We start from the raw sequence: 105,634 nt of genomic DNA, 5'->3' as shown, positions 1-105,634 counted from the left end.
TCTCGAAACGTGTCCGCCAAAGTCTCGTTCGAACATCCCAAATCCCGTCCGGCATAAAGCCCTTCAGGACAAGAGACGTTCAGCAGGACTCTGCCGCCCACGTTTCTCTTTCTTCAATCTTCAGTTGTCAAAGATCCGACATCACTGGACGCGATGTCGCGGGCCGCCTCGCCTCTGGCTTCAGGGCCCTTAAGAGTGTCGCTCACGCGGCTCTCTGGAGTTCCGTCACAAGGGCGAACTTCTCAGTCGCCAGCGGCGCGCCGCCCTCGTTGGTGAGGCGTATATAGTCGCCGCCTCCGCAGACTGTCAACAACCATTTCTCCCTTTTTTGAACTTTTTGCGACGATACCCCCATGACCCTTCGTAACCCGACCAGTTTCCATCCAAACCCCAAAACCAGCCCGAAAACACGAATCCCTACAACGACATGTCCAAAGGCCGGACCCCGAGGCCGCAGGAGTGTGGACGCTTGGCGACCGATGTCCAGGCAAGGCGTCGCGGGAAGGCGAAGGCATGATGGCGGAGGCGCGTATCACGCTCCCGATGATCAATGCCGACCAAGCGACCGGCAATCGAACAGGTGATCCTTCCTCTCTCCAGTTGCGTTATCGCCCCCCCCGATCGGCCTCTTATATAGGAGACGCATCGATCGCGGTTCCGGCCCGCCGACCTCCCGCTCGTCGGCGCCGAAGGCACGCATCGACAGTCGGCCATACCGGCGAATCGCCGGGACCCACCCGCGCGAGCGCCCAGGGTGAGGTCCACCGGCCGAAACCAAGAAGTGATCGCTCGCCGAGCGCTCGCCAACTGTTGAGCCCTATTCCCGCCCCAATGGCGTCCCATCCCACATATGTCCGCGAACGCCTGGGGGACAGGCGGGCCGCCCGGCCCGCTTCATGCACGGCTAATTGACCGTTCAGCCAGCCTTTCGTTGACTTCGACCGTCATGACAGGCAATTGTCATGACCGAAAACGACAAGATTGCAAAAGACTGCTTGCTGATCGGGGACGAATCCGCCTTTTTCGCATGCAAGATGACGATGCGACCATAGCTGAGCTCGGCAACGAGCCGCCGCTGATTGCCGATGGGCGCAGCGGGCCGCCGGACCGACGGGAGGTGTCGGCACGCTGGCTATCGGGCACATTCCTGACCGGCGTGACGTCGAGCGTGCTGATGGGCGTTGCCCTCTTCGCCGCCCTCGATGGCCGCGAGCAGTTGGCCACGCCGCCTGAAATCGCCGAACTCGTCATGCCCGGAAACAAGGGGGAAGCCGGCGAACGGGCCAAGACCGATCGCGTCGTGCCGGCGCGGCAGATCACGCGGGCCAAGGACAGGCGCCGGATGGAACTGTCGACGGTCAGCCGGGTCGGCGACCGCGACGTGATCCGCACCATGCCTTTCGTGCAGATCAAGATGGCGCTCGCCGCCAGTCACAGCACCAGCAGAAGCTATCCGCCCTTCGATCCGCTTTCGGTGTTCGCGGAGGACGGAGCTTCAGCAGCGCAGGCCGCGACCACGGGCACGCTTTATGGCGCCAAGGTCGAAAGCGAGATGAGCCTGAAGACGGTCGATTTCCCGCTGGAGACGGCCGCCTTCGACGAGCAGAGCGCGTTGAGCGCCGACGAGGTCGAGGCCGTCGTGCGCAACACCAGCGCCATCCTTACCGACGGCGACGTGCAGGTGGCCGCACTCCACTATGTCGACCCGCAGCGCTTCGGCGAATCACTGACGTCCCAGACGCTCGCCGCGTCCTATGGCGTGAGGATCGTCCAGGAAAACGTCTCGGTCACCCCGCGCAGCTCCGGCGACCAGGGCGGCCTCGCCTTCGCCGAGGAGATCATCCCGTTCACCATGCCGCGCAACATAGCGGAGGCCTTCGCCGATTCCGGCTATGCCGGGCCGGACGCGACCGGCATGGCCGAGGCGATCGCCAAGCTGCTCAATGCCGATACGCTGAAGGAAGGCACGGTCTTGCGCGTCGGGCTCGAGGTGAACGGGGACGTCGCGCGCGTCGTGCGGACCAGCGTCTACAACCGCACCCAACATCTCGTCACCATCGCGATCGATGATCGGGAGCAATATGTCCCGGCCTCGGAACCTGAGCCCAACCCTGAAATCATGACCGCCTTCGACGATTCGCCGCCTCCCGTCCGGGTGCGCGGCGATCTGCCTTCGGTCTACGACGCGGTCTACCGCGCCGCCTATTCCTACGGAATCTCGAAGGCGATGACGCGGCAGCTCGTCAAGCTGCTCGCCTCCGACGTCGACTACCAGGCCCGCATCAATCCGGCCGACCGCATCGAAGTGTTTTTCTCCCAGCCCGGCGACAATGACGAGGTGTCGGAAGATTCCGAGCTTCTTTATGTATCGGCGACCTTCAGCGGCAACACGCGCACCTTCTACCGTTTCCAGATGCATGACGGCGCCGTCGACTACTTCGACAAGGACGGCCGCAGCGCCGAGCAGTTCCTTTTGCGCAATCCGGTACCCAACGGCAGCTTCCGTTCGGGCTTCGGCGCGCGACGGCACCCTATCCTCGGCTATACCAAGATGCATACCGGCGTCGACTGGGCCGCACCCCGCGGCACCCCGATCATCGCTTCCGGTAACGGCACGGTGGAGAAGGCGGGCTGGGCCGGCGGCTACGGGCGCCAGACGATCATCCGCCATGCCAATGGCTACGAGACCTCCTACAATCATCAGAGCGCCATCGCCAAGGGTGTGGTGCCGGGCGCCCGCATCCGCCAGGGCCAGGTCATCGGCTATGTCGGTTCGACCGGTCTGGCGACCGGCGACCATCTGCATTACGAACTGATGGTGAACGGCCGCAAGGTCGACCCGATGCGTGTTCGCCTGCCCGTCGGGCGCGTGCTGAAAGGCGGCGATCTCGAAGCCTTCAAGCGCGAGCGCGAACGCATCGACGAGTTGCTCAAGGAAGAGAGCAAGGGCTCGCCGCTCAAGATCGCCAGCGTTTCGAAGGCTTCCTGAGCTGGAGCATTTTTTCGCTCCGGACGCAAAACCGCTGCGCACTTTTGCTGGAATTGCCCCAGCTCTTTGTTTTGACGCGATTCCGGACGCAAAACCGCTGCGCACTTTTGCTGGAATTGCTCCAGCTCTTTGTTTTGACGCAATTCCGGACGCAAAACCGCTGCGCACTTTTGCTGGAATTGCTCTATCCCGCCGCTCCGGCCGGTTCCCGTTCCCTTTGCCATGAAGGCTGCGTCGTCCAGGCGATCACGGCAGCGAGCAGGCACATCAGCGCCGAGATCCAGGCGATCGCCTGGAAGGCACCGTTGGTCGCGGCGATGCGAAGCAACTCGACGTCGGCAGCGAGCGGCATAGCCGGCCTCGCGCCGAACTCGATTTCCGCAACGCTTTTACCCAGAACCGATGCGAAGACCAGGCTCGCGACGGCACCCAGCGCCGCCACCGCCATCAGTCCCGCCGCCCGCGCCACGGCATTGTTGACGCCCGAGGCGAGCCCGGTGTCGGAATCGGGCGTCGCCAGCATGACCGCGGCCGACAGCGGCGACACCAGCATCGACATTCCCGCCGCCTGCAGCAAAAGGATCGGGAGCGTCACCTCCCAGAGCCGCATCATCGGCATGGTAGCGGCGAGCCCGGCATAAGAAACTCCGACAAGCGCGGCGCCGACCGCCAGCGGCAGCCGCGGCCCGATGCGGTCGGCAAGCCGCCCTGCCCTGCCGGAGAACAGGGCGATGAAGAGCGACAGCGGCACCACCAGCAGGCTCGCTTCCCATTCCGCGACGTTCCATCCCGTCACCACCGTCATCGGCAGGAAGAACAGGACAGCGTTCAGCGCGAAGAACAGGATGAGCGTGTAGAAATTGGCTCCGGAGAAGGCTTTCGAGCGGAAAAGCGCAAGCTTCACCATCGGCATGGCGGCATGTTTTTCCCAAAGGATGAAGCAGGCGAAGACGAGAGCACCGGCCGCAAGCCACAGCCAGGGAGCGTCACCGCGCTCGTCCTGCGGGAGCCCGAACGCGGTCAGACCCCAAGCCATCAGCCCGAGACCCAACGTGGCAAGCAGCGCGCCGGCATAGTCGAGGCGGCGCTCTTCCGGCGGACGGTCGCGCGGCACCCTGGCCAGGAGCATGCCGAGCGCGACGAGACCGATCGGGACATTGATGGCGAAGATCAGCCGCCACATCCATTCCGCGCCGAAGGAAAGCACCATGCCGCCGATGAAGGGGCCGCCGGCGGTCGTCAGCGAGGAAAAGGCGGCCCACAGTCCGATCGCGCGGCCACGCGATTCGGCTGGATAGGATTTGGCGATGATGGCCAGGCTGCCCGGCACCATGAAGGCCGCGCCGATGCCCTGCAGGGCACGCATGGCGATCAGCATGTCGGCATTGGTCGCGACCGCGCAGGCGAGCGACGTGGCGATGAAGACCGCGATGCCCCAGGCAAAGATGTTGCGCACGCCGTAGACGTCGCCGGCCGCGCCGCCGAGCAGCACCAGCGCGGAGAGGAAAAGCATGTAGCTGTTGCTGATCCACTGTGCGTCGACCAGCGTGGCGCCGAGGTCGGAGCGGATGACGGGCATGGCGAGCGAAACGACCGAGCCGTCGATGAAACCCATGCCGGATGCGAGGATCGCCGCGACCAGCACGTAACGCCGGCTCTCCGGCGGGCAGAAGGTCGTGCCGTTACTGCGGGAATTGCCCGTGGTTGGGGGTGCGCTCTCCATCGCGTGACACTAGCCGCCGCGGTCGTCCCCCTGCCAAGCGCCAGCGACCCGAATCACCGGAGCCACGAGGCGCCGCAGCCTGGAACCCGATACCGAACCCGATACCGGGGCGGCTCCGGGACAGACCCGCCGCCCTGGATCAAAAAAATACCGCTACTCGACGAACTCGACCGGAACGCCTGCTTTGACGATTTTGGCGAGTTCCTGCGCGTCCCAGTTGGTGAGGCGCACGCAGCCATGGCTCTCGGTCTTGCCTATCTTGGAGGGATCGGGCGTTCCATGGATCCCGTAGGTCGGCTTGTCGAGCGCGATCCAGATCGAGCCGACCGGTCCGTTCGGGCCGGGCGGGATCCGCAGCACTCTGCTGTTGTTGCCCTGTTTGAAATTGAGCTTCGGATTGTAGGTGTATTCCGGATTGAAGGCGATGCGGGACACCGCATGGATGCCGGTGGGCGACGGCGTATCGGATGATCCGATCGTGGCCGGATAGGCCGCGACGAGCTTGCCGTCGGCGCCATAGGCACGCACCTGCTTGCGGCCCTTGTCGGCGACGATGCGGGCAACGGGCGCCGCGATGTTGGCGCCGACATTGGCGACCTTGATGATAGTGCCCGGCCGGTTGAAATTCGCGTCCGGATTGAGCGACTTCAGATAGTTCTCGTCCATATGGAAACGCTCGGCGAGCATTTCGGTGACCGAGGTGTAGCTCAGTTGTTCGAGCTTGGCCTTCTCGCCATAGTCGTTGGGCACCGAGGCGACATAGGGGCCGGCGGCGTCGGTCGCGGTGATCTCATAGGTCGTGAATGGATCGCCGCCGGTCGCGGCAAGCGCGCGCTTGATGCCTTCCGCGTCCGTGGATTTCAGGTTCTCGCCGGTCAACGCGCGATAGGCGACGATCGCCTTGTCGACATTCGAACCGAATCTGCCGTCGATGACGCCGGGCGAAGCACCGGCCCGGTCCAGCAGCACCTGCAGGCCGGCCACGTCGGACCGGGCGGTGAAGTTCGTCGGCGGCGGCTCGCTCCCGGGCAGGGCCGGTTCGAAGATGGTTTCGTCCGGCTGGCCCGGCTCGACCCATTGCGGCACATCGGGCAACGGCTGCCGCTCGATCCGGCGGTCGGCCAGGATGCCGGTGCCGTCATAGGGTTCCGACGGATAGGCAACGATCGGCGGTTCCTCGTAAGGATCGTTCGGCGCCGGCGGAAACTCCTCGAACGAATAGTCGCCATCCGCCGGCGGAGCGAACTCGCCATAGTCGTCCACGGGCGGAGCGAATTCGCCCTGGTCGCGCAGAAAACGCTGCATGTCATCGGGATCGTCGAGATAGTAGCGCCCCGGCCGCCGCAACTCGCGTTCGCGGTCCATGCGCCGCTGCCTCTCGCGGCTGAACTGGCGCCTGGGTTCCTGGATGGCGAGGATCTCGCCCGTGAAGGCGTCGACGAGAACGCGCCGCCCGCGCCCGTCATAATAGATCTCGACGTCGCCGGATTGTGCCAGCTGCAGCATGTCCGCCCGCGGCGCTTCCGGTGTCGCACGCCTGGGCGATGGCGCCCCGGGCTGCGCCACTCCCGCTTCGGCGGCGAAGATCCCCGCCAGCACGGCCGACAAGAAGAAAGTCCTGCGGAACATCTTTCCCAAATCTCTCCGGTCGTCGGCGCCCGCCGTCCCACGGTCGCGCTCGAAATGAATCCACCGGCGACGCCCGGCACGACCATGAACCGTCGACTATGAACGGGGCATGAAGATGGCCGGTTCCTTCAAGGATCCCATCGTCGACACGGAAGCGGGTGCCGGTTTTCGGCAAAAAACCGGTGCCAAATGAAAGAGTACCGGCGTCGATCCGCGTCTTATGGGGAGAGCCTCAGACCGGAAGAGGACCGAGGGCCAGGCGCGCCTTCCGGGTCAGCTTGAGCGCGACCAGACGGTGGCTTTCGCGCAGGTAGGCCTTGAGCGATTCATCGTCCATCGATTCGGCCGTCTGCCGCTGGATCCAGCTCATGCCGCGCGAGGCAAGGTAGGGAGCAGGCCGCAACCCCGGCTGCTCTTTCAGGATCTCAAAGGCCATGTCGGAACATTTGAAGGTGACGAAGGGAAGCTTCCCTTCGTCCCAGCCGGCAATGGCGAAGACCTTGCCGCCGACCTTCCAGACATGGGCGCCGCCCCACTGCACCACATGCGTGGTCGCGGGCAGCGAGGCGCAGAAGCCGTTGTACTCGTCCAGCGTCATCTGCGTCCCCAAAGCATGTCTCCCAAAAATGTGCAACGGTTCGGAAAAGACATGCGCCAAAGCAAGAACCTGCAGCGCATCTCTTCACGAGACACGCTGCAGCCTTCGTCAGGCGGCCTCTTCGGTTTCGGCAACCGAGGGCTTCGACCGAAAGTTCAACCGGTCGGAACCTGCTGATATCTTCACGGTCGACCCGTCGAGGATATCACCGAGCAGGATCTTCTCCGCCATCGGGTCCTGTAGTTCCTTCTGGATGACGCGCTTCAGCGGACGGGCGCCATAGGCCGGATCGTAGCCCTTGTCCGCCAGCCAGTCGATCGCGTCCTTGTCCAGCGCCAGCTTGATCTTGCGGTCAAACAGCAGCTTCTCCAGCCGCTTGAGCTGGATTTCGACGATCTGGCCCATATCCTGCCTGCGCAGCCGGTGGAACAGGATCACCTCGTCGACGCGGTTGAGGAACTCCGGACGGAATGAGGCCTTCACGACCGCCATCACCTCGTCGCGCACCTTGTCGACATCCTCGCCCTCGCCGAGATTGACGAGATATTCGGCGCCGAGATTGGACGTCATGATGATCAAGGTGTTGCGGAAGTCGACCGTGCGGCCCTGGCCGTCGGTCAGGCGGCCGTCGTCGAGCACCTGGAGCAGCACGTTGAAGACATCGGGATGCGCCTTCTCGATCTCGTCGAACAGCACGACCTGATACGGCCTGCGGCGCACGGCCTCGGTCAGCGCTCCGCCCTCCTCATAGCCGACATAGCCGGGCGGCGCGCCGATCAGCCGGGCGACCGAATGCTTTTCCATGAACTCCGACATGTCGATGCGCACCATCGCGCTCTCGTCGTCGAACAGGAAGGACGCCAGCGCCTTGGTCAGTTCGGTCTTGCCGACGCCCGTCGGGCCGAGGAACATGAACGAGCCGATCGGCCGGTTCGGGTCCTGCAGCCCGGCACGGGCGCGCCGCACCGCCTTGGATACGGCCTGAACGGCTTCGCCCTGGCCGACGACGCGGCGGGCGAGTTCGTCCTCCATGCGCAAGAGCTTCTCGCGCTCGCCTTCCAGCATCTTGTCGACCGGAATGCCGGTCCAGCGCGAAACGATATGCGCGACATGGTCGGGCGTGACGGTCTCCTCGACCATGCTCCCGTCCTTGCCGTCCTGCGCCTCGGCCTCCTGCAGCTTCTTCTCGAGCTCGGGAATCTTGCCGTAGGCAAGTTCGCCGGCGCGCTGGAACTCACCCTTGCGCTGGGCGATCGCCAGTTCGTTGCGCGCCTCGTCGAGCTCTTTCTTCAGGTCGGCAGCCAGGCCGAGCTTCTGCTTCTCGGCCTGCCACTTGGCGGTCAGGTCGCCGGATTCCTCCTCGAGGTCGGTCAGTTCCTTGTCGAGCCGCACCAGCCTGTCCTTCGAGGCCTCGTCCTTCTCCACCTTCAGCGCCTCGCGCTCGATCTTGAGCTGCATGATGCGGCGGTCGATTTCATCAAGCGCCTCGGGCTTGGAATCGACCTGCATCCTCAGCCGCGACGCGGCTTCGTCGACGAGGTCGATCGCCTTGTCGGGCAGGAAGCGATCGGTGATGTAGCGGTTGGACAAGGTCGCCGCGGCGACGAGCGCGGAGTCCGAGATCCGCACCTTGTGATGCTGCTCGTACTTCTCCTTCAGGCCGCGCAGGATCGACACGGTGTCCTCGACCGTCGGCTCGTTGACGAACACCGGCTGGAAACGGCGGGCAAGTGCTGCATCCTTCTCGACATGCTTCCTGTATTCGTCGAGCGTGGTGGCGCCGACGCAATGAAGCTCGCCACGCGCAAGCGCCGGCTTGAGCAGATTGGAGGCATCCATCGCGCCATCGGCCTTGCCTGCGCCGACCAGCGTATGCATCTCGTCGATGAACAGGATGATGTTGCCGTCGGCCGCTGTGACTTCCGACAGCACGGCCTTCAGCCGCTCCTCGAACTCGCCGCGATATTTCGCACCGGCGATCAGCGCGCCCATGTCGAGCGCCATCAGTTGCTTGTCCTTGAGCGATTCGGGCACGTCGCCATTGACGATCCGCAGCGCCAGGCCTTCGGCGATGGCCGTCTTGCCGACGCCGGGCTCACCGATCAGGACCGGATTGTTCTTGGTGCGGCGCGACAGGACCTGGATGGTGCGGCGGATCTCGTCGTCGCGGCCGATGACCGGATCGAGCTTGCCTGACCGCGCATCGGCAGTCAGGTCGCGCGCATATTTCTTCAGCGCGTCATAGCCTTGCTCCGCGCTCGCCGAATCGGCGGTGCGGCCCTTGCGGACATCGTTGATGACCTGGTTGAGCGCCTGGGCCGTGACGCCGGCCTTGGCCAGGATGTCGGCGGTCTTGGCCGACTTCTCGACGGCGAGCGCGGTCAGCAGGCGCTCGACCGTGACGAAGCTGTCGCCGGCCTTCTTCGCCAGTTCCTCGGCGGTGGTGAAGACCTTGGCCAGCGGCTGCGCCATGTAGAGCTGGCCGTTGCCGCCCTCGACGCGGGGCATGGCGTTCAGCGCGGCGTCGACGCCGAGCCGGACGTCGCGCGCATTGCCGCCGGCGCGCTCGATCAGCGACGCGGCGAGGCCCTCCTCGTCGTCGACGAGCACCTTCAGAATGTGTTCGGGAGTGAATTGCTGGTGATTGCGGGAGAGCGCATCGGTCTGTGCGGACTGGATGAAACCGCGCACGCGCTCGGAGTATTTTTCAACGTTCATATCTGTCTCCGTTCCGTCACCGGCCCGCTTTGCGGCGCCGGATCAGCCTTGGGTGACGAGCCCGCTCCAAGGAGCCAGACTCCAACCCGCCAGATATGGGGCGCAGGTGCGCGATGCTCAAGGACGGAGCGTTATGCGCGCGAACAAAAACGGCGGGAAAATCCCGCCGTCTGATGTCGGTCGAAAAGCGGCGAAAGCTCAGTTCGCGGCAACCGGGTCGGAGGCTTCCTGGCCCGCCCGGGCCGGGGTCTCGGCATTGCCCTCGACCGGCGGCTGCTCGCCGGCGGCGGCTTCGCCATTGTCGGCGCGGACGCGAGGACGGCGCGGACGGCGCGCGCGGCGCGGCGGCGCCTCTTCCTCGGCATTGGCGACATGGTTGCCGTTGGCGCGTTGATCGACATTGCCGTTGGGCTCGGCCGGTTGCTCCTGGTTAAACGCCACTTCGGCCGGAACCCCCTCGATGACAGGCTGCGGGCCGGAACCATCGACCGGAGCCACCGATGCGCGGATCTCGTGCCTCGTCTCGGACTGCCGGGCGTGGCGGCCTTCACCCTGACGGCTCTCGTGCTGCCGGCCCTCCTGCTGCCGCGGCTCCTGCTGCCGAGGCTCTTGCTGCCGGGCCTCCGGTTGGCGGGCCTCCTGCGCGGTGTTTTCGAACTCATCGCGCTCTTCGTCGAGATCGTCGTCCAGTTCGTCGCGATTGTCGCGGACCTGCTGCTGAACCGGCATCTGGGCCTGCGCGGCCGCGATGATGCGGTTGTAGTGCTCGGCGTGCTGGAGATAGTTCTCGGCCATCACCCTGTCGCCTGAGCTCTGAGCGTCCCGCGCCAGCGCGGCGTATTTTTCGGCGATCTGCTGAGCGGAGCCGCGGATCTTCACATCGGGGCCGTTGCTCTCGTAGTTGCGCGTCAGCGGGTTCGGACCCTTGCGGTTGTTGTTGTTATTGTTGTTGTTGCGCCCACGCATGCGCCTGTTCTGCTGTTGTGGCCTCATCCGATTCTCACATCTGGAAAATTGTCAGCAAACGGGGGCACCTCACGTGCCTGCCGCTCTGTACCGTCCTGCCGGTGTTCGCCCGCACTACTTGCGTTGGCGCCACGTGCCTTCCTGTTCCGGTTCATGTCTTGCCGGACGATCCCCGCACGAAGCTCAGGCGTCGCTCACGCAAGAAGGCAGCTTGCTTCAAAAGGAAACCGAATTGGTAACAGCACTGCCTGCTTCGTCTCATCCGGTTGCCGGGACCCTATCGATATTCGTGCTGGTTGCCAAGCGTTATTTCTGCGGTGCGGCAACGTGCTTCATCGGGCAAAAAACGAGCACGCGATCATTGCCGCCGAGGTCCGACAACGCTTCTGTCAACCGATAGCCGGCTTCCAGGAAGAGGCCCGTCACGTCATCCCTCTGCCGATGACCGATCTCTACTGCGATCCGGCCATTGCCCTCGAGATGGGGCGCCGCACCCGCGGCAATGATCCGATAGGCATCAAGCCCGTCGGCACCGCCGTCCAGCGCCCGGAGCGGGTCGAACAGCCTTACTTCCGGCTGGAGCCCTTCCAGTTCCTGCGTGCATATATAGGGTGGGTTCGAGACAATTCCATGGAATTTTCCGGTAACATTGGAAAACCAGTCGGAACGAAGCGTGGCGAAGCGCGGCGAAAGCGCGGCCGCCTCTGCATTGCCGGCCGCAGTCCCCAGCGCTTCCTCCGATATGTCGACACCAAGCGCGGTGGCATCAGGCACCTCCTTCAGCAGCGCCAGCGCGATCGCACCGGTGCCCGTACCGAGGTCGAGGATGCGGCAGCAGCCCTCCGCCGCGACAGTCTGTCTCACGAAAGGCAGCATCGCATCGACCAGCGTCTCGGTATCCGGCCGGGGCTCCAGGGTCTCGGGCGACAGCCTCAGGGTAAGCCCGTGGAACTCGCGATGGCCGAGGATGCGATGCACGGGTTCGCCGCGCACCCGGCGCGCCACCGCCGCCATGATGGCGCCGACAATGGCCGCATCGAGCGGCCTGTCGGGTGCGGTGATGGCGTCCATCCGCGTCGAGCCGGAAAAATGCTCGACCAGGAGCCTGGCATCGAGGGCCGCGCCCGCTACGCCGGCGGCGGCAAGTTCGGTCCTGGCCAGGCGCAACATGCCGCCGAGGGTGGTGTCGGTCATCGCGCGCCGCCCTGGGGTCCCTAGCCGAACTCGGCCAGCAGCCTGGACTGGTGGTCGGCGATCAACGCATCGACGACCTCGTCGAGTTCGCCCTCCATGACCCGGTCGAGCTTGTAGAGCGTCAGGTTTATGCGATGGTCGGTGACGCGGCCCTGCGGGAAATTGTAGGTGCGGATGCGCTCCGAGCGGTCGCCCGACCCCACTTGCAGCCGGCGCGATTCCGAGCGCTCCTCTGCCGCCTTCGAGCGCTCCATGTCGTAGAGCCGGGCGCGCAGGATCTGCATGGCGCGGGCCCGGTTCTGATGCTGCGACTTCTCCGCCTGGACGACGATGATGCCGGTCGGCAGGTGGGTGATGCGCACGGCCGAGTCCGTCGTGTTCACGTGCTGGCCGCCCGCACCGGAAGCCCGCATCGTGTCGATGCGGATGTCGTCGGCCCTGATCTCGATATCGACCTCCTCGGCTTCGGGCAGCACGGCCACCGTCGCGGCGGAGGTATGGATGCGCCCGCCGGCCTCGGTTTCGGGCACGCGCTGGACGCGATGCACGCCCGATTCGAATTTGAGATGGGCGAACACGCCCCTGCCCGACACCGTAGCGATGATTTCCTTGAACCCGCCGACCTCGCCCTCGCTGGCCGAGACCGTCTCGAAGCGCCAGCCCTTGGACGAGGCATAGCGCTCATACATGCGGAACAGATCGCCGGCGAAGAGCGCCGCCTCGTCGCCGCCCGTCCCGGCGCGGATTTCGAGGATCGCATTCCTCTCGTCGGCCGCGTCCTTGGGCAGGAGCAGGATCTGGATGTCCTTCTGCAGGCCTTCGATGCGCTCCTCGACCGCGGGAAGATCGGCCTCGGCCAGTTCCCGCATGTCCGCGTCGGTGGTCTTGTCCGCGAGCATGGCCTGCAGGTCGGTGAGCTCGCGCTCGGCCGTGCGCAGATCGCGGATCTTGCCGGCCATGTCCTGCAGCTCGGCATATTCGGAAGCCATCTTCACATAGGCTTCGGGCTCGGGGCCGGCCGCCATCTGCGCTTCGAGCATGTCGAAACGCTTGACGAGCTGGTCCATGCGGTCACGAGGTAGGCTGATCATGTGGCTTCAAATCGGAATGTTGTTTTCCCGGGCGAAGGCGACCAGCTCCTCGCGGGTGTTGCGCCCGGCGCCCGGTTTTGCCATCGCGTCGGCGAGGAAGCTTTCCAGCTTGGCGAGCGGCAGTTCGGCGAGCATCGCCTTGACCGGGCCGATCGAGGCCGGCGACATCGAGATCGAGCGGTAGCCCAGACCGACCAGCGTCATCGCCGAGATCGGCCGCCCGGCGAGCTCGCCGCATAGCGTGACGGACGTGTCGTTGGCCTTGCCCGCGTCGACGATCTGCTTCAGCACGCGCAGGAACGGCACCGAGAGCGCATCGAAACGGTCGGAGAGCTGCGTATTGCCGCGATCGGTCGCCATCACGAACTGGAACAGATCGTTCGATCCCACCGACACGAAATCGACCGTGCGCATCAGTTCGTCGAGTTGCCACAAGAGCGACGGCACCTCGATCATGGCGCCGATCTTGAGGATGTTCGGCAGGTCGTGGGCGAAGCGCGACAGATGCCGCACTTCGCGATCGATGATCTCGCGGGCCTGGAAGATCTCGCCGAGCTCGGTGACCATCGGCAGCATCAGGCGCAGCTCGCGTCCGCCCGCCGCCTTGAGCAGCGCACGCACCTGCGTCCTCAACAGGGCCGGACGATCAAGCGTCAGCCGGATGGCGCGCCAGCCAAGGGCGGGATTCTCCTCGTTCACGACGTTCTTGAAATAGGGCAGCACCTTGTCGCCGCCGATATCGATGGTGCGGAAGGTGACGGGTTTGCCCTTGGCCGCGTCGAGCACGTCGCGGTACAGCTTCTCCTGCGCTTCGGCGCGCGGGAAGGTGGCGGCCACCATGAACTGCAGCTCGGTGCGGAAGAGGCCGATGCCCGCGGCGCCCGATTCGGCGAGCTGCGGCAGGTCTACCGCGAGGCCGGCATTCATGAGCAGGTCGACATGCACCCCGTCGAGCGTATTCGACGGCTTGTTGCGCAGCTCGCGATAGAGTTCCTGCCGCCGCGCCCGGAACCGCACCTTCTCGGCATAGGCTGCCTCGACATCGGACTGCGGACGAAGATGGATCCGGCCCTCGTCGCCGTCGACGATGATGGCATCGCCGTTCTCCGCCATGGAGACTGCGCCTTTCATCTGGCCGGCGACGGGAATGCCCATGGCGCGGGCGACGATGACGACGTGGCTGGTCACCGCGCCGTCTTCCAGAACGAGGCCGCGCAGTTTGTCGCGCGGGTAGTCGAGCAGTTCGGCCGCGCCCATCGACCGCGCCACGATGATGGCGTCCTTGGGAAGAGAGGCGGCCAGCACTTCGGGCCCATGGCCCATGAGCTGGCGCAGCAGGCGGTTGGCGAGATCGTCGAAATCGCTCATGCGCTCGCGCATATAGGGATCGGTCATGTGCAGCATGCGCGCGCGCATGTCGCTCTGCACCTTCTCGACCGCGGCTTCGGCGGTCAGGCCGTTGCGCACCGCCTCGTCCAGCCGGCGCACCCAGCCGCGGTCGTTGGCGAACATGCGGTAGGCTTCCAACACGGCGCGGTGCTCGCCCTCGAAGGCGACGTCGCGGCGCGACAGCATGTCGTCGATCGACAGCCGTAGCGAGCCGAGCGCATCGTCCAGGCGGCGCAGTTCCTCTTCCGTGTCCTCGTTGAAGAGGTTCGTCACGACGATGCGCGGCTCGTGCAGCACGACATGGCCGAGACCGACGCCTTCGTTGAAGGACAGGCCCGAAAAGCTTGCCGGGCGGGTGAGGTCGAGTTCGAGCCCGGGCCGGGTCAGCCGCGCGAGATCGCCGGTAGCGATCATCTCGGCGATCACCATCGCCGTCGTTTCGAGGGCTTCCAGCTCGTCGTCGCGATAGTGGCGCTTGGTGCGGTTCTGGACGACCAGCACGCCGAGCGTGCGGCCCGCGCGCAGCACAGGCACGCCGAGGAAGGAATGGTAGATCTCCTCACCCGTCTCCGGCAGATAGGCGAAGGCCGGATGCAACTGGGCGTCGGAGAGGTTGAGCGCCCGGGCGCTGGCCGCGATCGTGCCGACGAGGCCCTGGCCGAGGCGCAGTTGGGCGAGGTGCACCGAACCGGGATTGAGGCCGACCGTGGCGTAGAGCTCCAGCACCGCGTCGGCGCGCAGCACATAGAGCGAGCACACCTCGGCCACCATGTTGGAAGCGATTTCGCGCACGATGCGGTCGAGCCGCTCCTGCGGCTCCAGCGCCTCCGCCATGAGCTCGCGGAGGCGTTTCAGAAGCACGCGCGGGCCGGCGGCTTGATCACGCATCGGTTCGAGGCCTTTTCCAATGGCCTTGCCGGCCTGTCCGCCTCGAACGGACGACCGGCGGGGCCGCTTCAGAATCTCGTCTGATTATTGCTTATCCAGACCGTAAACGGAATGCAAAGTGCGAACTGCAAGTTCAGTGTACGGACCGTCGATCAGGATGGAGATCTTGATCTCCGATGTGGTGATGGCGCGGATGTTGATCGCCTTGTCGGCCAGCGCCTTGAAGGCGGTCGCCGCAACGCCGGCGTGGCTCCTCATGCCGATGCCGATCACCGAGATCTTCGACATGCCGGCCTCGGACTGGACGACGTCGAAACCGACCGTCTGCTTGACCTTGTCGAGCACGGCCAGCGCCTTGTCGATATCACCCGACGGCACGGTGAAGGTCATGTCGGTCGACTTGCCGTCCTCGGAGATGTTCTGGACGATCATGTCGACATTGATGTTGGCCTCGGCCAGCGGGCCGAAGATGCCGGCGGCCACGCCGGGCCGGTCGGCGACACGGCGCAGCGAGACCTGGGCCTCGTCCTTGGCATAGGCGATTCCGGTGACGACCTGCTGTTCCACGATTTCTTCCTCGTCGCAAATGAGCGTTCCAGGCGGATTCAAGAGATCGCCCATGCCAGGCGCATCGGGATCCTCGAAGGACGACCGCACGAAGGTACGCACCCGATGCACCATGGCGAGCTCGACGGAGCGCACCTGCAGCACCTTGGCGCCGAGCGAAGCCATTTCCAGCATCTCCTCGAAGGAGATCTTGGCAAGCCGGCGCGCCTTGGGCTCGATGCGCGGATCGGTGGTGTAGACGCCGTCGACATCGGTATAGATATCACAACGGTCGGCCTTCACCGCGGCGGCGATCGCCACGGCGCTGGTGTCGGAACCGCCGCGGCCGAGCGTGGCGATGCGGTTGTCGGGCCCGAGGCCCTGGAAGCCGGCGATGACGGCAACCTGCCCCTCGCCGAACCGCTTGATCAGGAACGATCCGTCGATGTCGAGGATGCGGGCCGCGCCATGTGCGTTGTCGGTGCGGATCGGGATCTGCCAGCCCAGCCAGGAGCGCGCATGGACGCCCATGGACTGCAGCACGATCGCGAGAAGCCCCGCTGTGACCTGTTCGCCGGAGGCCACGACGGCGTCGTATTCGCGCGCGTCGTGCATGGCCGAGGCCTCGCGCGTCCAGGCGACCAGCTCGTTGGTCTTGCCGGCCATGGCCGACACGACGACGGCGACATCATGACCCGCGTCGACCTCGCGTTTGACATGGCGCGCCACGTTGCGGATGCGGCTGATGTCGGCGACGGAGGTTCCGCCGAATTTCATCACGATGCGCGCCATGGAAGCGGAATGCCCTTGCTGCAGGTCGCCGGCGGGACGCCGGCAAACGATCATACGAAAGCGCCCCGGAAAGCCGAGGCGCCCAATGCGGTCGCCTCCTTAGCCAAAACAGGGACGCTAGGCAAGCTGCGAGCCAGGCCTCGGTCGCCGCGCCGACTGCCCGGAGAAACGCTGGCCGCTTCGAAACCGTATGGAGAGGAGAGGCGGCCACACCAGCGGCGGCCCTGCAATTGTTGCCACTTTGTTCCAAAGATGGTATGGTTCAATCAACTGGTCGATAAGGAGTTCGCTTATGCGTGAAGTTCAAGCCTCGGAGGCCAAGATCCATCTGCCTCGACTGCTCTCCGAAGTGGAGCGCGGCGAAACCATTGTCATCACCCGCCATGGCCGGCCGATCGCCCGTATCGTGCCCGAAACCGACGAACGGCGTGAGCGCATCGCCAGGGTGTTCGAGGAGATCGATGAGTTTCGCAAGACGATGCCATCCTTGACGAGGGACGAAATCCTGTCGGCCCGACACGAAGGGCATAAATACTGATGCCGTTCGTCATTGATGCCTCAATTACAGCCTGCTGGCTTTTACCCGACGGGCACGATCCCGTCGCCGGTGCGGCTCGCGCCCGCGCGGCTGTCGACGAGCTTGTCGCGCCTGCCGTGTGGTGGTTCGAGGTCCGCAACCTCCTGGTCACGAATGAGAAACGGGGCCGCATCGACGCGGCCCATACGGCCAAGGCGCTCGCGCTGCTGGCTGGGTTACGCGTGCCGCTCGATCAATCGCCGGATGAGACCATACTGCTCGCCCTGGCGCGCAAGCATCGGCTGAGTGTTTATGATGCGGCCTATCTCGAATTGGCGTTGCGTGAGCGCATACCCCTTGCGACGCTGGACAGGCAACTTGCCGCCGCCGCGAACGCCGAGCAAATCGGGACGATCGACGCCGCGCTATGAATGTTGTGGCATCGACCGTCGCAAGCGACATCCTGCCAACGCTGGTCAAAATAGCCTGCGACAGTGCTCGCTAGCGCTTTCCTCGTCGGTGCTTGCCGGCCGCCTGCATACAACCTGAAATAGCCGCCCGATCGGCCAGCAATTGCCCGAAAAGGAAAAACCGGCCTTGACATTCGGGCCGGCTCTACCGACTTCCTTGCGTCTCGAAGGAGACCAGATCATGCCCGAAGCCCGACGAACGACCATCGACGCTTCCGAAGTCGAGCGCTTCGCCGCGCTTGCCGCCGAATGGTGGGATCCCAACGGCAAGTTCAAGCCGCTGCACAAGTTCAACCCGGTGCGCCTGGCCTGGATACGCGACCATGTCGCCACGCGTTTCGGGCGCGATCCGCGCGCAGCGCGGCCTTTCGAGGGACTGCGTTTCCTCGACATCGGCTGCGGCGGCGGGCTGTTGTGCGAGCCGATGGCGCGGCTGGGCGCCGAAGTCGTCGGCGCCGACGCAGCGGCAACCAATATCGAGGTGGCGAAACTTCACGCGGCCGAAAGCGGCGTCACCGTCGACTACCGGGCGACGACCGCCGAGGATCTGGCCGACGCCGGCGAGAAGTTCGACGTCGTCCTCAACATGGAAGTGGTCGAGCACGTCGCCGACATCGACCTGTTCATCGGCAAATGCGCCGACATGGTGAAGCCTGGCGGCATCATGTTCGTCGCCACGATCAACCGCACGCTGAAGGCTCTCGGCCTCGCCATCGTCGGCGCCGAATATGTGCTGCGCTGGCTGCCGCGCGGCACGCACCAATATGGCAAGCTGGTCCGCCCCGAGGAGCTGGAGGCCGCACTCGGCAAGGCCGGGCTCACGGTCATCGACCGCACCGGCGTCGTCTATCATCCGCTGGCGGACCGCTGGCAGAAATCCGCCGACATGGACGTCAACTATATGGTGCTCGCTGAAAAGGCTTCGGTCTGACGACGACGCGCCGGCAGCGTTGGCTGTCCCCGGGGCAGCATTGGCGGGGCAACACAAGTTGTACCCATGGCAACATTGCCCCTGAGGTAACATTTCTCCAATACCGGCAGGCGGGAACCGGGCATGGTCGGGCCGAAAAATCGGCCTTGGGAGATTGGCCCCATGGATATGGTGACTGCCCGCCACCTCGCCCTCGGCATGCCGGAGGCGATCGAGAAGTCGCATTTCGGCAAGCCGGATTTCCGGGTCCGCGATCACATATTCATGACCTTGCCCGGGCCGGATCGCGCCGTCTTCAAGCTGACGCCGGACGAACAGGAGATGCTGACCGGCGCCGAGCCGGCCGTGTTCGCCCCCGTGCCGGGCGGCTGGGGTCGCCAAGGCTGGACGATCATGTTCCTGGCCAGTGCAGACGAGGCGACGCTGAAAAGCACCCTCGCCATGGCCTGGCGCAATGCCGCGCCTGCCGGGCTGCGCAAGACCCTCGACAATCCGGGCCCCGCGCCAACCAGGCAGCATGGGGCCGCCGGCCCGAGGGCCGACGATCCGGCGCCGGCCTCCAACGCCGGCCCCCTCGCGTCGGCCGCGTCGTGGACATTCGTCGCAGACGGCTATGACGAAAGCACCCGCCCCTTTCTGGAGGCCTTTTCACGATCGGCCCTCGAACGGTTGCATCTCGGTCCACGGAGCGACGTCATCGACATAGCCTGCGGCCCCGGCACGACCGCACTGCTTCTGTCGCCACGGGTCCGGTATGTCGCCTGCGTCGACTTCTCCGAGGGCATGCTGCGGCGGTTGCGCCGCCACATCGACCGGGCCGGCCTGTCGAATATCGAGCCCTGCCGGGCCGACGGCCAGGCCCTGCCCTATGACGCCGCAAAGTTCGACGTCGGCCTGTCGATGTTCGGACTGATGTTCTTCCCCGACCGCGCCAGGGGGTTCGCCGAACTCCATCGTGTGCTGCGGGCGGGAGGCGCGGCCGCTGTTTCGAGCTGGGCGCCCGCCGGGCAATCGCCGCTCCTGCGGCTTGTCGTCGAGGCGCTCGGCGAACCGCCGGCCGAGTCGCCGCCGGCCGCGCCGGGGCTCGAGGATCCGGCCGTTCTCGAACGGGAGATGACGGAAGCCGGCTTCATGGAAGTGCGCGTCGAACCCGTCAGCCACGCTATGACCGTGACCGATGTCGAGAGCTTCTGGCATGGCATGGTGCGCGGCGTGGCGCCGATAGCGCTTCTCAAGCACAAATCGAGCCCGCGGCAATGGGCGCGCACGGAAGCGGCCGCCAAGGCGCATATCGCCAGCGCCTTGCCCGAATTGCCGGCTCTGCTGCCATCGGTCGCCTATCTGGCCGTGGGGCGAAAGCCTTGACGATGGTCAGCCGGCGGGCGCTCCGACGCGTCGGGATTTCTGTGCCTTCGTCGTCAGAAACACCCCGATGGTGACGATTGCCGCGCCGAGCCAGGTAAGCAACTGGTAGCGCTCGCCGAGGAACAGCGTCCCGCTGACGAGGCCCACGGCGGCCGCGACATAGCCGATCTGGCTGAGATAGACCGGGCCGCCCACCGCCTGCAGCCGGAAGAAAAAGGCGAACTGGGCCGAGGCCGACGCGACCTGCGCCAGCACCAGCAAGGGAATGCCGGCAAGCAGGCTGAACGAGCCGATGCCGCCCGAGGCCCCGATCCCGGCGAGGAGCAGCGCCGCGGACGCGAGATGGCTGCCGACCGCGAGTTCGATCGGGCCGGTGCCTTCGGGCCAGTCGAAAGTGCGATAGATGTTTCCCGCTGCGAGGCTGACGGGGACCAGGAGACCGACGACCACCCAGAAGGGCTCGGCCGGCTGCCCCGCCTCGCCGCGCGTCACCGCGACGGTCACCGCACCGATGAAGCCGACGATGATGCCGGCCACGCCGAGCAGGCTCGGCCGGCGCACCCCGAACAGGATCGACAGCACCAGCGTGATGATGGGCGACAGCGTGAACATGATGCCCATATAGCCGGCGCCGAGATGCGGTATGGCCGAGAACATCAGCAGGTTGGGAATGGCGTAGGAGATGGCCGCAGCGATCGCGAAATAGCGCAGGCGATGGGCGGTGAGCCTGGGGCCGTGACCGCCGAAGAGAAGCGCGGCGAGCAGCACGCAGCCGGCGCCGCAGGAGATCACGAAAGCCCAGACCATGGCGGACACGCCGGCCGCCGTCGCCATCTTGCCGAAGGGAAGCGCCAGGCCGAGCAGGGCGCCGGTGACGGCGAGCAGGCCGAAGGCCGAGTGCCAGAACTGTTTCATGCACCCGGTCCCGAGCTGATGCTTGCCAGCACTAAAGCATATCTCCCGAAAGTGGGTACCGGTTTCGGGACAAAGACACGCGTCAAATCAAAAACCTGCAGCCGGGCGCGCCGATGTCGTCCGGCCAGGCGACGCCGACCGGCTGTTCAGCCCAATTGTCAGTTCCTGTCATCCGGGAAGACCGGGATCGGCATGAAATCGACACCGTCTTCGGCGAGCCCGCGCACCTCCTCGGCCGTCGCCTCGCCATAGATGCCGCGCGGATCGGTCTCGCCGAAGTGGATCTTGCGCGCTTCCTCGGCGAATTTGTCGCCGACATAGTCTGCATTCTCGCGCAGCTTCTCCGACAGCGCCTTCAACTGGGCCATGGCCTGCTTCTGCGCCTCGCCCATGGCGAGCGCTACCTTTTCCTGCTTGCGGGAGGTCGAGACCGCCGGCGCCATCAGCGCCTTGTGCACCTTGGACGAGCCGCAATCCGGGCATTCGACCAGCCCGCGCCTGGCCTGCTTGTCGAAATCGTCATTGTTGCGGAACCACGCCTCGAATTCGTGGGCCTGCTCGCAGACAAGGGAGAACCGGATCACGATGCGGCCCCCCTGAGCCCGGCCGGCTCGTCGGCGATGACCTCGCTCGTGAAGTCGCGGGCGTTCTTCAGGTTCGGGATCTTGCGATGCGCCGCGGTGGAGGCCTCCGTATCGATATCGGCCAGAACGATGGCAGGCTCGTCATGGTCCGCCTCGGCGACGATGCGGCCCCAGGGGTCGACGATCAGCGAATGACCGTAGGTTTCGCGCCCGTCCTCGTGCAGTCCGCCCTGCGCGGCGGCGACTACCCAGGCGCCGTTCTCGATGGCGCGGGCGCGCAGCAGCACATGCCAGTGCGCCTCGCCGGTCTGGCGCGTGAAGGCGGCGGGCACGGTGAGCACCGATGCGCCGGCCAGCGCCTGGGCGCGGAAAAGTTGCGGGAACCGCAGGTCGTAGCAGATGGCGAAGCCGAGCCGGGCGATTGGCAGGTCGGCGACGACGCTGCGGTCGCCGGGCTCATAGGCCGACGATTCGCGCCAGCTCTCGCCCTTGTCCAGATCGACGTCGAACATGTGGATCTTGTCATAGGTGGCGATCAGGCGGCCGTCCGGCCCGAAAAGGAAGGCCCGGTTGGCAAGCTTGCCGTCGGAACGCAGGATCGCCGTCGAGCCGACATGGACGAAGATGCCGAGTTCGGCCGAGAGCCGGGCGGCCGCGCCGGCGATCGGATCGCGATCCTCGGTCGTGAAGGCGGCGGCTCGGGCTTCCCTGTCGCGAACTATCGCGCCGGTCATCTCCGGGGTCTGCACATAGCGCGCGCCCTGATCGGCGGCCTCGCGCACCATCCGCTCGAACTCCATTGCGTTGCGCCCGACATCGGTGCCGGAGCGCATCTGGATGGCGGCGGCCTTGAACATAGTCATGTCGAACCCTCAGTTCAGTTGGCCGGTCTGCAGCAGGCTGTCGAGGCGCCCCTGCTTCTCGAGCGCATGCAGATCGTCCGACCCGCCGACATGCACCTCGCCGACGAATATCTGCGGAAACGTATAGCGGCCGTTGGCGCGTGCGATCATCTCCTGGCGCAGCTCGGGCGAGAAGCTCGCGTCGTGCTCGGTATAGGCGACACCCTTGCGGTCGAGCAGGTTCTTGGCGGCCGCGCAATAGCCGCACATCATTCGCGTATAGATCGTCACATCCACCATGGCCGGTTCCATAACAGGTTCAGCATCATATAGGGGCTGCCTCGTCGGGCCGGAAGTCCCCCGGCAGAACGCGCGCGAAAGTGAGGATGTCGACCGCGGCCGCTCCGCCGCGCTTCAAGGCGAGCGTGGCCGCCACTGCCGTCGCCCCGGTCGTATAGACGTCGTCGATCAGCAGCACGCGCCGCCCTCGGATGTGGATCTCGGCCTCCGGCGGCACCCGGAAAGCGCCGCGCACATTGTCCTCGCGCTCGTTGCGCCGCAACCCCACCTGCCGTCGCGTGCCCCTGAGCCGGCGCAACGCCTCGGGCTCGAAGGGCAGTTCCGCCATCCGGGCGACGGCGCGCCCGAGTTCGGCCGACTGGTTGAAACGCCGGCTGAGGAAACGCCGCCAGTGGAGCGGCAAGGGCACCACCACCTGAGCCTCGGCGACGAGTTCCGCCCCTGCCCGCAGCATCCAGCGCGCCATCCAGGGAGCGAGATCCGTCCGGTCGTTGTATTTCAGGCCCTGGACCATCTCGCGTGCCACGCCGGTATAGGCCACGGCCGCCCGCGCCCGTTCGAAGGGCGGCGGGTCGGCGATCGCCTCGGCCGACAGGAAGCCCTCGCCCATGTCGTGCGAGAAGGGCGTGCCCATCACCGCGCACCAGGGCTTTTCCAGAAAGCGCAGCTTGCTCCAGCAACGGCCGCAAAGCGTGCCGGGCTCGCTCACCTTGCGCCTGCAGCCGGCGCAGACCGGCGGAAACAGCAGCCTTGCCGGCGCCTCCGCGATCGCTCTTGCCAGCCCCTTGATCTCGAACACGCTATCGGCCACCACTATTTTGGCTTTGAGCGCCGCGCGTCCATTCGGACGCGCAAAGGCCGCTCTTTGCTTTCATTCTACGCATCGTGCCTTCCGAAAATCGATTCCGATTTTCGGGCCGATGCGCTAAGCAGGTTCCGCAAAAGCGTTCCGCGGTTTTGCGGCGAGAACCTGCGGTAAAACGAGAACCTGCGGCAAAACAAGAATCCAGGCAGGTGATTTTGCCGATGAATCGCCTGCTTGGAGAACCGCACGATAGCAGCGGCGGGAAAGGCGCGCACCTGCCGCCCGACCCCGACAAGCCAGGAAAACCGATGGTGCAGCCGATCTTCGACCAGGACCTCATGACGGCGCGCAAGCTGAGGGCGCTGCGTGCCGCGCTTCCGGGCGCCGGTTTCCTGATGGATCGCGCGGCGGAGGACCTCGCCGAGAGGCTGGGCGCCGTGGAGCGCCGCTTCGGCCATGCCGCCGCCCTGTTCTGCGTCACGCCGGCCGCCCGCGCCGCCCTGCTCGCCACCGGCAAGGTGGACGCGGTGACGCGCGTCGAGGCGGATGCCGCCCTGCTTTCCGGCGAGGATGGGCTGGTCTCCCCGCCCGACCGGGTGCCCTTCGCGGCCGAAAGCATCGATCTCGCCGTTTCGCTCCTGTCGCTGCACGAGGCCAACGACATCCCCGGCATGCTGGTCCAGATCCGCCGCGCGCTGAAGCCCGATGGCCTGTTCCTGGCCGCCATGGCCGGCAGCGGCACGCTGGGCGAACTGCGCGAAAGCCTGCTGGCCGCCGAAACCGAGATTTCGGACGGCGCCGGGCCGCGGGTGATGCCTTTCACCGATATCCGCGACGCGGGCGCGCTGCTGCAGCGCGCGGGTTTCGCGCTGCCCGTCGCCGATGTCGAGGCCTTGACGGTCCGCTATGAGTCGATGTTCGGATTGCTGCGCGATCTGAGAGCGATGGGCGCGACCAGCGCGCTGATCGCACGGTCGCGCAAGCCCGCGACGCGTCGCCTCTTCGCGCGTGCCGCCGAGATCTATGCGGAACGTTTTTCCGATCCGGACGGCCGGGTGCGCGCAACCTTCGCGCTGGTCTGGTTGTCGGGCTGGGTGCCGCATGCCTCGCAGCAGAAGCCGCTTCAGCCCGGTTCAGCCGAAGTGTCGCTGGCGACCGTTCTGGGCAGCAAGGACTGACGCGAGGGCCCCGGAGGGCCGAAGGTCACTTGCCAAGGTCATTGGCCAAGGTCATGTGGCCAAGGTCATTTGCCAAGTTCACTTGAAAGCGTTGGCCAGCCTGCTGTTGTTGTCGGCAAACAGGAAGGTGAGCCCCTCCGCTGCCCGGCCGACGCCGGCAACGATCATCAGCGACAGCACCACCGCGATCAGCGCGTACTCCACGACCGTGGCGCCGGTTTCGTCATTCAGGAAACGCCGGATCATCGATCTCGTCCGATTTGGCCCCAACACCCGAAAGCGCGCAGCGCTTTCGGGGAAAAGACATGCGCTACAACAAGTACCCGCAGCGTATCGCGCAAATCCTTCTTCACGCGATACGCTGCGACCACCCTAGGGCGAGTTTCGTTAAGAAGCGTTAACGCGATGGCGGCAATCGTTCCGGTTTCCCTGGACGGGCACGCTCAACACTCGCCGCTGCGCGTGCCGTCGGCGCGGATCACGCAGATCGAGCTCGGCGACGGCTGCAGAACGCTCCGGCGGATCGTATAGGTGTCTGCCGCGCGGATCGAACCGGTCGTCATGCCGTCGATCTCGCCAGGCGGATAGACGCGCGCCTGACGCTCGGCGATCGGCGCGATGATCAGCGCCATTGCCACCGCCAGCGAGCCGAACAGTAAAGCGAGGCGCAAAGCGCCGAAACCGGCCGCGCCGAGCCTGAAGCGCCGCTCGCCACGCTCCCACTCGTCTTGCGGATGCATTGGGGCGAACCCTCCTCGCGCAGAATCTTACCGTCGCCGGACCTGGAGGCCCCGCATCGCGTCAGACTCTCAACTTTGGCTGAAGGATGGATTAACGATCCGCAGCAACGGAGAACGCGGTTAACGATCGATTGCCAGGCCCATGTCGACGCTCGACCGGATCCGCGGTTGGTGCACGGACGCCTGTCGCCAGGCCGCCGCTATCAGAGTAGGTCGATCAGGAAGGGAATGAGCGGCGCGTCCGCCGGCGGCATCGGATAGTCGCGCAACTGGCGCGGCCTCACCCATTTCAACGCCTGGACCTCCTTTGCCACCGGCGTGCCCCAGAAGCGCCGGCACACGAACAGCGGCATCAGCAGATGGAACGCTTCGTAGCTGTGGCTGGCGAAGGTGAGCGGCGCCAGGCAGGCGACTTTGGTCTCGACGCCGATCTCCTCGGCCAATTCCCGCACCACCGCCTCTTCCGGCGTCTCGCCGGGCTCGATCTTGCCGCCGGGAAATTCCCACAGCCCGGCCAGCGACTTCCCTTCCGGGCGCTGCGCGATGAGCACGCGCCCGTCGGCATCGACCAGGGCGCAGGCCGCCACGAGCACCATCTTCTTCGGCGTTTCGGTCATGACGGGGCACCCGGCGGCTGGCGATAGCGGTAGCGGTAGACGTCGGCGAAGCCGAGCGAGCGGTAGAGGCCGATGGCAGCCCTATTGTCGGCCTCGACCTGCAGCCAGGCCTGGCGCGCGCCGCGCAGCTTCGCCCATTTCAGGGCCGACAGGATGGATCGGCGGGCAAAGCCCTTGCCGCGCCGGTCGTCCGCGGTGGCGACCTCGAACAGACCGGCGAGTTCGGCATCGTGGACGCAGATCAGCGAGCTCGCGGGCTCACCCTCGTCCTCCAGCACGAAGAGGCCGGCCTCCGCCCGGATCGCGCCGATGATCTCGGACAGGCCGGGCCTGAGCGTCGTGCCGAGACGATGCGTCCTGGCGGCGGCGCGCAGGAAGCGGCCGGTATCCTTCAGCGGGATCTGGTCGATGGCCTTCTCGACCTCGGGAGCGTTGCCGAGACCAAGCCACATGACGATCGATTCACCGAAGACGCTCCAGCCCAGCGCATCGAAATGCGCATTGAGCCGCGCGCCCGATAGTGGCGACATGCGGAAGGTCAGCGGCCGCCCGCAGGCCTCGAAACGACGCCCGGCGCGGCCGATGCGCTCGTTGAGGCTGGTGAGGTCGCCCGGATCGAGCGGGTTGACGGAGTTGAGCCTCTTTGCCGGATGTCCCGCCGTCAGGCGGATCGCCCAGGTCCCGTCATACTGGACGGAGGCCGCCGGCCAGGCACGGAAACCCGCCGCTTCGAAGCGGCGGACCAGCGGCAGTTCGGGGTTCTCCGCCATCTCTCCCGGGCTCAGCTGCGATAATCGCCGTTGATGGCGACATATTCCTTTGTGAGGTCGCAGGTCCACACCGTCGCCTTGCCCCGGCCGATGCCGATATCGGCGCGGATGACGATCTCGTCGCGTTTCATATAGGCCGAGGTCGCCGCTTCCGAGTAATCCGGATCGCGCTCGCCATTATGGGCGAGGCGGTTGTCGCCGAACCAGATCGACAGCAGGTCGCGGTCGGCCGGCTCGCCGGCCTTGCCGACGGCCATGACAACGCGGCCCCAATTGGCGTCCTCGCCGGCGACGGCAGTCTTGACGAGAGGCGAGTTGGCGATCGCAAGGGCGATGCGCTTGGCCGAGCGCGCCGACTTCGCCCCTGTCACCGTCACCTCGACCTGCTTGCGCGCCCCTTCGCCGTCACGCACGACCTGCAACGCGAGGTTCTTCAGGATGCGGTTGAGCGCCCGGCGGAACTGGGCGAGGCGCGCATCGTTGGGCTCGCTGATCTCGGGCGCGCCGCGCCGCCCGGCCGCGCCGGTGGCGAAGAGAAGCAGCGTGTCGCTGGTCGAGGTGTCGCTGTCCACGGTGACCGAATTGAAGCTCTTGCCGACGCCCTTCGACAGCATGTCCTGCAACACTCCCGCGGCGATCGGCGCATCGGTGGCGATGAAGGAGAGCATCGTGGCCATGTCGGGCGCCACCATGCCGGCGCCCTTGGCAACTCCGTTGATGGTGACGTCGGCATCGCCGAGCCTCACCGTGGCCGTTGCATATTTCGGATAGGTGTCCGTGGTCATGATCGCCTGGCCGGCCTCCTTCCACAGGCCGGGCTCGGCGCGCCTGGTCATGTCGGCGATCAGGTGGCTGAAACGGCCGGCGTCGAGCGGCTCGCCAATGACGCCGGTCGAAGCGAGGAAGACGTCGCCCGGCCTGCAGCCCGACGCTTTGGCGGCCGCCTGCGCCGTCATGTCGGTCGCCTCGCGCCCCTTCTTGCCGGTGAAGGCGTTGGCGTTGCCGGAGTTCACCACCAGCATGCGCGCCTTGCCGTCCGGCAAATTCTGCCGGCAGAAATCGACCGGCGCGGACGGGCATTTGGAGCGGGTGAAGACGCCGGCCACCTGCGTGCCCTCGTCGAAGGCCATCACCAGAAGGTCGGTGCGGTTCTTGTACTTGATGCCGGCCTCGGCGGTGGCGATCCGCACCCCCTCGATCGCGGGCATTTTCGGCTGGGATTTCGGAGCGAGCGGGGAAACGGCAGTCGACATCGAGGCCCTCGGCGGGTGAATGGCTGAAGAAGGCCTCGTTTGCCCCAGAGGCGCGACGCGCGCAAGGCGTTTTGGCCCAGACAGCGCCAGGATTCCGATCCATGTCATGGTTCGCAGGAAAGTTGCCCGCTGCCTCGCCTTCCCCCCTGTTCCATGCCATGGTTGCGGACCATCCTCGGGGCAAGCCTTTCAGGGAGGCCAGCATGCGGGCCGGCGCGCCGAAGGGAAAACATGTCGTGGCGGGCCTGCGGCTCGGCCTCGCCTGCCTCGCCTTCGCCCTCGCCATGGGCGATGCAAGTGCAGGCGAGCCGGGTTGTGGCAGCCCGGAGCCGGTCAACACGCTGAACGAACTATGGGCAGCCCTCTACGCCTGCTGGCAGCCGCCGCCCGGAAGCGCAGGCATGGAGATCACGCTTACCTTTTCGCTGCGGCGGGACGGCAGCCTCATCGGCAAGCCGCGGGCGACCTGGTCCAGGCTTTCAGGCAGCGAAGCTCAACGACGTGCCTTCGTCGCGTCGGTTCTGGCCGCGCTCGATCGGCAACTCCCCCTGAAGCTCACCGACAGCCTTGGCGGCGCAATCGCCGGACGCCCATTCGCCATGCGCTTTGCGGCGCGCGAGCAGGTCCCCGAACAGTCCCTATGAGCGTTGCATGTCTCTCGCGGCACACCGCGCATTTGTCGCGAGGGTGTCTTCGTACCGGTCAGGCACGCCCGGCATGAAAGCGAGCCGCTCCGCTGTGGCCGCTGCGGATGCCGGCCCAGGATCGATGGGCGGCGGCCGGCCGATACCCGGCCGCCGAATGCATTGCGGCTATTGCGCCTTCTCGGTTTCGTCGACGGCCTTCTTCAGTTCGGGATCGGCGATCTCGACCTTGCCGCTCTCGCGCAGCGACTGGACCAGCGCTATGTATTTCTCGCGCAGGATGAGCGAGCGGAACTGCTCCTTGACCTGCTCGAACGCCGGCGGCTGCTGAGCGCGCTTGTCCTCGACCTTGATGACGTGCCAGCCGAACTGCGACTGGACCGGCTCCTTGGTGTAGCTGCCGACCTCCAGGGCGAAGGCCGCCTTCTCGAATTCCGGCACCATCTGGCCGGCGCCGAAATAGCCGAGCTCGCCGCCATTGGCGCCCGAGCCGGTGTCGGTCGACTTCTCCTTGGCGATGTCCTCGAACTTCTCGCCGGCGTCGAGCCGCTTGACGACGTCCTGGGCCTCCTCCTGGGTCTTGACCAGGATGTGCCGGGCCCTGACCTCATTGGCCGGCGGCGTGGCGGCGATCTCCTTGTCGTAGCGGGCGCGGACCTCCTCGTCGGTGATCTTGCCGGCAACCTCGGCATCGATCAGCGCCGCATGCAGCGCCCTCTGCTTCAGGAACGCCATGCGCCGCTGGAACTCGGGATCCTTGTCGAGGCCCTTGGCCTCCGCATCGGCCGCGACCAGCTGGATCTCGATGATCGCAGACAGCGCGGCGGCGCGGCGCTGTTCCGCCGGAAGGCGGGCGAACTGCTGATCGAGATCGCTCTCGGCCAGCGCCAGATCTGCCTCGGTGATCGACTTGCTGCCGACGGTGGCGACCACCTTGTCGGGGTCGGGCTGGGCAGCCGCCTGCGCGGCGTCGGGCTTGGCGGTCTCCTGAGCGAGGCCGGGCATGGCCGCGGCTCCGATCAGGCCGGCGGCAAGAACGAAGGGCGCGATCGACACGCGGCGGATCGAGAATGGCATGCGAGGGTGCTCCGGTTCGGGTACTGACGACACCTGAAAGGCGGGAAATAGGGCGGAATTTCGCTCGGGCGAGGCTGGCTTTGCCACGTTGACATCGCCGGGGGCCCCTCTTATCTGTCCTTCACCTTGGCGTCCAGAAGCGATTTCCGGGCGCTTTTCTGTTATATGACCTGCATACTCATACAAATGCTGCGGGTACGGCCCACCGGGCCACGTCGGCTTTGTGGAATTGAAAGGACCTTTGATGGTCAGTTTCGGCGGCCTAGCGCGCAAGATCTTCGGTTCCTCCAACGACCGCCGCGTCAAATCGATGCGGCCCCGGGTGGAAGCGATCAACGCCATGGAGAACGAGATCGCGGCTCTCTCCGATGCCGAACTCAGGGCCCGCACCGACCAGTTCCGCCAGGACGTCGCCAACGGAGCCTCGCTCGACGATCTGCTCGTCCCCGCTTTCGCCACGGTGCGCGAGGCGGCCAAGCGCGTCCTCGGCCTCAGGCCTTTCGACGTCCAGCTCATCGGCGGCATGGTGCTTCATTCCGGCGACATCGCCGAGATGCGCACCGGCGAGGGCAAGACGCTCGTCGCCACGCTTCCGGTCTATCTCAACGCGCTGTCCGGCAAGGGCGTCCACGTCGTCACGGTCAACGACTATCTGGCCAGGCGCGACGCCGAATGGATGGGGCGCATCTATTCGTTCCTCGGGCTCACCACCGGCATCATCGTGCATGGGCTCTCCGACGAGGAACGCCGCGCGGCCTATGCCTGCGACGTCACCTACGCCACCAACAACGAGCTTGGCTTCGACTATCTGCGCGACAACATGAAATATGAGCGCGCGCAGATGGTGCAGCGCGGTCACAATTTCGCGATCGTCGACGAGGTGGACTCGATCCTGGTCGACGAGGCGCGCACACCCCTGATCATCTCCGGCCCGCTGGAGGATCGGTCGGAAATGTACAATACGGTCGACCGTTTCATCCTGCAGCTCCAGCCGTCCGACTTCGAGGTCGACGAGAAGCAGCGCACCGCCACCTTCACCGAAGAGGGAACGGAAAGGGTCGAGCAGCTGCTGGGCGCGGCCGGGCTGCTCAAGGGCGAGCACCTCTACGACGTCGAGAACGTCGCCATGGTGCACCACGTCAACAACGCGCTGAAGGCGCACCGCCTGTTCCAGAAGGACAAGGACTACATCGTCCGCAACGGCGAGATCGTCATCATCGACGAATTCACCGGCCGCATGATGCCGGGCCGCCGCTATTCGGAAGGCCTTCACCAGGCGCTCGAAGCCAAGGAACACGTGGCGATCCAGCCCGAGAACCAGACGCTGGCCTCGATCACCTTCCAGAACTATTTCCGCATGTACGGGAAGCTTGCCGGCATGACCGGCACCGCGGCGACGGAAGCGGAGGAATTCGGTAACATCTACAATCTCGACGTGGTCGAGATCCCGACCAATCTGCCCGTCCGCCGCAAGGACGAGGACGACGAGGTCTATCGGACCGTCGAGGAGAAGTACAAGGCGATCGTCAACGAGATCCGTGAGGCGAATGCCAAGGGCCAGCCGATACTGGTCGGCACCACCTCCATCGAAAAGTCCGAGCATCTAGCCGATCGCCTGCGCAAGGAGGGCATCAAGGACTTCCAGGTGCTCAATGCCCGCTACCACGAGCAGGAAGCCTTCATCGTCGCCCAGGCCGGCAAGCCGGGCGCGATCACCATCGCCACCAACATGGCCGGCCGCGGCACCGACATCCAGCTCGGCGGCAATGCCGACATGCGCATCGCCCAGGAGCTGGCCGAAATCCAGCCCGGAGCAGAGCGCGACGAGAAGGAGAAGGCGATCCGCGTCGACGTGCAGCGCCTGAAGGAACAGGCGCTGGCCGCCGGCGGCCTCTACGTGCTCGCCACCGAGCGCCATGAATCGCGCCGCATCGACAACCAGTTGCGCGGCCGCTCCGGCCGCCAGGGCGACCCCGGCCGCTCGAAGTTCTTCCTGTCGCTGCAGGACGACCTGATGCGGATCTTCGGCTCGGAACGCATGGACGGCATGCTGCAGAAGCTCGGCCTCAAGGAGGACGAGGCGATCATCCATCCCTGGATCAACAAGGCCCTGGAGAAGGCGCAGAAGAAGGTCGAGGCGCGCAACTTCGACATCCGCAAGAACCTGCTCAAATATGACGACGTCATGAATGACCAGCGCAAGGTGGTCTTCGAGCAGCGCCTGGAACTGATGGACGGCGAGAACCTGTCCGAGACGGTCGCCGAGATGCGCTCCGACGTGATCGAGGATCTGGTGGCCAAGCACATCCCCGAAACGGCCTATGCCGAGCAGTGGGACGCGGCCGGCCTGCAGGCCGGCGCACAGCAATATCTCAATCTCGACGCGCCGATCGAGGATTGGGTCAAGGAAGAAGGCATCGCCGAGGACGATATCCGCGAGCGCCTCACAAGGCTCACCGACGATGCGGCCAGGGATCGCGCGGAGCGTTTCGGGCCCGAGATCATGACCTATGTCGAGCGCTCCGTCGTCCTGCAGACGCTCGACCATCTCTGGCGCGAGCACCTGGTCAATCTCGACCATCTGCGTTCGGTGGTGGGCTTCCGCGGCTATGCCCAGCGCGACCCGCTCAACGAATACAAATCCGAGGCCTTCGAGCTGTTCCAGGCGCTGCTCGGCAATCTGCGCCAGGCGGTGACGGCACAGCTGATGCGCGTCGAACTGGTGCGCGAGGCGGCGGAGGCGCCGCCCCTGCAGACGCCGGAAATGCACGGCCACCATGCCGACGGCTCCACCGGCGAGGACGATTTCGGCGGCGACACGGCCATCGCCGTCCGGCAGGAGACGATGCGCGTCGTCCCGGCCGAAGAGCGCGATCCGAACAATCCCAGGACCTGGGGCAAGATCGGCCGCAACGAGGCCTGCCCCTGCGGCTCGGGCAAGAAATACAAGCACTGCCACGGCGCCTTCGCGTAGGCTGGAGCATGTCTCCCGAAAGTGGGTACCGGTTTCGGGACAAAGACATGCGTTAAATCAAAGGCCTACGTAAGCGTCCGGTGAGGACCGCCACAGTACACGACAGAATGGTCGCGGGCGGCAACATATCCGCTTCGTCATCCACGGGCGAGCGCACGCAGCGAAGCGCAGGGCGCGATGACCCGTGGATCCATGCCGTGACCGACCCGAAGGCCGGAGGCGGTCGAGGAAGAGGATGGCTCCCCTATCCACCTGCCCAAGCCCGCTTTGCACCGAAGCAGTCGTCCGCGATTTCACGGCACGGATTCTCGGGTCACCTCGCCCACGCTTCGCGCAGGCTCGGGCCCGAGAATGACGAAGATAGGGCGGCGCTGTTTGTGGGACGCAAAACCGCTGCGCACTTTTGCTGGAATTGATCCAGGCCTCGGGCAGCCGAGGGCGCCATGATGTGGTGTGTCCGAACACTCTCGACCTTCGATGTATCCAGCATGTCATGCCGTCCCGACTACTGTCGTGTACCGTCATCCGTTTCACGCAACACGCTGTAGGCACGGCAAACAAATGGCCCGGCGGTCCCACGGCCGCCGGGCTATTTGTTTTCACCCTCCCCCACCGCCGTGTTCCGGCGACTTGAATGCCTCGCATTTTGACGCCATATTGCGTCAGAAACAGCGTCTTCTTTCGCAATAGGAGGCCCGAAATGGGCTTGATCCAATATTCCGACGACGGGTTTTTCGCGCCGCGCAAGATCGCGGACGCCTTCCGCACGACGAGCGAGGAAGTTGCCCGGACCGCGGGGCTCGGCAAGGACGCGGTGCAGCGCAAGGACAGGGTACGGTCGGATAAGACGCAGCGCCGGCTGCGCGAGATGATCGAGATCATCAACAAGGTCGAGCCCCGTTTCGGCTCCTCGCTGATGGCCTATGCCTGGTACCGGTCGGAACCCCTGCCCGGCTTTTCCGGCCAGACGGCGATGCAGCTCGTGCGCGGCGGCCGGGCCGACGACGTGCTCGACTATATCGATGCCGTCGACGCGGGCGTTCACGCCTGAACGTGGCGGGCCGCTACGAGGGCAAGCTCTATCGTGCGCTGAACCCGATTCATGCGCGCGAGCCCTTGTCGGGGCGCGGGGCAGAACTCTATGGCGGCAGGTTCAACCCGAGAGGCATGCCGGCGCTCTATCTGTCCCTTTCCGTGATGACGGCGCTACGGGAGGCCAATCAGGCCGGAAATCTCCAGCCGACGACCCTCGTCTCCTATGACGCGCAGATCGATGGCGTTTTCGACACACGGAATGAAGCTGCCCTGGACGCAGAGGGCATGGATCTTGCCGGCCTCGCCGACAGTTCCTGGCGCGACCGGATGAAAACGACGGGGGAAGCGCCGACACAGACCTTCGCACGGCGATTGGTTGCCTCGGGCCATAACGGCCTGCTCGTCAGGAGCTTCGCACCGGGCGCGACCGTCGAGGACGTCAATCTCGTCCTGTGGCGGTGGAGCGACGCCGCCCCCTTCCGGCTCGTCCTGATCGACGACGAGAAGCGCCTTTCCCGATAGGGGGCCTTACGCCGGCCTCCTGTGTGCCGCTACGGCGTGCTCAGCGTCGGCGCCTTCCGAGCTGGCCCCACAGGTCATAGGCCGCCAGCGCCAGGCTGATGACGATGACGATGGCCAGATCCAGGCGCCCGACGCGAAACCCGACAACCGCCAGGAATGCGGTGAAGACGGCGAATGCCAGGGCGGCCATGAGACGGTTGGTGGTCATGCCGGTCACCTCCCGTAGATGAGGCTCGGGAGCCAATGGACGGTGTCGGGAACGAGATAGATGATCACCATGCACAGGATCACGATCAGCAGGTAGGGCATCATCCCGCGGAAGATGTCGGGAAGCGTGACGTGATCGGGCGCGATGCCTTTCAGATAATAGGCCGACATGGCCATGGGCGGCGACAGGAATGCCGTCTGCAGGTTGACGGCGACGAGAACGCCGAAGAACAGCGGATCGATGCCGAAATGCGGCAGCAGGGGCAGGAAGATCGGGATGAAGATCACGATGATCTCCGTCCACTCCAGCGGCCAGCCGAGGATGAAGATGATCAGCTGCGCGACCAGCAGGAACATCAGGGGCGATATGTCGAGGCCGGTCACGAAGTCGCTGATCAGTTGCTGGCCGCCCAGATAGGCGAAAACCGAGGCGAAGGTCGCGGAGCCGACAAAGAGCCAGCACACCATCGCCGAGGTTCTGGCGGTGAGATAGACGGATTCCTTCAGCCTCTGCCAGGTGAGCGCCCTGTAGGCGACAGCCAGCAGCAGCCCGCCGATCGCGCCGACGGCGGCCGCTTCCGAGGGCGTTGCTATGCCGAACAGTATCGCGCCGAGCACCGCCAGGATCAGCACGGCGAGCGGCACGAAGGAGATCAGCATCATCCAGGCGATCTCGAGGGCGGAATGATCGCCCACCTGCTCCCTGGTCGGCTTCGGCGCGAGGCCGGGTTGCAGCACGGCGCGGCCCACCACATAGGCGAGATAAAGGCCGGCGAGCATCAGGCCGGGAATGAGCGCAGCCGCATACATGCGCACCACGGAGACACCGGACGTGGCGGCATAGACGATCAGCATGATCGACGGCGGGATCAGGATGCCCAGCGTTCCGCCGGCGCAGATCACCCCGGATGCATAGCGGACGTCGTATTTCGCCTTCAGCATCGCGGGAAGGGCAAGAAGCCCCATCAGGGTCACCACGGCGCCGACGATGCCCGTGGCTGTGGCGAACAGCGTGCAGGTGACGAGCGCCGCCACCGCCATCGAGCCGGGAATGCGGCGCGATGCAATGAACAGCGTGCTGAACAGGCGGTCGACGATGTTTGCCCGCTCGACCACGTAGCCCATGAACAGGAACAGGGGGATGGCGGTCAGCACGTCGTTCGACATGACCGAATAGGTCTGGTTGACGAACAGGTCGAAGATCCGGTTGTTGAAGAATCCGCCGATCCAGGCTTCCATCTGCGTCCAGTCGTCGGCAGCGGATTCGACGGCGCGATGATAGCTGCCCCACATGCGGGCGGCGTCGAAATAGGCATAGTAGCCGAAGGCGACGCCGAGGGCGGCGAGCGTGAAGGCGACGGGAAAACCGAGGAATATCGCGAGGATGAGGATCAGCAGCATCACCACGGCGACGATCGGATCGCTCATCGGGATGAACCTCGCTCGTCGTCCGGCCTGTCGACCGTGCCGGCAGGAATGTCGACCGCTTCGGAACCGTGCTCGAGCACCTCGAGGGTCTTGGTTTCCATGAGAATTTTCTCGGTCTCCTCGACATCGGCGGCGGCGTGCAGCCATGCGCCCGAGCGAAGGCACAGGATGCAGCGGAAAACCTGCGCCACGCCCTGGATCAGCAGCAGGATCCCCGCGGCGACGATGACGGATTTGAACTGGAAGATCGGGATGTTGGCCGGGCTCATGGTGCTGACTTCCAGATAGCGCCACGAGCGGCCGGCATATTTCCAGCCGGCGAAGATGAGGGCAAGCACTGCCGGGAAGAAGAAGAGAATATAGAGGACCAACTCAACCGCCGCCTGGGTCCGCGGCCTCCACAGCCGGTAGAGGAAATCGCCCCGCACATGGCTGTCCCGCGACAGCGCATAGGCTCCCGCCATCATGAACATCGTCCCGTACATCATGTAGGACAAGTCGAATGCCCAGGGCGTCGGCGCGCGGAACAGGTAGCGCACCACGACCTCGTAGCCGACGCCGAGCGTCATGATCATGACGCTCCATGCGAAGACCTTCCCGAACCAGGCCGACAGTCTGTCGGCGAAGACTATGTAGTTCTCCACGGCAATTTCGCTCGATCACCCGGCGGATTTCGATGGCGCAAGACCGGCAAGGATCACCCTGCCGGTCACCGGTATTGGAGATCTGCCCGGCTCAGATCTTGCCCGGGAAGTAGTGCCGGTAGGCGAGTTCGTAGTCGGGCGCGTTCTGCAGGCTGTAGTAGACCACCCTCTCGCTCCAGGCCTTCTGGCTTTCGACGACCTTGGCGAAGAACGGGTCCTCCATCAGCGGCGGCAGGATCTTGTCCCAGGCGGCCAGTTGCGCCTCGAGCACCTCGTCCGGCGTCCGCTTCACATTGACCCCGGCTTCGGTCGCGAGCTTCTGGAGGTCTGCGGAATACTGGTTCATGGCGAGCGCGTAATTGGCGAGATGCGCGGCTTCGACCCCGTACTTCAGGATGGCCTGCAAGTCGGGCGGCAAGCTCTCGAACTTGTCCCTGTTGAAGATGTATTCGAAGGACTCGCTGGCCTGATGGTAGGACGATAGCATGTAGTTCTTGGCAACGTCCTGCGCGCCGAAACGCATGTCGGAGGTCGGGTTGTTGAATTCGAAGCCGTCGATCACCCCGCGTTCCATGGCCGGCACGATCTCGCCGCCGGGCAGCTGTGCGACGCTCGCGCCCATCGCCTGGAAAAGATCGGCTGCGAGGCCCACGGTGCGGTATTTCAGCCCCTGCAGCTGGTTCGCGTCGGTGATCTCGTTCTTGAACCAGCCGAGCGGCTGGGCCGGCATGCCGAAGGACAGGAACCCGACCACGTTCAGGCCGAGAATGTCCTGCGTGAGCTCGCGATAGAACTCGTAGCCGCCGCCGTGATAGAGCCAGGCGATCATCTGGTTGGCATCGGCGCCGAAGACCGGGCCCGTTCCGAACAGCGAGGCGGCCTTGTTCTTGCCGTACCAGTAGACCGGCACCGTATGGGCCGCATCGATGGTTCCGTCATGGCAGGCGTCCTGCACCTGGAAGGCTCCGACGACGGCGCCGGCCGGCAAGAGGTCGATCTTGATGCGGCCGCCGGACATTTCCTGCACGCGCTCGACATATTGCTGCGCCATTTCCTGGAACACGTCCGAGGCCGGCCAGGATGACTGCATCTTCAAAGTGACCGGTGCCTGCGCCAGCACGGCTGGGGCGGCCAGACCCGAGGCGACGGCTGCACCGCCGGCCACGGTCGAGCCCTTGAGAAAGCGCCTGCGCGACAGTTTGTTGCTGTTCATCATGTTCCTCCCTGGCTTTGTTTTATCGGTTTTGTAGAACAGAATAGGCGAAGCTCGACCGGTTGCAAGGCCGGAGCCGCATTGCCTGCCGCTGGCGACCCGCCACCGTTTCTTAAAGACTTCGCGCTAGGAGTTCGCCATCGACGGAAAACGGGGAAGTCTCGCGTTGCGATTTTCCGCAGCAACGACGGCCGACAGGTTGCTGCCGGAGCGCCTTGCGCTCCGCATGCGCCCGCTGCTCCGCCGTTTCGACGACATCCTTTTCCGGGCCGACGAGCGCGGCGAGGCGAGCCGCATGTCGGTCATCGCCTTCGCGATCCGAGTCGTCAGCGCGGCCATCGCATTCCTCAGCCAGGTGCTGCTCGCCCGCTGGATGGGCGGCTTCGAATACGGCATCTTCGTGCTGGTGTGGACGGCGATGATCCTCGCCGGCAACCTGTCCTGCCTCGGCTTCCATACCTCGGTGATCCGCTTCGTGCCGGAGTACCGGGAAAAGGGGATGCTTCCCGAGCTGCGCGGCGTGCTCGTCGCCAGCCGCCTGGTCGTGCTCCTCGCTTCCACCGTCTTCGCGGCGCTCGGCATAGCCGGCGTCCATGTGCTGTCGGCCGCGATCGAGCCCTATTATGTCGTTCCCTTCATCCTCGGCATGATCTGCCTGCCGATGATCGCGATGTCCGACCTGCTGCAGGGCATCTCGCGCGCGCATAGCTGGGCGATCGCCGCGCTGGCGCCGACCTATATCGAGCGGCCGCTGCTCATCCTCCTGTTCATGGCCGGCGCGATCGTCGCCGGCTACGCTCCCGATGCCAGGACGGCGCTGATCGCGGCGATCCTCGCCACCTACGCCACCACGCTGATCCAGCTTCTGCGGGTGACCGCCCGCATCGGCCGCCTCCTCCCGGCCGGCCCCGTCCGCATGCGCTACGGCCGCTGGATCGCCATCTCGCTGCCGATCTTCCTGGTCGAAAGCTTCTTCTTCCTGCTCACCAATGCCGATGTGCTGATGGTCGGCGCCTTCATGGAGCCCAACGCCGTCGCCGTCTATTTCGCGACGGTCAAGACGCTCGCCCTCGTGCATTTCGTCTATTTCGCGGTGAAGGCGGGCGTGGCGCAGCGTTATGCGCAGTTCACACATGGCGACAGCGGGAAGCTCGCGGCCTTCGCCCGCGAGACCGTCTCGTGGACCTTCTGGCCGTCGCTGCTGATGGCCCTCGTGGTGCTGGCGCTGGGCAAGCCGATGCTCATGCTGTTCGGCCCAGGCTTCGATGCCGGCTATCCGCTGCTCTTCCTGCTTGTCGCCGGCGTCGTCGCGCGCGCCGCCGTCGGCCCGTGCGAAAGCCTGCTCACCATGAGCGGCAACCAGAATGTCTGCGCCTTCGTCTATGCCCTGACGCTCGCCGTCAACGTGGCGCTGAGCGTGCTGCTCATTCCCCGCATCGGCCTGTGGGGCGCGGCGGTCGCCACCGCCGGCGCCATGGTCTTCGAGGCGGCCGCGCTTTCCTTCACTGTCTGGCGCCGGCTGGGCATCGTCATGGCCGTGTTCCTTCCCGCACATCCCGCAAAGGAGGCCCGCTGATGGCCGCCGTGCCCCTGCTCGAGGAATTGAACAGCAGCTCTTCCGGCCCGATGGTCGCCAGTCTTGCCGGTCTTGCCGGCGAACCTGTCGATGACGCCCTCATCGAGCTGCTCGTCGACGATCGGCCACTGCGCCGGCTCGCCGTCTACGCCGCCTCCGCCGGGTTCGAGATGGTCGAGGAGCTCGATCATCTCTGCCGCCGCACGGTCGAGCCCAACGTCTTCTTCAATCCGCGCTTCCTGGCGCCGGCCATGCCGCGGCTGGAGGACCGGGAGGTGCGGCTCGCCGTCATTCGCGACGGCAACGAATATCGCAGCCGGCTGCGGCTGCTGGTGCCCTTCTCCATCGAGAAGCCGCCGATCCCGATCGCCGTGCCGATCATGCGCACCTGGTCGAGCCCGTTCGGGCCGCTCGGAACCCCGCTGCTCGATCGTGACGACCCGGCGGGCGTGCTGGAGGATTTCTTCTCCATGCTGGCGCGGCCGCATCTCAAGCTGCCCAAGGTCTTCGTCCTGCCCGACATGCCGCTCGACGGCCCGGTCGCCAGCCTGCTGAGCGCGGTGGCCGAAACACGCGGCCTGCCGCTCGCAGTCGTCAACAAGGTCGAGCGCCCCTATCTCGCCAGCGAGCTCGACGGCGACGCCTATCTCAGGCAGTCGCTCAGCCCGCACCATCTGCGCGAATTCCGCCGGCTGAAGCGCAGGCTCGCCGATACGGGCACGCTGGAGCACTGCGTCGCGCGCACCACCGACGAGATCAGGCTCGGCGTCGAAGCCTTCCTCACCCTCGAAGCCGCCGGCTGGAAGGGCCGCGAGCGCACCGCCATGGCGATCGACCGCTTCCGCGCCGCCTTCGCGCGCGAAGCCGTCGACAGGCTCGCAGAGCTCGACATCTGCCGGGTCCATTCGCTCGTCCTCGACGGCAAGGTCATCGCCTGCCTCATCGTCTTCGTCGAGGCCGGCATCGCCTATACGTGGAAGACGGCCTATGACGAGGCCCTCGCCACCTATTCGCCCGGCACGCTCCTGATGATCGAGGTCACCCGGCAGCATCTCGAGGACCCCAACATCGAGGCGACCGATTCCTGCGCAGTGCCCGACCATCCGGTCATGAGCCGGCTATGGAGCGAGCGCAAGCCGCTCGCCACTTTCGTTGTCGGCCTGACGCCTGACGCCGACCGGGCGACACGCCAAGCCGCCTCGCAGCTCCATCTCTACAGCGAGACCCGCAAGCTGGCCCGCACCTTGCGCAACCGCGTGAAAGGCCTGCTGAGACGGAAGTGAACGCGCGGCCGATCCTGCCCTGCGGCGCAACGCCGCAAGCCCTGCCGCGTCGGAAGCCGCACAACGCACTTTCGAAAATCGTGTCGGATTTTCGGGCCGGTGCGGTAGAAGATCGGTAGAGCAAACCGAACCGGAGCCCGACGCCACATGACGCTTGCCCGCAACCTCGACGCGATCATCCCCGACATCGTCGCCTGGCGTCACGATTTCCACGAGCACCCCGAGCTTCTCTATGACGTGCATCGCACCGCCGGCGTCGTGGAGCGCCTGCTCGGCGCGTTCGGCTGCGACGAAGTCGTCGGCGGTATCGGCCGCACCGGCGTGGTCGGCGTCATCCGCGGAACGCGGCCGGGCAAGGTGATCGGCCTCAGGGCCGACATGGATGCCTTGCCCATCGAGGAAACGACCAACCTCGCCTACCGATCGAAGACGTCCGGGCTGATGCATGCCTGCGGCCATGACGGCCACACCGCGATGCTGCTCGGCGCGGCCCGCATCTTTGCCGGGGACCGCGATTTCGCCGGCACGGTCGTCGTCATATTCCAGCCGGCCGAGGAGGGCGGCGCGGGCGCCCGGGCCATGATCGAGGACGGCTTGCTGGAACGTTTCGGCATCGAGGAAGTCTACGGCATGCACAACATGCCCGGTCTCGCCGTCGGCCGCTTCGCGCTGCGGCCCGGTCCGCTGATGGCCGCCGCCGACAAGCTTACGGTCGAGATCGAGGGGCGCGGCGGCCATGCCGCGCGACCGCATCTGTGCGTCGATCCGATCCTGGTCGGCAGCCACATCGTCACGCAGTTGCAGTCGCTGGTGGCGCGCAATGTCGATCCGCTGGAATCCGCCGTCGTTTCCATCACCAGCTTCGAGGCCGACGGCTCCCACAACATCATCCCGCAGAAGGTGGTGCTGCGCGGCACGGCAAGGACCTTGCGGCACGAGGTTCAGGATCTTGTGGAAGCGCGCTTCGTCCAGGTCGCCGAGGGCACGGCTGCACTTCACGGCGCCACGGCCCGTGCCGTCTATGAGCGGCTCTATCCGATCACCGCGAACGACCCCGGCCGCGCGGCTTTCGCCGCGAGGGTGGCCGCCGACGTGGCGGGGCCGGGCAATGTGAACGACGACACCCCGCCGCGCATGGGCGGAGAGGATTTTTCCTTCATGCTGGAGAAACGGCCTGGCGCCATCATCTTCCTCGGCAATGGCGACAGCGCCGGGCTCCATCACCCGGCCTATGACTTCGACGACAGCGCCATCCGTCACGGCGTCTCCTACTGGCTGCGCCTGGTGGAGACGGCTTCACAGTCGTGAACTCGAATTGAATGCGATGCCGCGGCGAGCCTGTCAGTTCACCACGGCTTCTCTTTTGGCCCGGTCCCTGGAGATGCGGCGGATCACCTTGCCCGTGGTCGTCAGCGGCATGGAATCGACGAACTCCGCCTCGCGCGGAAAGGGACGACCGAGCTGTCAAGCATAGCGAAGTATTGCGCTCTCGCGCCAACGCTAAGGCCCACCAGCTCATGATGGGTCAGAAGATCAGCGGGGTCGTAGGGAAACGATGCGTCGACCATCGCTCGCCTGCGCTCGCCAAGTTGCCCCAGGATGGAGTGAGACTGCACGGCATGATGGAAGAGTACTCGCATCGAGACTGCCATCCTCTTGGCCTCACCATGATGACCGGCATCGAAAGCAGTCGCGGATGCCCTGAGGGAAGGACAAGTGCTCGTCGCGTGTGACGAAGCGAGCGGCCGGCCGGGAGATTATGGCAGATCGTAGGTGGTGACGAGCGGCACTGAACCATACGGAGCGCGGAGCCGGGCACGAGCCAGCGACTGCCGCCGTACAGCGATTGGATGCCTGGCAAACATCTGCCGCGATGTTCCAGACAAGCGAAACCGGCCGCAATCGGAGCACACTACCTCGTCGCAGGCACCATCGCGCTCTACCGAGTGCTGTGCAGGTTTCTTGCAGACCGGACACGGTGCATTCTTTCGAGCCACGTCAAACACCTCCCCTCATAGTCAATGAGGGGAGGAAAACAGAATTGGCGCTGGTCGACAAGCAGCCCGCGAATAGATGCTCTTGACGAAAAGCACTGCCGTTGCGCGACAGCCGGGCTGAAGACCGGCACTTCATTTCTGGATCCCGATCCAGAGAATGGCGGGACCAAAAAAGGCGGAGCCTATTCGCAGCCTTCGAAGCTGCCGAAGCTCCTGACCAGCCGTTCCACCACCGCATCGAAGGCCTTCCTGTCGGCTGCCGGATATTCCAGGCGGAAATAGGCGGCCTCATCGGCGCAAAGCGGTACCGCCCGCGCATAGAGGATGCGTCCCTCACGCGTGGCGGACCAGTTCCAGCCAGCATCATTGCCGCCACTATAGGCGAGCTTCCAGCCTTCCTCCTCATCCGAGAGAATGCGCTGGGTAACATCCTCCCTCAGCGTCAGATCCGTCAGGATCGTGCCCCATACGACAAGCTCGGCATCTCCCTTGGCCGAATGGGCTTTGCCGCCATCGCCGTTGTCCGCCTCAACAATCTCCGAAAAGCCCGGAGGCATGTCGATCGAATAGGCATAGCGACCGTTTTTGTAGCGGTCCCATTCGGCCGTCCGCCCCAATCCCGTCGAAGCAGCCACGGTCAACACGAAAAGGGCGGTAGCGACCGCGATTGCTCTGAACATCATTCGAAGTCCCCCAGTAAAGTTCCAATAGGCCATCACCGCGGCGGACGAACCCTTCAGTTCACCGCGGCGGACGAACCCTTCAGTTCACACCGCGGCTTCTCTCTTCGCCCGGTCCCTGAAGATGCGGCGGATCACCTTGCCCGTGGTCGTCAGCGGCATGGAATCGACGAACTCCACCTCGCGTGGATATTCATGCGCCGACAGCCGCTCGCGCACCCAGAGCCTGATCTCCTCCGCGAGTTCGGGCGACGCGGCGAAACCGTCCTTCAACACGACATAGGCCTTGACGATCTCGGTGCGCAGCGTATCGGGCTTGCCCACCGCGGCGGCGAGCGCGACGGCCGGATGTCCGGTCAGGCAGTCCTCGATCTCGCCCGGGCCAATGCGGAAGCCGGCCGAGGTGATGACGTCGTCGTCGCGGCCGAAGAAATGAACATAACCGTCCTCGTCCTCGATCCCCTGGTCGCCCGTTGTCATCCAGTCGCCGACGAACTTCTTCGCCGTCGCTTCCTCGTTGCGCCAATATTCCAGGAACATCACCGGGTCGGGACGGGCGATGGCGATCTGGCCGGGAGTGCCGGTCTTCACCCGGCGCCCCTCCCCGTCGATGACGGCGACGCGATGCCCCGGCACCGGCAGGCCGATCGCGCCGGCCCGGCTGATGCCGATCGCGCCGCAGGAGCCGAGCACGAGATTGCATTCGGTCTGGCCATAGAACTCGTTGACCGTGAGGCCGAGTTCGGTTCTTGCCCAATCGAAGGTCTCGCGGCCGAGCGCCTCGCCCGCCGAGCACACTGCCCGAAGATCAAGGCTGAAGCGCGCCCCGATCCCGCTGACGCCCTTCATCATCCTCAGCGCCGTCGGCGGAATGAAGGCGGTCCGCACCTTCATCCGTTCGGCCAGGAGCAGCGCGCTTTCCGGATCGAATTTCTCGAAACGCGACGCGACGACCGGTACCCCGAAATAGAGCGACGGCAGCAGCGCGTTGAGCAGCCCGCCTGCCCACGCCCAGTCGGCCGGCGTCCACATCAGGTCGCCTTGCCCGGGCAGGAATTCATAGGCCATCTGCACGCCGGGAAGGTGGCCGAGCAGCACCCGATGGCCGTGCAGCGCTCCCTTCGGCGGGCCGGTCGTGCCCGAGGTGAAGATCATCATCGCGGGATCGTCGGGCCCCGTATCCTCCGCCTGGAAATGCTTGGAATGGTCGGCGACCAGCCGGCGGAAACCGAGGCCGTCGCCATCCGTTCCTTCGACGACGACGACATGCCGGAGATCGGGGAGCCGGTCGCCGATGCGCTTGAGTTTGGCGTGGCCGGCCGCGTTGGTGATGATCGCCTTCACGCCCGCCGTCTGCAGCCTGTATTCGAGCGCCTCGACGCCGAACAGCAATGCCAGCGGCACCGCGATCGCGCCGAGCTTGTAGATCGCGACATGGCTGATGACAGTCTCGAAGCATTGCGGCAGGAGCAGCGCGACGCGGTCGCCGCGGCGCACCCCGAGCTTGCGCAGCGCATTGGCAAGCGCGTTGGACTGCGCGGCGAGCGCGCCGAAGCTGAGTGTCCGTGCCGGCCCCGAGGGATCGTAGTCGAACAGCGCGGGACGGTCCGGCGCGCGCGCCGCCCAGCCGTCGGCGACGGCCGTGCCGATGTTGAAACGCTCCGGTATCGTCCAGCGGAAGTCGCGATAGAGGTCTTCGTAGCGGTCACGCCGTTCGAGCATCGTGCGCGTCTGATCCCTTGATGGCGGGCCGGCGGCAGGCGGCCGCGATTCCGCACTGCGTCATAGCCTGTTTGGAATGGAATACCAACGTCGACGGAAGGGCCGTTGACGCGCGCTATCTCAGGAACTGCCGGAACCGCCGCAGCGAAAAGAAGAAGAGCACCGACCCTATGACCAGCAGCGTGGCGAGTTGCGGCCATACGACCGTCAGCCCGGCCCCGCGGAACAGCACGGCCTGCGCCAGGATGACGAAATGCGTGTTGGGCGCTGCGAGCATGATGGTCTGGATGATCTCGGGCATGCTTTCGCGCGGCGTCGTGGCGCCCGAAAGCACCTGCAGCGGCAGCAGCACGAGCATCAGGAGCAGGCCGAACTGCGGCATGGAGCCGGCGATCGTCGCCAGGCGTCCGGCTGTCGCTGGTGAGCACCTTGCCGGCGGCCGCAGAGTTCGGTCTCGTTCAAGTAGCGCATGGAGAGGATCGTCGCCTCCTACGGCCTGCGCGTCCAATTGGTCGGCTTGCGCGTCGAACAAGGCTGGAAGCCCGCGGATTGCAGCGTTCACAATGCGTTCGAAGAGCCGGGCATCTACGCTGCGGCAACCCTCTACCACCGCAAGCCGCTCATTCCGGGCTATTAGTGATTGCTGGCAGACCCGAGGCAATTGCTGTAGGCTCCGCCGCGGAGGAACACGCCGGCCTTGCCGGTCATGACGAATACAGGACCAACGAATCTGGGAGGGTTCATGGTCGAGATCATTTCGAAGCGGGACGGGTCGCGGCGCGAGGACATGCGGGTCAAGCAATTGATCGAGCAGAACCGGGCCACCATCACCCGCATAGCCGACCACATCAGTTCCGGCGCCTATTCGGCGCGCAAGGCGCCGCGGGAAGCTCCGAAGGCGCAGGGTCTGATCTTCCATCATATCAGCGGTGGCCCGGCTCCCGCGGAGGTTCACCCGCAGGTTCGGATAAGCCTCAACGGGCGCGTCGTGGTGGTGGATCACAATTCAGGCAAGCAGCTTCACCACATCGGCGAGATCCGCCGCAAGGACGGCGTCGAAACGTTCGTGCTCGCCACCAGGGTCAACGGCTTCTTTTCTCCGGTCGACGCCGGCATTGCGACCGCGCTTGCCGAACTGGACGGCGCCGGGATCGAAGCGGCTGGAGGCGAAGAGCAGTTCGCCGCCGTCATCGGTGCGCGGCTGGGATTTGTCTGATGACCGCGCCCCCTCCCTTCTAGTTCGAACGCAACCAGGACAGTCACGAATTATTCCGGGGCCCCCGAATGTGATAACTGGATGAAAAAAGACATCGGCCAAGACGAAATCCAGGTCGCCACCCGTCGCTCACGCTCCGGTCCGGAAGCGGGAAGACTGGTTTCTATCAATGCGGACTACGACGAACGCATAACCATGCGCGCGTGGGAGACGCTGCTTTCGGGCGAAGCCGACGCAGCGTGCCGTCGTTTCCCGGTTCGCTCGCTCATCCACGATTCGTGGAGCCGCTGCGCCACTGGCGGTATCGACGCCCAGCAGGGCGAAGCACCCATCAACAGCGGCAAGGACGAGATCGAATATCTCAGGCGCGCCAACGGCGATCTTCTCGCCGCCGCACGTCGATCCTTCGCCACCATCGGCCGTCTCCTCGACGGGACAGGTGCCATGCTGGTCCTGGCCGACGGCGACGGCATGTTGATCGACGCTATCGGCGACAAGAAGACCATTCACGACGGCATGGACATCCATCTCGCCATCGGTGGCAAATGGACGGAAGACGTCGTCGGCACCAACGGCATAGGGACGGCCCTTTGGACGGGTGAGCCCGTGTTCGTCCATGCCGCCGAGCATTTCTGCGCCGGTATCAAGTCGTGGACATGCGCAGGCTCGCCGATCCGGGATCCGTTCGACGGAAAGGTCATCGGCGTGGTCGATCTTTCCGGCCATCCCGACATCTTCCGGCCGCACAACACCGCCCTTGTCGCCGCCGCCGCGCGGGAAATCGAAAAGGCCCTGGCGGACCACCAGAATGCCGAGCGCACGCGCCTGTTGGAGGCGTTCATTGCGTCGGCACCGCGCTACCGCCACACCGACGGCCTGATGATCGTGGACCGGCGCGGCCGGGCGATCTATCGCAACAACCTGCCGGACTACGCCGCCGCCGTCCTGGCCGACGAGCCGTCGCCGCAAGGTCATGGCCGGCGTCTGCAACTGCCCGAGGCGGACCCGGTCGCGACCCTGGCCAAAGCGCTGCCGGAAGACATGCCGGCATGCAGTGTCAGCCCGCTCAAGGTCGATGGAGATCTTCGCGGTGCCGCCCTTATGTTCCCATCGACCAGAACAGCTCGCGCCGCACGTCCCTCCCGTCCGCTTTCGCCTCACTTGCGCGAGGCAGCCGCGGCAATCGTCGGGGACAGTGACGCGCTGCTGGCCGCAATCGACGTGGCTTGCCGCGTCGCCCAATCGCGTGAAGTAACCTCGCTTTTGATCGAGGGCGAAACCGGCGTCGGCAAGGAGCTCTTCGCGCGGCTCGTCCACGCCGGCAGCCGACGCACCCCGAACGACCCGTTCATCGCCATGAACTGTGGAGCGATCACCCGGGAACTTTTCGGAAGCGAGCTGTTCGGCCATGTCGCCGGCGCCTTCACCGGCGCCAGTCGTGAAGGCAAGCCAGGCGTCTTCGAACTTGCCAACGGCGGGGTCCTCAGTCTCGACGAGATCGGCGAGTTGCCGCTCGAGATCCAGCCGTTCCTGCTGCGCGTGCTCGAAGAGCGAGTTGTCCACCGGGTTGGCGACAGCCGCGATCGCCCGGTGGACGTGCGGCTTGTCGCTTCAACCAACCGCGACCTCAAACAAGAGGTTGCAGCGGGACGCTTTCGGCGTGACCTCTACTACCGCATCGGCACGGTCTCGATACATGTGCCGCCCTTGCGCGAGCGGGGCGCCGACGTGTTGCTGCTCCTCGACCATTTCAACCGCAAGCTCGCCGACCGGATCGGGGGAACGTTGCTTGATTTCTCCGACCCCGCGCTCGAGGCGCTGGAGGCCTATCGCTGGCCGGGCAATGTGCGCGAACTGCGAAATCTGGTCGAACGGTTGCACGTGCTTTCACGCGGCGACCGGGTGGAGGTCGAAGACCTGCCCGAAGAGATGGCAGTGTCGCAGCACTTCCAGGAGCCCGAAAAACCCGTCGATACGGCGGCTGCGGCCGTGGAGCGGCCGATCCTCAGTTTCGAGGATGCGGAACGTCAGGCAGTCATTAACGCGCTGGCCGCCGAAGGCGGCAATCTCAGCCGCGTCGCACGGAGACTTGGCATTTCGCGTCCGACGCTCTACCGCAAGCTCGACCATTTCGGTATCCGCCGCGGCTTTGTCTGATCTGCGCCGGCTCGCCGGCACGTCGGCTCAAAAAGAACCCCATGGCTGCGGTGCCATGGGGCGGGAGGAGCCTTGGGGCCTTGGGTCAGGCAGCTTGCACCGCGCCGTCGCGAAGGGTGGCCGCCTGGTTGCGCAGCAGAACCCCCGCCGCCGCTGCACCGAGGCATGGCGCGACGATATAGAGCCATAGTTGCGAGATTGCGGTTCCGCCTGCGAACAGCGCCGGTGCGAGCGAACGGGCCGGGTTGACCGAAGCGCCGGAGACGGCGATTCCGGCGAGATGGATCACCACCAGCGTCAGGCCGATCGCCAGCCCGGCGATCGCTCCGGCGCCACCTTGTGCGGTGGCGTTCAGGATCACGGTGACGAACAGAAAGGTCGCAACAAGCTCGAACAGAAACGCCGACACAACGGAAAAAGCCGACCAGCCATTCTGGGCAAAGCCGTTTGCTGCGATGTCGTAGCCGGCGACCTTGCCTTGGGCGATGACAAAGAGCACCCCCGCGGCGACGATCGCACCAAGGCATTGGGCGATGACGTAGCAGACGAAGTCCCCCTGGCCGAGGCGGCCGGAAACCAGGAAGCCGAGACTGACGGCCGGATTGAGGTGCGCGCCCGAAATGGGTCCGATCGAATAGGCCATCGCCACCACCGACAGGCCGAAGGCCAGTGCCACGCCGAGCAGGCCGACTTCCGAGCGCATGAATAGAACCGTTGCGCAGCCGAAGAAGACCAGCGCGAAGGTTCCGATGAATTCACAGGCGTATCTGTTCATTTTCCACTCCCTGGTATGATGTGCCGGATCGGCCGCCGTCTCTCATTGTGATGGCCGATCCCGAGCATTCGCGTCGTCACGTCGTCGTGCGGGGCGCTGGGTTGTTCCTTTCCGTGCGCTCAGGCGCGGCCGAGTTTCTCGGCGCCGCCGCCCAGTGCCGGTCCGGCCGTCGGGTCTTCGTCCTCGGCGATGTCGCCGACGAGCGTCTCCGTCGTCAGGATCAGGGTGGCGACCGATGCGGCATTCTTCAGCGCCGTACAGGTGACGCGGACGGGGTCGATGATCCCGGCCTCGTACATATTCTGGAACTTGCCGAGAGCGGCGTTGTAGCCGTACCCGCCATTGACGCGTGTCACTTCCGCCACCACGGCCTCGGGATCGCCGCCGGCATTGGCGACTATGCGCCACAACGGCCGCGACAGTATCGACCTGACCAGCCGAACCCCGTCGGCGACATCGCCGTCGACCGAGGCCAGCACCGCGTCGAGGACCGGTGAGACCTGGGCGAGCGCGGCGCCGCCGCCGGCGACCACACCCTCCTCGGATGCTGCGCGCACGGCATGCAGCGAATCCTCGATCAGCTGGATCGTGCGCTTCTGCTCGACCGGGGTCACGCCGCCGGCATAGAGCACGGCCGTGCCGCCGGAGAGTTTCGCAAGCCGTTCGCGCAGCTTGTCCTGTTCGATGTTCGGGGGTGCCGCTTCATACTGGCGCTGCACCTGGGCGCGACGCGCAGCGATCGCCGCCGTATCGCCGCCGCCGCGGATGACCGAAGTGTGGGATGCGCTGGTCCTCACCCGCTCGGCCGTGCCCAGATCGTCGGGCGTGACGTCCTCGAGGCGACCGCCGAGATCGCGCGCGATCACCCGGCCGCCGGTCAGAATCGCCAGATCCTCCATCATCGCCTTGCGCCAATGGCCGTATTCCGGCGGATGAACGACGAGATACCTGCCCGGCCCGTTCTTGCCGAGCAGCGTTACCACCACTTCAGGCGACATTTCCTCGGCGACGACAAGCAGTGGCCTGCCCGCCTTGTCGGCGATGCTGCGGGCAGCGTCGAGCGCCTGCGGTTCCTTGATCTTGAGGTCCGTCATCAGGATGAAGGGCCCGTCGAGTATGACCTCCATCCGCTCCTGGTCGGTGACCATGTGGTGGGAAAGATAGCCGCGCTCGAAGGACATGCCCTCGACAACGTCGAGCGTCGTTTCGGTCGTCACGCTGAAGTCGGTGGTGATGACGCCTTCGGCGCCGACCCGCTCGTAAGCCTCGGCGACAAGCGCGCCGAGCTTGGGATCCGTTGCGGCGATATTTGCGACAGCTGCCAGGCTGCCGTTGGAGCTGGCCGGTTTCGCCGAGGCCTTCAGCGCTTCGACGACCTTTGTCACGGCCAGGTCGATGCCCTTGCACAGGTCCACCGACTTGGCGCCCCGTTCATTGGCCTCGACGCCACCCTGGATCAGGGCATTGGCGAGCACGATCGCTGTCGTCGTCCCGTCGCCGGCGATCTCATTGGTCTGCATGGACACTTCCCGGACCACCTGCGCGCCCATGTTCTCGAAGCGGTCGTGCAGTTCGATCTCCGAGGCGATGCTGACGCCGTCGCGGGTCACCATCGGCGTGCCGATGGGCCTGTCTATCATCGCATTCATGCCTTTCGGCCCGAGCGTCGGCTCGACCGCCGCCGCGAGCTGGAAAACGCCACGTGCAAGCGCGCGGCGGGCATGGGAGTTGTGGATCATAAGTTTGGGCATGACTCCTCCTTCCGCCGAGAGGGCGGTTTGCTTCCGGCCTCACGCGAGGCCCTGCTTCAGTTCTGAACCCGGCGGCCGGCGCAGCTGACGTGTGGAACGCGATCCAGGATGAAGTCGACGAGCGTCGGCTCTCCGTCGACGAGGTCGAGCTCCTTGTACCTGGTCCCCTTCAAGCCACGGCACAGCGCGCCGTTGAACTCCATGTTGATGCGCACGCTGCGCAGCTCGGCGAGATAGGCGCCGAGAGCCGCAGGCGGAATCCGCTCCCCCTCCCAGGTCACGAAGGCGGGCTCGAAAAGCCGTCTGCCCGGCCAGCGGGCTATCAGCGCCTGCCTGTAGCGGGCCTTCTGGCTGATTACTTCGGCCGATTGCAGGCTGGCCGCGTCGTAGGCGGAAAGGTCCATCCCCACGATTTCGTCGTCGGTAAGGCGCTTTTGCCTCAGTGCCGCGAGCATCGCCTCCTGGCGACGCTTGAACGCTTTCATGCGGAAGGTCTGCCGCAATGCCTCGATATCCTGGTCGCCGGCCAGTTCGCCGAAAATCTGGCCGAACGACTTGCCTTCCTCGATGCCGCGATTGACCTCCTCGGCGAACATATGGTCGTGCAGCCTGACCTGGTAGGCCGGCGACCAGGACAGCGCGTCCAGTGCCTGGCGGATGCCGTCAAGCATCAGGAAGGCGAAGTTGGGCGAGCACCAATAGGTCGGCAGCCGGAAGTCGACCGCCACGCGGCCATCGCCGATCACCTCGGCCCGCTCGACGAAACCCATCGAGGTGATGGGCTCGTCGAGTTCCGGGTCGTTCACCTCTTCAAGGCGCAGCCAGAGCTCCATCTCGCGCCTGCTGGACGTGCCGGCCGGGTTCATGGCGCCTACTCCGCCGCGATGCCGACGGGCGAGCCCGCGAACGCCGCCTTCCTGGCTGCGATGTCGATGTCGTAGAGCCGGACCGCATTGAGGCCGAGGATCTTCTCCTTGATCTCCGGCGTCAGGTCGACGCCCCGCTCCTTCTTGATGTCCTCGGGCAGTTCGAAGGCCCAGAACTTCTCGACCAGCCAGCGCGGCGTCCAGATCGCATAGTCCGAACCGAACAACAGCTTGTCGGGGCCGACCCAGAACAGGAGTTCCGCGATGACCTCGGCGAAGTAGCGCGGCCGCGAATGGATGAAGGGCAGCGCCACGGCGAGGCCGCCATAGACGTTGGTCTCCTGGACTGCGATCCAGCAGAAGTCGTCGAGGCGCGGCAGGCCGCAATGCTCGATGATCCAGTTGAGGTTCTGGAAGTCGGTCGCCGCATGGTCGACGTCATGGACATCGAAGGCGTCCTTGCTGAGCGGTATGATCGTCGGTCCCTTGTGGACGTGTATGTTCTTGATGCCGAGCTTTTCGCAGAGCTCGAAACACTTGTAGGCCTGCGGGTCGTGGAGCTTCCATCCCTTGGAGGCCCCATTCCACTCGGCCGTGTACATCTTCACGCCCTTGATGTCGTAGGTCTCCTTCATGAAATGGATGTATTCGAGCGCCTTCTCGCCGTCGCGCGGGTCGAAGGAGCCGTTCACGATGAAGCGTTCGGGATGACGCCTGGCCATCTCGGAGTTTCGCTCGAGCGTGTTGAAGCCGTTCTTGTAGAAGTCCTTGAGGTAGGTCGACTGCACGATCGCCACGTCATCGGGCCCGTCGACGAAGAGGTCCCGATAGAGATCGTCGGCGCTGTATTTCTCGAACTTCTCCTTGGGCCAGAGCTGGTCCGACGGGCTCAGCGAGGTGTGATAGCCGTAAAAGCAGTCGATGAACTGCTTGCCGTGGACATTGCTCTGATTGGCCGGGCTGCCGTCCCAGAAATGGGTGTGGCCGTCGACGACGAAGATTTCCTTGCCTTCCGGGGTAGTGAACATTTGTGCCTCCGCAAAAAACCGTATTGGTCGGCCGGCGCGCCGCGTGTCGCGACGCACCGGGGCTTGGGCTTGCTCAGATGTATTCGAAGACCTCGTCCATATCGCCGAACAGGATCACCGTGTTGTCGTCGATGCGGACCATTCGCCCGTAGTGGGTGGAGGTATTGACCTCGAAGATCTCGGCGGTCATATCGCGGCCGAGATATTCGCTGATCTCGTCCATCTTGAAGATCAGCTTGCCGTTGCCGTCGATGCGGATCATCGCAGGCTGATAGGTGACGGTAACGCCCGGTTTCTTGGCCATGAACTCGGCGATCGCCCGGGCCTCGACCGAATCGTTCATCGTTACCCCGCACTGGTGCGAGATGGTCTGCTCGAAGGTGATGTCCTTCATCGACTTGAAGATGTTGGACTGGCTTGCGTCGCGTGCTGCTGTTGACATGTCTGTGTCTCCCTTGTTCAGTCCTTGAGGCCCAGTTCGCCGAGGATCTGGCCGATCCGCTCCTCGGACTGGGCGCGGACGTCATCGAACGAAATCGGCTTGGAGTGCGGCATCGACCAGATCGGCTGCAGGCCGAGGGCCGCCTTGTCGGCAAGCGAGCGGTGCTTCTTCAGCCAGCCCTGGAAGAGCTTCTGGTTCCCCGCGCCATGCTTGTCGTCGTGGGCGAGCAGGTAGACGAGGTCGATGGTGTTGGCGAGGTTGCGCTCGTAGTCGGCCTCGGCCGCCGAAATTACCGGCGGAGTGATGAAGTCGTGGTTGGCTGCCGCCACCTGCATCAGGAAACCGGAGCGGAACAGTTCGCCCACCAGCGGCTCGAAGACGATGTTGATGGCGAAATACTGCTCGAGATAGTCGGACGTGCCCATGATCGTCTCGACCGCCTCACGCGTGCCCTGCCAGACGCGGTCCTCGAGCCAGGTCTTCTTGCCGACCTCGTCGTCCCAGCCTGGGATGTCCATGCCGATTTCGGCGAGGTAGAGCGTGATGTCCTGTGCGAGCCTCAGCTTGTAGGACGAGTTGGTCAGCGTCGCGTTGTTGATCATCTGGGTGTAGCCGTAGCGCTGCGCCTGCATCAGCGACGTGCCCAGGCCAAATTCGGCGTGCTTCCAGGCGCCGAGATGGGCTTGCAGGATCTTTGCCCAGACCTTGTCGAAGGTCTTCGGTGCGCCGGCCCTGCGGGCGTTGGCGATGACGCTCTGCACCATCGTCTCGATCTTCGACTGGCGCTGATAATGCGTACGCTCCCATTCCTGGTCGGGCGCGCGGAAGGCATGCCAGTTGGAACTGAGCGCGGCGGTGTTGTCCTTCACATAGGCCCCCTTGCCGGTGGCGAATGAGATGATCCAGTCCTGGATCAGGTAGCGCTCCGGATCGGGCTGCACGTCTACGGTGACGTCCTCGTAATGTGTCGCGCGTTGGCCCCTGGGATCGAAATAGCGGTATTTCCGGCTGTCGGAATCGGAGAATATGGCGGCGCCTGCGGCGCCCGACCCGACCGAACTCGAAGTTGCAGGCATAGTCCTCACTCCCTTGTTGAAGTTGCTTTCGAAGTCCCGCGGCGGCGGTTCTCAATGTCCCGGCGTGCCGCCGGACGAGGTGGTGAACTTGTCGAAGAAGATGCGCTCGCTCTCGAAGCCGTTCATGAACAGGACCGGCTGCAAGGCGTCGATCATCGGTGGCGGGCCACAGGCATAGACGTCGCCCTGCCCGTCCACGGCGAGTTGCTTGAGCTTGGCGTCGACGCGTTCGTGGACGAAGCCGCGTTCGCCTTGCCAGGCAGAATCGCCGTTGGCATGCGACAGCACCGGAATGAAGTTCACTTCCGGATGCCGCTCGACGAGGTCGGCTATCCTGTCGAGATGGAACAGGTCTTCGCGGGTACGCGCGCCGTAGAAGAAATAGACCGGCCGCTTCTCGCCGCTCTTCAGGTGATCGTTGAGGATCGACCAGATCGGCGACATGCCGGAACCGGCGCCGACCAGGACTAGGGGTCCGTCACGACCTTCGCGACGGAAGCAGGTTCCGTAGGGTCCGACGACGTTGACCTCGGCTCCGACCCGGATGCCTCCTGAGTCCAGTTCTCCGGAGAATTTTCCTTCGGGATATTTCTTGATGATGAAGGCAAGTTTTTCGGTTTGGTCCGGCGTATTTGCCATGGAGAACGAGCGCGTAATCGTCTCCCCTTTTTCCGTGGTGACCGTGATGTCGACATATTGGCCGGCCCAGAATTTCATCGGGGAGTTGGGTTCGATCTCGATGCCGCGGATGTCGTGCGTCAGCCGCTCGATATGGGAGATGCGGCCCTGATACGACTTCACGGCGATCGACTTCGACAGGACCTCCTCGTCATAGTTGAGAAGTTCGACTTCCATGTCGGAGTAGGCGAGCGCTCGGCAAAGCAGGATGTGGCCGCTGTCCTTCTCCATGTCGTTGAGCGCGAAGGTCGAATAGCGGAGCATGTCGACCTCGCCGTCGAGCAGCACGCATTTGCAGGCCGAGCATTGCCCCTCCTTGCAGCCGTGCGGCAGCGCGATTCCCTGGCGGAACGCCGCATTGAGCACCGTCTCGCCGCTTTCGACCTCGAATTCGACGCCGACGGGCTCCAGGCGCACTGTGTGAGCGTCACTCATTAAACTAGTCTCCCGATAGCGAGTATCTTCAGTGGTGCTCTTGGCTTCTGGCCGAGCGAACTCCTGTAGCCGGCCGTCACCTTTCTCCAGTCGTCTGCGGGCGGATGCGCCCCGGTGACGGCGAATACGGTTGCTGCGATCGCGGCCCAGGCCGCGATGGCGATGGGCAGGGCTAAGCGGGCATGTGTCATGTCGACCACCAGGCGTTGGGCGGGCCGGCCGGAACCGGCCCGCCTGGCCGTCAGTTGAACGGCGAGATGGTGAAGCCCGCGCGGTATTCGGCGAGGTGCTTCTCCCGGTCTGCCGGGCTCATTTCGCGCAGCAGCGTCAGCGGCGACTGAAGGGTGTGCCCGCGAACGTCATCGAGGGTCCACATTTCCTTGTTGTCGAAGCGCAGGTGCGGCTGCGGGACCAGGGTCTTGCCATCGGAGCGGACGAAGTTGAGGTCCTTGATCGCGTCGGCGAGATCCCAGCCGTGGTAGAGCGTCTCCCACTCACGCTTGCCGCTGAAGCGTCCCATCGCCGGCGTCGGACGGCCCTGGTATTCGTCGGAGAACGCCTCGACGGCGGTCCAGCGATCGAGCTCGTGGGCAAAGGTGTAGAGCTTGCCGTCGATTTCGTCGGTCACCATGTCCTCTCGGATGAGGCACGGCACCAGGCAGCTCCAGCAGCGGTGCGGATAGACGTAGCCGACGTCTTCGTTGAAGGTGATGATCTTCTCGCCGCGATGGCTGAGCTTGTCATACCACTTCCAGAAATCGCCGAACTGGGCGTACCAGCCCGGGTATTTCTGCTCGAACCACTCGAAGTCCTGCTCGCGCTGGGCCTCGATGCGCCAGAAATTCACCGGCCAGCCGACCGCGAAGAACTGAGCGACCTTGTGGACATAGAGCTTCTCGGTGAGGCGCTTCCAGGCGGTCTGGACGTCGTCGTGGTGGATCTTGATGCCGTATTTTTCGAGCGGCAGCATGTAGGTGCGGTAGTAGTCCTCGAAGATCCAGCGGTGCCACATCTCCGCGTAGGACTCCTTGTTCTTGTCGCGGTTGGTGGTGCCGTATTCGATGAAGGTGCCGATCGCGGCGTCCACGATGGCGTGGTTCTGCCAGAAGGCGTAGCGCAGGTCGCGTTCGAGCAGCAGGTGGTTTTCCGGCTCCTTGAGCGCCGCCATCAGCAGCGAGTGGCCATTGCCGATGTGGCGGCTTTCATCCGACTGCACCGAGAGGAAAACGGTCGGCAGCGCGTAGTCGCCGTTGCGGGCGGCTTCTGAAGGCATGGCGACGAACAGCGTGTTGGTGAAGGCGGTTTCGGCAACGACCGTGAGGTACATGCAGGCCGCGGTCATCGTGTCGCCGGTGATGAAGCCTTCGCCGAACTGGCGCCCGATGGTCGTGGCGTAGCACTTGCCGAAGGCTTCCTCGGTGATGTCGAAGCCGGCCGGATCGATGTAGTTCTCCATGTACCATTTCTTCAGGTTCATCTGGATGGTCGAGTGGCGGAACTCGTCGACCATCTGCATGGTGAAGCCGGTACGCAGATCCTCGCCGGGGGCCAGGCGCGCGACCATCGCCATCGAACGGGCTGCGGAGATCTCAGGGAACGGGATGATGGCGAGGAAGAGCTTCATCCATTCCACCCAGCGCGGCTCGACATTGCGGAACATGTCGCCGCGCAGCGCGGCATCGAGCGCGCCGTAGACGCGGTTGTCCTTCTCCTCCTGCATCGGGAAATAGGACCGCAGGACCTGCTTCATCGGGTCGCGCGGCGCCTTGGTGATCTTGTAGTCCGTCGGAAACGTCATCGCTTCCTGCACGTAGGTCGGATTCCAACCGAGGTCGGAAATCTTCTTGGTCGCCTCGCCGACGGAAATTCCCCGCTGCGAAGTAATCTTGTTGAGCGTCAAAGACGTCATATCCATAAGCCTCCACTGGATTGCGCCGCGGGCCCCATGACCCCGGCAGGAAGCGGCACACATCACCGCCAGTTGAAGTTCGAGCGGCGCGCCGAAGGGTGGCGCCGTCAGGCGCGACCCGTGGCCAGCCGTTCAAGTGGATCACGGCAAAGGTGTCGGAAGAGCCCTTCGGCTGCCCGCCGACTCGGCCCGCATCGCTGGCGCGCCGTCGAACGGACCGACCGAAAAACCTGTCTCCTCCATTCCTTCGTTCTTGTGGCACCGCGTCGATGCGCGGCGGGCTTCTTATACGAAGGGATGAAGCAAGGGTCGTGCCAACTCGACCAAACGCTTGTCGTACCGCCAAATCGCGGCCCCGTGACAATCGGCAAAGGACCGTTGCGGCAAAATTGTAACGTTCCTTTACATTCGTAATTTACAAATGTAACTGTATTTATATTTCGCTCCTGCAACATTTCTTCTTAGCATTTGCACAAAAAGCAATGATCGACACCAATTGATATTTGGAGTATCTACCCGGTACCGCGAGCGTGGCTCGCCGCCTCATCTGGAAATGACCATGACCGACAAGGATGGACTGCCGCCTCAGCCCGCCCAGCCGCATGACTGGAGCCAGGATGTGACGACCGACCTGGTGCGCCTGATGCCGCGCGACCTGATCTTCACGATGCGGTTCCTGGGCGAGAGCCAGCACCGTCTGCAGCGCCACTTCCAGGACTTCATCGAAGCCGAGATGGCCTCTGGCGGCATGACCCGGCAAACCCATCCGATGATTCATGCCTTCATCGAGCGCCACGCCATCGTGTTGCGCGACTTCGTCTTTTCAGGCGTCTCGCTGTCGCGCCAATTCCATGTCGACGAGATCGAGAAACTGCTGGGCGACGCCACCTCGCTGCTGCGCGTCGACATCTGGGACGACCTCAAGAGCCATATCGAGGCAGCGGAAAGGCAATTCAGATCACAGGTTCCCGGCCTGCCCCACCTGCTTTCCGCCTGGGAGACCTCGACGCCGGCCTCCGCGGAGGACGGCCAGTGAGAGCCCGCTCAGTGTCGCAAGCCAGCGCCCCGCCATGCGCCAAGGATCGACGCCGGGCTTTCGCGCAGCGCCCTGTGCGCATCCGCCATCAGCCTTTCCGTCACATCCGGATCGAGCGCGGCAAGTGCGGCCTGCGCTTCAGCCGTCGCACCCGCATCGCTCGCCACGCGATCGACCGCAGTGAAGCATGGATGGTCGCGCCCCAATCGGCGTTCGATCGCCGCGGCGAGGGCGCTGAAGAACTGCTTGCCGATCATATCGAACATCGCGGCGTCGCCTCATCTTTGGCTGCAAAGCACAGCCTGCCTCTGCAGACGTGCCCTGACGATAGGGGTTCGCGATGAGCGATCAAGCCTCCTCGGTCGATCTTCTCGAACGCCGCCTGACCCTGGTCGGCGAAATCTCGGCATTCAACGCACAAGCGTTGAGACTCGTCCAGATGCTCGCCGGAGCCGAGATGGAGATGCTGCGGCTCGAACTCGAAGCCGCCAAAACGGGCGCCCGCACGGAACTGGTGCAAGACTTGCATGAGGCTGAAGAGCACGCCGCGGCAATCCAGGTCCGGCTGGGCGAATGCAACGACCGGATCGCCGAAGTCGAACAGGAAGTCACCGAGATCGACCGCCTGCTTGCAATGGCGCCGGACGGGAGGAAGAACACATGAATCAGCAATCGATCCGCAACCTTACGCTTTTCGATCTTCTGGCGCGCAGTTGGCAGCGTCCTTCAGCCATCGCCGGAATATGTTTCAGCATCGACGGCTCGGCCGTGGGGTTCGCGGAGGCCGACGGCAGCGTCGCCATCGCGCCGACCGTCGATGCCGAGCCGCCGGAAGCACGTATCAGGGTCAGCGCCGACCTCGGCCAGACGACGATCAGGCCGCGAAAAGAGTCGCCGGCTCCGATCATCTCCGCCGCAATTCGCCGCGATCGCGGCGCCCCGCTGGCGACCCATCGCGAGTCGGGATTCGTCTGCGGCGGCGCAACCGGCGACGTGCTCAGCCTCAGCCGCTCCGGGGAGGTGGAATGCACGCTGTTCAGGACGGAAGGTCCGGTTGTCGCGGTCGAGCATTCGCCGCGAACCGGCATCATCGCCGCGACGGATGGCGACCAGCTCTATTTGTCACGCGGACGAGGAGAGATCGCCCGGTACGGGCGCGGCCCGGACTCTCGGATCGAGGCGCTCGCCATATCTCCGGACGGGAGCCGGATTGCCGCCTCCTATGCCGATGGTCTGTCGGTCTGGCGACTGGAAGGATCGGCTGCGGCGCCGCAGGAAATCGGCCTGCCCTCGCGCCCCCACACGTTACGCTGGAATGCGCAGGGCAAGACGCTTGCCTGCAGCCTGGAGAGCGGCGGGTTCGGTCTGGTCGACCTGGAGTGCGGACGGGTCGAAACCTTCGGTGACTTCCCCGCCCCGGTGCGCATGCTGGCCTGGAGTGGTCCCGCGAATGCGGTCGTCGCATCCGGCGCGTTCCGCGTCGCGGCCTGGTCCATGAAGCCGTCGCCAGGCGTCGACGACCATGGCGCGCTTGTCACCGGGCGCCCCGGCTTGGTGCTGGTGGAGGCGGTAGCGGCGCATCCGAAACGGGAGATGGTGGCGGCCGGCTACGCCAATGGCCAGGTCGTGATCGCCCAGATCGGCCGGCGCGACGAGATGCCGGTCAGGGCATCGGGCAGAGCGATCACCGCGCTTGCCTGGTCACCGGACGGCAGACACCTCGCAGTCGGAGACGCGGGCGGCACTGCCGCGATCGTCACCTTCCCGCCGCAAATATTCAAGTAGCCCGCAGTCAGGAGGAGACAATGCAGACGCAACTCACCGCCGAAGAACAGAGCAAGGACGAGTTCTTCCAGCAACTCGCAAAGCTGTCCGAGCAGATGGTGGCCAAGCATGGCAAGGATTTCAGCATGGGTGCGCTGGTATTGGCCGCGCGCTGGATCGCCGAAAACCGGATTGGCGAGGCCAGGTCGAACTAGCCGATGCAGCGATATTGCGGCGGGCTCAAGCCGGAGCCTGCCGCCCGGCCCGCTCCGACTGATGGAGCAGGCAGACCGTCCGCAACATGGAGGCGAGGTTCGACACGCCGTCATGCAATTCGATCGCCTCGTCATGCAATGCCGAGATGAACTTGGAGGTCGACAGGCCTTCGCCGCGAGCGATCTCGTCGAGCACGCTCCAGAATGCGGATTCCAGCCGGATGCTGGTGGAATGACCGGCGATCCGAAGCGAGCGACTCACCGGCTGGAACCGCCGCGGGTCCTGTGTCGCCAAGACGCGGCACATATCCGTCCCTCCCATCTGCGTCATCCTCCCGGGTTCTCGTCTCCAAACGCCCCCGCGGCACCCGTCGCCAGACGCTGTTGCAACGTCGCCCCGCCGCCGGAGCCGCCGCCAGCGAGACGGCTCGACACCCAGCGAGACTGTCGGCCTCGCTGGGGCGCGCGCCTAGGGAACAAGCACGGCGCGGCCGTGGATCCTTCCGTTGTTGAGATCGTGCAGCGCCCGGTTGGCGTCGGCGAGCCGGTATTCGACCGTCGTCAGGTCGACCAGGCCGCGATCAGCCAGCGCCATCAGTTCGACCAGTTCGGCCCATGTGCCGACCAGGTTGCCGATGATGTTCTTCTCGGTGATCACCATGTCCACGGTCGGCACGCGGATGTCCTCGCCATAGCCGACGACATAGTAGCTGCCCATCGGCCGCGTCATGGCGAGGCCCTTGGCGGTGGTGCCACGCTCGCCGACGAAGTCTATCACCGCTTCCGCGCCCTGGCCGTCGGTCAGCGACAGTACCGCCTCGACCTCGTTGCCGTCGGCCATGACCCGACTGTCCGCCCCGATCTTGGCTGCGAGCGCCAGCGAAGCTTCGGACTTGTCGACGACGATGACGTCGGCCGCGCACATCGCCTTGAGACACTGGACGGCGATGTGGCCGAGGCCGCCGGCGCCGATGACGACGCAGCTCTCGCCCGGCAAGAGGTGGCGCGTCGCCTTCTTGACTGCGCGATAGGCTGTCAGGCCGGCATCGGCATAGGGCGCGACTTCCTTGGGCGCCAGCGTCCTGGGCAGCGGTACGATGTTGCGTTCGGAGGTGCACAGATACTCGGCATATCCACCGTTGCAGTCGAGCCCGGGGAACGTGCCTGGGCCATGCATGTCGAAGCCGCGGCGGCAGGCCAGGCACGTGCCGCCCGAGATCTTGGGATGGACTATGACCGGATCGCCAACCTTGATGCCTTCGACCTCCTTGCCCACGGCTTCGACCCAGCCGGCATTTTCATGCCCCATGATCAGCGGCAGCAATCCGTTGCCGTCTGGGTCCATATGCGGGCGCCAGACGCCCTCGATGATATGCAGGTCCGTGCGACACACGCCGGCGCCGCCGATGCGCACAATGACGTCGGTCGACTTGGTGATCTTCGGGTCGGGCACATCCTGGAGCGACACCCATTGGTCGGCCTTCAGGCTGTCGTCGTAGCTGGTCAGAACCTGCGCTTTCATCGTTCTCTCCCTTGCGGCCGGGGGCCTCGATCCGGCCTTCATCCCATTGTTTCGCAAGCCACGTGCCAACCAAGGAAAATTAATAGAATCAAATATTTGATTGATACGGACCGACAGGCGCCTGTTCGGCGGCTGAACGGTCGCGCGAAAGAACTGTTCAGTTTGTGGCTATCGCGGATCCATTGTCCTGGCCGGGTTTTTCGGCCCGCAAACGCGCTTGGGAGGAACCATGCAGCACCTGTCCGGAATTGATCGAGCCCGAGCAGCGCTGGAACGCGGCGACCGCGTTCCAGCCGGCGCACTGTCGCCGGCCGTCGCCGAAAGCTGGCAGCGCTGCCGCGACCTCGGCCTTGATCCACGCGCCACGCCGCAGGGCAGCGTGATCGCGTTCGCCGATGTCAACCGCCGGCGGCAAGCCAATGCCGCGCTCCGCCGTCTGGCGCTCGCCGAAATGCAGCTCTTGCACACGCAGATCGCGGGTTCGAACTTCATGATCGCACTCGGTGATGCCGACGGCGTGGTGCTCGACACGATCAGCGACCAGCGTTTCGCGGAAAGTGCGGCAGGCCGCTCCATCATTCCCGGCAGCGTCTGGAACGAGAGCGAACGCGGCACCAACGCACTCGGCCTCGCCGCCTTGCGGCGCGAGCCAACCGCCATCTACGGTCGGGAACACTATTTCTCCTGTCACGGTCACCTGAGCTGCATGGCCGCACCGATCCTCGATGCCGCCGGCCGGACACTGGGACTGCTCGACGCTTCCTGCTCCGAGGAGGCCCGTCAGCAGCACACCCATGCGCTGGTGAGGATGGCAGCCGCGCAGATCGAGAACGGCCTGATCTTCCAGGAGCGCTCCCGGAATTTCATCTTCGCCTTCCATCCGCGTATGGAATTTCTCGACACGCTGTCAGCCGGTCTCGTTGCCGTCTCCCGGGACGGCGAGGTCCTGTCGCTCAACCGCCAGGGGGCCAATCTGCTGGCCGGGCTGCCGACTGCGCTCGGGGTCCATTTCGACGCGCTCTTCGACGCCGGCTTCGGCTCGACGATGGACGGGCTTCTCAATGGCGGCGTCATCCGCATACGCGATCGCGCCGGCAGCGGGGTGTTCATGGTCTGTCGCCAGATCGGCCGACGCAGCATCGCCGAAACACGGCATCCGGCGGGCGCGCAGCCGGCACTGATTGGATCGCCCGACGCACCGGACTTCGTTTGCGACGATCCCCTCCTCAAGCGGCAGATGGCCGATCTCGCCGAAGCCACGGCCCTGCGCATGCCGGTTCACATCACGGGCGAGACCGGCACCGGCAAGGAATTGATGGCTCGCCATGTCCACGGGCTCAGCGGCCGCAAGGGCGAATTCGTGGCGCTCAATTGCGGCGCGGTGCCCGAAGCGCTTTTCATCGCCGAGATATTCGGCCATGAGCGCGGCGCCTACACCAATGCGCGCGCCGAGGGTGCGCCAGGCCTCGCCCGCGCTGCCGATCGTGGCACGCTGTTTCTCGACGAGGTCGCCGACATTCCACCGGCCGCGCAAACGGCTCTCCTGCGTTTCCTGGACAGCATGGAGGTGCGCGCGGTCGGCGGACAGAAGACGCACAAGGTCGATGTGCAGATTGTCTCTGCAACCAACCGGAACCTCGAGGAGATGGTTGCGGCGCGAGAATTCCGTGCCGATCTGCTCTACCGGCTCAACGCTTACACAGTTCGCCTGCCGCCGCTGCGGTCCAGATCGGACTTCGCCATGATCGTCCAGCATCTCATGCAGAAGATCGCGCCGGGCAAGGCGATCACCGATGCCGCGATCGCGCGGCTGTCGCAGCGCAACTGGCCGGGCAACATCCGCGAGCTTCATTCGGTCCTGCAGCGCGCGCTGGTGCGACGACACCTCGATTTTGTCGACGAGGCGTCGTTTGCGGACTGCGAGGAGGTGCCCCACGACAGTTGCGACGATTGCCGCGACCATCCCATGAGCCGACACCGGTGTCGCGAGATCAGAAGCACGTTTCGCGCCTCGGGCGCGAACGTCTCGAAGACCGCCCGGCTGCTTGGCCTCTCCCGCACCACCGTCTACAAGCACGTCCGATGAGCGGCCGGTAGCAGGATACCACCCAGCCGACCCCGGCCCGGGCATGATCCGGGCTCTGCCCGAAACGCCCGAAGAGGAAACCATGGCCAAGGCAATACACAGCATGATCCGGGTGCTCGACGAAAAGCGGTCACTCGATTTCTACGAGCGCGCCTTCGGGCTGTCGGTCGCGGCACGTTTTGAGTTCGACAGTTTCACCCTCGTCTATCTCAGCAACGCCGAGGCCGACTTCGAGATTGAACTCACCATCAACAAGGGGCGCACCGAGCCCTATTCGCTAGGCGACGGCCACGGGCACATCGCCTTCTGTACCGACGATCTCGACGCCGAACACGCCCGTTTCACCGAGGCCGGCCTGGCCCCGCGCAAGGTGGTCGAACTTGACCGGGACGGCGTTCTGCTTGCCCGCTTCTTCTTCGTCGCCGACCCCGACGGCTATCAGATCGAGGTGTTGCAGCGGCACGGCCGTTACCGATAGCCGCACCGGGCACTGCCAGACGCTGTAACCATCTCCAAGGCCACGGGTGGCCATACGGCCGCGGCGTCCCGCTCAGGTCGCCCTCCCCCATCGGACCCGAACGGGCGCCGGTTCAAGCCTTGGTCAGCGTGGCTTCGATCGCTTCGACGCCATGACCGGCGAGGTCCTTGGCGAGCTCGCCGACCAGCCGCGACCTGAGCTCGGCATGATAGTGCCGGCGCATTTCGCCGAGCGTCCTCGGATCGGCGATCACGAAGAGCGGCCCGACGGCTCCTGCCAGCACCTGCTGGTTGAGATGGTCGGTTGCGACTGCGGCAAAGCCGTCCTCGCTCTGGCGCGTGTCGTCGGGATTGGCGGCGCTGCTCCTGTGACGCAGCCCGGATCCGGCGTTGACGGCCGCCAGCTCCGGCGTCTCGACGGCAACCAGCCTGACATGCGGCTCGGCCGCCTTGTTGCGGAACAGGCGCAGCCTCTCTCCGTCGGCTACGGCAACGGTCGCATCGTTCGGCAGTATCATTCGTCTTCTCCTGGTCGTAGCGGGTTCGAAATCCGCGCCTTGCTTTCGGCCATCCCGCCGGCGGTCGCCTTGATCCGCATCAAATGCCCCCGCCGGTGCGGCGGAGCGTTGCAGCCGAAGCATGGTATGTGGGAACGAGCGAATCCGCCGGGCCCTCGCGGGCCGGCTGCCGGCAGTTCCGCTTCGGCGACGGAAATAGCCGCCGAAAGCGCCCGGAAGGATTTCGACAGCGTTGCGCGCTCCCGGAACGGAAAAAGGCTTCGGACGGCAGGGCCGTCCCGATGTCCCGTCTTATCCGGCATCGTCCGGTTCGGGGCCACTGTCCGACATCGCCGTCAGCCTCATAGCGACGCGATCCAGTATCTTGTTGAGCCGCTCGCGATCGGCTTTCGATACGTCGCTGAATGACGCCTCGAGTATCTTCTGGGCAACGGCTCTCGCGAACACCGCCTGGCGGCGGCCTTCTTCCGTGAGGCTCACCTGGGTGATACGCGCATCGCTCGCGCTGACCTGCGTCTTGACCAGTCCTTCAGCCGCCATCTTCTGGACGACCTTGGTGGTGGTGTTCAGGCGGAGAATGGCAAAATCCGCGATTTCGGATACGCCAAGGCTGCCATATTCGTAGAGTGACGACAGGACGCGCCAGCGCGACAGGTTGATGCCTTGCGGCTTGAGCTGCTGTTCCAGGACAAGTGCATACTGGGCATTGACCCGGCTGATCCAATAGTAGGGCCAGTCGCGCATCGGCGGAAAAGACCGGGTGTTCTTCTTGTCGTCCTGCATCCAGACATCCGCCCGCGGGATAAAGACATGCGCAAAATCAAGAATCTACAGCATGCCGCATGAATCCTTTTTCACGCGGCATGCTGTAGGCCGGCACCTCTGGCATGAAGTCGGAAGACGGTCAACGTGTCGGACCGGCAGCCGATCGGCCCCGGTGATTTGGTCGGGCGCAGCCGTTTCAACGGCGATCTTCACCCCACTCGCAGATGACACTCGAAGCCTCCCAATACAGTAAAATTCCTCTAATCGCGACTTGACGTCATGGCAAATTTACGTGAAAATTACCGTAATTTGAGGACTACCGGTTCCGATTGCTGCCCAGGGAGGAAACAGCATGCTTCACGGATCGACGGCGCCGCATCTGAAGAATCCGACGATCATTCCGTTGCTCGACGAGATCCGGGAGCGCCGGGACGAATTCGAGAAACTGACCTATGTCCCCCCGGACATCGTGCGGAAGCTCCAGTCTGCCGGCATCTATCGCGCCTTCGTTCCCAGGGAACTCGGCGGCGACGAGCTCTCGCCGGGCGAATTTCTCGAGACGATCGAACTGCTGTCGACCGCCGACGCGTCCACGGGATGGGTCGCGAGCTTCGGCGTGTCGACCATCTATCTGGCGGCGCTGCCGCCGGATGTCTTTAACGAGATCTATCGCAAGGATCCCGATACGGTCTTCGCCGGCGCGATCTTTCCGCCGCAGCGCGCCGAAAGGGTGACCGGCGGCTTCAAGGTCTCGGGCCGCTGGCCCTACTGCTCCGGCTGCATGGGCGCATCGCTGATCGGCGCCGGCATCAGCATCGAGGACGAAGGCAAGCCTTCAGGCCTGCCCCGCATGGCGGTGATGCCGCGCCAGAGCATCTCCATCCGCCACACATGGGAGACCGTCGGTCTCGTCGCCACCGGCAGCCATGACATCGTGGCCGACGGCGTTGTCGTTCCCGAAAGCTGGACATTCGTGCGCGGGTCGAAACCGCAGCTCGACCATGCGATCTTCCGTTTCCCGTCCATGGCGCTGGCAGCGCAGGTGCTGGCCGTCGTCGGCCTCGGCACGGCGCGCGAGGCGCTCGACTGGCTGCATCGCGAGGCGCTCGAGAAGCCCTCGATCACCGGCGCTCCGACCATTGGCGCGCGCCCCTATATCCAGGCCGAGCTCGGCAAGGCGGAAGCCCGGCTGCGCAGCGCGCGGGCGTTCTTCTACGAAACGATCGACAACAGCTGGCAGCGCGTTCTCGCCGGAGACGAGATCGGCCATCAGGAGCGCGTCATGCTCCGGTTGGCGGCAACGCAGGCCGCGCAGGAGGGTGCGGCAGTGGCCCAGATGGCGTTCTTCATGGGCGGCAGCAGCGCCATCCAGCGCGGCCATGTGCTGGCGCGTTGCATGATCGATGCAGCCTCCGTCGCGCAGCACGCATTCCTCGGGACCGGGACCTGGACATCCGCGGGGGCCGGAATGTTGGCGCAGCCGACGCCGGCCGGCTATCCCTGACGCGCCTGCGGCAAAGGGCGTGCAGCGGTTCCGGAATCGCACAGGATCAAGGAAATGGAGCATTCCCGCGGATCGGGGAAAGCGGCAATGCTCCCGGGAGGAGAACGATCATGAACAACGAGAGCGCGCTTCGATTTCGACAGGGCATGAGCCGTCTCGGCGCAGCCGTCAACATCATCACGTCGGAAGGGCCGGAAGGGCGTCACGGCATGACGGCCTCGGCGGTCTGTTCGATCACGGACACGCCCCCGACTCTGCTTGTCTGCGTCAATCGCGACAACCGGTCCCATGACGTCTTCAACGGCAATGGAAACCTGTGCGTGAACGTGCTTGCGGGGCGCCATACCCGCCTTTCCGATGCCTTTGCAGGGCGGGAGGGAGAGGATCGCTTCGCCGCAGGCGAGTGGATCAGGCTCGCTACCGGCGCTCCGGTTCTCGCCGACGCCGTTGCCGCCTTCGATTGCCGCATCGTCGAAAGACGCGCCATCGGCAGCCACTCGGTCTTCTACGCCCGGGTGGAATCGGTCCTGCTTGCCGACGGGCCGGCAGAGACCTTGATCTGGTTCGACCGCAAGTACCATCCGATGGTGGCGGGAAGCGACGGCCGGCCGCTTCCCGCCTCCTGATCAAAGCTCCGGGATCTGGAGCGCGCGGCCCATGCGTGCTTCGACGCGCATGTAGCGCCACAGGCGGTGCTCGCCCACTTCGATCGTGCGAAACAGGTTGCAGGCTGCCTTGACCGTTTCGCGGTCGGGGCAATCGGCCATGATGTAGCAGGTCCAGGGGAAGCCTGTCGGCGACGTTCCAACCATCGTCTCGTCGTCGTCGAGCGTCCCGAGCACGGTGACTCCCGGCAGCGCCGCGATGCCCTTCATCATGGCCTCGAAACCCTTCCACACCATGCCGATCTGGTCGAAGGGGAGATCGAAGAAATTCTGATGCACCGCGATGCAGAAGAGCGTCCGGATCGGTTTTGCTTCACTCATGGCCTGTTCCCATTCCTCTTTCAGATGAGCCAGGCATGTCTTCCGAAACTATGCGGCGGTCTCGGGAAAAGACATGCGCTAAATCAAGAACCTGCTGCGTGTCACCGCATCAGCCGGCCGCCATTGACGTCGAGCGTGGCGCCGGTGATGTAGCCGGCCGCCTCCGACGCCAGATAGACGACCGCGGAGCTGACTTCCCCGGGCTGCCCCAATCGCCCGGCCGGGATCGTCTTGACGACGGCGGCGATCTTTTCCGGCGGAGCGCTGGCGACCGCCGGGCTGGAGATGGCGGAAGGCGTGATCGCGTTGACGGTGATGGCATGCGGCGCCAATTCCGTCGCAAAGGCCTTGGTCAGGATGAGAATGCCGGCCTTGGAAGCCGCGTAGTGCGCGCCGGTCGCGGGGCTGGCCTGCTGGCCGGCGATCGACGACATGTTGATGATGCGGCCATAGCCGCGTTGGCGCATATGCCGGCCGGCGATCCGGCAGCCGAAAAAGGTCCCCCGCAGATTGACGGCCAGCACGCTGTCCCATTCCTCCGCGGAAATATCCCAGATGGAGCGCATGGCGGTTCGCGCGGCGTTGTTGACCATCACTTCGACGGAGCCGAATTTCGCGACCGCTGAATCGAATGCCTGCTGGAACGCCTGCTCGTCCTGAACGTCGAACTGGATGGCCGCCGCACGGGCGCCGCTTGGGTCGATCTGCTGCGCCGTCTCGGTAACCGAGGGGCTGACGTCGCAAAGGACGACGTTGCGGCCGGATGCGACGAGCGCCCTTGCGATATCGGCGCCCAGGCCCTGCGCCGCGCCGGTAATGAATGCCGTTTGCCGATCCATGACTGACCTCATCTGCGCCGTTCGATGCGGTAACCGTGCGCCTCGCGATCCCAGGTCAGCGCGGTGACGCCGTCTTCGCGAAGCTTGAACTTCTGGACCTTGCCGTTTTCGGTGCGCGGCAGGTCCGGCAGGAAAGTCACGTAGCGGGGTACGGCGAAGTAAGGGAGGCGCGTCTCGCAGAACTTCATCAGGTCGATCGTGTCGAACGTCGCGCCGGGCCGGCGGACGATCGCGGTCATGACCTCGTCTTCGGCCAGCTCGGATTGAACGGGATAGACCGCCGCCGCCTCGACCTGCGGATGGCTGAGCAGCACCTGCTCGACCTCGTAGGAAGAGATGTTCTCGCCGCGCCTCCGGATGGCTTCCTTCAGGCGGTCGACGAACTTGAAATAGCCTTCGGCGTCCCGCACCACGCGGTCGCCCGTGTGGAACCAGAGATTGCGCCAGGCCTCGACGGTCTTGTCGTCCATGCCGAAATAGCCGGTTGCGAAAGCAAACGGCTCGTCGGCCCTGAGGACGAGCTCGCCGACCTTGCCGTCTTCGACCTCATTGTCGTCCTCGTCGACGACGCGCGCCGAAAAGCCGTCGCGCAGCCGGCCCATGGTTCCCGGCTTCTGGTCGTCCAGGCCTCGGCCGAGGACGAAATTGGTTTCGGTCGAGCCGTAGGCTTCGAGCAGGGAGATGCCGGTGCGGTCCCTGAACGGCTCCTGCATGGTCGCCGGCACGCCCGGCCCGAGCGCGATGCGGATCGCGTGTTCGCGCTCCGCGGGGCTGGGGTCCCGTGCCATCAGGATCGGCACCATTGCGCCAAGCAGATATGCCACGGTCGCCTTGTGCCTGATTGCCGTGGCCCAGAAGGCGGACGCCGAAAACCGGGTCTCAAGGACATAGGTCGCGCCGGTGAGCAGCGCCTGGCCGAACGTGTTCAGCGCATTGATGTGAAACAGCGGAAGCGTCGTGAACAGCACGTCGGCTTCCGTGACGCCGAGCGCCTCGGCCGAATGCGCGCTCCACCAGAAATATTGCGCATGGGGGCAGCAGACACCCTTGGAGGGGCCGGTCGTTCCCGACGTATAGAGGATCGCCATCGTGTCGCCGGGCCGTACCGGCATGGCATCGATCGCCTGGTCGCCGCTGATGTAGGCGCGGCATGGCCGTCCCTGTATTGCGGCATCGCCCGTGCCCTCGCCGATGAGCAGGACCGTCTCGAGGGGCAGGGCCGAGAGATCCGCGGCATTGAGGGCCGGCAGAAGGTCGGGCTCGATGACCAGAAGCTTCGCGCCGCAATTGCCGAGGATGTACTGGATCTGAGGGCCCTTGGACGCGGTATTGATCGGCACGTAGACGGCGCCGAGCCAGGCGCAGCCCAGGACGAGCTCGAGGAAGCCTAGCCGGTTGCCGCTCAGGATCGCGACGCGATCGCCCCGGGTAACGCCGGCCGCGGCCAGTGCCGCGCCGGCCCTGGCGGCCGCCTCCAGTGTCTGCGAAAAGGTCCAGCTTCCTTCATCGGTGACGACCAGGGGCCGGCTACCGTACCGCGCCGCCTGCCGGTCCAGCATCGTCTGAAGCGTTCGCTCGCTGGGCATGAAGGCCTGGGATGCGCGGCTCATCTCAAACCTCCCTTTCGACCAGGGCGAGGACGCGCAGCGGGCTGCCGCTGCCCTGTTCGATCTTGAGCGGAGCAGCCACGATCAGGGCGCCCGTCGGCGGCAGCAGGTCGAGATTTGCGAGGCATTGCAGACCGTATTTGCCGGCGCCGTGCATATAGCTGTGGCATGGGTAGGGCGGGGTCAGATGCGCAGCCTGGCCGGCGTCCGTGCCGATGGTTTCGGTGCCGAAGCCGATCACGTCGCGTTCGTCCACGAGGAACCTGACCGCGGCCACGTCGGGCCCGGGCGTGTGCTGCCCTTCCTCGTCGTAGTTCTGGTAAGCCACGGGATCGGTGCGCTTCGACCAGTCCGTCCGCATCAGCACCCAGCTGCCGGCAGGGATGCGGCCATGCCGCTGCTCCCATTCGGTGATCGCCTCGACGGTCAGCAGATAGTCAGGATCCGCCGCGGCCTGTCCGGAGCAATCGATGACGCAGGCCGGCGCGATGAAATTCTCGGGCGGAATCGTGTCCGTCGCGCCATCGGGCACATATCGCCCCGTGATCCAATGGATCGGCGCGTCGAAATGCGTGCCCGTATGTTCGCCGAAGGAGATGTTGTTCCAGTACCAGCTCGGCCCGCGTTCGTCGTAGTGCGAAATCTCTTCGATCCGGAACGGCCGGCTCATCCCCATTTCCGGGGGCAGCGAAATGCTTGGAAAATCCGGCGTCAGCGTCAGCGTCAGGTCGACGACCTGAATCTGTCGCCGTGCGATCGCCGCTGCAAGATCTGAAAGCAACATCGGTGTCAGCCCGCGCTTGATGGCGTCGCAACCATCAGTTCTCGTTCGAGGGTTTTCGGATCGTCGCGCCAGCGCGCATGCCAATCCCTGGCGATCGGGTCCGCATAGACGTCTTCGACCGCGCCTTTCAACGCGCCGACCACCGCATTGGCAAGCGCCGACGGCGCGACCTTCGGCGGCAGCATCAACTGCGCCCATTCGTCGTCGACGGGGCCGGAAAATACGTTGATCACCCGGATGCCCGCCGGCCGCATATCGGCGCGCAGGCACTGCGCCAGTGAAAGCGCTGCCGCATGCGACGCCGAATAGGTGCCCTGCGGCGGGAAGCCGGAGAGCGCGAAGATCGACAGAAGGTTGACCCATGCCACGGCATTGTCAAGTCCGTCGGCGGCGCGCCCGCGCAAGGCTGGCCCGAATGCCTGGGCGAGCCGCAACAGGCCGAGATAATTGACATCCATCTCGGACTGCGCGTTCTCCACGCCGGCGCGCCCGGCAATGCCGAAGGTCCGGTGATGGTCCGCCGTGTTGATGACGATATCGACCTTGCCGCCGATCTTGCCGGCAAGCTCCATCACGGATCTGCTGTCCGTGACGTCGAGCGGCACAAACGTGACCTGCGGCAGATCCTTCAGGCCGGCAAAGCCCGGCGGGTTCTTCCAGGGCTCGGCATTGCCGACCCAGATCAGTTCCGCCCCGGCGACCGACAAGGCGCGGACCACGGCCTGGCCCGTCTGGCTCTTGCCGTCGGTCACCAGGATCTTGCGGCCCTTGGGATCGCAGGTCATCTCGCGCAGGCGCGGATCGCTGCCGAGGTCGGGCGCGACCTCGCGAGGGCTGGCGATCAGGGTGGCCTGACCGGCACGATCGAGCGCGGCGGATACGCGGACGAGGGTCGGCGCCGCAGGGCAGCTCGCCTCGACATGCGTGATGACGGTCGGGCCGGCTTCGAGCTTCACCATCCCCAGCCGCCAGGGCGAGCGCTCGCGGTAATAGAGTTCCTGCGAGGCATGCGACAGCGTCTCGCTGATCAGCTCTCCCGCGCCGTTCTGGCGGCGCCATGTGAGTTGGTCGCCGAGGCACTGGCGACAGATCTCGGTGGCGGGATATTGCACGGCGCCGCATGCGTCGCACACCTGCAGCTCGAGCGTGCCGACAGCCGCTCCCGCCGTCATGCCGAGCGCGACGCGGCTGCGCGCGATGGGCGGCAACGTCGCCTGGCGGGTGCGCAGGATCGGATTCTTTCGTTTGGCTTTGACGGTCATTTCGCACCCAGGATGGCCGCGCCGCTGCACAGGCCTCTGTCATAATTCATCATGCCGAAGCCGCTGATCAGAGCATGCTGGACGTCGTCCACCAGGGCGCCCAGCCGGGCGCCGGTCACCTGGCGAATCCCCTCGACCAGGCCGAGGAAGCCGCCCGCCGCGCCGGCCTGCCCGACCGACAATTGGCCCCCCGACGTGTTGAACGGGAACGAGCCGCCGCCATGAAACGTGTTTCGCCGGACGAATTCCGGAGCTTCTCCCTTCTTGCAGAAGCCGAGATCCTCGAACTGGATCATGTTGATCACGGGGTAGTCGTCATAGGTCTCCACGACATCCACGTCCTCGGGGCCGATGGAAGCCTGCCGGTAAAGCGCGTCCCGATCGAGCGCCCAGCCGCCGCGATACTGGATGGGATCGTCGGGGAAGGGATTGTGCCGTTCCACGGCGCCGAGCAGGCGGGCATAGGGCAGGCCCGCGCGTTCGGCCTCGGCGCGCCGCATGACGAGAAATCCCTCGGCGCCGGCGCATGGCATCACGCAATCGAAGAGACGGATGGGGTCGGCGATGATGCGCGAGGAGAGATATTCGTCGAGCGTCAGCGGTTTCCTGAACAGCGCATATGGGAACCGCAGCGCATTGTCGCGCTGCGCCACGCACAGCTTGCCGAAGTCTTCCGGCCTGGCGCCGAACATGCGCATGTAATAGGCGGTCAGGAAAGCAAAGCTGACATTCGGACCGCCGCCGCCATAGGGATAGACGGCATCCTGCGCGGCCCGGCTGAAGCTGGCCGTGCTCTGGCGGAACGTATCGACCTGATTGGTGTCGCCCGCGATGCACGCCACGATGCGGGCATCGCCGCACTGGACGGCGCGCGCCGCCCGGCGCAAGGAGACGAGGGCACTGGCGCCGCCCATCGGAATATGGTCCAGCCAGCGCAGCGTGACGCCGAGTTGCTGCGTCAGGCCGACGGCCGTGTCCGGCGCCATGGTGAAGCTCGCCACGCACAGACCGTCGAGGCGCGGCTTCGGCAGGCCGCTCTGCCGAAGCAGTTCGGCCATCGCCTTCCCGAGAAACCAATGCGCGCTTTTGATCGAATAGCGTTGATAGGGAATGCTGACGGGCGCCGCCAGAACGACGTCGTCATAGCCCGCGGCGGGAGAGGTTGTCGTCAAATCGTCGGTCACGAGTGCCCACCCAGATAGGTCGCGGCAACGCGCGGGTCGTGCAGGAGTTCCGACGCGGGGCCGGAATGGACGATGGAGCCGGTCTCCAGCACGTAGCCGTAGTCCGCCGTTTCGAGCGCGGCGCGAGCATTCTGCTCGACCAGCAGCACCGAGACGCCGGTCGAGCGCAGCGAGGCGATGATCTCGAAGATCTCGCGCACGATCAGCGGCGCGAGACCGAGGCTCGGCTCGTCGAGCAGGAGCAGTCTGGGCTTCGCCATCAGGGCGCGACCGAGCGCCAGCATCTGGCGCTCGCCGCCCGACAGCGTGTTTGCCTGCTGGGCGCGGCGCTCGGCCAGCCGCGGGAAGCGTGCATAGACGGCATCGAGATCCCGCTTGATCGCCTCCTTCTCGTTCCGGCGCCAGTAGCCGCCGAGCACGAGATTGTCCGCCACCGTCATGTCGCCGAACAGTTCACGCTTTTCGGGCACCAGGCAGAGGCCCTGTTCGAGCCTCGCCTCGACCTCGAGCCGTTGCAGGTCGCGGCCGCGATAGGTCATCGCACCGCGCGAGGGCAGCAGGCCGGCGATGGCGGCAAGCAGTGTGGTCTTGCCCGCGCCGTTGGGCCCGATGACCGTCACGGTCTGCCCTTGCTGCATGGCCAGGGAAACGCCGCGCACGGCTTCGACCCGCCCGTAGGAAATATGCAGGTCGTTGATGTCGAGCAGGATTGTCATGCGACGCCACCCAGATACGCTTCCTGAACCTGGCTGTCGGCGCGCACTGCGGCCGGTGCTCCCTCCGTCAGCTTCGAGCCGAACACCATGACGACGATCCGGTCGACGAGGTTCATGACGAATTCCATATCGTGTTCGACCAAAAGTATGGTCACGCCTTCTGCCCGCAGGGCGCGCAGGAGTTCGGCCAGCGCCTGCTTCTCCATGCGGCGCAGGCCGGCGGCCGGCTCATCGAGGATCAGCAGCGCCGGGTCGGCGGCGAGCGCGCGCGCCACCTCGAGGATGCGTTGCGCGCCGAGCGAGAGGTTCCCCGCCAGTTCATGCGGATTGTCGCCCAGGCCGACGCGCTTCAACTGCCGATAGGCTTCGTGATAGGCGATGCGCTCCTCGTTCCTGTCGAGCGCAAGGGCGCCTGAGACGAACCCTGCCTTGGTGCGCTGATAGGTGCCCAGGACGACATTGTCGATCAATGACATGTTGGGCCGCAGCTTGACGTGCTGGAACGTGCGGGCGAGTCCGAGGGCGGCGATCCTGCGCGACGGCGCCTTGCTGATGTCCTCGCCGAAAAGCGTGATCTTTCCCTCGTCGGCGTGCAGGGCCCCGGCGATAAGGTTGAACATCGTGCTCTTGCCGGCACCGTTCGGACCGATCAGCGCGAGGATTTCGCCCGCACGGATCGAGAAGCCCATCTTGTTGACCGCGACCAGGCCGCCGAAGCGCTTGGTGAGCCCCTCGACCTCGAGCAGCGGCGTGCCCGCCTTCGGCATCTCGCGCCGCTCCATATCGGAGGCGGCGGCCGGCGGCGCCGGCTTGCGGCGGGGGAGCCACCGCCGCACCAGCGAGACGATGCCGCCGCGCGCATGGTGCAGCAGCACGATGAAGAGCACGCTGAAGACCACGACCTCCATCTGCTCGGAATGCTGGGTGAAGGCGGGCAGGATGTCCTGCAGATAGTTCTTGGCGAGCGTGATCGCAGCGGCGCCGACGACCGCGCCGACGATGTAGCCCTGGCCGCCGGCGATCGCCATGAACAGATATTCGATGCTGGCGCGCACGTCGAATGGCGCGGGGCTGACGAAGCGGCTCATATGCGCATATAGCCAGCCCGAGATCGCCGCCAGCAGCGCCGCGACCACGAAGGTGACCAGGCGGATGCGGAACGTGTTGATCCCGAGGCTTTCGCTCATCTGCTTGCCGCCGCGCAGGCTGCGGATGGCCCGGCCCTCGCGCGCCCGCAGAAGATTGGAGCACAGGAGCATGCAAAGCCCCAGCGTGATCCAGATGAGGTAGTACATCGCGCCGTTGGAAGCGAAGGAAACAGGGCCGAGGGCTATCGGCGGCACGCCCGAAAGCCCGCCGAAGCGACCGAGCGCCTCCAGGTTGCCGAAGAGATAGAAGATGGCGATGCCCCAGGCGATCGTGCTCAGCGGCAGGAAATGGCCCTTGAGCCGCAGGGTCACGCCGCCGATGACGAAGGCGGAGCCGCCCGTGATCACGCAGGCGACCAGCAGCCCCAGCCACGGCGAAAAACCCTGCGTGGCGGTCAGCCAGGCGCTGGCATAGGCGCTGATGCCCACGAAGGACGCCTGGCCGAAGGACGTCACGCCGCCGATGCCCGTCAGGATCACCAGGCCGAGCACGGCCACGGCATAGACGCCGATATAGTTCATCAGCGTGACGGTGAACGTCCCCGCGAAGAACGGCATGAGGATCAGCGCGAGAGCAGCAGCCAGGCTGGCGACAAGACGGATGTTGACCATGGCTCCTACTCGTCCTCTTCGAGATCATCCTCGTCGGGACTGCCCAGCGAGCGCCAGACAAGGACGGGAATGAGCACGCCGAAGATCACCACTTCCTTGAAGGCGCTGTTCCAGAACGACGCGTAACTCTCGAGGAGCCCTACCAGGATGGCGCCCGCGGCCGTGAGCGGATAGCTGACCAGGCCGCCGACAATGGCGCCGACGAAGGCCTTGAGGCCGAACAGGAAGCCGGAATCGTAGTAGATCGAGGTGATCGGGCCGATCAGTATGCCGGCGACCGCGCCGAGGCCGGACGCCAGCAGGAAGGCGATACCGCTTGTTCTGGAGGGCCGGATGCCGACGATCCTGGCGCCGATCTGGTTGACAGCCGTCGCCCGCAGCGCCTTGCCCGTCAGTGTCCGGTCGAAGAAGACGAAGAGCAGGATGCTGAAGAGAACGGACGCCAGGACGACGAGGATCGCCTGCACCGAAACGATGACGCCGCCGAGATTGAGGAACTCCCTCGTGAAGGGCTCCGTGCGAAATCCTTCCGGCCCGAAGAACAGCAATCCCAGGCCGGCCAGCGCGAAATGCAGCGCCACCGCCACGATCAGCAGCACCAGCACCGGCGCGTTCGCGATCGGCCGGAACGCCAGGCGGTAAAGCAGCGGCCCGAGCGGCAAGACCAGGAAAAACGCCAGGGCGATCTCGATGACCGGCGGCCAGTCGACGCCGGCGAAGAAAAAGACGAAGGCGGCAGGCAGGACGGGCAGGACGAAATAGACCGCGGCGAAAGGCAGGATCTTGCCGGGCTGCCCTGCCCGGACGAGCCGGACCGCCTCGATCAGCACGGCCGCCGCCGCCAGGACGGCGACCAGCCACACCGTGCCGGGCACCTGATGCGCCTGGATCGCCGCCAGGGACAGGGCCGTAAAGGCCGCGATGTCGCCGAAGGGAACGAAAACGACGCGCGTTACCGAAAAAATCAGCACGATGCCGAGGGCGACGAGAACGTAAATTGCACCGTTGGCAATACCGTCCACCGCAAGAATCAGCATAGTCTCTATGGACATGCGAATTTCGCTCCCCATTTTTAAGCAAAATTCACATATAAAACGCCACCTTTCAAGGGCAAAATGATGGAAAAAGAATCTGGAAACGGCATGAACGCCACCACCCCGGCCATCGCGCAGGGCGACGACGCGGCGCTGCGCCACGAACAGGCGATCAACGCCTTCGAATATGCGGTCTGGCATCTCGGCTCGGCCTTCGCGCGCTGGCGCAGGGACTGCCTCGCCTGCCTGCCGGATGCATCGCTGAGCGGCGCCGAGGCATCGATACTGCACATCGTCCATCTGAACGGCACGCCCAAGGGGCTGGCCGAGATCAGCCGGCTGCTGCATCGCGACGACATCGCGAACCTTCAATACGGCGTGAAAAAGCTGCTGTCGCAGGGATACCTGGTCAAAAGCGACCCCAAGGCCGCCAAGAAGACGGTGACCTACACGACATCCAAGCGCGGCGAGGAACTGGTCGAGGCCTACCTCAAATTGCGTCGGGATACGCTGATGCGCCTGACGGATCGTATCGCGGGCATGACCGAGGCGATCGACGAAGCGACCACCATGCTGCATGTGATGATCGGAATCTACGATCAGGCCAGCAACATCGCGGCGGGCAACCGCGGAGCGATCGGCGCGATGAGACCATAAAAATTTACTTGCAAAGGCGCAAGTTTGTGGCACATTTTCATTTTAATCGCGGGGAGGGTCCGCGATGAAATGGGAGAGTTTCATGAATAGACGCGCACTACTCGTATCCACGGCGGCCGTTTTCGTGTTCGGCTCGGCTGCGCTGGCCAATGCCGAAGAGATCAAGGTCGGTTTCGTGACGTCGATGTCCGGTCCGGTCTCGTCCCTTGGCATCCCCTACGCCAAGGGCATCGCGGCGGGCGCCGCCGCGATTTCTGAGATCGACGGGAATCCCGTCAAGCTCATTCAACTCGACGACGCGTCGGATCCGAGCGCCGCGGCGCGCAACGCCCGCAAGCTGGTGGAAGAGGAGAAGGTCGACATACTGATCGGCAGCGCGGGCTCGCCCGCCGCATTGGCGATGGCCGCCGTGGCCGCGGAGCTCAAGGTGCCTCTTATCTCCATCGCCAACGCCAATCCTCAGGGCGAAGCCGGCGCGTGGACCGTCACCATACCCCAGCCGGCGCCCTTGATGGTGGGCGCCGTCACCAGGCACATGCAGGCGAACGGCGTCAAGAAAGTCGCCTATATCGGCTTCAGCGACGCGTGGGGCGACCTCGTCTACGGCGCACTGCAGGAGACGACGGCCGGGACCGAAATGGAAGTCGTCACCAACGAGCGATATGCGCGCGCCGACACCTCGGCCACGGCGCAGGCATTGAAGATCGTCGCCACAGCCCCCGACGCCGTGATCACCGGCGGTTCGGGCACCCCCGGCGCCCTGCCCCACCTCGCGCTGGCCGAACGTGGCTACAGCGGGCCGCAATACGGCACCCACGCCATCATCAATCCCGATTTCGTTCGGGTCGGCGGATCCGCCGTGGACGGTGTCATCGCGCCGAGCGGCCCGGTGGTCGTTGCCGACCAGCTGGCGGATTCGAACCCGATCAAGGCCGTCGCAGCGAAGTTCGGGGCCGACTATGAAAAGGCCAATGGCGAGGACAAGCCGAATGCGTTTGCCGCCTACAGCTACGACGCCTGGCTGCTCTTCGCCGACGCGGCCAAGCGGGCCTTGCCGACTGCCAAACCCGGAACGCCGGAGTTTCGCACAGCGCTTCACGACGCTATGACGTCGACGAAGGAACTGGTCGGCACCCATGCCGTCTACAACTTCACCCCGGACAGCCGCTACGGCGTGGACGAGCGGTCGCGCGTGCTCGTGCAGTTGACCGGCGGGCAGTGGAAGCTGCTGCCGGAGCAGGAATAGTCCGACGGCGGCGCTTCCGCAGCGGGTCGCGTGACAAAGGATTGACGGGGCACTCTGCAGGTCTTGATGACGCGCGTGTCTTGTTCCCGAAACCGCTACGCGCTTTCGGGAGACATGCTCGAGCCGCGAGGCGCCGCGCTGGACGGATCGAGGCGTCCCGAAATGGACGTCCTGAAATGGGACAGCGCAGATCCGGAGTCCGCGAGCGTCTCCTCGTTGCGGAGATCTGCGCGTCGGCCCGACATTTTGCTTCAGATCGTCGGGCCGACACGGCAGGTGCCTTGGCTGGAACACGGTCGCCCCCGCCCGGGGAACGGCGCCTGCCACCCCCCGGCAAGCAGACACCGCCTCCATCGCATCGAACCGAAGAGCGGAAACGGCTTCGGAACGCACGATGCGACTGTTTCAGACCGTGGAACGCCCTCAAGCGTTCGACCAAGTCGCGAACTCGCCGGGGTATTCGCCCCTGGCCCCTCCCCGGCGAGCCGTACTTCCCTGGCTTTGGCAAGAAGTCAGGACCGGTATCCTCCGGCAACCCCATCGCTGCAAGCCGCGTGCCAGATGATTTTTCCCGGAATGGGACAGTTCTTGGACACCTGTTGGGCTGAGTTCCGGTAAACACGTTCGAAAATGGGTGTTGCCTTTGTCTCGTGTATCAGATCAGGCCGCCGTTGCGTTTCAGCCGAGCGGAATGACGTCCACGACTTGCTTGGTCGTCTGCGAGCCCGCTGTCCACAGCACGCCCTTGACCGGTGCAACGTCCGAATAGTCGCGGCCCCGGGCCACGACGATGTGATCGGAGGAAACGCGGATCGCGTTGGTGGGATCGAACTCCACCCAGCCGGTCTGCGTTCCGCACCACGCAGCGACCCAGGCATGCATGGCGTCCGCACCTTCCAGCCGCGGCTGCCCCTCCGGCGGCTCGGTTCGAAGGAAACCGCTGACATAGCCGGCAGGCACGCCGATCTCGCGCAGGCACGCGATCATGATGTGGGAAAAGTCCTGGCACACGCCGTGGCGGGCAGCGAAGGCGTCGGCCATGGTCGTTTCGACAGTGGTCGCCTCCGGATCGTAGCGCATGTCCGAATGGAGAGCCTGATTGATCGCGGCGACCGCGTCCAGCACCGAGTTGCAGCCGCGGGTGACGGCCAGCGCATAGTCGCTGACGGCTGAATCCGGAGCAATGCGTGGCGAGGGGCCGAGGAAATGATGCGGTGACTGCGGTGCCAGCGAGCGAAACGCCTCGATTTCGCTGCGCAAGGTCGCAAGTGACGGCGAGATGTCGAGCTGATCGGCAACGGCCCATCGCTCCATGCGAGCCCGCACGGTGAAGGCGATCTCGTCATGCGCCTGCGCGAAGAACAGTCCGGTCATGCGGTTGCCGAAAAAATCCACCTGGTCGTGGCGCTCTTGCGGGCGCGGGCTGATGTCGAGCGAACCGGCGATCATCCGTTGCGATCCGGGTATCTCGGCCGGCATCAGGCGCAGCAGATGGCGGCCATTCGCAGCCGGGCGGCCATATTCGTAGGTGGTTGTCATCCGCACTTCGTAGAGCATGGCCGGAGCCTATCGCAGATAGGCGTCGGACAGGAGGTCCGACAGGTGCGCCAGCTCTTTGCCGCAATCGATGAAATATTCCGTCGAAAGCTCCTCCGGCGTCTTCACTGCCAGCCCCGAATGCAGCTGCAGAACGGCCCGCGCCAACGGCGAGCGCGCGCCATTCCTGTCGCTCATGGGTAGAAGACCAATCTGCTCGCCCAACTCGGCAAAGTGATAGATGATCGAACGCGGGTTCATCGTATCCAGCGCCAAAAGGTCCACCACGGTCTCACGGGTTGTCGTGATCGCGTAGCGGCGACGGTGCGACATCAAACTGTCGCCCACTTCCACCGCCAGGTCGAGCGCGCCTGCCGGCGCTTCTTCATCAGCAAAATGCGCCAGCAGCGACGCCATCGAGACGGCGCGCTCCAGCGAGCGTCCGATGGTCAGGAACCGCCAGCCATTGAAGCGATACATGTTTTCGTGGACGAGACCGGAAAAGCCGGAGATCTTGCGCAGCAGCACGCCCATGGCATGGGCCTCGTCCGCGCCCTCGCCGACGGTGGTCGACATGCGTCGCGCCGTTTTGGCAAGGTCGTTGAGCGCCGCCCAACCGTCGATGGAGAAACGGTCGCGCACACGACCCGCGCTTGCTATCGCCGAGCGCAGCGTCGTTTGCACAGCCTCGGGAATGCGCTGTTCCGGATCGATGCCCAAGCAGTCCAGATAGAAACGCAGATCGGTCAGCAGCGGCGTGTCGGCCCGCGCCGCCTCGGCCAGACGCATATGCCAGGCGCGCAGCAGCCGCATGGTTCCTTCGGCGCGTTCGACATAGCGGCCGAGCCAATAGAGGTTGTCTGCCGCGCGGCTGGGCAATACGCCGAGGTCCGGGCGCACGTAGGTAGCGTTGCGGGCGGGCAGCAGCGTGTCGGTTTCAACCGGTCGATCGCTGACCACCCACACATCCGCGACCGAGCCGCCGCGCTGCATGGCAAGCGCCGACGGATCGTCGCTGTGGCCGATCCTCGCATAGCCGCCCGGCATGACCTGCCAGCCGTCCCTCGTCCGGGCCAGGAACACGCGCAGCGTCGCAGGGCGGGGTTTCAGTTGCCTGCCTGCATAGGTCGGGGTGGTCGAGAGCCTTATCGCTTCCTGACCCACGAGCAGGGCACCATTCGTGACGAGGCGCCACTCCAGGGAGGCATCGTTTCGACTACGGAACCAGCCGGCCCCGGCATCGTCGTCTCCGGCTTCGAGGGAAGGCCGTGTCGAAAGCGCCGGACCGATCGTCATGTTGCGGGCATTGGCCAGCACATGGTCGCGTGCCCCGGGGTCTCCGCACCACCAGGTCGCGATGTTGGGAATGGCGAGCTGCTCGCCGCGAAGCACCTCGCAGATGCGTGGCAGGAAGGCCAGCAGCGCGCGTGTTTCCAGGATCCCGCTGCCCAGGCCGTTGACGATCGCAAGGTTGCCGCGGCGCACCGCCTCGACGAGGCCGGCAGTGCCCAGCGTCGAGGCGTCGTCGAGTTCCAGCGGATCGACCCAGGAGGAGTCGAGCCGCCGCCAGAGCACGCTCACCGGCCTTGGCCCCGCTATCGTTCGCACCATGACGCGGCCATTCTCCACGACGAGGTCCTCGCCCTCGAGAAGCATCATGCCGAGATAGCGCGCGATATAGGCATGCTCGTAGTATGTTTCGTTGAGAGGCCCCGGCGTCAGGATCGCCGCATGGCCCGTCTTCCCATCGGCGAGCCCGTCCAGCGCATCGCGGAAGGCACGGAAGAAGCCCGCCAGACGATGCACTTTTTCATCGGCATAGAAGTCCGAGAAGGTCCGCGCGGTGGCGACCCTGTTCTCGAGCGCGAAGCCCGCTCCCGACGGTGCCTGCGTACGGTCGCCCAGCACCCACCAGCGTCCATCCGGGCCGCGCCCGATCTCGAAGGCGACGAAATGGAGGAAGTGATCCGGCCTGACACCGACGAGAGGCCGCAGCCATTCGGGGCTGGCGGCAACAAGCGCGGCAGGCAAATGGCCGTCCAAGATCAGCCTCTGCGGGCCATAGAGGTCGGTGACCACCGATTCCAGCAGGTCCGCGCGCTGGACCAGCCCCGCTGCCAGTTCCCGCCATTCGTTTTCGTGGATCAGCACCGGCACATGGCTCAGCGGCCAGTCGCGCTCCAGCGATTCCGCATGGCCGTATTGGCGGAAGAACACGCCCGCATCCCGCAGATATTCGTCACCGCGCGCGAAGCGCTGCGCGATCTCCTCGGCATCGAACGATGCAAAATGATCGACGAAGCGCCGCCAGACGGGTTTGACGCGACCGTCGACGTCCATCATCTCATCTGGAACGCCGGCCAGCGGGCGATAGCCGCCGAGGAGAGCGGGCATCTGCGACGATGTCCGGCGCTGCTCGGCGGCCATGGCCTACAGCTCCGCCAGGCGGCGCAGGTCGAGCGTCATCGGAAACTCCGGATGAGGACGCTCCGGAACCGGCTCGTACGCACCTGGGCTGTGGCCGTGGGGCTCGAAGCGGGCGAGCCTGCGCGCCTCGGCTTCGTTGCCGTTGACCGGAAAGCTGTCGTAGTTACGCCCGCCGGGATGTGCGACATGGTAGATGCAGCCGCCGAGCGCCCGGCCGGTCCAATGATCGAAGATGTCGAAGGTCAGCGGTGCATGCACGGGAACGACCGGGTGCAGGGCAAGTGCGGGCTGCCATGCCTTGAAGCGCACGCCGGCGACGCTTGTCCCGTTGCCCACCTTTTGCATGGGCAGCCTGCGCCTGTTGCAGGTGACGGAATAGCGGTCGGGATCGCTTTGCGCCGTCAGCTTCGCCTGAAGCCGCTCGACCGACGAATCCGTGTAGCGCACCGTGCCGCCGATCGCGCCGGTTTCGCCGAGCACATGCCACGGTTCCAGCGCCTGTCTGATCTCCAGACGCACGCCCTCACGCTCGATCTCGCCGCAGAAGGGGAACCGGAACTCGGCCTGCGCTTCGAACCATTCCGGCCGCAACTCGAACCCATGCGCCGACAGGTCGGCAAGCACGTCGAGGAAATCGGCCCAGATGAAGTGAGGCAGCATGAAGCGATCGTGCAGCGCCGTGCCCCAGCGCGCGAGCTTCCCCGACACCGGCGCATGCCACAGCCGCGCGACGATCGACCGGATCAGCACCTGCTGTGCCAGGCTCATGCGCGGATGGGGCGGCATCTCGAAGCCGCGGAACTCCACCAGTCCGAGCCTGCCGGTCGGACCGTCTGGCGAATACAGCTTGTCGATGCAGATTTCCGCGCGATGCGTGTTGCCGGTGACATCCACCAGCAGGTTGCGGAAAAGCCGGTCGATCAGCCACGGCAACGGCGGCTCGCCGGTGCCGGGATCCGGCACTTGAGAAAGCGCTATCTCGAGCTCGTAGAGTGCGTCGTGCCGCGCCTCGTCGATACGCGGCGCCTGGCTGGTGGGACCGATGAACAAGCCGGAGAACAGGTATGACAGGCTCGGATGGCGCTGCCAGTAAAGCACGAGGCTGCGCAACAGGTCCGGTCGGCGCAGGAACGGGCTGTCGAGCGGCGTCGCGCCGCCGACGACCACATGGTTGCCGCCTCCCGTGCCGGTGTGGCGGCCATCGATCATGAACTTGTCGGCGCCGAGCCGGCTCTGACGCGCCTCCTCATAGATCGCTTCGGTGGTGGCAACGCATTCTTCCCAACTTGCGCTGGGGTGGATGTTCACCTCGATCACACCCGGATCGGGTGCGACTCGGATGACGTTGAGACGTGGGTCGTGCGGTGGCGAATAACCTTCGATATGGACGGCAAGACCAAGCCGCTTCGCCGCCGCCTCGGCCGCCGAGATCAGTTCCAGATAGTCCTCGACGCGCTCGACCGGCGGCATGAACACGCACAGCCTGCCGTCGCGCGGCTCGACCGAGAGCGCGGTGCGGACCGCCCCGCCAGGCTCGCCCAGTTCTTGTTGGATCAGCGATTGGCCGGCGCTGGCCTCGGTGAAGCTCGCCACGGCCTGCGGCGGACTTGGCGCAGCGAGATCGGGCAGTTCGCCGCGTGGTTCGGTCGGGTCGGCGGGGTGGACATAAGGGTAGTGCGAAGGGGCGACATAGGGCAGCGAACCAAGCGGCAGGCGAAAGCCGACCGGACTGTCGCCCGGCACGAGGAACAGCCTTCCGCGCCGCAACTTCCACGCCTCCGAGCGCCAGCGACGACCGGGCGCCTTCGCCTGCCAACGCTGAATCGGCAGCACGTAGCCGGAAGGTTCGGTCAACCCGCGCTCGAACACGCGGGCAATGCGGGCACGCTCTTCCGGATCCTTCAGCTTGGAATTCTCGGGCGAGACGTTCTCCGGCAGGTTGGCCTCCTTCATCACCCATTCGGCCGGATCTTCAAAGGCTGGCACGACATGGTCGGGCGCGACCGCGAGTTCCTCGGCAATCCCCTTGAGCAGCGCTTCCGCTTCCGAGGGACCAGCCCCGGTCTTGTCGCCCTCCTCGGCGATCAGCCCCGCATCTTGCCAGATCGGCTTGCCATCGCGCCTCCAGTAGAGCGAGAAGGTCCAGCGCGGCAGGCTCTCGCCGGGATACCACTTGCCCTGACCGTAGTGGAGGAAGCCGCCCGGCGCGAAGCGGTCTCGCAGGCGGCGGATCAGACGGTCGGCCAGCGCGCGCTTGGTCGGCCCGACCGCATCGGTGTTCCATTCGCCGCTCTCGAAGTCGTCGATCGAGACGAAGGTCGGCTCGCCCCCCATGGTGAGCCGCACGTCGCCCTCGGCGAGCTTTTCGTCGACCTTGCGGCCCAGAGTATCGAGCGCGGACCATGCCTCGTCCGAAAACGGCCTGGTGATGCGCGGATGCTCGGCCACGCGCGACACCGTCATGTCGAAGGTGAAGTCGACCTCGGCGTAGCTCGCCTGGCCCGAGATCGGTGCGGCGTTGCGGTAGTGAGGCGTTGCCGCCAGCGGGATGTGGCTTTCGCCAGTCAGGAGGCCCGAGGTTGGATCGAGCCCGATCCAGCCCGCGCCGGGAATATAGGCCTCGCACCATGCGTGCAGGTCGGTGAAGTCATGGTCGGTGCCGGCTGGCCCGTCGATTGCGACAATGTCGGGCTTCAATTGGATCAGATAGCCGGAGACGAAGCGGGCGGCGATGCCGAGGTGGCGTAGCGCCTGAACCAGAAGCCAGCTCGAATCCCGGCACGAGCCCGTTCCACCCGCGAAGGTCTCCTCCGGCGTCTGCACCCCCGGCTCCATGCGGATGACGTAGCCGACCTCCCGCGCGACGCGGGCGTTGAGATTGACGATGAAATCGACCGTGCGTGTCTTGTCGCGCGGCACGCCGTCCAGAAACGCCTGAAGGTGCGGCCCTGCGGGTTCGGGCTGCATGTAGATCGACAGATCCTGCCGGACGTCTTCGGGATAGTCGAGCGGCCAGTGCTCGGCGCTGTCCTCGACGAAGAAATCGAACGGGTTGTAGACCGTCATGTCGGCGACGAGATCGACCTCGATTCTCAACTCGCGAACCGGTTCGGGAAAAACGAACCGCGCCATCCAGTTGCCGTAGGGGTCCTGCTGGTGGTTCACGAAGTGATTGGTCGGAAACACCTTGAGCGAATGAGAGATCACCTGCGTGCGGCTATGCGGCGCCGGCCGCAGGCGGATCACCTGCGGTCCGAGGGTGACCGGACGGTCATAGCGATAGTGAGTAAGGTGACGGATACCAGCCTTTATGGACATCGGCGACGATCGAAGAGGTCATTTCAAGAACATCCTGTGTCGCACCCTTCCACAAAACGCTGCAGCGCACCATAGGCTTGTGTGCAAAGCACCGGCCTTGGGAGCGGGGCGCGTTGATGTTGGCCTGCACCTGACGCAGCGGCGATGGCCCGCCGGCGCAAGCCGGGGGCCTATATTCATTATCGTGGCGTCGACCTACTGGTCGACGTAGTGGACGCCTGCAGCCATGTCGAGCAGCCGACTCATGATGACATCCATCGCTTGGAGAAGGACGATTCAGAAGCCATGAGCCTGAAACTGGAGCGGGACCAACATCACATGATCACGTGCCCATTGCCCCATTTCTCCCACTTCGGGCCACGCGAACACAGGCGGCGCCGGACGGCGCCGGCTATGCCGCTTTCTGATTTGCTGCCGTCTCTGCCAATCGGCTCAGGGCCTCGTCGGTCTTCGCTTCCTCGCCCAAGGTCTGGTCGAGCAGTCTGGCAGCATCGTCCATGCCGAGTTCCCGAGCCCACCGCTTGAGCGTCCCATAGCGCGTGATCTCGTAATGCTCGGCGGCTTGGGCTGCGGCGATCAATCCGGCATCCAGGGCTCGCGAACCCTTGAACTCGTCGAGGATCTCCTCACCCTCTTCGACTATACCGTCGATTGCCGGGCAGTTCTTGCCCTGCGCCCGCTTCCCGAAAATCTCGAACACCTGCTGGAGGCGGTCGACGTGACCTTCGGTCTCATCCCGATGCTTTTCAAACGCCGCTTTGAGGTCGGGGGACTCAGCGCCCCTCGCCATCTTCGGCAACGCTTTGAGAAGTTTGCGTTCCGCGTAGTAGATATCCCTGAGACCGTCATGGAACAGGTCTGCGAGTTTTTTCTCGGTTTTGGCCGGCATGGTTTTTCCTCCGCTGTGCAGGCGTGCAGGTGTCCAAACGCGGGTATGGGACATCGGTTCCGGCCGCCTCGCGATGGGCGTGCCCTTCATTGCCTCCCCTCCCGGAATGCCAATCGAGGAACTGAACAGGGGCACGACAGTTGAAGTGCACGTGATGGTTCCCGGAAGAAGAAGCCAGCAGAAGCTGTAGCTGTCTGGCGGGCTTGGAAATGGCGGCACGCGGTCTTGTTCATGGTCGCCTCGGCGCGAATTGCGTTCATGTCTGCGTCGACATGCAGCGCCTGTTCATGCCAGATGGTCCATGGCCGGTGCCGTGGATGGAGAAAATCCTGCCACGGATCGAGGAACTCGCCGTCAAGCGTCCGGAACGAACGCTTTTCACGCGCTTCATTCCGGCCGAGCGTGCCGAAGACGCTCGCGGCACCTGGGCTGCCTACTATCGGCGGTGGGCCGAAGTAACGCTTTGCAACATCGACTCACGGCTGGTCGAACTGGCGCCGGCGCTCACGCGTTTCGTTCCGCCTGCCAGGCTTCTCGACAAACGTGTCTATTCGCCCTGGACCGAGGGCGAACTGGACCGGATCCTGCGCGACACTGGGACGGACACCCTGGTCGTGACCGGCTGCGAAACCGATGTCTGTGTGCTCGCCACGGTGCTTGGCGCAATCGACCGCGGCTTCCGCACCATACTGGTCACCGACGCCATATGCAGTTCCACGGACCACACACATGACGCGCTCATGGAACTTTATTGTTCCCGCTTCAGCGAGCAGGTCGAGGCCGTTTCGATGGACCAGGTCCTGAGGGACTGGTCCTGATATCGGCAGGAGATGGTCATGGTAACGGCCTCACTTGCGGTCGGCCGGGTTTCAGACAGCGTTGCCGGCCGCATTTTTCTTCGCAATCTGTCGGAAAAATCAGCTGCATCCGTGCCGCGGAAAAAACGCGGTCTGGCGGCGGTCGAATCAAAAGAAGCCTGACCAACGTGAGCGGCTTCTGCTCCACTTGAGCATTGACGAGACGGTAACTAGCTAAGGCCTCGGACTGGAATGTCAGCGAGGGAGCGGTGTCATGCAACTTCATCAACGCGGCGTCGATCTCTTGGTCGACGTCATGGATGCTGCCGACCATGTCGAGCAGCTGACTCATGATGAAATCCGCCGTCTTTTGAAAGAGATTATCGAGGTCATGAGCCTGATGCTGGAGCGAGACACAAAGCACCTGTCTGACGCCTCGTGACGGCTACCTCATCAGCGCACCGTGCCAGGACCGCGCGCCTCGAGGCGCTTCGAGATCCTCGACAAGCTGCCGTCCGAACGCCCGCCCCCGGCCACGCGCGACGGCGATGGCTGCCAACGCAAGGCCGAGGAGCGCGCGTGCAGCCGCCAGCGGGCTTGCAAGACCGGGTGAGTCGTGCTGCGAGCACGTTCGGCAAATGAAGGACAACGGCTGCTGGGGTCTCCGCGATGTCAGGAAAGTAGATGGTCCTTCCCTCTGGTGAGACTCCTGACCCGATCGGCCCAAAGCAGGTCTTCCACGGACTTTGAGTCGTTCGATCCGCACTGAGACCAAATGCCAGACGTTCAGCCCAGATTCCTAGTTGCTCAGCTTCGCTGAGGTCCTTCCCTTCCGAAGAGGAATCGGATCCGAAGGATTCGCAGAGACGCAACCTAATCGGAAGGGCGAGGCTTCCCGATGGTGCCGTTCCGACGCGCTTCGTTATGCCCGAGCAGTCTTGGAAGACGGTCCTCGATCAATCTCAGGAACTGCTCGGCGGCCACGGTCAGGGCCCTTCGGCTCGGATAGACGGCGTAGATGTCGGCGGGCGACGGGTTCCATTCGCTCAGCACGTGCACGAGTTCGCCGCTCCGTATGTCCTGCTCGCACAGCGTGATCGGCACCGACGCGATGCCGATGCCTCGTCCCACCGCCGTCATGAGTGCGGTCAGCTGGGTGGTGGAGAAGCGCGGCTCGAACTCGACCCTGGACGTTTCTTTCCCTTTGCGCAGCCGCCATCCCCAGGCCGTCGATTTCGGTCCGAAGCCGATGCAGTCGAACTCCGCAAGGTCGTCCGGCTCGGCCGGAGCATTACGACCGGCGAGGACCGACGGATGGGCGACGAGCACATAGGGGGTGGAGGCGACGCGTCGCGCGATGACGTCGAGATCAGGCAGCGGCTCGAAGGCTGCGTGGATGACGAGGTCGGCCGAGACCAGACGCGGATCGAGGAGCCATGCCGTTTCCTCCAGATGCAGCCTGACCTTCGGGGCGGCGTCGACGAACTCGGCCGCGAGTTGCTCGACAATCAGCGTGCCGAGCAAGGGCGGACACACCACGTGCAGGAAACCGGCCGGCATGCGCGCAACGCGGTCGGCCATCTCGAACACCCTGTCGGTCTCGCGCACCACCCGGCTGCACTGGCCGTAGCATTCGCGCCCGAAGCTGGTCAGCACGAACTGTCGCGGCCCGCGATGGAACAGCGGTACGCCGAGACGCTTCTCCAGATCGTTCAGCCGCCGCGCCAGCGTCGACTTGGGCAGGTTCAGGCGGCGACTGGCCGGCGATATACCACCGCAATCGACCACCATCTTGAAAGTGTAGAGCTCGTCGAGACCTTTCATCATCGTTCCGGATTTGGCGCGAGATCGTCCCGAATTTAGAACAAGATCGGGCCTCCTCCAATGCTAACCTCGCTCCGGTTGGCAGGACAGTGGAGGAAAAGCATGACGGAACGGACGCCGACGACCAGCTGTATCATTGACACCCCCTACGGAGCCCTGACCGGTGCACGATCGGACGGCGTCGTCAGCTTCAGCCGGGTTCCCTACGCCTCGCCACCGGTCAGACGACTGCGCCTTCGCCTGCCCGAACCCGTCCGGCCGTGGAAAGAACCTCTGGACTGCACTCGCGAGGGTCCGGTGCCGCCGCAATTGCCGTCCCGGCTCGCCAAGATCATGGGCGACTATCCGGCGCTGCAGGACGAGGATTGTCTCCACCTCGACATCTGGGTGCCCGAGAACGGATCCGCCGAAACGCCGGTCTTCGTCTTCCTTCATGGAGGCGCCTTCATGACCGGGGGCGGCTCATTGCCCTGTTACGACGGCGCGCTGCTCGCGAAGAACACCGCGACGATCGTCGTGAACATCAGCTATCGCCTCGGTGCATTGGGATTTCTTCCCATAAAGGGCGTGGCGCCGGCCAACCTCGGCCTTCACGACCAGATCGCGGCACTTCGCTTCATCCGTGAAATCGCCCCCGCCTTGGGCGGTGACGCCGCGAACATCACGGTTGCCGGCCAGTCGGCGGGAGCCTTTTCGATCGCCCTGCTGCTGGCAACCCCGGCGCACCGCACCCTGTTCAAGCGGTCGATCATGATGAGCGCGCCCCTCGGCCTGGAACTGCCCTCGGTGGAAGCGTCCGAGCCCCTCGGCCAGGATTACATGACGGCGCTCCGGCTCGCGCCGGACGATCGCGACGGCATTGAGGCCCAGCCGATTGAGCGGCTGATCGCGGCGCAACTCGAACTGCTCAAGGCGAAGGCCGGGACGCCCGGCGACGTGACGCCTCCTTTTCTACCCGTCATCGATGGCGAGCTCGTACCGGTCAACCCGCTGGAAGCGCTGGTCGGTGGCGCGGCTGCGGATGCCGAAGTGATGATCGGCACCACACGGGAGGAGATGACCGCCTTCCACTACGGCGACGAGGGTCTGGCGAAAGTCGCCGACGAGGTCACCGTCGCGGCCTTCCGCCGGCACTACGGCGACCAGGCCGAGCGAGCGATGCGCGAGGCACGGGCCCGGCGGATGCCGGCCACGGGGCTCTCGCTTCTCGGCGACCTCATGACGGACGCCGTGTTCGCTGGACCGAGCCTTGCCGTCGCGCACGCGCAGGTGGAGGAAGGCCGCTCGCCATATGTCTACCGCTTCGACTGGCAGTCGCCGACACCTGATATCAAGGCCTGCCACTGCATCGAGCTTCCTTTCCTCTTCGGCAATCTCGGTACGTGGCGCGAGGCACCCATGCTCGCTGGAGCTGATATGCGCGAGCTCGCCGATCTCAGCCGTGTTTTCCAGGGCGCGCTGGCAGCCTTCGCCAGGAGCGGCACACCCGAAGGTCCTGGCCTGCCCGCCTGGCCGGATCACGGCAGCAGGCGCGTTGTCCAGCATTTCAACAGTTTTATCCAGGCGGCCGCGGCCGCCTGACAGTGAACGAACGTCGTGGGGAGGACGACCTGATGAACAAGACACCGAAAAACGAACTTCCAGCTGGGCCGTCATGGAAAGGCACGGAGGGCATGTCACGGAACTGGGTGATCGCAATCTGTTTCGTGATCGTGCTGCTCGACGGTCTCGACACGACGTCGATCGCCTTCGTCGCGCCGGTGCTGGCGCGCGAATGGGGCATAGCGGCAGCCGCCTTCACGCCCGCCTTCATCGCGACCAGCATTGGCGCGGTGATCGGATACCTCGCCTGCGGGCCGCTCGCCCAGCGGTTTGGTTCGAGGACGATCGGCGTCGGCAGCGTGGTGATCTTCGGGCTGGGCACATTGCTGACCGCGGTCGCCTACGACATCGTTTCCCTGAGCATCTTGCGCCTTGTGTCGGCCATCGGTCTGGGCGGCGTCCTACCGATCGCAGTGGCCGCGGCCGCGCAGGTCGCGGCACCGCAGCACAAGGAAACGGTCGCCATGCTGGTGGCGACCGGCCTCTCTGCCGGCGGCGTCGTCGGCGGCCTCGTCGGCGGCCCCTTGATGCAGTCCTTCGGCTGGACCTCGGTCTTCATAATGGGGGGCATCCTGCCGCTCGTTCTGGTTCCCGCATTCAGCCACGTCGTCGCTGGCTCGGGATTGGAAAATGTGGTCGCGACGAAGAAAGGCGGTCGGGCGAGCCCGGTCGCGGCGCTCTTCCGGGACGGCCTCCTGCCGTTCACCGCGCTGTTGTGGCTTTTCGCCTTCTTCACCTTTCTCGCCGCATTCGCGCTGAGCTTCTGGATTCCGACCCTGCTCGTCAGCTTCGGCTTCGAGCCGGCGAACACGCCGATCGGTGCTGCCGCATTCGGAGCGGGCGGCGTCGCGGGAAACCTGGTGATGATGACCATCGTCTCCAGGCTCGGGATGAAACGCGTGCTCCTCGCCGCGATGCTGCTCGCCATCGTCTGCGTGGCGTTGATCGGCAAGGCCCCGATCCCCGCCGGCATGGTGCTGCCGCTCATCGCCGGTGTCGGCGCCGGCCTGATCACCGGCTGCGTCGGGCAAAGCGCGCTCGCCGTCTCCCTCTATCCGCCGGCGCTGCGCGCGACAGGGGTCGGCTATGCCGCAGCCTGCGGACGCCTCGGATCGATCCTCGGACCGGCGCTGGGAGGGGCGATGCTGTCTTTCGGCTGGTCGGCGCGCGACATCATCCTGACGACCATCCTGCCGGCGCTCCTTGCGATGCTGACCGTGACCGTCCTCGGCCTGGTGGAGCGCAACCGGCGCCCGATGCTGAATCCGGGTTGACCGGTCACCGGCCTTGCCAGAGGTGGCCGGCGGCGGCCGAGCCGAAAACGTGCTTGGCCGCGTTCCCTTCGAATGGCGCGCTGCAAACTGACGGCTTTGGTCGCTCTTCCGAAAGGGGAACCGGTTTCGGGAGACATGCGCAAGTAGCCAAAGCGCGTAAGGGGTGCTCTTTCCGGCGCCATCTCGAACCAGAAGGGTCCGCAAGGGCGACCGCCCGTCGGCCGGTCAGGCCGCCCCATCGGAGTGGTGAGCAAAGCGAACTCGCGTGAGATCAAGAAATGGTGCCCCTGGCCGGGATCGAACCAGCACGCCCGTGAGGGCAACAGATTTTGAGTCTGCCGCGTCTACCAATTCCGCCACAGGGGCCCTGCCCTGTACCGGGCCGAACGGCAGCGGACTATACGCAGAGCCTCCCCGCCGTCAACTGCCGATGCAACGTCACGAACCGTCGGCATCATGATTTCGTGATATCGGGGCACGGCGACAGCGGGCGGGCGCTTTTGCCACGCCTCCTTCGCGGCCGGGCTGCGCTCGTCCGGCCGGGCTGCCATTGTGCAGGGCAAAAAATCTTTCTAGACAGGCCGGGCCAAACCGAGGGGTTTTGATGCTTCGCAAACTCTACGACTGGACCCTGTCGCTCGCCGCCCGCAAGTCCGCCGAATGGTGGCTGGCCTTCATCGCCTTCGTCGAGAGTTCCGTCTTCCTGGTGCCGGCCGACGTGCTCTACCTGCCGATGGCGCTGGCGCGGCCGGATCGCGCCTATCGCTACGCGCTGGTCGCCACCATCGCGTCCGTGCTCGGCGGCATCGCCGGCTGGTATCTGGGCTACTATGCCTATGAGAGCATCGCCAAGCCGGTGCTCGAATTCTACGGCAAGTATGACGAGTTCGAGGCACTGCGCACCTCGAGCGGCATCGGTTTCATCCTCTTGATGCTGGTGACGTCGGGTGTCGCCCACCTGCCGCCGATCAAGGTGGTCACCATCCTGTCGGGTGTCATGCATGTCGACATCTGGCTGTTCATCCTGTCGGCGATCGTGGCGCGCGGCGCCCGCTTCTTCTTCCTTGCCTGGCTGCTGCGCACCTATGGCGAGCCGATCCGGCATTTCATCGAGAAGCGGCTGGGCATGCTCGCCATGCTCGCTGCGGCTGCCCTGATTTTGCTCTACATCGTCGTCAGATACGTGCTGTGAGCGGCCGAGCGCCGCATAGCCCCATCAGGAACCGGACCTCATGACCTCGATCGCCTCCCCAGCCGGACGCCTGCAGACGCTGACCGCGCTGTTCCTGACCGTCGCCATGGCGGCAGTCGTCGGAACGGCCCTCGGCTTCGAGCACATCGGCGGCTACATCCCCTGCAAGCTGTGCCTCGAGCAGCGCATCCCCTATTATGCAGGCGTGCCGCTGATGGCGCTCGCCGCCCTGTCCTCGACGCTCCACTGGCCGGCCTGGGTGACACGCGGCCTGCTGGTCGTGGGCGGTTTGCTGATGGCCTGGGGCCTGTTCCTCGGGGTCAAGCATGCCGGCGTCGAATGGGGCTGGTGGGCCGGTCCCACTGATTGCGGCGCCGTGGCCGCTCCCGTCGACACCGGCGGCAAGGGCGTGCTCGACGCGCTGAACACCTTCGTGCCGCCGGCCTGCGACACGGCCGCCCTGCGTGTGCTCGGCCTGTCCTTCGCCGGCTGGAACGTGATTGCAAGCCTAGCCCTCGCCGCGATCGCCTTCCGCGGCGCCTTCGGGAAGGGGTGAATGGTGAATGGTGAATGGTGAATGGTGACGAGCGGACGCGGCGTATCTCGGCCAGTCAATCACCCATCTACCATTCACCATTCACCATTCACTAGTTCACCATTTCACCATTCACCGGCCTTACGGCTCCAGTTCGACATCCCAGTAGAGATAGTCCATCCAGCTTTCGTGCAGGTAGTTCGGCGGGAAGCGCTTGCCGTTGTTGTGCAGGTCGTGCACCGTCGGCTGGTAGGGCTTCTGCATTGGCCACATCTTGGCCTGTGCCGGCAGCATGCCGCCCTTCCTGAGGTTGCAGGGCGAACACGCGGCGACCACGTTCTCCCAGGTCGTGGCGCCGCCGCAGCGGCGCGGAATGACGTGGTCGAAGGTCAGGTCGTCTGGGGTTCCGCAATATTGGCACCGGAAGCGGTCGCGCAGGAACACGTTGAAGCGCGTGAAGGCCGGATTGCGCGACGGCTTCACATAGGTCTTCAGGCTCACCACGCTCGGTACCTTCATCTGGAAGGAGGGCGAGCAGACGGCATGTTCGTATTCGGCGACGATGTTGACGCGGTCGAGGAACACCGCCTTGATCGCGTCCTGCCATGACCACAACGACAGGGGGTAGTAGCTGAGCGGGCGGTAGTCCGCATTCAGCACCAGAGCTGGAAGCCCGTCGGGTGAGACCGCAACCGTCACGTCCGATTCCCTCCTTTATCCACGAAGCGATCGGCGCCGATATTGTAGGCGGGAGGTGTCAACAATGTGAAGCTGCCGGGATGCCGCGAAGGCCGGCGAAAGCTCACGATTCCACGGATATTTTCAAGCTTTGCGAAGGCGGAGCACCCTCCTTGCCGTTGATTTGCCGATAATAAGCCCAGAAAAGTCTGGACGCCACCCCCCGCCATGGCTGCCATGATTCGGCGATCGCGATCAGCCGTTTCTCGTCGGGCCGCTCCCCGAGCCCCAGCGCATGGCCGACCGCGCTCTGCAGCGCCACGTCGCGCGCGGGAAAGATATCGGGATGTCCGGCTGCGAACAAAAGATAGACCTCCGCCGTCCACGGCCCGATGCCCGGCACTGTGGTCAGGCGCCGGATCGCCTCGGGCGCGTCGAGCGCACACAGGCCGTGAAGGTCGAGCCCGTCGCGCAGCATCGCCTCGGCCAGCGCCGTCAGCGTGCGCTGCTTCGGCCGCGACAGGCCCGCGGTCCGGTAGGCTTCTTCCCCGGCGGCGAGCAGTGCTCCGGGCGTCAGCGGATCGACCAGCGCCGTCAGCCGCCCGAAGATCGCATCGGCGCTCGCCCGCGACACTTGCTGCGAGACGATGATGGAAACGAGGCTGAAGAAGCCGGGCTCGGAAAGCCGCAACGGCACCGCGCCGGCGGCGCCGCGCACCCCGGTCAGCCGGGGGTCGATGAGGCAGAGCGCGTCGAGCCCCTCGTCGATGTCAGACATTGCCATGATCTTGCGCATCCCGCCCCCAGCACCTCTTTCGGGCCGCACCTTGTTCCGGCCTCACCTTGTTCCGGCCTCAGGGGCAAAGTAGCAATCGCCTGTCGCGCGGTTCAACACCATTGCTGACGGAACCTGGCAGGAGACCGATGACATCCGTTTTCCGCTTCGCCCCGAGCCCGAACGGCGAATTGCATCTCGGCCACGCTTTTTCCGCGCTGCTCAACGCGAAGCTGGCAACGGCGGCGGACGGGCGGTTCCTGCTGCGGATCGAGGACATCGACACCACGCGCTGCACGCCCGAATTCGAGGCGGCGATCTATAGAGACCTCGCCTGGCTCGGTCTCGAATGGGAGGAGCCGGTGCGGAGGCAGTCGGAGCATTTCGCCGAATATGGCGCGCTGCTCGAGCGATTGATTCGGGCGGGGCTCGTCTATCCGGCCTTCATGAGCCGCGGCGAGATCCGCGCCCATATCGCCGACCAGGAGACACTTGGACGGCACTGGCCGCACGACCCCGACGGGGCGCCGCTCTATCCCGGCGTGGACAAGCAGCTGTCGAGACGCGAAAGGCGCCGCCGCATCGATCGCGGCGACGCCTTCGCCTGGCGGCTCGACATGGAGGCCGCGCTCGGCGAGGTCGCTCATCCGCTGTTCTGGCGCGAAGCCCGGGACGAGGGCCTGGCCGCGAGTGAGCGCATCGACGCCAGCCCCGAGGACTGGGGCGATGTCGTCATCGCGCGCAAGGACGTTCCGACGAGCTATCACCTGTCGGTCGTGGCCGACGATGCGCTGCAGGGCGTCACCCATGTGGTGCGCGGCCGCGACCTCTATTTCGCCACCGGCATTCAGCGCGTGCTGCAGGAACTGTTCGGCCTCGAGGCGCCCGTCTATTTCCACCACGGGCTGGTGCATGGTCCCGACGGCCGCAAGCTCTCCAAGAGCCTGCGCGACAGCGGCATTCGCGTGCTGCGCGAATCCGGCGCAACCGCCGCCGAAGTCAGGCGGATGATCGGGATCGGGTGACGGCCATGGGCGACGGCACGGCGGCGCTGGCCCAACGGATCAACGGCATTGAGGCTAATATTCAATGCTTTCGCTTTGCCTCCTGTGCGGGCCGGCGCTAAGCAGGTTCCGCAAAGGTGTTCCGCGGTTCTGCTGCCAGAACATGCGGCGAAGCAAGAATCCAAGCAGGCGATTCGTCGGCTTGCCAACGAAAGTCCGCTTAGAGCGGGGCCCGCCCGCTCGAGCTTCCACGTGTCATGATCATCCCGTCCCGCTCCATTCCTCCACTCTTCGTCGTGCTCTGGGCGACCGGGTTCATCGGCGCGCGCTATGCCATGCCCTGGGCGGAACCCTTCACCTTCCTGGCCGCCCGTTTCGTGATCGCCGCCATGCTGCTCGCTTTGCTGCTGGTCGCGATGCGTGCGCGGCCGACGGGCCGGCGTGGCGCGGTCCATGCCATGATCGCCGGCGCGCTGATGCACGGCGTCTATCTCGGCGGCGTGTTCTGGGCGATCCATGGCGGCATGCCGGCCGGGATTTCGGCGCTGATCGTCGGGCTGCAGCCGCTGATCACCGCGGTGATGGCGGGCCTGTTCCTTGGCGAGAAGATCCTGCCGCGCCATTGGGCAGGGCTCGCCACCGGCTTCGCCGGCGTCGTCATCGTTTTGTGGCCGAAGCTCGGCGCGCTCGGCGGCGGCGTCACCGCCGCGACGCTCGCCGCATCGATCGTCGCCGTCGTCGGCATGAGCGCCGGCACGATCTCGCAGAAGCGCTTCGGCGCGGCATCCGATCTCGTCGGCGGAACCTTGTGGCAATATCTCGGCGGCGCGCTGCTGATGACGCTTGCCTCCTTCGCCTTCGAGACGCGCACCGTCACCATCAATGGCGAGCTCATCTTCGCCATGGCCTGGCTGGTCCTGGTCCTGTCGATCGGCGCCATCTTCCTTCTGATGGCGATGATCCGCGAGGGCGAGATATCGAAGGTCGCGTCGCTGTTCTATCTCGTCCCGGCCGTCACCGCCGTCATCGCCTGGCTGCTGTTCGGCGAAGCGCTCAGCCTGGTGCAGATCGCGGGCATGGCTGTGGCGACGATCGGCGTCGCCCTCGCCACCGCCCGGCCGCGCCGCGCCTGAGCAGGGCTTGCCGGCGGCAAGGCCAGGCCGTTCCTCACCCCGCCACCCGCGACCGCGCTTCGCGATAGCGGCTGATGGCGGCGTTGAGCTCGCCGCCCAGGATGAAGATCGCCGAGACGATGTAGAGGAACACCACCGCGATCATGATCGAGGCCAGCCCCGCATAGGTCGTGACATAGGACGAGAAGCGGTCGAGATAATTGGCGAAGATCGTCGAGCCGATCAGCCAGCCGACCAGCGTGAAGGCGATGCCGGGCAGGATACTCACGAAGGAGCGCCGGCCTGACGGCAGCCAGAGATGGACGGCGACCAGGCCGAGCACGATGACGGCCGAGGCGACGACGAAGCGCCACAGCGTGATGGTGCCGATATAGGGCTTTATCCACTCGACATTGGCCTCGGCGATGCGCGCCAGGATCGGCGCGAACACCAGAAGCACGCTGATCGCGACGAAGCAGACGGTGGCGATCACGACGAAGGCGAGGCTCTGCAGGCGCCGCATCACGAAGGAGCGCGTTTCGAAGACGCGATAGGCGCGATTGAGCGCGGTGCGTAGCGCCTCGATGCCGTTCGAGGCGAAATACGCCGCCAGCACGATGCCGAAGGTCAGGAGGTCGGTGCGCGGCACGGTCAGCACGGTGACCACCTCCCTCGCGATCGGCGCGGCGATCTGATCGGGCCAGGTGTCGAAGATCAGATGCACGGCCGTCTCGGCGAATGCTTCGGCGCCGAGGAAGCTGGCCAGCGTCGTGGCGAAGATCAGGAACGGGAACAGCGCCATCAGGGAGGAGATCGCCAGATGGCTGGCCATCGCCCAGCCGTCGTCGTCGTTGAAATGCCCGAACGCGTCCGCCAGCACGCGGCGCAGGGCGACGATCCTTCGCATTCTCACTCCGATTGTATCCTGCCTGCGAATATGTGAAGGCTTTGCGGCAATTGACAAGCATGGGAAAGGGCAGCGGCGCCGGATGGCCGAGTTGCGCACAATCATCGTCACCGGCGCATCCTCCGGCATCGGCGCATACTGCGCCCGGGCGCTGAAGGCCGAAGGCTGGCGTGTCTTCGCCACGGCGCGCAGGGCCGAGGACATCGCTGCCCTCGAGGCCGACGGCATCGAGGCCTTCTATCTCGACTATAGCGAGCCCGCCTCGATCGAGGCCCTGGTCGATATGGTGCTGGCACGCACGGGCGGCACGCTCGACGCCCTCTACAACAACGGGGCCCATGCCCAGCCGGGCGCCGTCGAGGATCTCCCCGTGGCGGCGCTGCGCGACCAGTTCGAGGTCAATCTGTTCGGCTGGCACGACCTGACCCGCCGCATCGTGCCCGTCATGCGCCGGCAGGGTCACGGGCGCATCGTCAACTGCTCCTCCATCCTCGGGCTGACCCCGGTCAGGTTCCGCGGCGCCTATGCCGCCTCCAAGCATGCCCTGGAAGGCCTGTCCCTTTGCCTGCGCTCCGAACTCGAAGGATCGGGCATCCATGTCTCGCTGATCGAGCCGGGGCCGATCGAATCGCGCATCGCCCCCAACGGGCTTGCCTGGTTCGAGAAATATGTCGACCACGAGGCCTCCGTGCATCGCGAGGCCTATCAGGTGCAGTTGAGGCGCCTTCGCGGCGGCGGCTCGAAATCGCGGCTGAAGCTGAAGCCTGACGCCGTCCATGCGGCGCTGCGCCACGCCCTCCTGTCGCCCCGGCCGAAACCGCATTATCTGGTCACCGTGCCGGCGAAGGTCGGCGCAGTCCTCAAGCGCATCTTGCCCGCCCGCCTCTTCTACAGGATCCTGGCGCGGCAGGCGTGAACATCATTCGCAAGCCAGCAGACAGGAAACGCCCATGGCCACCGTCTTCAACATTCTCGCCATCGTCGTCATGGTGGCGGTGGTCATTGTGCTTCTGCGCGGACTTGTGAACATGATGCGGGGCGGTTCGGCCAACACCTCCAACAAGCTGATGCAGGCGCGCGTGTTCCTGCAGTTCATCGCGCTGGTGCTCATCCTGCTCGCCGTCTATTTCACACGCGACTGAGGCATCATGGTCAAGCTGAACAAGATCTACACCCGCACCGGCGACGACGGCACCACCGGGCTCGGAACCGGCGCGCGGCGGCTGAAGTCGGACCTGCGCGTCGAGGCCTACGGCACGGTCGACGAGGCCAATGCGGCGATCGGGCTTGCGCGGCTCCACACCGCCGCCTCCCATCCTGCCATCGATGCCATGCTGGCGCGCATCCAGAACGACCTCTTCGATCTTGGCGCCGATCTCGCCACGCCTGATGACGGCAAGCCGCTCGGCTACGAGCCGCTGCGCATCGTGGCGTCCCAGGTGACGCGCATCGAGGCCGATATCGACGCCCTCAACGCCAACCTTAAACCGCTGCGTTCCTTCGTGCTGCCGGGCGGTTCGCCAGCCTCGGCCACACTTCATCTCGCTCGCACCGTTGCCCGCCGCGCCGAGCGGCTGATGGTGGCGCTCGCCCAGAACCCGGCCGAACATGTCAACCCGGAAGGCATAAGATACATCAACCGGGTCTCGGATTTCCTGTTCGTGGCCGCCCGCGCGGTCAATGACAACGGAAATGCCGATGTGTTATGGGTGCCCGGCAAAAACCGCTGACAGCGCCTGGCCGATCGGAAGGCCAAAAAGTGGAAGGATCTTCATGTTCATCCCGCTCCACGACGCCAACAGCCTCAAGCACATCAAGCTGCAATATGTGACGATCGGCCTGATCGCGGCCAATGTGATCGTCTATCTCTTCACCTCGCTCGGCGGCGACAACTTCTCCAACGCCGCCGTCGTCGGGCTCGGCTACATCCCCTCCACCATCTACGACTTGGTCGAACGGCCGCTCGATCTGGTGATCGTTCCCGACTACGCCACCTACGTCACCTATTCCTTCCTGCACGCCGATCTTTTCCACCTCGGCGGCAACATGCTGTTCCTGTGGGTGTTCGGCGACAATGTCGAGGATGCGCTGGGCCATGTCCGCTTCCTCGTCTTCTATCTGCTTTGCTCGGCCGCCGGTGCTGTCGTGCACGGCATGATCGCGCCGGAATCGACCGCGCCGCTGATCGGCGCCTCCGGTGCCATCGCCGGCGTCGTCGCCGCCTATCTGATCCTTCACCCGCGCGTGAAAGTCTGGATCCTCGCCTTCGCCCGCATTCCGCTGCGCATCCCCGCCTTCATCGTGCTGGCTCTGTGGATCATCTTCCAATTCGTGATGCTGGCCGCCGGCGGCGAGGACCAGATCTCCTGGGCCGCCCATGTCGGCGGCATCATCGCCGGCGCGGTGCTGGTGCCGATCATGCGCCGCCGCGGCGTGCCGCTGTTCGACCGCGAGATCGTGCCGCCGCGCTCGGTCGAGATCGAGGAGCCGGCAACCCCGCGCCCGGTCGAGGCCCGACCGGCGCCCCGCTGGGGACGGCAGTAGCCGCCTCGGGGACGGCAGTAGCCGCCCCGGGGACGGCAGTAGCCGTTCGCTCCCTCGCCCCGACGAAGCGGCAAGGTCAGCCTTGGGCGAGACCGATCATCATTGCCTTTCTGCCCGGACGGTGGCTTTCTTTCGCAGCTACGGAGAAACCGAACGATGATCGACCTGACCACTTTGATTGCCTACGTCGTGATCGTGCTCGGTTTCGTGTTCATCCCGGGTCCGGCCACCCTGCTCACGGTGGCGCGGGCGACAAGCTCGGGAACCAGGGTCGGCATCGCTACCGGGGCCGGCATCGCGGCCGGCGACGTCATCCACACCGTCACCGCGATCGTCGGCATCTCGGCGATCATCGCCGCTTCGGCGCTGCTGTTCAGCATCATCAAATATGCCGGGGCGGCGTATCTCGTTTATCTCGGGCTACGCGCGATCCTCGAAAAGACCCCGGTGGACGGTCTGTCCGGCCTGCTTCCAATCAGCGCAGCCACTGCATTCAGGCAGGCCGTGCTGACGGAAGTTCTCAATCCCAAGACCGCGCTCTTTTTCCTGGCCTTCCTTCCACAATTCGTGCGGCCTGAAAACGGATCGGCAGTGGTCCAGCTCGCGCTCCTGGGCGCGATCTTCGTCCTGTTGGGCCTGGTCAGCACAGTTGCCTTCGCCGTCGGAGCGGGAGGGCTCGGCAATTTCCTCCGTCGCAATCCGGCGGTACTTAAATGGCAGGGCAAGGTGGTCGGAAGCATCTACTGTGCACTGGGCCTCCGCTTGGCCATGCAGGATCGCTGAGGCATGCCCAGCCTCCGCAGGAACCTATGTCGGACCGTCGTGCGGGCCCGGATCGCTTTCACATTCATGGATTCCGGCATGTTCATGGGTTCTGGTCGCGGGGTCTGAACTCGCCGCTTTGTCCCTTCACCAGTTCGGTCGCGGAATTTTGCCCGGCAAACGGACTCTGACCCGACCATCGGCATTGGCCTGATGTCATCGAGGCGGCGAATGAACTCAGTCCGGATAAAACTCACCGTCGGCCTATTCAACCGATTTGCGCCGTCATATCCATATTGACCCCCACGCGCTGCGTGACTAGAGCGAGTTGGTCCCGCGCGCTCCTGAGCCTGACGCCAAGGCGGGCGCGGAGCGATTTTCGTTTTTCGGCCCGTTATGTCGGCATCCGGCAAACGGATCGGGAAGCGCTCTGGTAAAGGGCGCGGCAGAATTCATTCAGAGAGGTGATTGTTCCCATGAAAGTTCTGGTGCCCGTGAAGCGGGTGGTCGACTACAACGTGAAGATCCGGGTGAAGTCGGACGGCTCGGGCGTCGAGCTGGCCAATGTGAAGATGTCGATGAACCCGTTCGACGAGATCGCGGTCGAGGAGGCGATCCGGCTGAAGGAGGCCGGCAAGGTCGAGGAGATCGTGGTGGTGTCGATCGGCCCGGCGCAGGCGCAGGAGACGCTGAGGACGGCGCTGGCGATGGGCGCCGACCGGGCGATCCTGGTCAAGGTCGACGAGGCGGTCGAGCCGCTGGGCGTGGCCAAGGTGCTGAAGGGCGTGGTCGAGGCCGAGACGCCCGGGCTGGTGATCCTCGGCAAGCAGGCGATCGACGACGACGCCAACCAGACCGGGCAGATGCTGGCGGCCCTTCTGGGCTGGGCGCAGGGCACCTTCGCCTCCAAGGTCGAGATAGCGGGCGATCATGCAACGGTGACGCGCGAGGTCGACGGCGGCCTGCAGACGGTCGACCTGAAGCTGCCGGCGATCGTGACGACGGACCTCAGGCTGAACCAGCCGCGTTATGCCTCTTTGCCCAACATCATGAAAGCCAAGAAGAAGCCGCTCGACGAGAAGAGCCCGGCCGATTTCGGCGCCGACGTGAAGCCGCGGCTGAAGGTGTTGAAGACCGAGGAGCCGGGTGGCCGCAAGGCGGGCGTCAAGGTCAAGACGGTGGCCGAGCTGGTCGACAAGCTCAAGAACGAAGCCGGCGTGCTCTGAGGGCTCGGTGCGTCCTTCGAGGCTCGCCCTGCGAAGGACGCACCTTTCCTGCAACGGGCTGCGGGCTCGCACCTCAGGATGAGGACCGTGAGCGCCGAGGGCCAGCCGGGAATGCCGGCAAGGCACCGAGGGTCCTCATTCTGAGGAGCGAGGGCGCCGAGGGTCAGCCGGGAATGCCGGCAAGGCACCGTGGGTCCTCATCCTGAGGAGCGAGCCCGGCAGGAGCTGGACGATTGGACAATTCCCTTGGCGGGCGAGCCTCGAAGGACGCACCCAAGGCAGCAGGCGCTAAGGCGCGCCAGAGAAGGAAACGGAAATGGCTATTCTTCTGATTGCCGAACACGACAACGCCACCCTGTCGGACCAGACCGCCAAGGCACTGACGGCCGCGACCAGGATCGGCGCGGACGTGCATGTGCTGGTGGCCGGCAAGGGCGCCAAGGCAGCCGCCGATGCCGCCGCCAGGCTGACGGGCGTGTCGAAGGTGCTTCTGGCCGAGGCGGCCGAGCTCGAGCAGCGGCTGGCCGAACCACTGGCAGCACTCGTGGTCTCGCTCGCCGGCGCCTACGACACGATTCTGGCGCCGGCGACCTCGTCGGGCAAGAACGTCGCCCCGCGCATCGCCGCGCTGCTCGACGTCGCCCAGGTGTCGGAGATCATCGAGGTTGTTTCATCAGACACCTTCAAGCGTCCGATCTATGCCGGCAACGCCATCCAGACGGTGCAGACGACGGAGCCCAAGCGGGTGATCACCGTGCGCACGGCCTCGTTCCAGGCCGCGCCCGACGGCGGCTCGGCCGCGGTCGAGACGGTCGCTGCGGCGGCCGATCCCGGCCTGTCGAGCTTCGTCGAGAACAGGCTGTCGGAGAGCGATCGTCCGGAGCTGACCTCGGCCCGGATCATCATCTCGGGCGGCCGCGCGCTGGGCTCGTCGGAGAAGTTCCAGGAGGTGATCCTGCCGGTTGCCGACAAGCTGGGCGCCGCGGTCGGCGCTTCGCGCGCCGCGGTCGACGCCGGCTATGCGCCGAACGACTGGCAGGTCGGCCAGACCGGCAAGGTGGTGGCGCCGGAACTCTACATCGCGGTCGGCATTTCCGGCGCGATCCAGCATCTGGCCGGCATGAAGGACAGCAAGGTCATCGTCGCCATCAACAAGGACGAGGAAGCGCCGATCTTCCAGGTGGCCGACTACGGTATCGTCGGCGACCTCTTCACCATCCTGCCCGAGCTCCAAAAGGCGCTTTGACGCCTTTCGGGGAACGGTCGATAGCATCGACCGTTGGAGCGCGCGACCGCGCGTCGCGCCCGTTGGCGCGAAAGCCAAGCGGCCGGAGGGCCGCGCCGGCGATTGAGGCAAGGTGGATGCGATAGCATCCATCGGGGATTGGTATTAAATGTAGTGGCCGGGGTAGACGAAACTACCCCGGCCATCTATTTTTCGCACTGCACAAATTTCGGGCAGGGCGTGCCCTTTTCAGGGGATCGGCGAAAATGAGCAGCAAGATCAAGACGATTGGCATCATCGGCGCTGGCCAGATGGGCGGCGGCATCGCCCATGTCTCGGCGCTGGCCGGCTACGACGTGCTGCTATACGACATCTCGTCCGATCGGATCGAGAAGGGCATCGCCACGATCAGCGGCAACATGGCCCGCCAGGTCGGTTCCGGCAAGCTCGACGAGGCCCACCGCCAGCAGGCGCTGGCACGCATTTCCCCGGCCGCGATAGACGGCCTGGCTACGGCCGACCTGGTGATCGAAGCCGCGACCGAGGACGAGACCGTCAAGCGAAAGATCTATGCCCAGCTTTGTCCGGTGCTCAATCCGGAGGCGCTGCTGGCCACCAACACCTCTTCGATCTCCATCACGCGGCTGGCCGCCCAGACCGACCGGCCGGAGCGCTTCATCGGCATTCATTTCATGAACCCGGTGCCGATCATGAAGCTGGTCGAGCTGGTGCGCGGCATCGCAACCGAGGACGCGACCTTCGAGGCGGCCAAGACTTTCGTCCAAAGCCTCGACAAGACGATCACCGTCGCCGAGGATTTTCCGGCCTTCATCGTCAACCGCATCCTGCTGCCGATGATCAACGAGGCGATCTACACGCTCTATGAGGGCGTCGGTTCGG

General features: G+C 65.1%; 100 protein-coding genes, 1 tRNA gene and 2 pseudogenes (1 of these 103 cut by a window edge). 44 read left to right on the top strand and 59 right to left on the bottom strand.

Annotated features, from left to right (window positions below; all coding sequences use genetic code 11):
• The first annotated feature begins 1,027 nt into the window (after positions 1-1,027).
• A complete protein-coding gene (locus tag JN280_RS12445; protein WP_202312548.1) occupies positions 1,028-2,989 on the top strand; it encodes a M23 family metallopeptidase in 1,962 nt (653 codons plus the stop codon).
• A 184-nt stretch (positions 2,990-3,173) separates the two neighbouring features.
• Here the strand turns inward: JN280_RS12445 and JN280_RS12440 are convergent, their stop codons facing one another.
• The 9 genes from JN280_RS12440 to JN280_RS12400 all read right to left on the bottom strand — a co-directional run bounded on the left by JN280_RS12440 (position 3,174) and on the right by JN280_RS12400 (position 16,523).
• Complete coding sequence (locus tag JN280_RS12440) at positions 3,174-4,712, bottom strand: MFS transporter (protein ID WP_202312546.1); 1,539 nt, start codon at positions 4,710-4,712, stop codon at positions 3,174-3,176.
• 153 nt (positions 4,713-4,865) lie between these two features.
• The gene (locus tag JN280_RS12435) at positions 4,866-6,341 is read right to left on the bottom strand and encodes a L,D-transpeptidase family protein (protein WP_202312544.1); all 1,476 of its coding nucleotides are present in this window, start codon (positions 6,339-6,341) and stop codon (positions 4,866-4,868) included.
• Positions 6,342-6,573: 232 nt separating this feature from the next.
• Complete coding sequence (locus JN280_RS12430) at positions 6,574-6,939, bottom strand: MmcQ/YjbR family DNA-binding protein (RefSeq protein ID WP_202312542.1); 366 nt, start codon at positions 6,937-6,939, stop codon at positions 6,574-6,576.
• A gap of 108 nt (positions 6,940-7,047) precedes the next feature.
• A complete protein-coding gene (gene clpB / locus JN280_RS12425; RefSeq protein WP_202312540.1) occupies positions 7,048-9,657 on the bottom strand; it encodes an ATP-dependent chaperone ClpB in 2,610 nt (869 codons plus the stop codon).
• Positions 9,658-9,855: 198 nt separating this feature from the next.
• Positions 9,856-10,650, bottom strand: a complete 795-nt coding sequence (locus JN280_RS12420) for a DUF4167 domain-containing protein (protein ID WP_202312538.1) — start codon at positions 10,648-10,650, stop codon at positions 9,856-9,858.
• A gap of 279 nt (positions 10,651-10,929) precedes the next feature.
• Complete coding sequence (gene prmC / locus JN280_RS12415) at positions 10,930-11,817, bottom strand: peptide chain release factor N(5)-glutamine methyltransferase (protein ID WP_202312537.1); 888 nt, start codon at positions 11,815-11,817, stop codon at positions 10,930-10,932.
• Between the two features lie 20 nt (positions 11,818-11,837).
• Positions 11,838-12,908 carry a peptide chain release factor 1 gene (gene prfA, locus JN280_RS12410; protein ID WP_202312536.1) on the bottom strand — a complete coding sequence of 357 codons (1,071 nt, stop codon included), beginning with the start codon at positions 12,906-12,908 and terminating at the stop codon, positions 11,838-11,840.
• 6 nt (positions 12,909-12,914) lie between these two features.
• Positions 12,915-15,185, bottom strand: a complete 2,271-nt coding sequence (gene ptsP, locus JN280_RS12405; RefSeq protein WP_202312535.1) for a phosphoenolpyruvate--protein phosphotransferase — start codon at positions 15,183-15,185, stop codon at positions 12,915-12,917.
• Between the two features lie 84 nt (positions 15,186-15,269).
• Positions 15,270-16,523, bottom strand: coding sequence for an aspartate kinase (locus JN280_RS12400; RefSeq protein ID WP_202314710.1), 1,254 nt, complete (start codon positions 16,521-16,523; stop codon positions 15,270-15,272).
• A gap of 292 nt (positions 16,524-16,815) precedes the next feature.
• Here JN280_RS12400 and JN280_RS12395 point away from each other — a divergent pair, with 292 nt between their 5' ends.
• The 5 genes and pseudogenes from JN280_RS12395 to JN280_RS12380 all read left to right on the top strand — a co-directional run bounded on the left by JN280_RS12395 (position 16,816) and on the right by JN280_RS12380 (position 19,806).
• Positions 16,816-17,061: a type II toxin-antitoxin system Phd/YefM family antitoxin gene (locus tag JN280_RS12395; RefSeq protein ID WP_202312534.1), complete on the top strand. Its 246-nt coding sequence runs from the start codon at positions 16,816-16,818 to the stop codon at positions 17,059-17,061.
• The gene (locus JN280_RS12390) at positions 17,061-17,471 is read left to right on the top strand and encodes a type II toxin-antitoxin system VapC family toxin (protein ID WP_244743260.1); all 411 of its coding nucleotides are present in this window, start codon (positions 17,061-17,063) and stop codon (positions 17,469-17,471) included. Before JN280_RS12395 ends, JN280_RS12390 begins: the two co-directional genes overlap by 1 nt.
• Before the next feature lie 220 nt (positions 17,472-17,691).
• Complete coding sequence (gene ubiG / locus JN280_RS12385; RefSeq protein WP_202312532.1) at positions 17,692-18,441, top strand: bifunctional 2-polyprenyl-6-hydroxyphenol methylase/3-demethylubiquinol 3-O-methyltransferase UbiG; 750 nt, start codon at positions 17,692-17,694, stop codon at positions 18,439-18,441.
• A 168-nt stretch (positions 18,442-18,609) separates the two neighbouring features.
• Positions 18,610-18,915, top strand: a pseudogene (locus JN280_RS39400) (MmcQ/YjbR family DNA-binding protein); the annotation flags it as partial.
• A gap of 195 nt (positions 18,916-19,110) precedes the next feature.
• Positions 19,111-19,806 (top strand): class I SAM-dependent methyltransferase, encoded by a 696-nt coding sequence (locus tag JN280_RS12380; protein ID WP_446720844.1) that lies wholly within the window; start codon positions 19,111-19,113, stop codon positions 19,804-19,806.
• 6 nt (positions 19,807-19,812) lie between these two features.
• Here the strand turns inward: JN280_RS12380 and JN280_RS12375 are convergent, their stop codons facing one another.
• The 5 genes from JN280_RS12375 to JN280_RS12355 all read right to left on the bottom strand — a co-directional run bounded on the left by JN280_RS12375 (position 19,813) and on the right by JN280_RS12355 (position 23,258).
• Positions 19,813-20,721 carry a DMT family transporter gene (locus tag JN280_RS12375; protein ID WP_202312530.1) on the bottom strand — a complete coding sequence of 303 codons (909 nt, stop codon included), beginning with the start codon at positions 20,719-20,721 and terminating at the stop codon, positions 19,813-19,815.
• A 158-nt stretch (positions 20,722-20,879) separates the two neighbouring features.
• Positions 20,880-21,305: a DUF1178 family protein gene (locus JN280_RS12370; RefSeq protein ID WP_202312529.1), complete on the bottom strand. Its 426-nt coding sequence runs from the start codon at positions 21,303-21,305 to the stop codon at positions 20,880-20,882.
• Positions 21,302-22,168 (bottom strand): carbon-nitrogen hydrolase family protein, encoded by an 867-nt coding sequence (locus JN280_RS12365; RefSeq protein WP_202312528.1) that lies wholly within the window; start codon positions 22,166-22,168, stop codon positions 21,302-21,304. The genes JN280_RS12370 and JN280_RS12365 overlap by 4 nt, the downstream gene beginning before the upstream one ends.
• Before the next feature lie 9 nt (positions 22,169-22,177).
• On the bottom strand, positions 22,178-22,447 hold the full coding sequence (grxC, locus tag JN280_RS12360) for a glutaredoxin 3 (protein WP_202312527.1): 270 nt from the start codon (positions 22,445-22,447) through the stop codon (positions 22,178-22,180).
• Between the two features lie 25 nt (positions 22,448-22,472).
• Positions 22,473-23,258, bottom strand: a complete 786-nt coding sequence (locus JN280_RS12355) for a ComF family protein (RefSeq protein WP_446720752.1) — start codon at positions 23,256-23,258, stop codon at positions 22,473-22,475.
• Positions 23,259-23,563: 305 nt separating this feature from the next.
• Between JN280_RS12355 and JN280_RS12350 the strand changes: the two genes are divergently transcribed.
• Complete coding sequence (locus tag JN280_RS12350; protein WP_202314705.1) at positions 23,564-24,430, top strand: methyltransferase domain-containing protein; 867 nt, start codon at positions 23,564-23,566, stop codon at positions 24,428-24,430.
• A gap of 78 nt (positions 24,431-24,508) precedes the next feature.
• Here the strand turns inward: JN280_RS12350 and JN280_RS12345 are convergent, their stop codons facing one another.
• From JN280_RS12345 to argJ, 5 genes are all read right to left on the bottom strand, one after another.
• The gene (locus tag JN280_RS12345; RefSeq protein ID WP_202312526.1) at positions 24,509-24,676 is read right to left on the bottom strand and encodes a Flp family type IVb pilin; all 168 of its coding nucleotides are present in this window, start codon (positions 24,674-24,676) and stop codon (positions 24,509-24,511) included.
• Between the two features lie 197 nt (positions 24,677-24,873).
• Complete coding sequence (locus JN280_RS12340) at positions 24,874-25,170, bottom strand: hypothetical protein (protein WP_202312525.1); 297 nt, start codon at positions 25,168-25,170, stop codon at positions 24,874-24,876.
• A gap of 203 nt (positions 25,171-25,373) precedes the next feature.
• A complete protein-coding gene (gene mutT, locus JN280_RS12335; RefSeq protein WP_202312524.1) occupies positions 25,374-25,787 on the bottom strand; it encodes an 8-oxo-dGTP diphosphatase MutT in 414 nt (137 codons plus the stop codon).
• Positions 25,784-26,557, bottom strand: coding sequence for a GNAT family N-acetyltransferase (locus JN280_RS12330; RefSeq protein WP_202312523.1), 774 nt, complete (start codon positions 26,555-26,557; stop codon positions 25,784-25,786). Before JN280_RS12330 ends, mutT begins: the two co-directional genes overlap by 4 nt.
• A gap of 11 nt (positions 26,558-26,568) precedes the next feature.
• Complete coding sequence (argJ, locus tag JN280_RS12325; protein ID WP_202312522.1) at positions 26,569-27,810, bottom strand: bifunctional glutamate N-acetyltransferase/amino-acid acetyltransferase ArgJ; 1,242 nt, start codon at positions 27,808-27,810, stop codon at positions 26,569-26,571.
• A 203-nt stretch (positions 27,811-28,013) separates the two neighbouring features.
• Between argJ and JN280_RS12320 the strand changes: the two genes are divergently transcribed.
• Positions 28,014-28,454, top strand: coding sequence for a hypothetical protein (locus tag JN280_RS12320; protein WP_244743254.1), 441 nt, complete (start codon positions 28,014-28,016; stop codon positions 28,452-28,454).
• A gap of 168 nt (positions 28,455-28,622) precedes the next feature.
• Here JN280_RS12320 and JN280_RS12315 read toward each other — a convergent pair whose 3' ends face one another.
• Complete coding sequence (locus JN280_RS12315; protein ID WP_202312521.1) at positions 28,623-29,531, bottom strand: peptidylprolyl isomerase; 909 nt, start codon at positions 29,529-29,531, stop codon at positions 28,623-28,625.
• A gap of 244 nt (positions 29,532-29,775) precedes the next feature.
• Between JN280_RS12315 and secA the strand changes: the two genes are divergently transcribed.
• From secA to JN280_RS12300, 3 genes are all read left to right on the top strand, one after another.
• A complete protein-coding gene (gene secA, locus JN280_RS12310) occupies positions 29,776-32,505 on the top strand; it encodes a preprotein translocase subunit SecA (RefSeq protein ID WP_202312519.1) in 2,730 nt (909 codons plus the stop codon).
• A gap of 700 nt (positions 32,506-33,205) precedes the next feature.
• Entirely contained in the window at positions 33,206-33,556 is a 351-nt protein-coding gene (locus JN280_RS12305) for an MbcA/ParS/Xre antitoxin family protein (RefSeq protein WP_202312517.1), read from the top strand.
• Between the two features lie 2 nt (positions 33,557-33,558).
• Positions 33,559-34,062: an RES family NAD+ phosphorylase gene (locus tag JN280_RS12300; protein WP_202312515.1), complete on the top strand. Its 504-nt coding sequence runs from the start codon at positions 33,559-33,561 to the stop codon at positions 34,060-34,062.
• 40 nt (positions 34,063-34,102) lie between these two features.
• On the opposite strand, the gene JN280_RS12295 is transcribed toward JN280_RS12300, so the two are convergent.
• The 4 genes from JN280_RS12295 to JN280_RS12280 form a co-directional block, all read right to left on the bottom strand.
• Complete coding sequence (locus JN280_RS12295) at positions 34,103-34,270, bottom strand: hypothetical protein (protein WP_202312513.1); 168 nt, start codon at positions 34,268-34,270, stop codon at positions 34,103-34,105.
• A 5-nt stretch (positions 34,271-34,275) separates the two neighbouring features.
• Positions 34,276-35,697 (bottom strand): TRAP transporter large permease, encoded by a 1,422-nt coding sequence (locus tag JN280_RS12290; RefSeq protein WP_202312511.1) that lies wholly within the window; start codon positions 35,695-35,697, stop codon positions 34,276-34,278.
• A complete protein-coding gene (locus JN280_RS12285; protein ID WP_202312509.1) occupies positions 35,694-36,341 on the bottom strand; it encodes a TRAP transporter small permease subunit in 648 nt (215 codons plus the stop codon). The genes JN280_RS12290 and JN280_RS12285 overlap by 4 nt, the downstream gene beginning before the upstream one ends.
• A gap of 91 nt (positions 36,342-36,432) precedes the next feature.
• A complete protein-coding gene (locus JN280_RS12280; protein ID WP_202312507.1) occupies positions 36,433-37,554 on the bottom strand; it encodes a TRAP transporter substrate-binding protein in 1,122 nt (373 codons plus the stop codon).
• 166 nt (positions 37,555-37,720) lie between these two features.
• On the opposite strand from JN280_RS12280, the gene JN280_RS12275 reads away from it, so the two are divergent.
• The 3 genes from JN280_RS12275 (at position 37,721) to JN280_RS12265 (ending at position 41,721) form a co-directional block, all read left to right on the top strand.
• Entirely contained in the window at positions 37,721-39,130 is a 1,410-nt protein-coding gene (locus JN280_RS12275; RefSeq protein ID WP_202312505.1) for an oligosaccharide flippase family protein, read from the top strand.
• Positions 39,130-40,413, top strand: coding sequence for a GNAT family N-acetyltransferase (locus JN280_RS12270; protein ID WP_202312503.1), 1,284 nt, complete (start codon positions 39,130-39,132; stop codon positions 40,411-40,413). Before JN280_RS12275 ends, JN280_RS12270 begins: the two co-directional genes overlap by 1 nt.
• Before the next feature lie 147 nt (positions 40,414-40,560).
• Positions 40,561-41,721 carry a M20 aminoacylase family protein gene (locus JN280_RS12265; RefSeq protein ID WP_202312501.1) on the top strand — a complete coding sequence of 387 codons (1,161 nt, stop codon included), beginning with the start codon at positions 40,561-40,563 and terminating at the stop codon, positions 41,719-41,721.
• A gap of 871 nt (positions 41,722-42,592) precedes the next feature.
• Here JN280_RS12265 and JN280_RS12260 read toward each other — a convergent pair.
• The 3 genes and pseudogenes from JN280_RS12260 to JN280_RS12250 form a co-directional block, all read right to left on the bottom strand.
• Positions 42,593-43,093, bottom strand: a complete 501-nt coding sequence (locus JN280_RS12260) for a hypothetical protein (RefSeq protein ID WP_202312499.1) — start codon at positions 43,091-43,093, stop codon at positions 42,593-42,595.
• An 84-nt stretch (positions 43,094-43,177) separates the two neighbouring features.
• Complete coding sequence (locus JN280_RS12255) at positions 43,178-44,812, bottom strand: AMP-binding protein (RefSeq protein WP_202312498.1); 1,635 nt, start codon at positions 44,810-44,812, stop codon at positions 43,178-43,180.
• A 115-nt stretch (positions 44,813-44,927) separates the two neighbouring features.
• A pseudogene (locus JN280_RS12250) lies at positions 44,928-45,215 on the bottom strand (ABC transporter permease); the annotation flags it as partial.
• Between the two features lie 66 nt (positions 45,216-45,281).
• Here JN280_RS12250 and JN280_RS12245 point away from each other — a divergent pair.
• The 3 genes from JN280_RS12245 (at position 45,282) to JN280_RS12235 (ending at position 48,185) form a co-directional block, all read left to right on the top strand.
• Positions 45,282-45,449, top strand: a complete 168-nt coding sequence (locus JN280_RS12245; protein ID WP_202315356.1) for a hypothetical protein — start codon at positions 45,282-45,284, stop codon at positions 45,447-45,449.
• Positions 45,450-45,554: 105 nt separating this feature from the next.
• Positions 45,555-46,028, top strand: coding sequence for a hypothetical protein (locus JN280_RS12240; RefSeq protein ID WP_202312497.1), 474 nt, complete (start codon positions 45,555-45,557; stop codon positions 46,026-46,028).
• A gap of 81 nt (positions 46,029-46,109) precedes the next feature.
• A complete protein-coding gene (locus JN280_RS12235) occupies positions 46,110-48,185 on the top strand; it encodes a sigma-54-dependent Fis family transcriptional regulator (protein WP_202312496.1) in 2,076 nt (691 codons plus the stop codon).
• 85 nt (positions 48,186-48,270) lie between these two features.
• On the opposite strand, the gene JN280_RS12230 is transcribed toward JN280_RS12235, so the two are convergent.
• From JN280_RS12230 to JN280_RS12190, 9 genes are all read right to left on the bottom strand, one after another.
• On the bottom strand, positions 48,271-48,960 hold the full coding sequence (locus tag JN280_RS12230; protein WP_202312495.1) for an aquaporin: 690 nt from the start codon (positions 48,958-48,960) through the stop codon (positions 48,271-48,273).
• 119 nt (positions 48,961-49,079) lie between these two features.
• The gene (gene groEL / locus JN280_RS12225; RefSeq protein WP_202312494.1) at positions 49,080-50,711 is read right to left on the bottom strand and encodes a molecular chaperone GroEL; all 1,632 of its coding nucleotides are present in this window, start codon (positions 50,709-50,711) and stop codon (positions 49,080-49,082) included.
• Between the two features lie 56 nt (positions 50,712-50,767).
• Positions 50,768-51,577 carry an iron-sulfur cluster assembly protein gene (locus tag JN280_RS12220; protein ID WP_202312493.1) on the bottom strand — a complete coding sequence of 270 codons (810 nt, stop codon included), beginning with the start codon at positions 51,575-51,577 and terminating at the stop codon, positions 50,768-50,770.
• Positions 51,578-51,582: 5 nt separating this feature from the next.
• A complete protein-coding gene (locus tag JN280_RS12215) occupies positions 51,583-52,605 on the bottom strand; it encodes an amidohydrolase family protein (RefSeq protein WP_202312490.1) in 1,023 nt (340 codons plus the stop codon).
• A 73-nt stretch (positions 52,606-52,678) separates the two neighbouring features.
• A complete protein-coding gene (locus tag JN280_RS12210) occupies positions 52,679-53,047 on the bottom strand; it encodes an MmoB/DmpM family protein (RefSeq protein ID WP_202312489.1) in 369 nt (122 codons plus the stop codon).
• Positions 53,048-53,064: 17 nt separating this feature from the next.
• Positions 53,065-54,123 carry an aromatic/alkene monooxygenase hydroxylase subunit beta gene (locus JN280_RS12205; protein WP_202312487.1) on the bottom strand — a complete coding sequence of 353 codons (1,059 nt, stop codon included), beginning with the start codon at positions 54,121-54,123 and terminating at the stop codon, positions 53,065-53,067.
• 51 nt (positions 54,124-54,174) lie between these two features.
• Positions 54,175-55,236, bottom strand: coding sequence for an NADH:ubiquinone reductase (Na(+)-transporting) subunit F (locus JN280_RS12200; RefSeq protein WP_202312485.1), 1,062 nt, complete (start codon positions 55,234-55,236; stop codon positions 54,175-54,177).
• Positions 55,236-55,427, bottom strand: coding sequence for a hypothetical protein (locus tag JN280_RS12195; protein WP_202312483.1), 192 nt, complete (start codon positions 55,425-55,427; stop codon positions 55,236-55,238). Before JN280_RS12195 ends, JN280_RS12200 begins: the two co-directional genes overlap by 1 nt.
• 50 nt (positions 55,428-55,477) lie before the next feature.
• Entirely contained in the window at positions 55,478-57,151 is a 1,674-nt protein-coding gene (locus JN280_RS12190) for an aromatic/alkene/methane monooxygenase hydroxylase/oxygenase subunit alpha (protein ID WP_446720722.1), read from the bottom strand.
• Positions 57,152-57,704: 553 nt separating this feature from the next.
• Between JN280_RS12190 and JN280_RS12185 the strand changes: the two genes are divergently transcribed.
• Positions 57,705-58,181 (top strand): hypothetical protein, encoded by a 477-nt coding sequence (locus JN280_RS12185; protein ID WP_202312478.1) that lies wholly within the window; start codon positions 57,705-57,707, stop codon positions 58,179-58,181.
• Positions 58,182-58,189: 8 nt separating this feature from the next.
• Here the strand turns inward: JN280_RS12185 and JN280_RS12180 are convergent, their stop codons facing one another.
• The gene (locus JN280_RS12180) at positions 58,190-58,447 is read right to left on the bottom strand and encodes a hypothetical protein (RefSeq protein WP_202312476.1); all 258 of its coding nucleotides are present in this window, start codon (positions 58,445-58,447) and stop codon (positions 58,190-58,192) included.
• Positions 58,448-58,521: 74 nt separating this feature from the next.
• On the opposite strand from JN280_RS12180, the gene JN280_RS12175 reads away from it, so the two are divergent.
• Genes JN280_RS12175 through JN280_RS12165 form a run of 3 tightly spaced genes read left to right on the top strand, consistent with a single transcriptional unit; the run spans position 58,522 to position 60,160 of the window.
• Positions 58,522-58,845 carry a hypothetical protein gene (locus JN280_RS12175; RefSeq protein WP_202312474.1) on the top strand — a complete coding sequence of 108 codons (324 nt, stop codon included), beginning with the start codon at positions 58,522-58,524 and terminating at the stop codon, positions 58,843-58,845.
• Positions 58,842-59,966, top strand: a complete 1,125-nt coding sequence (locus tag JN280_RS12170) for a WD40 repeat domain-containing protein (protein WP_202312472.1) — start codon at positions 58,842-58,844, stop codon at positions 59,964-59,966. The genes JN280_RS12175 and JN280_RS12170 overlap by 4 nt, the downstream gene beginning before the upstream one ends.
• Before the next feature lie 20 nt (positions 59,967-59,986).
• Entirely contained in the window at positions 59,987-60,160 is a 174-nt protein-coding gene (locus JN280_RS12165; protein ID WP_202312470.1) for a hypothetical protein, read from the top strand.
• Between the two features lie 25 nt (positions 60,161-60,185).
• On the opposite strand, the gene JN280_RS12160 is transcribed toward JN280_RS12165, so the two are convergent.
• Complete coding sequence (locus JN280_RS12160; protein ID WP_342216184.1) at positions 60,186-60,422, bottom strand: ribbon-helix-helix domain-containing protein; 237 nt, start codon at positions 60,420-60,422, stop codon at positions 60,186-60,188.
• Positions 60,423-60,629: 207 nt separating this feature from the next.
• Positions 60,630-61,682 carry an NAD(P)-dependent alcohol dehydrogenase gene (locus JN280_RS12155; RefSeq protein WP_202312466.1) on the bottom strand — a complete coding sequence of 351 codons (1,053 nt, stop codon included), beginning with the start codon at positions 61,680-61,682 and terminating at the stop codon, positions 60,630-60,632.
• A 229-nt stretch (positions 61,683-61,911) separates the two neighbouring features.
• Between JN280_RS12155 and JN280_RS12150 the strand changes: the two genes are divergently transcribed.
• Both JN280_RS12150 and JN280_RS12145 read left to right on the top strand, forming a co-directional pair.
• Positions 61,912-63,768, top strand: coding sequence for a sigma-54-dependent Fis family transcriptional regulator (locus tag JN280_RS12150; RefSeq protein ID WP_202312464.1), 1,857 nt, complete (start codon positions 61,912-61,914; stop codon positions 63,766-63,768).
• 82 nt (positions 63,769-63,850) lie between these two features.
• Positions 63,851-64,246 carry a VOC family protein gene (locus JN280_RS12145; protein ID WP_202312462.1) on the top strand — a complete coding sequence of 132 codons (396 nt, stop codon included), beginning with the start codon at positions 63,851-63,853 and terminating at the stop codon, positions 64,244-64,246.
• A 112-nt stretch (positions 64,247-64,358) separates the two neighbouring features.
• Here the strand turns inward: JN280_RS12145 and JN280_RS12140 are convergent, their stop codons facing one another.
• Complete coding sequence (locus tag JN280_RS12140) at positions 64,359-64,763, bottom strand: baeRF12 domain-containing protein (RefSeq protein ID WP_202312460.1); 405 nt, start codon at positions 64,761-64,763, stop codon at positions 64,359-64,361.
• Positions 64,764-65,054: 291 nt separating this feature from the next.
• On the bottom strand, positions 65,055-65,546 hold the full coding sequence (locus JN280_RS12135) for a MarR family winged helix-turn-helix transcriptional regulator (protein WP_202312450.1): 492 nt from the start codon (positions 65,544-65,546) through the stop codon (positions 65,055-65,057).
• A 334-nt stretch (positions 65,547-65,880) separates the two neighbouring features.
• On the opposite strand from JN280_RS12135, the gene JN280_RS12130 reads away from it, so the two are divergent.
• Together JN280_RS12130 and JN280_RS12125 are read left to right on the top strand one after the other, a co-directional pair.
• Positions 65,881-67,032, top strand: coding sequence for an acyl-CoA dehydrogenase family protein (locus JN280_RS12130; RefSeq protein ID WP_202312449.1), 1,152 nt, complete (start codon positions 65,881-65,883; stop codon positions 67,030-67,032).
• A 110-nt stretch (positions 67,033-67,142) separates the two neighbouring features.
• Positions 67,143-67,658, top strand: a complete 516-nt coding sequence (locus tag JN280_RS12125; RefSeq protein ID WP_202312448.1) for a flavin reductase — start codon at positions 67,143-67,145, stop codon at positions 67,656-67,658.
• Here the strand turns inward: JN280_RS12125 and JN280_RS12120 are convergent, their stop codons facing one another.
• The 9 genes from JN280_RS12120 to JN280_RS12080 all read right to left on the bottom strand — a co-directional run bounded on the left by JN280_RS12120 (position 67,659) and on the right by JN280_RS12080 (position 77,222).
• Positions 67,659-68,018 (bottom strand): hypothetical protein, encoded by a 360-nt coding sequence (locus JN280_RS12120; RefSeq protein WP_202312447.1) that lies wholly within the window; start codon positions 68,016-68,018, stop codon positions 67,659-67,661.
• 101 nt (positions 68,019-68,119) lie between these two features.
• The gene (locus JN280_RS12115) at positions 68,120-68,857 is read right to left on the bottom strand and encodes an SDR family oxidoreductase (RefSeq protein ID WP_202312445.1); all 738 of its coding nucleotides are present in this window, start codon (positions 68,855-68,857) and stop codon (positions 68,120-68,122) included.
• Between the two features lie 8 nt (positions 68,858-68,865).
• A complete protein-coding gene (locus JN280_RS12110) occupies positions 68,866-70,467 on the bottom strand; it encodes an ATP-dependent acyl-CoA ligase (protein WP_202312443.1) in 1,602 nt (533 codons plus the stop codon).
• A gap of 1 nt (position 70,468) precedes the next feature.
• Positions 70,469-71,248 carry a cyclase family protein gene (locus JN280_RS12105; RefSeq protein ID WP_202312441.1) on the bottom strand — a complete coding sequence of 260 codons (780 nt, stop codon included), beginning with the start codon at positions 71,246-71,248 and terminating at the stop codon, positions 70,469-70,471.
• Between the two features lie 5 nt (positions 71,249-71,253).
• Positions 71,254-72,510 carry an SDR family NAD(P)-dependent oxidoreductase gene (locus JN280_RS12100; protein WP_202312439.1) on the bottom strand — a complete coding sequence of 419 codons (1,257 nt, stop codon included), beginning with the start codon at positions 72,508-72,510 and terminating at the stop codon, positions 71,254-71,256.
• Positions 72,507-73,694, bottom strand: a complete 1,188-nt coding sequence (locus JN280_RS12095; RefSeq protein WP_244743250.1) for a thiolase family protein — start codon at positions 73,692-73,694, stop codon at positions 72,507-72,509. The genes JN280_RS12100 and JN280_RS12095 overlap by 4 nt, the downstream gene beginning before the upstream one ends.
• Positions 73,691-74,410, bottom strand: a complete 720-nt coding sequence (locus JN280_RS12090) for an ABC transporter ATP-binding protein (RefSeq protein WP_202312437.1) — start codon at positions 74,408-74,410, stop codon at positions 73,691-73,693. The genes JN280_RS12095 and JN280_RS12090 overlap by 4 nt, the downstream gene beginning before the upstream one ends.
• Positions 74,407-76,170: a branched-chain amino acid ABC transporter ATP-binding protein/permease gene (locus tag JN280_RS12085; RefSeq protein ID WP_202312435.1), complete on the bottom strand. Its 1,764-nt coding sequence runs from the start codon at positions 76,168-76,170 to the stop codon at positions 74,407-74,409. Before JN280_RS12085 ends, JN280_RS12090 begins: the two co-directional genes overlap by 4 nt.
• Positions 76,171-76,175: 5 nt before the next feature.
• Entirely contained in the window at positions 76,176-77,222 is a 1,047-nt protein-coding gene (locus JN280_RS12080) for a branched-chain amino acid ABC transporter permease (RefSeq protein WP_202312433.1), read from the bottom strand.
• Between the two features lie 90 nt (positions 77,223-77,312).
• On the opposite strand from JN280_RS12080, the gene JN280_RS12075 reads away from it, so the two are divergent.
• Positions 77,313-77,861: a winged helix DNA-binding protein gene (locus tag JN280_RS12075; RefSeq protein ID WP_202312431.1), complete on the top strand. Its 549-nt coding sequence runs from the start codon at positions 77,313-77,315 to the stop codon at positions 77,859-77,861.
• Between the two features lie 82 nt (positions 77,862-77,943).
• Positions 77,944-79,107 carry an ABC transporter substrate-binding protein gene (locus tag JN280_RS12070; protein WP_202312429.1) on the top strand — a complete coding sequence of 388 codons (1,164 nt, stop codon included), beginning with the start codon at positions 77,944-77,946 and terminating at the stop codon, positions 79,105-79,107.
• Between the two features lie 678 nt (positions 79,108-79,785).
• Here JN280_RS12070 and JN280_RS12065 read toward each other — a convergent pair.
• The 4 genes from JN280_RS12065 to JN280_RS12050 form a co-directional block, all read right to left on the bottom strand.
• Entirely contained in the window at positions 79,786-80,664 is an 879-nt protein-coding gene (locus JN280_RS12065) for a transglutaminase family protein (protein ID WP_202312427.1), read from the bottom strand.
• A gap of 9 nt (positions 80,665-80,673) precedes the next feature.
• A complete protein-coding gene (locus JN280_RS12060; RefSeq protein ID WP_202312425.1) occupies positions 80,674-83,070 on the bottom strand; it encodes a circularly permuted type 2 ATP-grasp protein in 2,397 nt (798 codons plus the stop codon).
• Positions 83,071-83,073: 3 nt separating this feature from the next.
• On the bottom strand, positions 83,074-86,388 hold the full coding sequence (locus tag JN280_RS12055; RefSeq protein WP_202312424.1) for a transglutaminase family protein: 3,315 nt from the start codon (positions 86,386-86,388) through the stop codon (positions 83,074-83,076).
• A 391-nt stretch (positions 86,389-86,779) separates the two neighbouring features.
• On the bottom strand, positions 86,780-87,277 hold the full coding sequence (locus JN280_RS12050) for a YciE/YciF ferroxidase family protein (protein ID WP_202312423.1): 498 nt from the start codon (positions 87,275-87,277) through the stop codon (positions 86,780-86,782).
• 209 nt (positions 87,278-87,486) lie between these two features.
• Here JN280_RS12050 and JN280_RS12045 point away from each other — a divergent pair, with 209 nt between their 5' ends.
• The 3 genes from JN280_RS12045 (at position 87,487) to JN280_RS12035 (ending at position 88,516) form a co-directional block, all read left to right on the top strand.
• Entirely contained in the window at positions 87,487-88,095 is a 609-nt protein-coding gene (locus JN280_RS12045; RefSeq protein ID WP_202312422.1) for an isochorismatase family cysteine hydrolase, read from the top strand.
• An 18-nt stretch (positions 88,096-88,113) separates the two neighbouring features.
• Positions 88,114-88,257 carry a hypothetical protein gene (locus JN280_RS12040; RefSeq protein WP_202312421.1) on the top strand — a complete coding sequence of 48 codons (144 nt, stop codon included), beginning with the start codon at positions 88,114-88,116 and terminating at the stop codon, positions 88,255-88,257.
• 91 nt (positions 88,258-88,348) lie between these two features.
• Entirely contained in the window at positions 88,349-88,516 is a 168-nt protein-coding gene (locus tag JN280_RS12035) for a hypothetical protein (protein ID WP_202312420.1), read from the top strand.
• A 431-nt stretch (positions 88,517-88,947) separates the two neighbouring features.
• Here JN280_RS12035 and JN280_RS12030 read toward each other — a convergent pair whose 3' ends face one another.
• Positions 88,948-89,898 (bottom strand): LysR substrate-binding domain-containing protein, encoded by a 951-nt coding sequence (locus JN280_RS12030; RefSeq protein ID WP_202312419.1) that lies wholly within the window; start codon positions 89,896-89,898, stop codon positions 88,948-88,950.
• 102 nt (positions 89,899-90,000) lie between these two features.
• Between JN280_RS12030 and JN280_RS12025 the strand changes: the two genes are divergently transcribed.
• Together JN280_RS12025 and JN280_RS12020 are read left to right on the top strand one after the other, a co-directional pair.
• A complete protein-coding gene (locus tag JN280_RS12025; protein ID WP_202312418.1) occupies positions 90,001-91,479 on the top strand; it encodes a carboxylesterase/lipase family protein in 1,479 nt (492 codons plus the stop codon).
• A gap of 32 nt (positions 91,480-91,511) precedes the next feature.
• Positions 91,512-92,774 (top strand): MFS transporter, encoded by a 1,263-nt coding sequence (locus JN280_RS12020; RefSeq protein WP_202312416.1) that lies wholly within the window; start codon positions 91,512-91,514, stop codon positions 92,772-92,774.
• 279 nt (positions 92,775-93,053) lie between these two features.
• Here JN280_RS12020 and JN280_RS12015 read toward each other — a convergent pair.
• Positions 93,054-93,140, bottom strand: a tRNA-Leu gene (locus JN280_RS12015).
• Between the two features lie 238 nt (positions 93,141-93,378).
• Between JN280_RS12015 and JN280_RS12010 the strand changes: the two genes are divergently transcribed.
• Positions 93,379-93,966 carry a YqaA family protein gene (locus JN280_RS12010; protein ID WP_202312414.1) on the top strand — a complete coding sequence of 196 codons (588 nt, stop codon included), beginning with the start codon at positions 93,379-93,381 and terminating at the stop codon, positions 93,964-93,966.
• A 40-nt stretch (positions 93,967-94,006) separates the two neighbouring features.
• Positions 94,007-94,522: a disulfide bond formation protein B gene (locus JN280_RS12005; RefSeq protein ID WP_202312412.1), complete on the top strand. Its 516-nt coding sequence runs from the start codon at positions 94,007-94,009 to the stop codon at positions 94,520-94,522.
• Positions 94,523-94,642: 120 nt separating this feature from the next.
• Here JN280_RS12005 and JN280_RS12000 read toward each other — a convergent pair whose 3' ends face one another.
• Together JN280_RS12000 and JN280_RS11995 are read right to left on the bottom strand one after the other, a co-directional pair.
• Positions 94,643-95,200: an HNH endonuclease gene (locus JN280_RS12000; protein ID WP_202312411.1), complete on the bottom strand. Its 558-nt coding sequence runs from the start codon at positions 95,198-95,200 to the stop codon at positions 94,643-94,645.
• A gap of 103 nt (positions 95,201-95,303) precedes the next feature.
• The gene (locus JN280_RS11995) at positions 95,304-95,975 is read right to left on the bottom strand and encodes a DNA-3-methyladenine glycosylase family protein (protein WP_202312410.1); all 672 of its coding nucleotides are present in this window, start codon (positions 95,973-95,975) and stop codon (positions 95,304-95,306) included.
• Positions 95,976-96,103: 128 nt separating this feature from the next.
• On the opposite strand from JN280_RS11995, the gene gluQRS reads away from it, so the two are divergent.
• A complete protein-coding gene (gluQRS, locus tag JN280_RS11990; RefSeq protein ID WP_202312409.1) occupies positions 96,104-96,979 on the top strand; it encodes a tRNA glutamyl-Q(34) synthetase GluQRS in 876 nt (291 codons plus the stop codon).
• A gap of 236 nt (positions 96,980-97,215) precedes the next feature.
• A complete protein-coding gene (locus JN280_RS11985; protein ID WP_202312408.1) occupies positions 97,216-98,091 on the top strand; it encodes a DMT family transporter in 876 nt (291 codons plus the stop codon).
• 34 nt (positions 98,092-98,125) lie between these two features.
• Here the strand turns inward: JN280_RS11985 and JN280_RS11980 are convergent, their stop codons facing one another.
• Positions 98,126-98,977 (bottom strand): YihY/virulence factor BrkB family protein, encoded by an 852-nt coding sequence (locus JN280_RS11980; RefSeq protein ID WP_202312407.1) that lies wholly within the window; start codon positions 98,975-98,977, stop codon positions 98,126-98,128.
• Between the two features lie 82 nt (positions 98,978-99,059).
• Here JN280_RS11980 and JN280_RS11975 point away from each other — a divergent pair, with 82 nt between their 5' ends.
• The 8 genes from JN280_RS11975 to JN280_RS11940 all read left to right on the top strand — a co-directional run.
• Positions 99,060-99,893 carry an SDR family oxidoreductase gene (locus JN280_RS11975; protein WP_202312406.1) on the top strand — a complete coding sequence of 278 codons (834 nt, stop codon included), beginning with the start codon at positions 99,060-99,062 and terminating at the stop codon, positions 99,891-99,893.
• A 34-nt stretch (positions 99,894-99,927) separates the two neighbouring features.
• Positions 99,928-100,119, top strand: coding sequence for a twin transmembrane helix small protein (locus JN280_RS11970; protein WP_202312405.1), 192 nt, complete (start codon positions 99,928-99,930; stop codon positions 100,117-100,119).
• A gap of 6 nt (positions 100,120-100,125) precedes the next feature.
• Entirely contained in the window at positions 100,126-100,707 is a 582-nt protein-coding gene (locus JN280_RS11965; RefSeq protein ID WP_202312403.1) for a cob(I)yrinic acid a,c-diamide adenosyltransferase, read from the top strand.
• A gap of 43 nt (positions 100,708-100,750) precedes the next feature.
• Entirely contained in the window at positions 100,751-101,521 is a 771-nt protein-coding gene (locus JN280_RS11960) for a rhomboid family intramembrane serine protease (RefSeq protein WP_202312401.1), read from the top strand.
• A gap of 156 nt (positions 101,522-101,677) precedes the next feature.
• A complete protein-coding gene (locus JN280_RS11955; RefSeq protein WP_202312399.1) occupies positions 101,678-102,304 on the top strand; it encodes a LysE family translocator in 627 nt (208 codons plus the stop codon).
• 455 nt (positions 102,305-102,759) lie between these two features.
• The gene (locus tag JN280_RS11950) at positions 102,760-103,509 is read left to right on the top strand and encodes an electron transfer flavoprotein subunit beta/FixA family protein (protein ID WP_202312396.1); all 750 of its coding nucleotides are present in this window, start codon (positions 102,760-102,762) and stop codon (positions 103,507-103,509) included.
• A 316-nt stretch (positions 103,510-103,825) separates the two neighbouring features.
• Positions 103,826-104,755: an electron transfer flavoprotein subunit alpha/FixB family protein gene (locus JN280_RS11945; protein ID WP_202312395.1), complete on the top strand. Its 930-nt coding sequence runs from the start codon at positions 103,826-103,828 to the stop codon at positions 104,753-104,755.
• A gap of 245 nt (positions 104,756-105,000) precedes the next feature.
• Positions 105,001-105,634, top strand: partial view of a 3-hydroxybutyryl-CoA dehydrogenase gene (locus tag JN280_RS11940; protein WP_202312394.1) — the 5' portion only. 245 nt of this gene lie beyond the right edge of the window; only the first 634 of its 879 coding nucleotides appear in the window; it begins with the start codon at positions 105,001-105,003; its stop codon lies off the right edge, out of view.

Origin of the sequence: Mesorhizobium sp. L-8-10 (assembly GCF_016756635.1) — a bacterium.
Taxonomy (GTDB): Bacteria; Pseudomonadota; Alphaproteobacteria; order Rhizobiales; family Rhizobiaceae.
The sequence above is the reverse complement of the archived record's forward strand: the minus strand, read 5'-3'. Positions and strand labels throughout refer to the sequence as shown.

Excerpts from the sequence above, each read along its gene's own strand:
- clpB (WP_202312540.1), bottom strand. The coding sequence starts at position 9,657 with ATGAACGTTGAAAAATACTCCGAGCGCGTGCGCGGTTTCATCCAGTCC.
- JN280_RS12040 (WP_202312421.1), top strand. The coding sequence starts at position 88,114 with ATGGTAACGGCCTCACTTGCGGTCGGCCGGGTTTCAGACAGCGTTGCC.
- JN280_RS12010 (WP_202312414.1), top strand. The coding sequence starts at position 93,379 with ATGCTTCGCAAACTCTACGACTGGACCCTGTCGCTCGCCGCCCGCAAG.
- JN280_RS12195 (WP_202312483.1), bottom strand. The coding sequence starts at position 55,427 with ATGACACATGCCCGCTTAGCCCTGCCCATCGCCATCGCGGCCTGGGCC.
- JN280_RS12330 (WP_202312523.1), bottom strand. The coding sequence starts at position 26,557 with ATGGCGGAGAACCCCGAACTGCCGCTGGTCCGCCGCTTCGAAGCGGCG.
- JN280_RS11995 (WP_202312410.1), bottom strand. The coding sequence starts at position 95,975 with ATGCGCAAGATCATGGCAATGTCTGACATCGACGAGGGGCTCGACGCG.
- JN280_RS11950 (WP_202312396.1), top strand. The coding sequence starts at position 102,760 with ATGAAAGTTCTGGTGCCCGTGAAGCGGGTGGTCGACTACAACGTGAAG.
- JN280_RS12155 (WP_202312466.1), bottom strand. The coding sequence starts at position 61,682 with ATGAAAGCGCAGGTTCTGACCAGCTACGACGACAGCCTGAAGGCCGAC.
- gluQRS (WP_202312409.1), top strand. The coding sequence starts at position 96,104 with ATGACATCCGTTTTCCGCTTCGCCCCGAGCCCGAACGGCGAATTGCAT.
- JN280_RS12030 (WP_202312419.1), bottom strand. The coding sequence starts at position 89,898 with ATGAAAGGTCTCGACGAGCTCTACACTTTCAAGATGGTGGTCGATTGC.
- JN280_RS12055 (WP_202312424.1), bottom strand. The coding sequence starts at position 86,388 with ATGTCCATAAAGGCTGGTATCCGTCACCTTACTCACTATCGCTATGAC.
- JN280_RS12445 (WP_202312548.1), top strand. The coding sequence starts at position 1,028 with ATGCAAGATGACGATGCGACCATAGCTGAGCTCGGCAACGAGCCGCCG.
- groEL (WP_202312494.1), bottom strand. The coding sequence starts at position 50,711 with ATGCCCAAACTTATGATCCACAACTCCCATGCCCGCCGCGCGCTTGCA.
- JN280_RS11985 (WP_202312408.1), top strand. The coding sequence starts at position 97,216 with ATGATCATCCCGTCCCGCTCCATTCCTCCACTCTTCGTCGTGCTCTGG.
- JN280_RS12150 (WP_202312464.1), top strand. The coding sequence starts at position 61,912 with ATGCAGCACCTGTCCGGAATTGATCGAGCCCGAGCAGCGCTGGAACGC.
- JN280_RS12170 (WP_202312472.1), top strand. The coding sequence starts at position 58,842 with ATGAATCAGCAATCGATCCGCAACCTTACGCTTTTCGATCTTCTGGCG.
- JN280_RS12320 (WP_244743254.1), top strand. The coding sequence starts at position 28,014 with ATGCGGGCCGGCGCGCCGAAGGGAAAACATGTCGTGGCGGGCCTGCGG.
- argJ (WP_202312522.1), bottom strand. The coding sequence starts at position 27,810 with ATGTCGACTGCCGTTTCCCCGCTCGCTCCGAAATCCCAGCCGAAAATG.
- JN280_RS12230 (WP_202312495.1), bottom strand. The coding sequence starts at position 48,960 with ATGAACAGATACGCCTGTGAATTCATCGGAACCTTCGCGCTGGTCTTC.
- JN280_RS12215 (WP_202312490.1), bottom strand. The coding sequence starts at position 52,605 with ATGTTCACTACCCCGGAAGGCAAGGAAATCTTCGTCGTCGACGGCCAC.
- JN280_RS12050 (WP_202312423.1), bottom strand. The coding sequence starts at position 87,277 with ATGCCGGCCAAAACCGAGAAAAAACTCGCAGACCTGTTCCATGACGGT.
- JN280_RS12100 (WP_202312439.1), bottom strand. The coding sequence starts at position 72,510 with ATGACCGTCAAAGCCAAACGAAAGAATCCGATCCTGCGCACCCGCCAG.
- prfA (WP_202312536.1), bottom strand. The coding sequence starts at position 12,908 with ATGATCAGCCTACCTCGTGACCGCATGGACCAGCTCGTCAAGCGTTTC.
- secA (WP_202312519.1), top strand. The coding sequence starts at position 29,776 with ATGGTCAGTTTCGGCGGCCTAGCGCGCAAGATCTTCGGTTCCTCCAAC.
- grxC (WP_202312527.1), bottom strand. The coding sequence starts at position 22,447 with ATGGTGGATGTGACGATCTATACGCGAATGATGTGCGGCTATTGCGCG.
- JN280_RS12430 (WP_202312542.1), bottom strand. The coding sequence starts at position 6,939 with ATGACGCTGGACGAGTACAACGGCTTCTGCGCCTCGCTGCCCGCGACC.
- JN280_RS11970 (WP_202312405.1), top strand. The coding sequence starts at position 99,928 with ATGGCCACCGTCTTCAACATTCTCGCCATCGTCGTCATGGTGGCGGTG.
- JN280_RS12255 (WP_202312498.1), bottom strand. The coding sequence starts at position 44,812 with ATGCTCGAACGGCGTGACCGCTACGAAGACCTCTATCGCGACTTCCGC.
- JN280_RS12435 (WP_202312544.1), bottom strand. The coding sequence starts at position 6,341 with ATGTTCCGCAGGACTTTCTTCTTGTCGGCCGTGCTGGCGGGGATCTTC.
- JN280_RS12145 (WP_202312462.1), top strand. The coding sequence starts at position 63,851 with ATGGCCAAGGCAATACACAGCATGATCCGGGTGCTCGACGAAAAGCGG.
- JN280_RS12165 (WP_202312470.1), top strand. The coding sequence starts at position 59,987 with ATGCAGACGCAACTCACCGCCGAAGAACAGAGCAAGGACGAGTTCTTC.
- JN280_RS12200 (WP_202312485.1), bottom strand. The coding sequence starts at position 55,236 with ATGAGTGACGCTCACACAGTGCGCCTGGAGCCCGTCGGCGTCGAATTC.
- JN280_RS12135 (WP_202312450.1), bottom strand. The coding sequence starts at position 65,546 with ATGCAGGACGACAAGAAGAACACCCGGTCTTTTCCGCCGATGCGCGAC.
- JN280_RS12305 (WP_202312517.1), top strand. The coding sequence starts at position 33,206 with ATGGGCTTGATCCAATATTCCGACGACGGGTTTTTCGCGCCGCGCAAG.
- JN280_RS12065 (WP_202312427.1), bottom strand. The coding sequence starts at position 80,664 with ATGCTCTACGAAGTGCGGATGACAACCACCTACGAATATGGCCGCCCG.
- JN280_RS12045 (WP_202312422.1), top strand. The coding sequence starts at position 87,487 with ATGGCGGCACGCGGTCTTGTTCATGGTCGCCTCGGCGCGAATTGCGTT.
- JN280_RS11980 (WP_202312407.1), bottom strand. The coding sequence starts at position 98,977 with ATGCGAAGGATCGTCGCCCTGCGCCGCGTGCTGGCGGACGCGTTCGGG.
- JN280_RS12180 (WP_202312476.1), bottom strand. The coding sequence starts at position 58,447 with ATGTTCGATATGATCGGCAAGCAGTTCTTCAGCGCCCTCGCCGCGGCG.
- JN280_RS11975 (WP_202312406.1), top strand. The coding sequence starts at position 99,060 with ATGGCCGAGTTGCGCACAATCATCGTCACCGGCGCATCCTCCGGCATC.
- JN280_RS11945 (WP_202312395.1), top strand. The coding sequence starts at position 103,826 with ATGGCTATTCTTCTGATTGCCGAACACGACAACGCCACCCTGTCGGAC.
- JN280_RS12235 (WP_202312496.1), top strand. The coding sequence starts at position 46,110 with ATGAAAAAAGACATCGGCCAAGACGAAATCCAGGTCGCCACCCGTCGC.
- JN280_RS12315 (WP_202312521.1), bottom strand. The coding sequence starts at position 29,531 with ATGCCATTCTCGATCCGCCGCGTGTCGATCGCGCCCTTCGTTCTTGCC.
- JN280_RS12140 (WP_202312460.1), bottom strand. The coding sequence starts at position 64,763 with ATGATACTGCCGAACGATGCGACCGTTGCCGTAGCCGACGGAGAGAGG.
- JN280_RS12440 (WP_202312546.1), bottom strand. The coding sequence starts at position 4,712 with ATGGAGAGCGCACCCCCAACCACGGGCAATTCCCGCAGTAACGGCACG.
- JN280_RS12185 (WP_202312478.1), top strand. The coding sequence starts at position 57,705 with ATGACCGACAAGGATGGACTGCCGCCTCAGCCCGCCCAGCCGCATGAC.
- JN280_RS12365 (WP_202312528.1), bottom strand. The coding sequence starts at position 22,168 with ATGACTATGTTCAAGGCCGCCGCCATCCAGATGCGCTCCGGCACCGAT.
- JN280_RS12210 (WP_202312489.1), bottom strand. The coding sequence starts at position 53,047 with ATGTCAACAGCAGCACGCGACGCAAGCCAGTCCAACATCTTCAAGTCG.
- JN280_RS12105 (WP_202312441.1), bottom strand. The coding sequence starts at position 71,248 with ATGTTGCTTTCAGATCTTGCAGCGGCGATCGCACGGCGACAGATTCAG.
- JN280_RS12120 (WP_202312447.1), bottom strand. The coding sequence starts at position 68,018 with ATGAGTGAAGCAAAACCGATCCGGACGCTCTTCTGCATCGCGGTGCAT.
- JN280_RS12345 (WP_202312526.1), bottom strand. The coding sequence starts at position 24,676 with ATGATCCGGCGTTTCCTGAATGACGAAACCGGCGCCACGGTCGTGGAG.
- JN280_RS12270 (WP_202312503.1), top strand. The coding sequence starts at position 39,130 with ATGGCCGCCGTGCCCCTGCTCGAGGAATTGAACAGCAGCTCTTCCGGC.
- JN280_RS12075 (WP_202312431.1), top strand. The coding sequence starts at position 77,313 with ATGAACGCCACCACCCCGGCCATCGCGCAGGGCGACGACGCGGCGCTG.
- JN280_RS12290 (WP_202312511.1), bottom strand. The coding sequence starts at position 35,697 with ATGAGCGATCCGATCGTCGCCGTGGTGATGCTGCTGATCCTCATCCTC.
- JN280_RS12005 (WP_202312412.1), top strand. The coding sequence starts at position 94,007 with ATGACCTCGATCGCCTCCCCAGCCGGACGCCTGCAGACGCTGACCGCG.
- JN280_RS11960 (WP_202312401.1), top strand. The coding sequence starts at position 100,751 with ATGTTCATCCCGCTCCACGACGCCAACAGCCTCAAGCACATCAAGCTG.
- JN280_RS12090 (WP_202312437.1), bottom strand. The coding sequence starts at position 74,410 with ATGACAATCCTGCTCGACATCAACGACCTGCATATTTCCTACGGGCGG.
- JN280_RS12190 (WP_446720722.1), bottom strand. The coding sequence starts at position 57,151 with ATGGATATGACGTCTTTGACGCTCAACAAGATTACTTCGCAGCGGGGA.
- JN280_RS11965 (WP_202312403.1), top strand. The coding sequence starts at position 100,126 with ATGGTCAAGCTGAACAAGATCTACACCCGCACCGGCGACGACGGCACC.
- JN280_RS12395 (WP_202312534.1), top strand. The coding sequence starts at position 16,816 with ATGCGTGAAGTTCAAGCCTCGGAGGCCAAGATCCATCTGCCTCGACTG.
- ptsP (WP_202312535.1), bottom strand. The coding sequence starts at position 15,185 with ATGCGTGATCAAGCCGCCGGCCCGCGCGTGCTTCTGAAACGCCTCCGC.
- JN280_RS12060 (WP_202312425.1), bottom strand. The coding sequence starts at position 83,070 with ATGGCCGCCGAGCAGCGCCGGACATCGTCGCAGATGCCCGCTCTCCTC.
- JN280_RS12260 (WP_202312499.1), bottom strand. The coding sequence starts at position 43,093 with ATGATGTTCAGAGCAATCGCGGTCGCTACCGCCCTTTTCGTGTTGACC.
- JN280_RS11955 (WP_202312399.1), top strand. The coding sequence starts at position 101,678 with ATGATCGACCTGACCACTTTGATTGCCTACGTCGTGATCGTGCTCGGT.
- JN280_RS12125 (WP_202312448.1), top strand. The coding sequence starts at position 67,143 with ATGAACAACGAGAGCGCGCTTCGATTTCGACAGGGCATGAGCCGTCTC.
- JN280_RS12390 (WP_244743260.1), top strand. The coding sequence starts at position 17,061 with ATGCCGTTCGTCATTGATGCCTCAATTACAGCCTGCTGGCTTTTACCC.
- JN280_RS12280 (WP_202312507.1), bottom strand. The coding sequence starts at position 37,554 with ATGAACAGCAACAAACTGTCGCGCAGGCGCTTTCTCAAGGGCTCGACC.
- JN280_RS12295 (WP_202312513.1), bottom strand. The coding sequence starts at position 34,270 with ATGACCACCAACCGTCTCATGGCCGCCCTGGCATTCGCCGTCTTCACC.
- JN280_RS12130 (WP_202312449.1), top strand. The coding sequence starts at position 65,881 with ATGCTTCACGGATCGACGGCGCCGCATCTGAAGAATCCGACGATCATT.
- JN280_RS12070 (WP_202312429.1), top strand. The coding sequence starts at position 77,944 with ATGAATAGACGCGCACTACTCGTATCCACGGCGGCCGTTTTCGTGTTC.
- JN280_RS12265 (WP_202312501.1), top strand. The coding sequence starts at position 40,561 with ATGACGCTTGCCCGCAACCTCGACGCGATCATCCCCGACATCGTCGCC.
- JN280_RS12115 (WP_202312445.1), bottom strand. The coding sequence starts at position 68,857 with ATGGATCGGCAAACGGCATTCATTACCGGCGCGGCGCAGGGCCTGGGC.
- ubiG (WP_202312532.1), top strand. The coding sequence starts at position 17,692 with ATGCCCGAAGCCCGACGAACGACCATCGACGCTTCCGAAGTCGAGCGC.
- JN280_RS12220 (WP_202312493.1), bottom strand. The coding sequence starts at position 51,577 with ATGAACCCGGCCGGCACGTCCAGCAGGCGCGAGATGGAGCTCTGGCTG.
- JN280_RS12205 (WP_202312487.1), bottom strand. The coding sequence starts at position 54,123 with ATGCCTGCAACTTCGAGTTCGGTCGGGTCGGGCGCCGCAGGCGCCGCC.
- JN280_RS12400 (WP_202314710.1), bottom strand. The coding sequence starts at position 16,523 with ATGGCGCGCATCGTGATGAAATTCGGCGGAACCTCCGTCGCCGACATC.
- JN280_RS12245 (WP_202315356.1), top strand. The coding sequence starts at position 45,282 with ATGGAGAGGATCGTCGCCTCCTACGGCCTGCGCGTCCAATTGGTCGGC.
- mutT (WP_202312524.1), bottom strand. The coding sequence starts at position 25,787 with ATGACCGAAACGCCGAAGAAGATGGTGCTCGTGGCGGCCTGCGCCCTG.
- prmC (WP_202312537.1), bottom strand. The coding sequence starts at position 11,817 with ATGACCGACACCACCCTCGGCGGCATGTTGCGCCTGGCCAGGACCGAA.
- JN280_RS12240 (WP_202312497.1), top strand. The coding sequence starts at position 45,555 with ATGGTCGAGATCATTTCGAAGCGGGACGGGTCGCGGCGCGAGGACATG.
- JN280_RS12085 (WP_202312435.1), bottom strand. The coding sequence starts at position 76,170 with ATGGTCAACATCCGTCTTGTCGCCAGCCTGGCTGCTGCTCTCGCGCTG.
- JN280_RS12420 (WP_202312538.1), bottom strand. The coding sequence starts at position 10,650 with ATGAGGCCACAACAGCAGAACAGGCGCATGCGTGGGCGCAACAACAAC.
- JN280_RS12110 (WP_202312443.1), bottom strand. The coding sequence starts at position 70,467 with ATGAGCCGCGCATCCCAGGCCTTCATGCCCAGCGAGCGAACGCTTCAG.
- JN280_RS12375 (WP_202312530.1), bottom strand. The coding sequence starts at position 20,721 with ATGAAACAGTTCTGGCACTCGGCCTTCGGCCTGCTCGCCGTCACCGGC.
- JN280_RS12080 (WP_202312433.1), bottom strand. The coding sequence starts at position 77,222 with ATGTCCATAGAGACTATGCTGATTCTTGCGGTGGACGGTATTGCCAAC.
- JN280_RS12020 (WP_202312416.1), top strand. The coding sequence starts at position 91,512 with ATGAACAAGACACCGAAAAACGAACTTCCAGCTGGGCCGTCATGGAAA.
- JN280_RS12175 (WP_202312474.1), top strand. The coding sequence starts at position 58,522 with ATGAGCGATCAAGCCTCCTCGGTCGATCTTCTCGAACGCCGCCTGACC.
- JN280_RS12340 (WP_202312525.1), bottom strand. The coding sequence starts at position 25,170 with ATGCATCCGCAAGACGAGTGGGAGCGTGGCGAGCGGCGCTTCAGGCTC.
- JN280_RS12025 (WP_202312418.1), top strand. The coding sequence starts at position 90,001 with ATGACGGAACGGACGCCGACGACCAGCTGTATCATTGACACCCCCTAC.
- JN280_RS12035 (WP_202312420.1), top strand. The coding sequence starts at position 88,349 with ATGCAACTTCATCAACGCGGCGTCGATCTCTTGGTCGACGTCATGGAT.